The sequence below is a fragment of the Bacillus cereus group sp. BfR-BA-01430 genome (genome assembly GCF_022663115.1).
Lineage (GTDB): Bacteria > Bacillota > Bacilli > Bacillales > Bacillaceae_G > Bacillus_A > Bacillus_A cereus_BD.
The window spans coordinates 115,344-230,686 of sequence record NZ_JAKUEW010000002.1; the positions used below are offsets into that span (position 1 = coordinate 115,344).

Genomic DNA, 115,343 nt, shown 5'->3' on the forward strand with positions numbered 1-115,343 from the left:
AGCCTGAGGATGAATTAGCAGAAACATCAGCTAAATTCCGTACGATGCTTCAAGCTATGGGATTAGATGAGGACTCATTGGAGGGATAAATGATGCTATCAGGATGCTATGAATGGCCAAAAGAATTTGCAAATCGGTACAGAGAAGCTGGTTGTTGGCGCGGAGAAACGTTTGGAGAAATGCTTAGAGAGCGTGCGATCAAGTATGGTGAACGTATTGCATTGACAAGCGGGGAAGATCATATCAGTTATAAAGAGTTTGATAAACGAGTGGATCGTTTAGCCGCGGGTTTTCTATCACTAGGGATTAAAAAAACAGATCGTGTCGTTCTTCAATTACCAAATATTACAGAGTTTTTTGAAGTGTGTTTTGCACTTTTTCGAATTGGGGCTCTTCCTGTGTTCGCTCTGCCAGCACATCGAAGTAGTGAGATTAGTTATTTTTGTGAATTTGCTGAAGCCACTGCTTATATTATTGTAGATAAACAACTTGGATTTGACTATCGAAATCTTGCAAGAGATGTGAAAAGAAAAGTACCGACATTGAATCATATCATTGTTGTTGGTGAGGAAGAAGAGTTTGTGGGCATTCGCGATTTATATAGGGAACCAGTTGACTTACCTGAAGTGAAATCTAGCGATGTAGCTTTCTTACAACTATCAGGGGGGACAACGGGACTACCAAAACTCATTCCAAGAACACATGATGACTACATTTATAGTTTACGAGTAAGTGCTGAGATTTGTCGGTTGAACGAGGATAGTGTATACCTTGCTGTTCTTCCGGTTGCTCATAATTACCCGCTCAGTTCACCAGGAACTCTCGGAACATTTTATGCTGGGGGAAGGGTGGTGCTCGCTTCTGGAGGGAGTCCTGATGAAGCGTTTGCTTTCATTGAGAAGGAACGTGTCACAATTACAGCGCTTGTACCGCCGCTTGCGATGATATGGCTGGATGCAAAAGCATCGCGCCATAATGATTTATCTAGCCTTCAAGTTTTGCAAGTTGGAGGTGCGAAGTTTAGCGCAGAAGCTGCGAAGCGTATACGTCCTACATTTGGCTGTACATTGCAACAAGTATTTGGCATGGCAGAAGGGTTAGTCAATTATACAAGACTTGATGATTGTGAAGAAATGATTATTCATACGCAAGGGCGACCTATGTCAGAGTTTGATGAAGTACGTGTTGTAGATGAAAATGATTGTGACGTAAAGCCGGGTGAAGTGGGAAGGCTATTAACTCGTGGTCCTTACACGATTCGCGGTTATTATAAAGCGGAAGAACATAATGCGAAATCTTTTACCCCTGATGGTTTTTACCGCACAGGAGATCTTGTGAAAATAAACGAGCACGGGTATGTAGTCGTCGAAGGTCGCGATAAAGATCAAATTAATCGTGGCGGGGAAAAAGTAGCAGCAGAAGAGGTAGAAAATCATCTGTTAGCACATCGTTCCGTTCATGATGCTGCAATTGTATCAATGCCTGATGAGTATTTAGGTGAACGTACTTGTGCGTTCGTCATCGCGCGCGGACAACAGCCATCTGTAGGAGAGCTGAAAACATTTTTAAGAGAACGCGGAATTGCGGCGTATAAAATTCCGGACCGAATCGAATTTGTTAAAGCGTTTCCACAAACTGGTGTAGGGAAAGTAAGCAAGAAAGAATTACGAAAAGCAATTGCCGAAAGATTGCAGTCGACCATTCATTCATAATGTTTTAATCATATATTCAATTAAATTGGAAGGAAGTGATTAGATGGCGATTCCTGCTATCTCAATATATAAAATGCCAACTGAATCAGATTTACCGACGAATAAAGTAACGTGGAAACTAGATCCAAAACGTGCAGTACTTCTTATTCACGACATGCAAGAGTATTTTCTTGATGCGTACTGCGATGAAGAATCTCCAAAAGTAGAGCTCATTTCTAATATTCAGCGACTGAGACAAACTTGTAAGGGACTTCATGTACCCGTTATTTATACTGCGCAGCCAGGTGGACAAACATTGGAACAACGAGGGTTATTACAAGATTTTTGGGGTGCTGGTATTCCGAAAGGACCACATAAACAGAAAATTGTTGATGAACTTACACCTGATGAAGAGGATATTTTTCTTACAAAATGGAGATATAGTGCCTTTAAAAAGACGAATTTATTAGACATTTTGCATGAACAAGGTCGTGATCAATTAATCATTTGCGGTGTATATGCACATATCGGTTGTCTTTTAACAGCATGTGAAGCGTTTATGGATGGAATTCAAACTTTCTTTATCGCGGATGCCGTTGCTGATTTTTCATTCGATCATCATAGACAAGCAATGCAATATGCCTCCGATCGATGTGCGGTAACGACAACAACGAATGCAGTATTAACAGATTTCCAATGTGTAAAAGAGGAAAGCGAACCGTCCATTACACTACAAATGATACGTGAACAAGTTGCCCAGCTACTTCGTGAGTCCCCAGCGGATATTGCAAATGACGAACATTTATTCAATCGCGGATTAGACTCTGTTAGATTAATGAGTTTAGTAGAGAAGTGGCGCCAAACTGGTGTAGAAGTTACTTTTGCTGATTTGGCGGAACACCCAACCATTGCAGACTGGTTTCGATTGATATCATCACAAAAAGAAAGAGTACTGTAAATGGCAGATTACAAAATAAAGGGGTAATACAGTATGTCTAATTGTCAAAAGACTCGCTATTCATTATCATCTGCGCAATCCGGAATGTGGTTTGCGCAGCAACTTGATCCAGATAATCCGATTTATAATACAGCTGAATATGTGGAGATACATGGAGTAGTAAATCCAGAAATATTTGAATTAGCAGTTCGCACTGTTGTAATGGAAGCAGAAGCATTACATGTTCATTTTGAAGAAAATGAAGCGGGCCCATGGCAAGTCATTGATAAATCTTCAACTTTGCATATGCATTTCATCGATGTCAGTTCAGAAAATAATCCGAAACGTGCGGCTGAAATGTGGATGAAAGAAGATATAGCTACGCCGATTGATTTAAAAAAAGATAAGTTGTTTACCGAAGCATTATTCCAAGTTGCCTCCGATCACTTTATTTGGTATCAGCGTATTCATCATATTGTAATGGATGGATATGGTTTCTCATTACTTGTTCAAAAAGTAGCAACAGTATATACGAGGTTAATGAATCAGCAATCGTATCATGAGAAGCCATTCGGTTCTTTACAACAAGTTTTAGCGGAAGATGACGTATATCGTAACTCTTCTCAAATTGAGAAAGACCGCAATTTCTGGTTAGAACGATTTCAAGATTTACCAGAAGTGATAAGCTTAGCTGAACATGCATCTAAAGCACCTAAAGAATTTTTACGTCAAACGACTTACTTATCGCATTTGCAAACAAAATCATTACAACAAGTAGCGCTGGCGTGCAATGTAAATTGGCCAGACTTGATTATTGCTGCACTTGCCATTTATATTCATAAATTAACAAGTGCCAAAGATATTGTTTTAGGATTACCGATGATGGGGCGTTTAGGATCGGCATCGATCAATACGCCGAGTATGGTGATGAATGTCGTTCCGCTTAGATTGTCCTTATCTGCTTCGATGAGTTTGGCTGAAATTACCGAGCATGTCGCTCATGAAATAAGCGAAATACGTCTTCATCAAAAATATCGTCATGAAGAACTCCGCCGCGACCTTAAATTATTAGGAGAAAACCAACGATTATTTGGTCCAATCATCAATGTGATGCCATTTGATTATCGTTTGAATTTCGCTGGAAACCTTGGAGTGAAACACAATCTTTCAGCGGGACCTGTAGACGATTTTTCTATACATGTATATAACCATTTTGATAAGAATGAATTCATGTTTCACTTTGATGCTAATCCTGCGATATATAGCGAAGGAGATGTAATGGCTCATAAAGACCGATTTATGCATTTTTTAGAAACTCTAACACATATGGATCCAACTGAATCAATTGGTAAGATGGAAGTAGTACTTCCAAATGAACGCCATCAAGTAATACAAGAGTGGAACGAAACTTCTGTAGAAAAAGAACGTATCAGTCTGCCAAATTTATTTGAGAAACAAGCAAATCAAACACCAAGTGCAACAGCGGTAGTAGGCGGAGAATGGGAACTGACTTATCAAGAATTAAACGAACGAGCAAATAAGCTAGCGCATTTCTTGCTAGAACAAGGAGTGCAGCCGGGACAATTTGTAGCCTTAGCATTTCCAAGGACAGTCGACATGCTGATTGGAATGTTAGCAGTACTAAAGACTGGATCCGCATATATACCAGTAGATCCTGAGTATCCAGCTGATCGAGTGCAGTATATACTCAATGATGCAAATCCTGTTTGCATCATTACAACATCTTCCGTGTTGGGGAATTTACCTGATGAGCGAAATGTGGAGACATTTGTATTAGATAGTGAAGTAATGAAAAGAAAATTGCAACAGTATCCTTGTATAAATCCAGAAACGCGAAATGCTTCTAGTCTTTTAAATCCTGCGTATACAATTTATACGTCTGGGTCAACGGGTAAACCAAAAGGTGTTGTTGTTTCAATGGGAAGTTTAAGCAACTTCTTATTAGCGATGCAAGATATATTTTCAGTGCAGGAAAACGATTGTTTACTAGCCGTTACAACTTTTGCTTTTGATATCTCAGCATTAGAGATGTATGTCCCGCTTATAAGCGGTGCAAGTATTAGAATTGCGCAAAAAGAAGAAATCCAAGATTCAGTTATTTTGGCGGAAGTATTACAAAACGAAGAAATTACGATTATGCAAGCAACACCATCGCTTTGGCAAATGCTTGTGACGGATAATCCGGAAAGTATAAAGGGAGTACGTGTTCTCGTAGGTGGTGAAGCACTTCCAAATGCATTGGCAGCAAAATTAAAAGAATTAAATTGTGATGTTACCAATCTTTACGGACCAACAGAAACAACCATTTGGTCTACAGCAATGCGTCTGAATAGTATGAACACACATATACCTCCCATTGGAAAACCAATTTGGAATACAGAAGTATATGTATTAGATGCTAGCTTACAACCTGTTCCGCCAGGGGTAGTGGGAGAATTATATATCGCTGGAGCAGGGCTTGCCCATGGATATTTAGGAAGGCCAGATTTAACAGCAGAGCGATTTGTGGCCAATCCTTATGGAAAACCAGGAACGCGGATGTACCGTACGGGTGATCTTGTAAAATGGCGCAAAGATGGTTCTCTCGAATATATGAGTCGTGCGGACTATCAAATTAAAATGCGCGGTTTCCGTATAGAGCTAGCTGAAATAGAAACAGTACTCCATCAGCACGCAACTGTTCAACAAGCAGTTGTACTTGTGAGAGAAGATCAACCGGGAGATAAAAGGCTCGTTGCTTATATTGTAGGGGAATCTGTTGATTCTACATATATTCGCTCTTATGTAGCAGAGCACTTACCAGCATATATGGTCCCTTCAGCTATTATCATATTGTCGAAATTACCGTTAACACCAAATGGGAAAATCGATCGAAAAGCACTGCCAGCACCTGATTTCAGTGTAAATACAAGTGAACGAGTACCCCGAAATCCGAAAGAGGAAATCTTATGTAATCTTTTTGCTGAAGTGCTCGGCCTTAAACGAATAGGAATAGATGATCATTTCTTTGAAATGGGCGGTCATTCTCTTTTGGCAGCACGTTTAATGGGGCGCATTCGGGACGTATTAGGTATAGAAATAGGAATTGGTAAATTATTTGAGGCGCCAACTGTTGCTGCATTTGCGAAACAATTAGATGGTGCAAAAAGTGCAAGGCCAGCTTTGAAAAAGATGAAGCGTCCGAAGGAAATTCCTCTTTCCTTTTCCCAGCGCCGTTTATGGTTCTTGAGTTGTTTAGAAGGACCGAGTCCAACGTATAATATACCGTTAGTGATTCGCATGTCTGGTGAAATAAATAAAGAAGCATTACAAGATGCGCTTTACGATATTGTAGAACGTCATGAGATGCTAAGAACGATTTTTCCAGAACAATTTGGAACTCCTTGCCAGAAAATTCTTACAATGGAGGAGGCGAAACCTAAGCTTATTATAACGCATACTACGGAATCGGATTTATCTGATTTGCTCGCTGAATCGGTTCGGTATAGTTTTCATTTAGCTAAAGAGCCTGCAATTCGCGTTGAACTATTGGAAATCAAGAAAAATGAATATGTACTCCTTATTTTATTACATCATATTATAGGGGACGGTTGGTCTTTAAGTACATTAACAAAAGATTTCGCCGCTTCGTATAGAGCTCGTTGTCAAGGTGAAATCGTGCAGTGGGAAACTCTTCCGGTGCAATACGCTGATTACACTCTTTGGCAACAAGAACTGTTAGGAAATGAAGAGATGAAGGACAGTCTGATTTCAAAACAAATTGATTTTTGGAAAGAAGAATTGAACGGATTACCAGATCAATTACAATTGCCTACAGACTGTCAACGTCCTACTGAAATAAGTTATCACGGGGATACGATCGATTTTCATATTCATTCAGGTTTACATAACCGTTTATTAGAACTCGCTCGCATGCATGGTGTGAGTCTATTTATGGTAATGCAAGCAGGCCTTACTGCACTGCTTACAAGATTAGGAGCCGGAACGGATATTCCAATTGGTAGTCCGGTAGCTGGACGCAATGATGATGCTCTTAGTGAGATGATTGGTTTATTTATAAATACATTCGTTTTACGTACAGATACATCGGGAGATCCAACTTTTACAGAACTGTTAAATCGAGTGAAAAAAGGAAATCTTGCTGCTTATGAACATCAAGATGTTCCATTTGAGCGCCTTGTAGAAGTGCTGAACCCTGTACGTTCGAGAAATAGTCATCCGCTCTTTCAAATTATGCTAGCTTTTCAAAATACGCCGCAAGCCCAATTTGATATACCAAATGTAGAAACGACACTTGAGATTCAGAGCGTAGGAGCTGCTAAATTTGATTTGACGATTGAACTAAATGAGCGAAGTACTAAAGAAGGAAGTGCAGATGGAGTACAAGGTTTACTAGAATATCGTACAGATTTATTTCAATATGAGACGGCTCAAAAATTTGTAACACGATTCATTCGATTGTTAGAAGATGCAGTAGAGAATCCAGAGAAACCGATTGGACGTTTAGAAATTTTGGAGGAAGAAGAATATCATACGATTTTAAAAAAATGGAACGGTGGCTTTCAAACTATATCTGAAATGACGTTGCCAGAACGATTTGAACAGCAAGTTCACAAGACTCCGGGTGCAACCGCTATTGTGTTTGAGGGGAAAACATTAAGCTATGAACAGTTAAATCAAAAGGCAAATCAGTTAGCTCGTTTGTTAATTGCAAAAGGGGTAGGGCCAGAGCAAATCGTTGCGTTAGCAATGCCGCGATCACTTGATATGATGATTAGCTTATTAGCCGTTTTAAAGGCAGGAGCGGGATATTTACCGTTAGATCCTCATTATCCAGCAGATCGAATTTCATTTATGTTAAGTGATGCACAGCCGGTTTGTATCATTACGAGTACAGAAGTTGAAATGGATCATCAAGCGCCAAACGTAATTGTTATTGATGATGTGAAAACAAGGAATGTGATCAATCAATATTGTACCGAAGATATTGAGGGGGCAGAACGAATCCAACCTTTATCACCGCTGCACGTCGCTTATGTTATTTATACATCAGGTTCGACAGGCAAACCAAAAGGTGTCATGATTCCACATCAAAATGTTATAAGGTTATTTGGTGCAACGGATCATTGGTTCCAATTTGATGAAACAGATATTTGGACAATGTTTCATTCTTATGCATTTGATTTCTCAGTTTGGGAGATTTGGGGACCGTTGTTATATGGAGGTCGGCTTGTTGTTGTACCGCATACGGTCAGTCGTTCACCGCAGGAGTTTTTACATCTTCTTGTTAAGGAGAGAGTAACTGTTTTAAACCAGACACCGTCCGCATTTTATCAACTTATGCAGGCGGATCGTGAAAACATAGAATTAGGCAAACAGCTTTCTTTACGCTATATCATTTTTGGCGGAGAGGCACTGGAATTAAGCCATCTAGAAGATTGGTACAGTCGTCATAAAGAACAGGCACCAAAGCTCATTAATATGTATGGGATTACGGAAACAACTGTACATGTAAGTTATATAGAACTGGACCAAAATATTGTATCCTTACGAGCAAATAGTTTAATTGGATGTAGTATACCAGATTTGAAAGTATACGTATTAGATCATTATTTACAGCCTGTACCATCGGGAGTTATCGGAGAAATGTATGTGGCTGGAGCAGGACTTGCGCGTGGATATTTAGGGCGCGCTGGATTAACGGCAGAGCGATTTATAGCAAATCCATACGGAGAGCCGGGTACTCGTATATATCGCACTGGTGATTTGGCGCGCTGGAGACAAGATGGAACATTAGATTATATAGGTCGAGCAGATCATCAAATTAAAATGCGCGGTTTCCGCATTGAACTTGGTGAAATTGAAGCTACAATGATGCAGCATCCGCATGTAGAACAAGCAGCTGTTATTGTGAGGGAAGATCAGCCAGGTGATAAACGGTTAGTTGCATACATCGTTTTGTCACCACAAATACAGATAGAAACAGTTAACATGCGTCAATATGTTGGAAAGAGTCTGCCAGATTATATGGTGCCATCCGCTTTTGTTATGATCGATAAGTTACCATTAACTCCAAATGGAAAGTTAGATCGAAAGGCGTTACCAGCTCCACAATTTACAGAATCTACCAGGATTCGAGGACCAAGAACACCAAAAGAGGAACTGTTATGTGACATATTTACAGAAGTTTTACAAGTACCTCGAATTGGAATTGACGATAGTTTCTTTGAACTTGGTGGACATTCGTTGCTTGCTGTAAAGCTAATGAGCCGTATGAGAGAGGCGTTAGGTATAGAAATAAATATTGGACATTTATTTACAGCGCCGACAGTTTCTGCTCTTGCGGAAAGACTTGAAATGGGAACGAATCAAAGCGCATTAGATATTATGTTACCTTTGCGAACAAGCGGTGAAGAATTACCGATATTTTGTGTTCATCCAGCGGGAGGACTGAGCTGGTGTTATGCAGGATTAATGAAATCTTTAGGAAAAGAGTATCCAATCTACGGTGTACAAGCACGCGGTATTTCAAAAAAAGAAAAACTTCCAAAAACATTAGAGGAAATGGCTGCGGATTATCTGATACATGTTCGGGAAGTTCAACCGCATGGACCATATAGATTACTAGGGTGGTCGCTTGGGGGAAATGTTGTTCATGCAATGGCGACGCATTTGCAAAGTGAGGGCGAAGAAGTTGAAATGATTGTGATGCTTGATTCGTATCCAGGTCATTTCTTACCGAATACAGAGGCGCCTACTGAGGAAGAGGCACTCATCGCGTTGTTAGCTTTAGGTGGTTATGATCCAGATCATATGGATGGGAAACCACTTAATATGGAAAGTGCCATTGAAATCCTTCATAAGGATGGAAGTGCATTAGCTAGCCTAGAAAAAACAACTATTTTGAATTTAAAAGAAACATATGTGAATTCTGTTACGCTACTAGGAAAATATGTTCCAAAGAAATTTAAAGGGAATCTTATCTTCTTTAGATCGACAGTCATACCAGAATGGTTTGATCCTATTTCACCAACCACGTGGTCTAGCTATATAGATGGGGAAATAGAACAATATGATATTGACTGCCGGCATAAAGATTTATGTCAGCCTGAACCACTTGCTGAAATTGGAAAAGTGTTAGCAAGTAGATTACAAGAAAAGAAAGGAGTAATCATATATGACGAATCCATTTGAAAATGATAATGATATGTATAAAGTGTTAATAAATGAAGAAGGCCAGCATTCTGTCTGGCCAGCTTTTCTCGACGTACCAGCTGGTTGGAGCGTTGTGCATGACAATGATAGTAGGCAAGCTTGTCTAGCATATATTGAATTACACTGGACGGATATGATGCCAAAGCGTCTTCATCAACTTGAATATGTATCAGTAGGGAAGTAAGAATAAATGTAAAATAGAACGGAAAAATGAGATAAAAACCAGCAAGTGAGTAAAGAGATTGTAGAGAATATAAAAGAGGTGGTGCTAGTGATAGCTTGGAAGGATGAAGATTCCATTCCGAAACTTCATGATCGTAATTGTCAAATATGGTGGGCACAAATATCAGACTTACAACCATGGCATTTTCATTTATTAAATGAAGAGGAACGAAAAAAGGCAAATTCGTTTCACCATTCAGCAGACCGTGCCCGCTTTGTCATTGGCTGTGTAATCAGTCGTCTCGTACTTGGAAATCACCTTGGTGTGTCTCCGCTTCAAGTGCCAATAGATCGGACATGCCCGGTTTGTAAGTTAGCGCATGGAAGGCCACAACTACCAGATGGTATGCCAAAATTATCCGTATCGCATTCTGGAGAGTATGTTGTTGTAGCATTTACAGCATCTGCGCCTGTTGGGATAGATATTGAACAAATAACCCCGAATATTGATGTTAGGAATATGGCGACAGGTGTATTAACAGATACGGAAATGATGCACGTTATGCAAGTGCCAGATGAAAAAAAGATTGCAGGGTTCTTAACATATTGGACGCGGAAGGAAGCCGTACTAAAGGCTACTGGAGAAGGACTGATACTTTCTCCAACTCATCTTATGGTCTCAGCACCAAATGATGCTCCTAAACTACTCGTTTTTAAGGAAAGATCATCACTCTTAGAAAATACAGTTATGACGGATGTACAATTAGGTTTTGGATACATCGCATCATTGGCAGTGTTAAATAAAGAAATAACAGAGTTTCAACAGCGAAATGCTAGATCTCTTCTATATTCTTACGAAAGAGAGTGTGTGACAATATATAAAGGTTCAGAAAAATAAACGAGGTGTTGGTCGTGTTAGTAACCGAAAATAAAAGAAATGAAGCTGCTGATATGACAGCCGCAAAAGCAATGAAAGATGTCGTGTTTTCTTATAATAAATCATCAATGGAAACGTTAGAAAACATCATTCAAGACAGCGTTCAGTTTCATGTGATCGAACAGGAAATGTTAGAGAGAAAATATATTCCAAAAGAAGTGAAAAACTTTTTTGATCATAATGGAACATATCTTTACCGTGTGTCTTCTATTTGTTACAAGGGAAAGGAATTATCTGAAAGACTCGTATTTGCTGATACATCACTTTTGCCGAGTCATGTAAAGAAAGAATTAGAAAATGGATGTACTCCTGTTGAAGAATTAGTGAGAGAGCTAGATATAAGAAAAAATATTCTATATCAAGGTTATCAGCCGTCAGGACATATTCTTGAATTATTTGATGGATGTTCAGTAAAATCACATATATATCCAACTAGAAAATATCAAATTGTAAGTAAATGCAAATGTCTATTTTATATTTGTGAAGTATTTCATGCGAAACATATATATGAAGTTATGGAGTTTGAAGAAAAGGATTCTAAAGAGAGAACATATCCTTCTTAATTCTATACGATTCCCTGCACGATAAGAGAATTTTTGAATGAATTTGTTTCATTGAAAAAAGGGAATTTCAATACGTTATTGACAGGTATATGACAGTTTGTCAATCTCAGTGCGTCAGTTCTTCCGGAAATGCTTCGTGGGCAGTTTTTTACGCTCAAACGTGGTAAAAATGTGAATAGCTCATACTCGTCCCCGTGTAAATGGTTGTGTGGTAACTTCTAATTTACACGAAGCGAGGTGAGCTTTTTTACTTTTTTAGGTGTCGCATTTAATAATACAATTCATCACATATAAAAAATGTAAGAAATATGTTGGTGTTTCAGCCGAAAATTCGCAATCTGGGACTTCTGTACGTTTGACTCAACAAACGTATAGTGGTATTCGAGCACGTCAGGTACTTTATCAGATGTTTATAATGATGTTAGCAAATGGAAAACGAAAACCAACTGTTTTCAAAGCGTATTATGATTGTAAAGTAGAAGAAGGCAATTGGCCATCTTTATGGTGAAATTGCAAATTTTATCTATACAATTAGGAGGGAACGAAATGGGGAAAATTTCATTAATACCTCACCATAAAAGATTTACAAAAGTAATGTCGTCTCTATCTTCAGCATCTCAAATAAAAGATGCATTAGGACTTAATAACGACCAAACTTCACTTGAAGGAACTATAGAATTTATTGAGTTTATTCTTAAGCAAGAAAAATTAGGTAAGCAATATTCTCGAGTTATACTAAATGAAAGTGAAGAGTTAATTGGAGTTATTACGCTAAAAGATATAAACAAAACAAATAAAACTTGTCATATTGGAACGTGGATAGGTCATCAATATTGGGGAAAAGGTTATAATGCGTTAGCAAAATCAGAAATTTTATATACAGCATTTACAGTATTGAATTTAGATTATGTATTTGCCGGGGCAAAATTATCAAATATACGTTCCCAAAAGGCACAGGAAAAGCTACCATATATAAGAATTGATGTACAATCAGAGTTCCCAGATGAATATAAAAAATTAGAGTCTCAAGTAAATACTCCGTGTGTTTTGAATGTAATAGAGAAAGATATGTTTCTAAACTGGCATTCAAATAATAAATAAAATTGTTGTTGAACGAAATAGAGTTGTTCTTATTGCTTTAAAGAGTAGTTGAATTGAACAACAAAAAGAAAAAATCGGTGCAAAAATTAACCTGTATTAAAAAAGTATTGATGTGAACGAGAGAAACAGTTGTTAGAACCTACAACTCGTACAACACTAGCAGAACTAGATACGTTACTTGCGACCGATTTTTTTGAATTTGGAAGTTCGGGTAATAAAAAACTTATATAGTTACTAGTTTTAATGGAATTACGTTTGTTAGGTTGATAACGGAGTACCATCATCATAAGTATACAGATTAAAAAAGACAAAGCATCAAATAATAAAATATGTTGGATTTTAAAATAAGTTAAAGCGAGTATTGCTAACCCAGCGCCAGCTAAAGAGGATGTTTGGCTTTGTATTTCCAAAAGGCTGCTTACCTTTTTATAGTCTTCTGAAGAAGTGATTTCTTGAGCTATTGCTATTACGCATGGAATTTGAAAACTGTGGTAAAAAAAGCCAATGATGTGTAACAATACAAGTTGCCAAAGAGGAATAGAATCATATATCCAAGTATAAGCACAAATTAAAGTGATACATATGAAGCCTACAGTCTCAGTGTATATAATAATTTTTTTCTAGAATACTGGTTCACCAAAACCCAAATATAGGGGGATAGAAAGAAAGCTGTTATAGTTAAAAGCAGGCAAGAGATACCATAGACTTTTTCAGCATCATAAATACTAAGTATTAGCCAAGGGACAGCAATGCCAGTAATACCAACACCAATTGAAGATACAACATTGCCAATGAATAGCAAGTTAAGATTCTTATTCTTCAAAATATTCATTGTAGCACTCCTTTCTAGTAAGTTTTTTGGTTTTATTGTTATTATTATACAAAATTTACAACAAAATGAATTATCCTATAGGATGAATGTTAGGTTACATATAACAAGAAGCATAAGATGGCCGTTTTGGCCAATTTATAGGTAAAGTGACATTACACATCGTTGAAAACGTTTTTGGTATAGAAAGCGTTTTTCATTTTTTTACTGTTTAATTAAAATCTCAGATCAAAATAACTTTTTTCATATTTTATGTTTAACATTTTAAAAATGGGTGTACTACATATAATATAACAAATAATTTATTTTAGAGGAGGAAGTTAAAGATGGAAACGAAATATAGTAAACCTTATGTATATGAATTTATTACAGAGAAAGAGGTCATGAATGCAGCTAATGAATTAGTGACGAGAGGAATAGACGAAAAAGATATTTACGTATTAACGCATGAAGAAGAAAGGACAGATAGAATAGCAGATAATGCAGACGTGAATACAATTGGGATAAAAGAGGAGGGTGTTGGGACAAGCTTTATTAATATTTTTCAAAAAACAGGAGATCAGTTAAGAAATAAGATGCAAGAATTAGGATTTAATGAGGAAGAAGCTAAATTTTATGAAGAAAAGCTGGATGAAGGAAAAATTTTGCTCTTCGTTAAGGATTTAGAAAGAGCAGGGAAATGGTTACAAGAAAAAAGATGTATGTATTCTCTTTAAAGCTTAAAATCTATCAATAAAAGGAGAGTAGAAATATGAGTGAAAAAGGACTACAAGAACAAATTACTGGTAAAGTTGAAAAGAAAAAGGGGCAAGTAAAAGTAGGGGTTGGTGAAGTTACAGGAGATAGGGAGTTAAAAAATGAAGGGAAGTGGGAGAAAACGAAAGGAACTATAAAAGAAAAAGTCGGAAAAGTGAAACAAAAGACGAGTGATAGATTGGATAACGAAGAATAATAAATGATTATCAAGCTTTGGTGTTTGGCCAAAGCTTGATAAATCTAATATAAAAATATATGGGGGTCTAACGATGGGAATTATCGTTACGTGTATTATAGCTGGATTTTTTGGTATGCTAGCAATAAAAGAAGGGTGGACATATGGGTGAGAAAGGACTAAAAGAACAAATTACTGGTAAAGTTAATGATTATCAAGTTTTAGTGTTTAGCCAAAGCTTGATAAATTTATTATAAAAATATATGGGAGGTCTAACGATGGGACTTATCATTACGTGTATTGTAGGTGGACTTATTGGTATGTTAGCTGGAATGATTACAGGAAAAGACTTTCCTTTAGGTATAGTTGGTAATATCATTGCTGGATTGATTGGATCGTGGGTAGGTAGCGCGTTATTTGGTCAATGGGGCCCTGAATGGAGCGGTATTTTTATTCTTCCAGCGTTGTTAGGTGCAATCGTTTTTATTTTAATCGTTACATTCTTTTCTAGAATGCTACGGAAAGCGTAAGTATTATAATTAGTAGTAATTTTAAAGGTTTATTATAAGGGAATCTGAAGTTTATTATATATTGCTATAAAGTTGATAGAATAATAAATATACATAAAAAGCATCCAATTAAAGGTTTGGATGCTTTTTATGTATTCTGCATGAATGCTGCTCACCAGCATCTGTTTCATTCAATGAATAATCAGCGGGGGATGAACAAAATTCCCCGCTGATTAAAGTTTCACTTTATATTTTTGAACGGCTTCTATATATTAGACCATCGTTACTTTTTTGTAATTATTTATCCTTACGAGTTGGCGTGGTTCTACGTGAGGTAAGTTCTCGGTATTGCCTATATCAACTACAATTGTATTAGTTAGTATATGAATGATGGAACCAACTAATTTTGTAGCATGATTGTGTCGATAAGGGAATTGTACAAAGTCTCCCTTTTTTTAATTGTGCTCTTCCATAGACAGATCCCCCTAAAAATATTATTTATACATTATACATACACGAATCTGTAAGAGTTTAAACATTTGTCAAGAATTTTAAGGTTTTCAGTGGAGTAAGGGGTAGAAAATTTGTTTATAATTAAAAGTGATAAAAAATATGTTTAAAACTAATTTTTATGGGTAAATAAATAGTAAAAGTTTGAGTTAAGGGGGCGGAAATGATGAATTTGACAATGAATATTTTGCAAAATGATTTGGGTTATACGGTACAACTTACTGGTGAGATTGATGCGTATACTGCATCAGATTTAAAAAATAAGTTAATGCCTATTGCAAGCGAGAAAGAGGTTTATATTGTAGTAGATTTTAATAAGGTAGATTATATGGATAGTACAGGTTTAGGAGTTTTTATAGCTTTATTAAAAGCGATTAAAAAAAATGATGGAAGACTAGAGTTTATGGGTGTATCTAAAAGACTAAAAAGATTATTTGATATTACAGGGTTAACAGAAATATTAAATTTGAATTCAGATTTTGAAAAAGTAGAAAGAAGGTGACTAGAGATGATGAGAAAATTTGAAACGATAGAAATGAAAATTCCTGCAAAAGCAGAATATGTGGCTATTATTCGCCTAACGATGGCTGGTGTTGCGAATCGAATGGGCTTTGCTTATGACGATATAGAAGATATGAAAATCGCTATTAGTGAAGCATGTACAAACATTGTACAACATGCATATAAAGAAGAAGTTGGGGAAATGACAATTGCCTTTGGTTTATATGAAGATCGATTAGAAATTATGGTTGTGGATAATGGGATTAGCTTTAATTATAGTAGCTTAAAAAGTAAAGTTGGTCCGTATGATATTAGTAAACCAGTAGAATATTTGCCGGAAAATGGGTTAGGTTTATATTTAATAAATACTTTAATGGATGATATACAAATCACTCATGAGGAGGGAATGACAGTTTTAATGACAAAATATATACAAAGAGAGCAGGTGGAGAATGATGGAAATCCAATCTCAACCTACAAATCTTACTAAAGAAGATGTTATTAAATTAATTGCTGAATTCCAACAAAATCAATCAGATGAAGCGCAGGAAAAATTGGTTAATCATTATAAAAATCTTGTAAATTCAATTGCATATCGTTATTCAAAAGGTGGACCTATGCATGAAGATATTATACAAGTAGGAATGATAGGGCTCTTAGGCGCAATAAGAAGGTATGACTATTCGATAGGGAATGCTTTTGAGCCATTTCTAATACCTACTATAGTCGGTGAAATTAAAAAGTATTTGCGTGATAAAACTTGGGGAATTCATGTTCCAAGGCGAATGAAAGATTTAGGTGGGAAAATTAAACATGCAATAGAGGAGTTAACAGATCATTTACAACGTTCACCGAAGATTATAGAAATCGCAAATCATTTAGAGCTATCAGAAGAGGAAGTTCTAGAAATTATGGAGGCTAAAAATAATTATCAAGTATCTTCCTTAGATGATGTAGTTGAAAATTCCTCTGATGGAAGTACTGTGGCAAGAATTGACTCTGTAGGTAAGATAGAACAGGGCTATGAAAAGACAGAGAGACGCCTCATTTTAGATGATATTTTTAACGTATTAACTGATACTGAAAAGCGTGTTATTCATTATATATTTGTAGAAAATTTAAATCAAAAAGATACAGGGGAACGGTTAGCAATTTCTCAAATGCACGTTTCTCGTATTAAAAGAAAAGCAATAAGTAAATTGAAGCGAGCCGCATTTTTAGATACATAAAAAAAATTAAGAAAATAAGTTTAAAATATAAGAAAAGGGGTAGTTATTAAATATAGGAGGAGATATTAGAATGTCACATGATGTTAAAGAATTAATAGAAGGATTGAATGAAGATTTAGCAGGAGAATATTCGGCCATTATAATGTATAACCATAATGCAGCTACAGTTTCTGGAATATATAGACAAGTATTAAAACCTTTTTTTGAATCTGAAATTAGTGATGAACAAGGACATGCCCTATATTTAGCAGAGAAAATTAAGACGCTAGGTGGTACACCTACTACTATCCCTTTACCGGTGAAGCAAGTAGAAGGTGTTAAAGAAATGTTAGAAGAGGCTAGACAATCAGAATATGAAACAATTAAGCGTTATGAAACGAGAAAAGAACAGGCAGCGAAATTAAATATGACAGAGTTAGTTGTAAAGTTAGAAGATATGATTGCAGATGAAACAAATCATATGGAAGAATTAGATCGCCTGTTAAATGACAAAGTAATGGTATCAATATAAATTAAAAGTGAAAATTTATAGAGTGAAAGAACAAATTCTCATTTCTGGGGGGTTTGTTCTTTTGGTGTATAAATATGTTTGAGATTTTGTAACTGAGTATGTAATACTAGAAAAATAAAAAATTATAATAGATTTAAATTTTAAATAAGAAAAGGGGAAATAATTTGTGTCCATTCTAATTGTTGATGATAATCCGGTTAACCTATTTGTAATTGAAAAAATTTTAAAACAAGCCGGGTATCATGATCTTGTATCGCTTAATTGTGCACAAGAGCTCTTCGAATACATACATTTAGGAAAAGATTCTTCGAGGCATAATGAAATTGATTTAATATTGTTAGATATAATGATGCCTGAAATTGATGGACTTGAAGTATGTAGGCGATTACAAAAAGAGGAGAAGTTTAAAGATATTCCTATTATTTTTGTGACAGCTTTAGAGGATGCGAATAAATTAGCAGAAGCTCTTGATATAGGTGCAATGGATTATATTACGAAACCTATAAATAAAGTTGAATTATTAGCACGTATGCGTGTAGCATTACGCTTAAAATCGGAATTAAATTGGCATAAAGCACAAGAAGAAAACCTTCGTAATGAATTAGATTTAGCTACACAAGTACAAAGAAACTTATTAAGTAGCCCATTAAGAGAAGATCATATAAAAATTGAAGCAAGTTACTTACCATCATTCAAACTAGCTGGAGATATGTATTATTGGTATAAAATCGATGAAAGCCGCTACGGTATTGTATTATTAGATGTGATGGGACATGGTATATCTGCTTCATTAGTTTGTATGTTTATTTCTTCTGTATTACGTGAAACGATTAAATATTTAATTGATCCAGAATTGGTCATTAAAGAATTAAATAGATACATGACTCTTTTACATAATGACAATGATAATATTCCATATTATTTTACGGCGATATACTTAGTTGTTAATCCAGAAGATAGAACAATTGAATATGTGAATGCAGGACATCCTTCTGGATATGTTTTAGTTGATGAAATGAATTTACTCGAACTGAATCGCGGGAGTTGTGCGGTAGGATTTTTTGATGAGATAAAGGTTGAAAAGACAGTCATACATTTTGATAAAAACGCTCAAATATTATTGTTTACAGATGGTGTACTTGAAGCAATTGCAAATGATGAATTTGAGTCTGAAGAAAAGTTACGTACTTTTACAGAAAGAAAATGGGGAGATTTAGAAGGGGAGATGGTAGGCTTTTACGAGGAAGAACAAAAAAAAGCACAATCAGATGATATGTGTGTAATCATGATACAAACTACTGCAAAATAAAGTGAAACTTTAATCCGTGGGGGTTTTCTTCATCCCCCACGGATTATGAGCCCTCACCAATCGGGCTGTTACGGGCAGCCCTGCTCCCACCTATCTTCCTTGCTCTTTTCTCTGCATCTTGAGGTTGGAGTCTTACTGCCCTAAAATAGCGGGATAAAAAGCGTATGAAATCCAAACATAGGATTTCATACGCTTTTTAATGTATTTTTTGATAGATTTGTTCGTTAGGATGAAATCGGATATAATGCGGCATTATATCCGAAAAGCGGAGAGTTTCTTTATTACCTAAACATAAAAATCCATTGTGACCTAAACTTTCATAAAATAGTTGCTGCACTTGATTTTGAAGTTTACTTGTAAAGTAAATTAAAACGTTACGGCAAAGTATAATATGGAATTCGTTAAAAGATTGATCGGTTACTAAATTATGCTGTGCAAAAATAATGTTTTGTAAAAGTGATGGATGAAAATAAGCAAAACGATTATCCGTCGAATAATAGTTAGAAAATGATTGTGTACCGCCAGCTTGTAAATAGTTTTTCGTGTAAGTTTGCATTTTATTTAATGGAAGTATGCCTTGTTTTGCTTTTTCTAACACATTTTTATTCATATCTGTTGCGTAAATAACAGACTTTTCACTTAATCCTTCTTCATGAAGTAAGATGGACATTGATAATACTTCTTCACCAGTTGCGCATCCAGCATGCCAAATTCTAATTTCAGGAAACTTTTTCAATTCAGGAATAACATGCTCTCTTATAGACTTAAAAAAAGTAGGGTTACGGAACATTTCAGTTACATTAATTGAGAAATCATTTAATAGCAGTTCTAAAAAGCCATCCTCATGAATTACTTTTTCAATTAATTTTGAAATTGTAGGGATATGAGAGAGCTGCATCCTATTACAAATCCGTCTATAAATAGATTTGCGAACATATTGACGAAAATCGAAGCCCGATAGTGTAAAAACTGCTTCCAATAGTAAGTCAATTTCTAAGTTCGTACGCTTATCCGTATCTACTGATGGGTCAAAATCGTAATACTTATTTTCCACTTTGACTAAACCTCACTTATTTTATTAACCATACACTCATTACCGAATAGAGTTGATGTAAGTTTAATGGTTTACTTATATAATCTGAAGCGCCAGCAGATAAACATTTTGCTTTATCATTTGGCATTGCTTTAGCAGTTAATGCGATAATAGGTATTTCATTTAACCCTAAATTTGTCCGGATACGTTCCATCGTTGCATAACCATCCATATTTGGCATCATAATATCCATTAGGATAAGGTCAATATTTTTATTACTTTTTAGCACTTCTAAACATTCTATACCATTTTGTGCAGTAATAATGTTAGCGTGCTGTTTTTTTAATGCGTTTTGTAATGTAAATATATTTCTATGATCATCATCAACAATTAAAATTGTCTTATCTTGAAAGACATTATTTGTTTCTGGCGTAACTATAGTTTCCTCGCTACTTTTAGTAGGAATAGCATCATCTGTTGTTGCTGCGACTTCTAAATTGGATACTTGTATATCTTTTAATCCATTTGGAAGACTAGGTATATATACTGTGAAAGTACTGCCTTCTCCTAAATTACTATGTAACGTAATCCAACCACCTAATAATTTAGCAAATTCTTTACAAATAGATAGCCCTAATCCTGTACCGCCATATTTACGAATTGTTGCTCCATCTGCCTGTTGAAAGGCTTCGAAAATAAGTTCATGCTGTTCTTCAGCAATACCAATACCAGTATCTTTTACTGAAATTGTAATCCAATCTTTACTTATAGACTGCATTTCATTACTTAAATTAGCTGCTTCTATCGGCTGGAACTGTAAAGAGACGGAGCCTTTTTCTGTGAATTTAAATGCATTGGATAATAAGTTTTTAATAATTTGCTCAATCCGTTTTGCATCTGTATAAAAAAGGTCAGGAATATGATTACTTCCTTCAATATTAAATTCGATATTTTTTTGCGCAGCTATATGTAAAAAGTTTTGCTGCATATTTGTTGCCATATCATTTATGTTCGTTGCTTCAAAAATGACGTCCAATTTTCCAGCTTCTATTTTAGATAAATCTAGTATGTCATTAATTAAAGTAAGTAAATCTTTCCCTGATGAATGAATTACAGTTGCTAATTCAATTTCATCATCGGATAAATGGTTATTAGGATTTTCTTTTAACATTTCAGATAATAGTAAAATACTATTTAATGGTGTGCGTAATTCATGTGACATATTTGCTAGGAATTCTGATTTGTATTTTGAGCTACGTAATAATTCGCTTGCCTTTTCTTCTAATTCTGATTTAGTAATTTGTAAATCAGCTGACTTTTGTTCAGCTTCTTTAGTTCTAAATTCTAATTGTTCATTAGTTGTTTTTAACGCTTCTGCTTGCATTTGTAGTTCTTCAGCTTGAGTTTGCAATTCTTCTGATTGAACTTGTAACTCTTCTGTCATTGCTTGTGATTCATGTAAAAGTGTTTGAATTTGCATACGTCCCATAATACTATGGATTGTTAGGCCTAGGTGATCAACAGTTTGTTGAATTAAATCTTGATGTAAGTCTGAAATCTCAGTTACACTTACTAATTCAATTACTGCTATAACTTCATCCTCGAATAAGATAGGGAGTACTAATAGGTTTTGAGGACGTATGTTTAACAAACCAGTAGTGACATAACGAAATTCGTCAGGTATTTCTCGAAGAATAAAACTTTGTTTTTCTAAAGCAGATTGTCCAATTAAACCTTCACCAATTTTAATTGATTGTTTTCCAATATCAGAATCTTGATCAGCGAATGAAGCCTTCTTCACATAATATACAGTTCCTTCAACTTCTTCGCGTACGTAGAATGCACCGCAAGAGGTTTGTGTTTTTTGTATCATTCCACTCAGTATTTTCTTACCAAACATTTCAATAGAAGATACACCTTGATACATTAAAATTAATTCCGCAAGCTCGGTTTGTAACCACTCTCTTTTTGATAATTCTTCTAATAGGTGGTTAGTTGTATGAGCAAGATCTTTTATTTCATCATTTGTGGTTACATGAATTCTTTCAGTAATTTTTTCTTTAGAAGAAATGGCTGTAATTGCTTGAATTACATTTTTAATCGTTTTTATAATAGAATTAGAAATATAGAGTGAAATTATAATCGAAATACAGGAAATCAAAAACAATAAACTGTATAACAAAAGCTCTAATTTATTATTTTCAGTATCTAATTGCCCAGATCTTTTTTTGGTTAGTTGTTCTTCTGCACTACGGAAATCGGTTAGTTGCGATTGCAATAATTGAATTTGGGTAGTGTCGATATCTTGTATGTTGTTACTATTTTTATTTGTAATGATTGGGTGAATCTCTTTATCAATCCAACTTTTAATGTTTTCATTAATCTGTTTTAATTTTTCTTGTTGAGGTGGGTTATCCTCTAATAAAGAAAAAAGCTCACGGTAATGTTTTTCATAATCCCTTTCGGCAGTGCTAAGGGATTGCAAGTAATTTGCTTTATTAGAAATGATAAATCCTTTCGTTTTACTTTCAATTGTTAGTAATTCTTTCTCTACTTGGTTCGTTAAATTAAGAACTTTAAAATCGTGATCAATAATAAAATTACGAGACTTTTGTAAATTAGAAATCTCAGTATTTAACATAATAACAGAAAGAAGTAAAAACAAAATGATAAGTAAATAACCAGCCATAATTTTGTAACGAATGCTAATTTTTGCTTTCGATTTCATTAAAATACCTACCTTCAAGATTACTATAAGTTTTCTATTCTAAAGAATGAAAAAATGTAATATATATTATAACAGTTTTTATAATATTAAACTAGAAAGCCCCCTATTGTATTAGGGGGCTCATTTTTAATAGAGGAAATCATTTTAAAATATAAAACTATATAAGAAAAGTAGAAAGCATGGGAATAGCAAACTTTTTAAGAAGGAAAGAGTGTCCTTAAAGCTTTTTTTGCATCTATTCCTTCAAAGATAAATAATACAAGCTCTCTCTTTTTTATAGTAAGGAAAAAGGATACTAGTGTGGTTAAATTTTTTATAGGCGTAAGTGCTCCGTGTTTACTTATAAACAAATTAGTTTGAAATGTTGTCATTAAAGCGTAAAAATGATGAATCTGTGTTAATGTAGGTGGTTCATTATATAAAATAGTAGTAGAGTGAATTGCATTCATCGAAATATTCCTTTCTGTATAGTAAGCATAACAATATAAACATACCCGTTTTAGAAAATGTTAAACGTATAAAAAAGAAAAAATATAATTAAAGTTTTTTAGGTTTAGAAAGGATTATGAAGGGTATACATACACTATAAAGAGATTGATTGAAGTTGAATTGTATGATTTCCATTTTTGGTAGATTGGTCTATAAAAATATATTTTTACTTTAAATAAAAGGGGGACTGTTATATATGGATAAAATGATTACAGATATTACATTTGATTTTATTTACTTGTTAAGTAGTTCTCTTGTAATTCTTTTGTTATTAGCGTTTTTTGTAAATGGTTATGTGAATAAAAAAATTAATGTATATAGAAATGAAGAGGAATAAAAATACATTATATAAAACTTTAGGAGGTTAATAGTTATGGATATAAATAGAAAAATAGTAGGCATCTTTCAAACAATTGATGATGCGACATTCGTTATTAATGAATTAAAGGAAAAAGAATATTCAACAAATAAAATTTCAGTTATTGCAAAAGATCAACAGGAAATTGAAGAACTTGAAGAGAAAGCAGGCGAAAAAGTTAATAATGAAACTGCACATAAAGCGGATATCTTTTCAGCAACAGGGTTTGTAGCAGGGGGCCTTGGAGGTTTATTAACAGGCCTTGGTATACTTGCCATTTCTGGAATGGGTCCGATAGTAGCGGCAGGGCCAATCGCATCAGTTATTGGAGGAACCGGTATTGGTGTAGGAGCTGGAAGCTTAATAGGAGCATTTATAGGATTAGGAATTCCTGAAGAGTATGCTAAGAAATATGAAGAATATATTTACGATGGAAGTATATTAATTTTAGTAGATGCAAAATTAGATGATAAGTTAGAAATCTATAAAATATTTGATAAGCATAATGCTTATCACTCTAATTTCTTTAAATAATAGTTACTTCATATATCAATTATGAAAAATGTAGACATAGTGAATATCATTTTTGATCTTACAACTTTGGCGCGGCCGAGGAGCCGTATGAATATAAGAGAGGAAGGGCTTATATAAAAAGATCAAGTTCTACTATGTTTAAAATGATAGGTTATGTTATTCAAAAGGGAAGAGGTGTCTTTTCGTGATTGTAAAAATATTAAAGGATAGTAGTGATAGTTTCCTTTGTACGATTCAAAATAAAAATGGAGATAAGTATGTGAAAAAATGGTTTAGTAAACATGAAAACAATGAAGAATTAGGGCGACCAACTTTTAAAGAAGTAGAAAAGGAGTGGCAAGAAAATAGAGAATCGTTTGTGTATCCTAATATTAAAGCACTTTATTAAACATAATGTGTGTTTCATTCTTACAAAACTGTCACATTCCTGTAAGGTAATTCAATAGATTAGTTACTTTTTCCATGCAATAATAAAGACAGAAAAAAGCTAATGAAAAACTACAATATATTAGGAGAGTGTCAGTCATGATTGTAACAACAACGTCTGGAATTCAAGGTAAAGAGATTATTGAGTATGTTGATATTGTAAATGGTGAAGCTATTATGGGAGCAAACATTGTCCGCGATTTATTCGCTTCCGTTCGTGATATTGTCGGTGGTCGTGCTGGGGCTTATGAAAGTAAGCTAAAAGACGCACGTGATATTGCGATGGATGAAATGAAAGAACTTGCAAGACAAAAAGGCGCGAACGCGATCGTTGGTGTAGACGTAGATTACGAAGTTGTTCGTGATGGAATGTTAATGGTTGCTGTAAGTGGTACAGCTGTACGTATATAATAGAATAACAAAACAGGCTCACCCCTCGAAGGTTATACTTTGGGGGGATTTGTTGTTTCAAGTTGGTTAGAAGTAAAAAATGAGCTTTATCCTTTAGGAAAAAAGCTGGAATACATCCAACAACATTTAACCGCTAATAAAAGGGGATTTTAATACGTTATTAATAGACCGATTAGAAATAAAAAGAAGATGACCATTCCAAATAGATGGTCATCTTCTTTTTATTTCTGTATATAGATAAAAATTCTGTTCTTTTCTTTTTTGGGATGAAATAGATAAAGTTTCTTCTTATTTTACAGCTTCTTTTAATTCTTTTCCTGCTTTGAAGGCAGGAACTTTTCCAGCTGCAATTTGGATTTCTTCACCAGTTTGAGGATTGCGTCCAGTTCGAGCTGCTCTTTCCCGTACTTCAAATGTTCCGAATCCAATCAGTTGTACTTTGTCTCCGTTTTGTAAAGCATTCGTGATTGTGTCAAACACAGATTGAACAGCTACTGAGGCATCCTTTTGGGAGATATCAGCTGATTGTGCCACATTTTTGATTAATTCTGTTTTGTTCATTTTTTCACCTCATAAAAAATTATTTTGCGAGTGATTACTAGTATAATGAATAGTAAGAATAAAAAATGATTCACTTCTAGAATGAAATAGTAGCATCATACCATACTGTTACTTAATTTCGTTGTAAGAGGTGAAATCCCTGCTAAGGACTAAGAATTTATTTTAAACGTGGAAAATATATAAAGTGGAAGGAAGAGGGGGAGTAAATCTATGATTATTCGTAATCAAAAAGAAGAATTTGTACTGATTCGCCAACATGATCATGGTTTTCTAGCAGGAGAATTTGCGAAACATATAAAAAAGAGTTTCTTTGAAGATACCTTATATTTAAAAGAATGTATTGATGCGATTTATGAACATGATAGGGGATGGATCGGATTGGATAAGACGCCAATTTGGAATGATGCTACAAATGCACCATATACTTTTATGGACTGTCCAAGCTCTTTACGATTTGTTTTTTACACGTTAGGACTTAATGAGATTGCAAAAAGTAATACATATGGAGCTGTACTTTGTAGTAAACATTTTATTTCATTTCCTCTAAATCAGGAAGATAAAGAGATGATGAATTTCTATGAAAAAGAATTAGACCGTCAAAAACAACTTTTGAAAACGTTAACAAAAGAGCAATATATGATGTTTGATAAGCATTATAGGTTATTGAAGTTTTGTGATGAATTATCTTTATATGCTTGTATGAATCATCCCGGTGTTTCAAAACAAGAGGAAGTAGCTTTATTTAAAGATGGATTTGAGGGAACTGAAATATTTAATAGAGAAGCAAATAAGCTACTACAAGCAGAATGGATAGATAAAAAAACGATTCGAGTTACGCCATTTCCTTTTGAAAAAGAATTCAACACATATGTAAAATATAAATCTATAAAAAAGAAAACGGTAGAAAAAATTGGAATTGCGAAAGCAGATGAAAAAACAGAATTTCAGAAACAAAAACTATCTGTTATCGGATAAATGTCATATGAACAAATTGAAAATTAAGATTTACATACATATATCCGATCAAGTTCATTTTATGAGGAGGCTGTCCTAAAAGGATAACTTTTGGGACAGCCTTTAGTTTTTTTAATTTAGATTTAAGTGGAACAGAAGAAAGTAACCTTTCAAAGTGGAACAAATTATTTTTTTTTGATTCCTAATATGTCGTTGATCTCACTTAAAGTAGATAATGCCATTACCATATTTTGATCAGCAAGACCTAAAGGATGAAGTGTATTTTGGGAAATTTCATTTAAAGGTGTACCATCACTTAAATGTTCAGAAACTGAAGATGCCGCATTTTTCATATAATTTGAAGCGGCGATAAATGCGATTCGAAAATGATTCATTTTTTTCTTCAAATCTGTATCTTGCAGTTTTTTCTCTGCCTTAAAATTCTCCATTTGACTTGAGAGTTCGCTAAAATCATTGCTAATCTCATTCATTTTTTCTATTAATTCGGCTTTATTTACATTATCTTTGTTCCCATTTATAATGTCCCAAGCAGGGAGCCATTCTTTGGCTACAATTTGATCATATTTTGTATTGAACAAATCAATTTGCGGTTTTAATTCTTTTTGATAAGTAGATTTGTCAGGGTGTTCTTTTGTATCCTGTTGTAGTTTTTTCTCTGAATTGTAGCTGAATGTAATAAAAGATATTGTGCCTGCAATGATGATCGCACTAAAAAACACTATCCACCATTTTCGATAGAATAACTTTTTCATGATGCATATTCCTCCAGTAAGATGAAGCATAAAAATACCCCATCTATCATAACAAGATATACATTTTCTTTTTGTCATATTTTGTCGATGTAGAAAGATTTCGTACTAAGGCAGAAGTCGAATCATCAAGTTCATATTTTTTGTTTTAATCTGAAAATTTTGATTTATAATACATTTATCTTGCTGTAGAACATTTTAATTAACTATAATTATATTATGTAAAATAACTTTAGTTTTACTATTAGATTTGTTAGGAGAGAATGAAATGTTATTAAAAACAATATTTTGTCAAGTAGAAAAAGAGAAAATGAGTTTGTTTTCAAAAGCGCAAGAAAGATGGGGGAATTTGCAAAATGTGAATGGATTTCTTGGTCAATGTGGAGGATGGGATCAAGAAGAAGCTTGTATATTTACTCTTTGGGAGAATACGAGTACATATCAAACATTTATGGATGAAATACACGATTCCATTTTTAACAATAGCAATCAACAGGAAACGTACGTAGCTTGTGATATTGAACTATATGAAACATTATTTCATATAAAGGAGTCATTGCTCACGAATGCAATTGCAAAAAGTACGTTTATTAGAACTTCAATTTGTGATGTGAAAAGTGGGAAGGAAGAACAGTTTTTACATGTACAACGAACTATTTGGAATGAAGGGATGAGAGAAACAGCAGGAATGCTAGGCGGTGTTGTAGGAAAATCATTGAAAAATGCAAATCGCTATATTGTACTTTCTTTTTGGAAAGATGAAAAACCCCATCGATATTATAGGAATGAAATTTTTCCAACGTTATATGAACAAGCAAATGTAGCATCAGACGTAGAGCATGTACAAGGGAAAAAGGTTGAATATATAAAAGAATGGCTTGTTCGTTCGTAATAAAAGTGCAGAGTCGGAAATGAAAATTTTTAATTTTTTTATTTTAAAATGCTTGCAAAAATAATTTGAATAAGATATATTTAATAGCAATTAATGGATATTAATCTAAAAGCAAAGAAAAGGACACGAGTTATTTGAAACGGTTGTACAGAGAGGGAAGAATAGCTGAGAACTTCCTAACGCAGTGAAATAACTTACCACCTTCGAGTTGCACTGGGGAAAAGAAAAGTATCTAGTGCCGTGTCAGCGACGTTACCGCCAAAGAAGCCATTGTATATTTTTATATAATGGGAATCTGGGTGGAACCACGGATATTAAGCATATTCGTCCCTAATTTCAGGGATGAATATGCTTTTTTATTTTTAAAATTTTATATCACGACAAGCAAAGAAAAGGACACGAGTTATTTGAAACGGTTGTACAGAGAGGGAAGAACAGCTGAGAACTTCCTAACGCAGTGAAATAACTTACCACCTTCGAGCTGCACTGGGGAAAAGAAAAGTATCTAGTGCCGTATCAGCGACGTTACCGCCAAAGAAGCCATTGTATTTATATAATGGGAATCTGGGTGGAACCACGGGTAAAAGCACGCTCGTCCCTATATGTATAGGGATGAGTGTGCTTTTTTTATAAAGAAATGGAGCGATGAAAATGAGTGAACAGATGATCAATATTATTTTTCCAGATGGAAGCAAAAAAGAATATAGAAAAGGAAGTACTTTAGAAGAAATAGCGGCATCAATTCGTTCTAGTTTGAAAAAGAAAGCAGTAGCCGGGAAGGTTAATGATCAACTATTTGATTTACGCCGTAAACTTGAAGATGATGCAAAAGTTGAAATTATTTCTATCGATTCAGAGGAAGGGGCAAACATAGCAAGACATACTGCTGCACATATATTAGCACAAGCTGTAAAAAGAATTTATGGCAATGTCAAGCTTGGTGTAGGACCTGTGATTGAAAATGGTTTTTATTATGATATGGATCTTTCAAGTAGTATAACTGTTGAGGATTTTCCGATAATTGAAAAAGAAATGAAGAATATCATACATGAAAATTTCAATATTGAAAGGGTTGAAATAAGTAGAGAAGCGGCAGAGAAGCTTTTTAAAGAAGCAGATGACCATTTAAAGTTAGAACTTTTAGAAGCAATACCTGAAGGAGAAGTTATAACAATGTATAAACAAGGAGAATTTGTAGATTTATGCCGCGGTCCACACTTACCATCTACTGGATATTTAAAAGCATTTCAATTAACTCATGTTTCTGGAGCATATTGGCGCGGAGATAGCAATAATCAAGTATTGCAGCGTGTATACGGCGTTGCGTTTTCCTCTCAAAAAGAATTGAAAAAACATTTGCACTTTGTAGAAGAAGCAGCTAAGAGAAATCATCGTAAACTTGGAAACGAACTAGAATTATTTATGTTCTCTGACGAAGCACCAGGAATGCCATTTTATTTACCGAAAGGACAAATCATTCGAAATGAATTAGAAGGATTTTTAAGAGAAATTCAACAAGCATATGATTATCGAGAAGTGCGTACTCCTCTTATGATGAATCAAGAGCTATGGGAAAAATCAGGACATTGGGATCATTATAAAGATAATATGTATTTTTCAGAGGTAGACCATAAAAGCTTTGCATTAAAACCAATGAATTGTCCAGGACATATGCTTATATTTAAGCATAAACTTCGGTCATACCGTGATTTACCAATTCGAATGTGTGAGTTCGGCCAAGTTCATCGTCATGAGTTTAGTGGTGCATTAAATGGTTTATTAAGAGTACGTACATTTTGTCAGGATGATGCACATATTTATGTGACAGCTGAACAGATAGAGAGTGAAATACAATCAGTATTAAAACAAATCGATTATGTCTATAGAACATTTGGATTTGAATATGAAATTGAGCTATCAACAAGACCTGAAAATTCAATGGGGGATGATGAACTGTGGAATCAAGCAGAAGCTGCTCTTGAAAATGTACTGAAATCTTTACAATATAACTATAGAATTAATGAAGGAGATGGCGCATTTTATGGACCAAAAATTGATTTTCATATTAAGGATGCTTTAAAAAGAAGTCATCAATGTGGAACAGTTCAATTAGATTTTCAAATGCCTGAAAAATTCGATTTACACTATATTGATGAAAAAAATGAAAAGAGACGGCCAGTCGTGATTCACCGTGCTGTATTAGGATCGTTTGATCGCTTCCTAGCAATATTAATTGAACATTTTGGAGGAGCCTTCCCGGCATGGCTAGCTCCCACTCAAGTAAAAGTGATCCCAGTTTCAAATCTAGTCCACGATTCATATACAAAAGAGATTGAAGACAAATTCAAACAAATTGGTATACGAGTAGAACGGGATATTCGTAATGAAAAACTAGGATATAAAATCCGGGAAGCTCAAATACAGAAAATACCATATGTTCTTATCATCGGAGATAAGGAAATGGAGAATGCATCTGTAAATGTACGTAAATATGGTGAAGAAAACTCAGAAGTTGTATCGCTACATGAGTTTATAGAGAACCTACAGATAGAAATTAAAAATAGAAATGAATAAGTAAAAAGATAGATGAAAACATTTTGTTTTTATCTATCTTTTTACTTTTATCCTTGATGAATAAAGGAAATAAGCCTTTTTCGTGATAAATTTGAATCAAGTTTAATTTTGATTTATTTTTGAAAATATTGAAATGTGATCAATGCTTCCTGCAATGAAAAAAGTTACATATAAATCATAATGAAATTAATGATGTCCTGCAAAGAATGTGAAAAATGTGATAAACAAAACGCCGCTGGTAGACCAGAAAAGAAAGGAGATAGGAGAAAGATTTTTTACAGCTTTACCTAGCATTTCGTGTATAGTAACATATCCTAATGAACCAATTGCACTTCCCATAACTAGTCCTTGTAAATGTGTTGCTTTTCCTTCCATTATAATACCGAAAATCGTTCCTGTACCGAGAATAATAGAAAGTAAGAAAATAACAATTAGAAACGAAATATACGTATGTTTTGTAAATAAAAACGGGATAATTAAGGCTAATCCTTCTGGAATATGATGGATTACAACTGCAAGTAAAAAAGGAATAGCAGACTCATTATGATTGATAAAGGCAGCCCCAAGGGCAAATCCGCTCGGTACATTATGAATAAAAATGGCAAAAGATAAAAATAAAAAAGTTTGCCATGCTTGTTGGTTTTTTGTATGTACAATGGAATGGTGATAATGATGATCGAATAGGCTCATAAGTAAAATGCCAATGACAATTCCAAGTATAGGACTCACCGCTTTGTAATTTGAAAAAGTTTCTGGAATAATTTCAATTGATAATAACCCAAGTAAAATGCCGCCACATAGTGCATATAAATGATGCATCTTTTCTTCTATAAACTGACGTGTCACAACACCAACAGCACCACCTAGTAATAAACCACCAAATGAAAAAAATGTTACGATTATTGGAATCCATAATCGTTCCATAGTATCACTCCTCATTTTTTCACTTCATTTTAACTTACGATAATCGAAAAGAGATTAGTCCAACTCATTTTAAAGAGTATAGAGAAATATTTATTTGGTATAATTTGTATATTGTTTTCACTCAAAAAGTGATGAGGGTTGGATTGTGCAAAAGAAAATGAAGTTTATCAGATTTACCATTTTTACTTTCAGGTGCTGAGAGATTAAAAATTCAAAAGGTATGGATATTAGATATTGCATGCGGAACAGGAAGGATATCGGATGATGGAATCGGAAATGAACTAAAATATGATTGTTATTCTATAGTAGTAATTTGTTAGAAGAGGTAATGTGTATAGTAGGAGATATTTATTTTTATAATATAAATGTAAAAGAGTTTCGATTTACCTTCTAATATATTCAAAATTATTATGTAAAAAATATATAATAATTTTGAGTATATTATCATGTTTTATACATCATTAAGTATAATTAATATATCGAAATAATTATGATGTTTTCTGTTCGAATAGTCTGGTGAAGGCTCATAATCAGTGGGGATGAAGAAAACCTCCACTGAATTAAATCAATTCATAGGCAGTGATATGATTTAACAGCATAAAAGGTATTATTGATACATTATAATGATGCTATTCTAATGTATTGATTTCGTGAAGTAAGGTTCATGTTATATAAAAAAGACGGGCTCCACTTGAAAGGAAATGGAGCCTTTACAATTTAGAATGATGGGGAGTAGCCCGTATTATTTCGGGCTACATAGGAATAACATGATAGAAATCTTGAACTACCTAAATAAATTATGCGCGTGTGTAATTATTTTGCGTTAGGTAAATTTTTTTTACCTAATACAAATATACAATTCATTTTATGTAGAGTCAATCTTTTTATGATGTTTTACCTTTCGCTGAAATAAGAGATATTTACTTGTTTTTTCTTACATATGTAAGATTTACAGAAACATGAGGGTTTTACTTATTATGTAAGTAGTCTATACTAAAGTACATAACTTTTAAAATTGGAGCGAGTATTACGATATGGAGCTGAGAAGAATAGAGGAAATGATTGAACTAAAAAAAGAAGAACTCTTCATGCTTGTTGCGAACTATGGTTTTCAACATGAAAAAGTATTAGAAGTGAGTCAAGAAATTGATAAACTCATAAATTGGATTATGTTTTTGAGATAAAGACATGTACGAAGAAGATGAGATAAAAATTATCGAATATTTTTGATACAATTTTATTTAGCAGAATATTTCGTTTATTTTATTTTAAAGGGGGAGGTAGAGATGATATTACATACGAATATTTCAGGGGCTGGTGAACCAATTGTATTTCTACATTCTGGCGGTATGACAGGATTAACAGAGTTTGAAAAACAGACTGAGCTGTTTTGTAAAGAGAGTTATAAAATAATTCGACCGGATTTAAGGGGCCATGGGAAAACAGGCGGCTCTATAAAAAATTACTTTTCTCAATGTCCAGATGATATAAGAGATACTTTAGAATTTTTACAAGTGAACCGTTGTCATATCGCAGGAGTTTCACTTGGTGGGTTAGTTGCACTTTTATTTGCAAAAAAGTATCCGGAGAAAGTAAAGTCATTAACTTTTTCTGGGATTTTTCCTGCGAAAACAGAACATTGGGATGAAGATCAAAAGGAAGAAGCTATTAGACATAAAATGTTATTCGAAAATGAAGAGATTGTGAATTATATGAATCAAATTCATGTAAATAGTGATTGGAAAGCATTAATTGAATCATGGAATGATGCCGATGGGTATCCATTTTCTGAAACGAAAGATGTTTCGAGTCTACAAGTGCCATCGTTATGTATAGTGGGGGGAGAATCAAAAGCTGAAGTTACAGCAGCTATGACATTTAAAGAAATAAATCCCGCAATTCATATTGCGGTTATTCCTTTTGCAACTCATCTCGTTCATCGGGATCAACCTGATATATATTCAAATATATTGTCTAAATTCTTACAGAGTGTGAAAGCTGCTAGTCGAGAGAGCTAACTTTTGGGTATAATAATAAAGGAATTTATTAATTTGTAGTATCGGTTAGGAGCTTAGTTGATATGAAAACAGTTGTTGTTATAGGTGGAGGTATTACAGGACTCTCCACAATGTTTTACTTAGAAAGAATGAAAAAGGATTACAATATAGATTTAAATTTAATCCTAGTGGAAAAAGATAAATATTTAGGTGGGAAAATTCATAGTGTAAAAAAACATGGTTTTATTATGGAGACAGGGGCAGACTCCATGGTTGCACGAAATGAACATGTTATTCCTCTTATAAAAGAATTGAATTTAGAAGATGAGATGGTTTATAACGAAACAGGAATTTCTTATATTTATTCAGATGATATGTTACATCCAATTCCCGCTGATACGGTATTTGGAATCCCAACAAGTGTAGAATCATTATTTCAGAGTACATTAGTTTCTACAAAAGGGAAGATCACTGCACTAAAAGATTTTATTACGAAGAATAAAAGTTTCACAAAAGAGACATCGCTTGCTTTATTTTTGGAAAGGTTTTTAGGAAAAGAGTTAGTGGAAAAGCAAATTGCTCCTGTGCTTTCGGGTGTATATTCTGGCAAATTACATGAACTTACGATGGCATCTACATTGCCATATTTAGTGGACTATAAAAATAAGTACGGCAGCATTATAAAAGGATTTGAAGTAAATAAAAAACAATTTCAGGCGGCTGGAAATAAAAAGTTTGTATCGTTTAAAAACGGACTATCTACAATTATTCATCGTTTAGAAGAGACATTAAGTGATACGGAAATACGAAAAGGAATGGTAACGACAAATATAAGTAAAAACGATGATGGATATGAAGTTTCTTTTGCGAATGGAGAAACAGTAAAAGCAGATTATGTCGTGCTAGCTGTTCCGCATGATGTTGCACAAACAATGTTACATTCTTATGACTTGGACGATGAATTTGATAAATTTAAGAACTCATCGCTTGTAAGTATTTATTTAGGATTTGATATACCTGATCATCAATTACCAGCAGATGGAACTGGGTTTATTGTTTCGGAAAGCGGAAATTTACAATGCGATGCTTGTACTTGGACAAGTAGAAAATGGAAACATACGTCAGAAAAACAAAATTTGCTAGTGAGAATGTTTTATAAAAGTTCAAACGCAAATTACGAAAAAATGAAAAATAGTAGTGAAGAAGAACGTCTTCAAATTGCCTTAACGGACATTGAAAAAAGTCTTGGAATTCAGGGGGAACCGCAAGTAGTTGAAGTTACAAATTGGGATGACTTAATGCCAAATTATCATTTAGAGCATAATCAAGCAGTTCAATCTTTAAATAAAAAATTAGCAAAAATTGTTCCGAATGTTTATGTAGCTGGAGCTTCATATTACGGTGTAGGTATTGGAGCTTGTATAGGAAACGGGAAACAAACAGCAAATCAAATTATAAAAGCAATACATAATCGCTCAAAATAAGTAGAAAGAAACGATTCCTCTTATCACTAGAGGGATCGTTTCTTTCTGCCGCTATTTGACTTTAATTTGTACTTCTGCACATTTTACTCCATTTTCCTTAATGGTTAGCATGATAGTTCCGGATTCGTGAAATGAAATAGGAGACATTCGGTATATTTCTTGTATTTTATATGTTTTATCTATTTTATTTTTGATGAGAGATATATTAGGTTGTAGCGTTTCTTTTTTACCAGAAGGATAGTTGATTATCATTTGTGGTTTTTTTAAGTGGAGAGGTTTCCAAGAAATAAAGTATAGTTCAGTTTCCGTATCTTTTTTTATAAATTTATTAGAGAAATAACCAAATTCTCCAATATTACCAAAAACAGTGTATTGTTTATCATCTACTGTAATATCTAAAAAGGAAGGATGATACGTAGTTGCATGATAAATACCGTAAGAAAGGGAGAAGAGGGAAGCTGTTATAAGCCAAAATATTAGCTTTTTCACACCATTTGTTTTGAAACTAGACATCATTGCTGAATTTGGTGCAAATTTTTGTGCGAATAAAAAGAGAAGTACAATGAATAGAAGAGCACACCCTATAAAAATATACATGTTTACTTCGTTCCTCCTTTCTATAAAAAATGCTTTATGCTATTTTTATTATGAGGATTAGCGAAAAGTAACAATTAAGTTCGGACTAGTTATTATGCCTCACAATTTCCTTAAACAAGCGTTAACGAAAAAAATTAAAAAAGTAATAAAACCGACAGAGAAATTCATTTTCTCCGTCGGTTTTTTAGTTATTTAAAGAAGCTTGTAGGCTATAAAAAGAATGTAAATTATTACTTTACTTTAAATAGAAGATCAATTTGACGAATTTCATCATCTGTTAAATGGACCTCTAATGTTTTTAAATTATCAAGTATTTGATCGACTCTTTTTGCGCCTGGTATTAAAGCGTCAATGGAATCTCTCGTTAAATACCAAGCAAGTACTACATGAGCTATTTCCGTCTGTTTTGCATGAGCAATTTGACGGATTTTCTCTACTTTTTCTAAGTTTTCTTTAAACGCTTCACCTTGGAAATGAGGCATATCGGCACGTAAATCATGAAACTTCATATCTTTATTATATTTACCAGCCAATAAACCGGCAGCTAGAGGGAAGTATGGTATAAATGAAATGTTATTTTCTTTTGCATAGGGTAATAAATCAATCTCTGCATCTCGTTTTAATAAATTATACTCTCCTTGATATACATCAACATAACCATTTTGGTTAGCTTCTTTTAATTGATCAATCGAAAAATTTGATACACCAATTGCTCTTATTTTTCCTTCTTCTTTTAAACGCTGTAAAGCACCGACAGCTTCATCTTTTGGTGTATTGTCATCAGGGAAATGAATATAGTATAAATCGATATAATCTGTTTTCAGGCGTTTTAAACTATCTTCTACAGATTGAGTTAAAAATGCAGGAGAGTTATCAAAGACAATATCATTGCCTACTATTTTATGAGCACCCTTTGTAGCAAGAATAACTTCTGAACGCTTTTTTGTTTCTTGTAGTACTTCACCAATTAACTCCTCAGATCGTTCAGGTCCATATATGTACGCTGTATCCAAAAAGTTAATTCCATTATGTAGTGCAGTTCGAACTAAATCTTTTCCAACTTCTTCATCTAAATTTGGATACAGATTGTGACCTCCAACAGCGTTTGTTCCAAATCCAATAGGATTGACATATAAATCGGTGTTACCGAGTTGGACTTTCTTATTCATTATCATTTCAACTCCTTTTAAGTATCTAATTAAAAGGATACCAGAATAATGATTGAAATGAAAATATTATGATTATTTATAGAAAAATAAAATCCCCTCCTATCATAAGATAAGAGGGGACATGTAAATATTAACCTAATTTAGGTAGTAATCGTTCTCCGCTTTTCATCTTACTTTTACATAAAGGGCATTTTGGCTCTTCTTCAAATGAAAAGTTTTTTCTCATCCATCCTAAACAATCCTCTGATTCACATTCCCAAACAGGGGTTTGTTCTGGTGGTACTTCTGCTACATCGTTCTTGCGATTGCGATACATATGACCACTCCTTTTATGTAAAAATTTGAATTATATATAAAAAGGTTGTTAACCGCGCGTGGTAACAACCTTTTTTTATTGTTTAGATTATAGCTTTACAACGTTTTTTGCTTGAGGTCCGCGATTTCCTTCTTCAACTTCGAAGCTAACTTCTTGACCTTCGTCAAGAGTTTTAAATCCTTCACTAGTAATAGCTGAGAAGTGAACGAATACATCGTTACCGTCTTCAACTTCGATGAAACCAAAACCTTTTTCGCTGTTAAACCATTTTACTTTACCTGTTAATGTCATGGCAAATGCCTCCTGAAAATAAAAAAATTATAATATGATCAGTCTTATTTAGACGAAAATAAACATTCACATATTATCAAAAACCCATGAAGAAGGAAAAGCATTCCTTATGGATGTTTGATAATATGTGAAATTAATGTTGTTCAATTGAATCTTAAATTTTATTTTACAGCATATGGTGAGAAATAGCAAGTGCTGGAATTATTATGAAGAAATATAGGAATCGTAATTTGAAATATATACACAGATTTCATTACTTATATTGCTATCACGGGGGAATGTAAAGTGTATTTGGATCATTCTGCATGAATAAATTGTTAAGATGTAAAGAGTTATGAGAAAAATAAATGAAATGAGAAGAATACAATAGAAATGAAAAAGAATCAGCGTGACTATATTGTAATATAATGGTAAAATGAGTTAGGGGGTTGAAAAAATGAGACATACTGAATACAAAGTTATTGAAGCCGCAAAGGAAGGGAAGAAGAAGATCCATCCAATTTTTGCAGTTATATTATCTATTATATTTATAATACTTGGTGAAGTATTTGTATTGTTTATGTTATTCTTACCAAAAGCAGAAACAACATTTATGAAAGGGATTTACGATAATATACAGATGATTTTAATGTTTGGAGGAGCAATTTTTATTGTATTTTTATGGGTGCGCTTTATAGAGAAAAGACCGTTCTCATCCATTGGATTTTGGAAAAATCAATTTTTAAAAAAATACATAAAAGGAGCGTTTATAGGGTTTCTACTTATTTCTCTCCCTGTTGTTTTCCTAGTTATAACAGGATTTGTAAAGTTGCAAATGCAACATATTACAATCACGGCTATATTAGGAATTTTAAGTTCTTTCGTTGCATTTCTCATACAAGGTGCCACAGAAGAAATAATTATAAGAGGATGGTTGTTCCCGGTTATTTCTGTTAGAAGTCGTATATGGATTGGCGTTGTGGTAACTTCTCTTTTATTCGGGTTTCTACATTTGCTGAATCCCGGTGTTACAATCTTATCCATTACAAATATTATATTAATCGGTATATTTGCTGCTTTATACGTATTAAAAGATAATAGCCTTTCGGGAATTTGCGCTTGGCATTCGATATGGAATTGGGCTCAGTACAATGTATATGGTTTTGCGGTTAGTGGAAAAACTGTATTTTCTACACCATTTTTTCGTTCAACGACAAATGGTCCAGAGGCTTTGCATGGAGGAGCGTTTGGAATTGAAGGGAGTATAATTACAACAATTATGCTTGTTGTGGCTTCCATCATATTATGGAAGCAATTGTATAATAAACAAAGAGTACTAAAATAGAAGGTCACTGAAAAAGTTCACTTCATAATAAAAAGGAGTCTATCACCCACTATATACAGGTGACGGACTCCTTTTTATTCTCAACATTTTAATAAAATACATGTTGTTTCTTCAAAGCAATCACTTTTTCAGTGCCGTCCTAATATAGCTAGCATATTACTTTACAGGACTGTATTGTTTGGATGTTTGCAAAATCGTTTTTAAAATTTGTACGTTTGCCATTTCATTTTTGGTAATCGCTTCTTGATATTTGGGAATAAATATTTGAGGAGGTGAAACAGGCATTTCTCCGCAAATATCAATTCCATATACTTCTTTTTTGTAAATCATGGAACGGATATAGCTTAATAATGTCGATAATTTCATATGACCTTGATCCCAATTTGTAACAGTGTCTTTCGGATCTAAAACATCTTTATCGATACTCATATAAATTGTATCGGTTTTAATATGAGAAAGGATTGTATGTAAAGAGACGGTATGTGAACCTTCTACTGGAAAAATTTCTATTTTTGAATGTTTGGAAGAATGGATTTGAAACGAAGAAGGTCCGACAATGATAACTTTTTGGAGCATATCATTGTTTCGCAGTGCAAATGAAACCCATGATCCGCAAGAAATCATATTCCTTTCTTGAGAAGGAGATAGATTCATATCTGTATGATGATCAAACAGAATGAGGGTGAAAGGTTTTAATACTTCTTGAATAAGTAAATATGATACGTAATGATAGTTACCAGAGCCGATAAAGGTAATGCCTTTTTGTTTTCGATTACATAATTGTGTTTGAATGTGCTGCAATGCACTTTTCTCACAATATAAATTTGAGTGTTCCAAATGACGAAAATCAATATCTTCATGTGAATAAGAATGAAGTTTATTTTGTAATTGATACGTTTCATCAAAATGAAGAAAAGTGACACCATTATTTAATAAACTCATATTTATTCATCTCCTTTCTATAACTCTAGCATAAATTTGAAAGAGTATAAAATGAAATGCTTATTTGTATAGGGAGGTGAGTAGAAATCATAAATAAACAGGATAATCGTATAATTATTATTTAAGGGAAATGATGTGTGTAAAGTGGTAGCAAAAGTAGAACTCAATTTTAATATGTAAATGGATAATTTGTGAAAAAATATATTTTGCGGAATAATATAATATAATGAAGCTTTTTTGTTATATTTTGTGATAATATATTGATTTGAAAGCGGTGTACTCTGCTAATAAAAAATGTAATATAATGAAATTGATGGAATACATGTCATGGAGGGACAATATGGGGAATAGTGCTACTTTTGAAAGTTTTTTTGTAAAAGAACCAAGAAAGGAACAGTTATTTTCATTATTTGAGGAAGCATTTGGTGTTTCTGAGAAAATGTTGCAAGATTTCGATGCGAGAGGATTTTGGGATCATACATATAAACCAGTTTCATTTGTTCATGAAGAAAAAGTAATTGCGAATGTTTCTAGTTTTGCGCTTCCATTACTTGTGAATGGAAATGTTGTGAATGCAGCGGGGATTCAGTCGGTTATGACGCATCCCGAGTACAGGCAGAGAGGTTTGATGAAGCAACTTTTTTCTGAAGTATTAGAACAAATTGATAGCCAGTATGACTGTGCAATCTTATTCACGGAGAATCCGAAATTATATGAGTATTTTGGATTTCAAGTTTTAAAAGAATATCTGATGACATTATCATATGAAAGTAGTGAAAAGATAGATTCATCACTCCGAAAATTGGATTTTTATCATAAAGAAGATATTCAGTTCATAAAAGAAAAGATAGAGGAAAGTCAGACGCTTTCCAATATGTTTTCAACGTTAAACTACAAATCTTCTTTTTATTTCAATATGTATGAGGCTAAATGGAACGACAAGCTCTACTATTCAGAAAAACTAGATGCAATGATCGTGTATGAAGTAGAGAAGAAAACATTAAAACTATTTGGTGTGTTTGCACCGGTTTTCCCGATTTTAGATGAAATATGTAGTGAAATTCCTGAAGGATTTACAGAAATTGAATTTTATTTTCATCCAGATGAACTAGGTGTTGAAGACGTAACGTATCAAGAATTTCACTCCAGTAAATATTTAATGGTTCGAAATAATCATAATATCCAGTTCAATAGATGTAAGTTTCCAATTTTAACTGAGTTTTAATCTATATAAATGAAGGATTTGAAACTGAATTTCTTAAGTTTCCAATTGAATACGAGGAAAACCGCATTCTTGTAAAAGAGTGCGGTTTTCTTATGGGATGAAAAATAAGAATACATTGACGAATAAAAGATTACTATTTTATTATTTAATAATGTTAAATATTAATCTGTAGAATATAATAGTAGTAGAGGGGAAGCCGATATATAAAAGAGTAGAAGGAGGAAATATATCAATTATAAACTACCAATTTAATAGAAAAAGGAGAAAGTGTATGAAATCATTCCGAAAATTATTGCAGTATTTAAAACCATACATGGTCTTTGCGATGATTGGACCGTTATTTATGGTACTTGAAGTAGCGATGGACTTAATTCAACCGACTATTATGCAGCACATTATCGATATTGGTATTGCACAGCAGGATTTTCATTATGTCATGAAGATGGGACTTCTTATGATCGGTGCAGCAGCGATTGGATTAATTGGTGGTTTAGGTTGTATGCTGTATTCTACGAAAGCTGCGGTAAATTTTGCAACAGATATTAGAAAAGATGTTTTCACAAAAATCGAGACATTTTCTAGTAAAAATCGTGATGCATTTGGAACAGGTAAATTGCTTACAATTGTAACAAATGATATTACATCTATTCAAGCAGCAATGACGATGACATTGCGTGTTCTTGTACGTGGGCCTTTATTATTTATAGGAAGTATTATGATTGTTTTCGTTACAGCAAGAGATTTATTTTCTATTTTACTTGTCGTTGTACCAATTTTATTTGTTGCGATTGTTTTTATTGCTGGGCGAGCTAGCGGTTCGTTTAAGCGAGTACAAGAAGCTTTAGATAAAGTGAACACAAAACTGCAAGAAAATTTATCTGGTGTTCGTGTCGTAAAAGCATATGTAAGACAAAAGTATGAAATTTCTCAGTTTAAGAAAGTGAACAAGCATTTAACAGGAGTTAATATATATGCAGTGCAAATGATTTCACTCATGATGCCAATTATTATGCTTGTTATAAATGGAGGCATTGTAGCTACATTGTGGATTGGTGGAGAAAAAGTATTTCATGGCACTCTCCAAGTTGGAACGATATTAGCATTTATTAACTATTTAAATATTATTTTGATGTCGCTTATGTCTATTAGTATGGTATTCATTCAAATTTCACGTGCATTTCCGTCTGCTGATCGTGTACAGCAAGTGCTTGATACGAAAGTGGATATTACGAATGAAGTAGATGTATATGAGCCTAAGAAAATAAATGGGAATATTGAGTTTAAAAATGTAAGTTACAGTTACAGCAAAAACGATGAGTACGTTTTGAAAAATATTTCATTTAAAGTCCAAAAAGGTGAGAAGGTAGGGGTTATCGGATCTACGGGAAGTGGTAAGTCTACTTTAATGAAATTACTTCCGCGTTTGTATGATGTTGACCAAGGTGACATTTCCATTGATGGTGTGAATGTGAAATTATATGATTTACAAACATTGCGTGCTTCTATTGGAGTTGTACCTCAAAAGGCATTGTTATTTTCAGGAACGATTGAGGAGAATTTAAAGTATGGAAAAGAAAATGCAACAGCAGAAGAATTAGAAGTGGCAACGGCAGCAGCTTGTGCGACGGAGTTTATTTATAAGTTAGAAGATGCATATCGCTATCAGTTAACGCAAGGGGCAACAAACTTATCCGGCGGTCAAAAGCAGCGTCTATCTATTGCAAGAGCGCTTGTGCGGCAACCTGCTATACTTGTGCTAGATGATTCTACTTCAGCAGTGGATGCAAAATCAGAAAAAATCATACAAGAAGCATTAAAGGATACATATACAGGAACAACAACATTTTTCATTGCATCAAAAATTTCATCGATTATCGATGCGGATCAAATACTTGTCTTGGATAATGGCAAGTTAGTTGGAAACGGCACACATGAAAATTTAATAAAGTCATGTGGAGTATATCAAGAAATTTATCTTTCCCAAGGTGGTAGTTTATATGAAGAAGGAGGGAAAGAAAATGCGTAATTTCCAAGGGCAGTTTGCAAATAAAAATGGGCGTAACAACGTAAAAGGCGGAAAGCCAAAAAATACAAAAGGTACAATAATGAGAATTTGGAACTATATGGGGTATCAAAAAGCAGCTCTTATTTTCGTTATTATGCTTGTAATTGCGACAACGTTATTAGGTTTACTAGGACCGTATTATATAGGAGTTATTATTGATGAATATATTATACCAAGAGACTTACATGGTACAGTTAAAATGTGTATACTCCTTGCAGTCATTTATGGTGTAACCGTATTTTTAACTTGGTTGCAAACATTTATGATGGTGAATGTTGCATTAAAAACAATCCAAAAAATACGCCAAGATCTTTTTGAAAAGATCCAGACATTGTCTCTTCGATTTTTTGATACGCATTCTCAAGGGGATTTAATGAGTCGTGTAACAAATGATATTGACAATTTAAATCAAGCTTTAACACAGAGTGTCGTCCAAATTATCTCATCTGCTTTAACATTTGTTGGTGTAACGATTGCTATGTTTTCACTAGATTGGATTTTAGCAATTGTAACTCTCATTACGGTTCCGATTATGTTTGTTGTGACAAAAAGATTAGTTGCCTATAGTGGGAAAAATTTTGCGAAGCGTCAACAAGATTTAGGAGAATTGAATGGCTTTATTGAAGAAGCGATTACAGGAGCAGATGTAATCACATTATACGGAAAAGAAAAAGAAACCGTTCATAAATTTAATGCGATTAATGAAAAACTGAGAGTCTCAGCAACAAAGGCAGATACATTTTCGGCGTTCATTTTTCCAAGTATGAACTTTATTAACAATTTAGGAATGGGTCTTGTTATTGGAACAGGATCAATTATGGTTTTAACTGGAATGACAACAGTAGGAATTATTGCTTCATTTATTAACTATTCTCGGCAATTTTCAAGGCCGCTAAGTCAATTTGCTACACTTATGAATATGATTCAAGCAGCAGTTGCTGGAGGAGAGCGTGTGTTTGAAATTATGGATGAAGTGCCAGAAATTCAAAATAAAAAAAATCCAATTGTTGTTCAGAAATTAGAAGGTAATGTGACATTTGACCATGTTTCATTTGGATATGAGAAAGAAAAAGAGATTTTAAAAGATGTGAGCTTGCAAGCAAGCCCAGGTGAAACGATTGCACTTGTAGGGCCGACTGGATCTGGAAAAACAACAATTATTAATTTGTTAACACGGTTTTATGATATTCATAAAGGGCAAATTAAAATTGATGGAACGAATATAAAAGAGTATGATATTTCTTCATTGCGAAGCAAAATCGGTGTAGTTTTACAAGATACGTATTTATTTGCTGGAACAATTATGGATAATATTCGCTATGGACGATTGGATGCAAGTGATGAAGAAGTCATTGCTGCAGCTAAAGCTGCTTCGGCGCATTCTTTTATTAAGCATTTACCAAATCAATATGAAACAAAAATAGCATCAGAAGGAGCTAACTTAAGTCAAGGGCAAAAACAATTACTTGCAATTGCGAGAGCGATTTTGGCTGATGCAGATATTTTAATTTTAGATGAAGCGACATCAAATATTGATACAAGAACGGAATTGCAAATTCAAGCTGGATTAAATCGTTTAATGAAGGGGAAAACAAGCTTTGTCATTGCTCATCGCTTAAAGACAATTGAAGAAGCTGATAAAATTCTTGTTATTCAAGATGGAAAAATTATTGAAAGAGGTGACCATACATTACTAATGGAAAAAGAAGGGTTTTATTATGGTATGTACACAAGTCAATTTCTCATTTAAATCAAAATGTTGATAAAAAACGATTTCTCTTCAAATGAGAAATCGTTTTTTTATTGACAAGTGAAAGGTAAGGAAGGATTTCATCACGATCAAAAGGAGCAATCTTTAAGAAAGCTCCTTTTGGTACACGAGTTGTTTAGCTATTTTTTATTGCAATTACAGCCTTTTTTCTTTTTATATCCTTGCTGTTGTAATTTCCTTTTCCGTTCAGAAGAATTGGAAGGTTGAGAGGATGAAGGATGATTCGTTTTATTGTTAGAGGAACTTTTACGATAGTTCATGATTTCATCACCTCCAATTTAATATATAAATATTATATGTTTGAAGTCTATTAAAAGTGACATAAGAAAGAGAGAGCAATATATAGAAAGATGTGTGAAAATAAAAATCCAATGTTCTTCTTTTTGAAGAGTCATTGGATTTTTGTTGTTATAATCGTTTGTTTTGAAGGAACAATTGTGCTTTCGCTGTATGAGCATAATTGAGCCCGTGTACTGAAGCATTTTTTGTAGATGTAAAGTGAAGTTCAATGATATCTAAATGAGAAATCGTTTTTGTAAACGGTACTTTTATACCATTTTGCTGCGCTTCATCCATATAATACGCTAGTTCAGGAAAGGCGTTACATGCGAAATCAATAATTGTAGCTCCTTCCGGTAAGTAAACAGGGGGTAGACTTGTTGTATAGGCAGTTATCGTATTTTCAAATAACTCATATGAAACAAAGCTTTGAAAGGTAAGGGGGTCTTCCGTTAATCTATCATTATTCATAATTATATCATGCATAATGGTATAAGAAAGCTTTTGAATATTTTCGTGATAGCTCTGTAATAAAGAGAAGATACCATGATTTCTCTTTATTTGTGCATTTTTTGTCTGTATGTAAATGATTTGTTGGTTATCATTTAGTTCCACTGTTGTTTTTATTAATAAGAATAAAAATAAGAACTCCTCACCTCAGAATCACATAGAGGGGGAGTTCTATTAGATATTTGATTTATTTTTCCAAAAGCTCAAGAGGAACGTCTTTTTCGCCTAATACTTCGAATTTAATCTCTCCGTCCTCTTCATAAATTCGTTTAATAATCGGTATGGTTATCATTTGCTTTTTATGTTGCTTTCGTTTTCTAGCCACATCTAAATTGATCACGTTCATATTTAAAGCATCCTTTCTTATTATGAATTGTTACTAGAAGAAAATGCGTCCAAAACGGCGCTTTTTACACTTGAAATACCGATTAAAGTGGATTGGATTTTAAATGGAAAATATTATGAATGGTATAAATGCACGTAGAAATTAACTGTATCAAAAAATGAAACAATTTGCCACAAAAAAATTCATTTTTTTGTCTTATAACAGGAAAAAGGAAAGCATTTCGCATATAATGAAAGATAGACAAACAGAATCAACTTTCTCATCAATTTTTTATTATTAAATTTGTTGGAAAGGCGATGAATAATGTGGGCTCTTTAGAATCGTTATTGTTTGAACTTGAGCGATATGGAGAAGAACATGACAGTAAAAAAGATAAGCGGGAGGAAAAATTAAGAAATATTTCTCGTGAAATGGGACAATTTTTATCACTTTTTATCAAAGGATGTCAAGCAAAAAAAGTTTTAGAAATTGGTACTTCAAATGGATATTCAACATTATGGTTAGCAAGTGCATGTGAAGAAACAGACGGAAAAGTTACGACAGTTGAACTTTCTTCAGAACGGGTTGCGGAGGCGCTTGTAAACTTTGAAAAGGCCATTCTCATGCATCGAATCGATATTCATAATCAAGAGGCAGGAGCATTTTTAGATGCGCAAGTTGACGATTCATTTGATTTTATATTTCTAGATTCAGAGCGTACTCAATATATGTGGTGGTGGGAACATATAAAGCGCATATTACAGCCAAAAGGGTTTCTCATTATTGATAATGCCACTTCACATGAAAATGAACTAACTACATTTATGCACATGATAGAAGAGGATGATGCATTTGAAACGGCGTTGCTAGCTTTTCAAAAAGGAGCGTTTGTGGCAAGAAAAAAAGGAAGGTATAGCATTGAATAAGAAGAGTTAGAAACTAAAAATTCGAATGATTCTCAATTGGATTATGGCATGAAAAAAGCTTCTGTGTCAAATGATTCAGTGTGATATGAGACCATGTTTCGTTAAAGATATAAAGTGATTCAATTACGGGATATTGAAAAGGAATAGCGTCAAAGATGGATATATATAGATGCTGAGTTATTTCAGTTACCGAAAGCACAAATACAGTGAAACTTTCATCCGTGGAGGATTCTTCATCTTCCGCTGATTATGAACTCCGCCAATCGGGCTACCTTAAAATAGCGGGATAAAATAAAGACGATGAGCAGTGAAACATAAAGAAGAATACGCCTTTAGCACGTAGCTTTCTAGGTCTTAAGTCTGAGGAAAATAAAGTAGAAAAAAGGTATACTTACAGTAAGAAATAGAAATGACTGCATAAGCAGGAGCTTGTAAAAATAAACGGGAAATTATTGTTATATATGAAATATAGTGCAAATCATTTTGCATATATAAATAAAAGGAGCGATTTTGTTGACAGAATTAGAGAAAAAAGAACCTGTATCGATAGAAAAAAATCATGTGGAAGTTGTGGATACAGTTATTAAAGAAGAAGAACTTGTTGAACTGAATAAAGAAGCTGATCTTTATGTACAGAAATTAAATAGTGAACAAAATACGGATCTTTCAAAAGTTTTATCGCAACTTGGAGATCTAGGTGATAAAGAACAGCAAGCAGCAGGACAAACATTATCCGCGTTAAAACGCCCTGTAACTGCGATGATGAATGGAAAAAACGAGGAAATTCCAAACACACTTTTAGAATTACGTAAAGTAGTTTCAGAACTTGATCCGAATTCATTAAAAGCATCGGGCATGAAGAAATTGATGTTTAAAGTATTTAAGAAAAATCCGCTTGAAACATACGTTCATAAATATCAATCCATAGATAAGCAAATTGAGGAAATTATTCGGTCATTATTAATTGGCCGAGATAATCTACAAGAAGATACAGTTGGCTTAGAAATGTTAAAAGAGCAGTCTTATAATAAGATTCATGCGCTTGATAAACAAGTGTATTTAGGAAAAAAATTGGCGAGCATGCTGGAAGCGGAAAAACAAAATCCAGAGCGTCAAAAAGATATTCCATTAATCAATGATGCATTAGAGAAAATTCTTGTACGCACAAGAAATATGCAGCAAGCGAAAAGCGTGTTGTTACAATCGATTGCCTCTGTAGATATCATTAAGAAAAATAATGAAAAATTAACAGAAGCAATTCGGAACGCCATTACAATGACGCAAAACGTAGTAACGGTTTCAGCAGCGATTCAACTCGCTTTAACAAATCAGCGTAAGACGATTGATGCAGTGAACGCGACAAATGAAGCGATAGAATCGATGGTATTAAGTAACTCACAAGCTTTAAAACAAAATACAGAAGAAACGACGCAGTTGCTTGAAAATCCAGCAATCAGCATGGAGAAACTGCGCGAATCATTCCAAAATGTATTTGCGGCAATTGAAGCATCTGAGAAATCTTCAGAGCGCATTATTGAATCAAGCAAAAAATTTGTGATAGAGCTGGATACATTTAATGAGGAAATGAAACAGAAGCTCATGCAGCGTCCTAAAAAATAAAGATGTATTAGAGGAGGTGAAAAGATGGGTTTCATAAAAATGGTTTTACTATTCATTGGAACGTTACTACTCATTGGATTTACAATCGTTGTTCTTTTTGTGTATTTTGGACGGAAACTATATTTATCATGGGCAAAGCCGTATAAGCGAGCGCATGAATCTATTGAGAAGCTTTCAAATAAATCGACACCATTTTTGCAAGAATTTACGCAGCATCCACTCTTTTATCGCTGGATTCGTACGGAAGGGAAAAAAGAACAGAAAGCTTTTAATACTCTTTTCTGTGTAGCAAATCAACGTACAAAAGAACAAGTTTTCTCGATGTTACCAAAAGATAGACAGAAAAAAGTGCATAGTATGGCAAAAACAACGAAAAAGATTACGAACGAGGACATGGATGTAGCTGTAATGAAGGTAAAAGAGTTTCTAAGACAAGAAGCGCAGCAATCCATGAAACCAACAGATTTGTCGTTTTATCAATTGTATTTTTATGATCGTTATCCAGATGCGCTAAAGACAATTCAATCCTATAAACGATCTATTAACCCTTCATTACAAAGAACGGTTGATGAAATAACAATTTCAGTTTTACAGGCACTTCCTTACTATCAAGAGCAACGCATGTTTGAGCAACAACATAAACTGGAAACTTTCTTAATGAAAGACTTAATTGATATGCTGTCGCTAGTGGCACAACTGCCACCATCACAACGTCCAGAAAAAGAAGAAGAGCTGAAAATGTATTTGCAAAACTTCCAAAAAGAAATGGAAGCAGTAGAGCGTGATATTCGCGATTCCATCGACTATGATTTAAATGTGAAGATGAGAGCGGCGACGGAGAAATTTAAAAATAAGTAAAAGAAAAGGTGCAAAATAAAATCCCCCGCAACTGGAGCGGGGGATTTTATTTTGATTATTTCGCTTTCACAGTCGTTTTACTAGAAGGAACACTTTCATTGTGCAAGCGATCTAATGCAGTCACAGCATACGTATATGTTTCTCCTTGTATAGCTGTTTTATCAACATAAATTTCTCCAAGCTTTGTTTTTCGTATAGTTGTAATTAAGTTTTTCGGGTTTTGAATATCAACGTCATCTTTCCCGTTTACGCGGTAAATCGCATAGTAGGCAGAGTCATTGTTTCTGTCATCAATAATTCCTAAAGCAATTCCTTCATCTCTAGCGATTGCTCCTTTTAAAGTAGGTTGTTTTGGTGGATCATTATCAAGCCAAGGCATAGGTGGAATTAATGCTGGATGTTTATATATATCATGTTGTAATCGATCTTTAATCCCTAATGGATTGTTATTAATATCCTTTAAACTGAAGTGCATACTGCCTTTTATGTCTGCATATTGACGGTTTAGTGCAATTTGTTTTGGATATTCTTCTGGGTCAGACCAAGCTGGAACGGAATTATTATTTATTTTATAGGCAGCTTGTCCAATATATAAGTGAATCGGTTTATTTTTAATTTCTTTTACCCACCAATCAAGAAGTATGTCATAAGCAGCAGGAGCAAAACCGATATTCCAATAAATTTGCGGCGTAATATAATCAATATATCCTTTTTGAATCCATTCTCTTGTATCCGCGTATAAATCATCATAGTTTCTTTGACCAGCAGTTGTATGAGAACCTGTTGGATCATCAGCAATATTTCTCCATACACCAAATGGACTAATTCCGAATTTGACATATGCTTTTTCAGATTTAATCGCCATATTTAAACTTTTAACAAGTTCATTTACATTATGGCGGCGCCAGTCTTCAATATTCGAAAATTTTCCGTTATTATAAGTTTCATATGTGTTTTGATCAGGAAATTCCTCACCAGCTACTTTGTACGGATAAAAATAATCATCCATATGGAGGCTATCAATATCGTAATTTTGAACAATTTCTAACGCGCCTTCTGTAATAAAGTTTTGTACGTCAGGAATACCAGGATTATAGTATAGTTTGCCGCCATAAGATACAACCCAATCAGGATGTTGTCTTGCAGGGTGATTTTCCGCTAAGCGATTTAAGTCCGTATGATTCATTGTTATGCGATAAGGATTAATCCAAGCGTGAAATTCAAGGTTACGTTTGTGGGATTCTTCAATCATAAATGCAAGTGGGTCATAGCCAGGGTCTTTCCCTTGTGTCCCAGTAAGATATTCAGACCAAGGTCCATATTTTGAAGGATAAAAAGCGTCTGCGGTTGGTTTGATTTGCACAACAACTGCATTCATTCCGGCACTTTTCACATCATCTAGTAGTTTCATAAACTCTTGTTTTTGTTTTTCAATAGACAAGCCAGTTTGAGAGGGCCAATCAATGTTAAGTACAGATGCGATCCATGCAGCGCGTAATTCATGTTTTGGAGAGTGGGTGGATGCTTCAATGAGTGTGGTATGGAAGAATAGGAAAGGAATCAATAAAAAAGCGCTACAACAACTTAGGAATCTTTTTTTAGAAATCATTGTATGCCTCCTTATATATTCTATTATTGAAACTACTATATCATGTGAATGTAAGATTCACAATTAAGAAAACAGAATATTGAATCTTTTTTGCGTAAAAAATATTTTTGCTGAAACTTCATTTCATAAGCACTAATTTGTCTTTATACTTCATATGATTTGTAATAACGTAAAACTTCTTTTCGTTAGTGGTTTTACAGTGCTTATAAAAGGATAAAGATTACTTAAAGTGTATAGGAGGATTATGAAATGAAAGTTCTATTTGTATGTTCCGGAGGGATGTCTAGCTCTATTGTTGTAAACGCTTTAAAAGAAGAAGCTGAGAAAAAGGGAAGCAGTATGGAGGTACACGCAATTGGTACGAGTGAAGTAGAAGAAGAAGTAAAGAATGGCTGGGATGTTGTTATGGTTGCTCCGCAAGTAAGGCATCGATATGATTCGATTAAAAAAGCGGCACATGCAGCATCTATTCCGTGCGGCATTATTCCGCCGCAAGCTTATACACCACTTGGTGGACCGGCGTTATTAAAGGCTGTAAATGAATTGATTGGTTAGGGGGAGTATGATGAATAAGTTCATCTCATTTCTTGAGAATAACTTGTCAAGTCCGATGGCCAGGCTTTCTGAGCAAAGGCATTTACAAGCCATTCGGGATGGCGTCATTTCAGCATTACCATTTATCATTGTAGGAAGTTTTTTTCTCATCGTGGCATTTCCGCCGCTTCCAAAGGATAGTTTTATTTCGATATGGGCAGCTAAACATCAGACGAGTATTTTAATACCGTATCGCTTAACGATGTTTATTATGTCGCTTTATATTGCTTTTGGTATTGGCTATAATTTAGCGAAAAGTTATAAGTTAGATTCTTTATCCGGAGCGCAGCTTGCAGTTTGTTCATTACTTCTAACTTTAACACCAGAGTTAATCGATAAGAAAGGTTTTATGCTCCCAATGACAAACCTTGGAGGGCATGGATTATTTGTAACAATGATTGTTTCTATTTTATCAGTTGAGATTTTAAGGTTTTGTAAGTCGAAAAATGTAATGATTAAGATGCCAGAGCAAGTCCCACCATCTGTCTCTCGTTCGTTTGAAGCTCTTATACCTGCTGCTTTTGTCATTATTATTATGAGTATTATTACTGTTGTTTTTCGTATCGATTTACACCATGTAGTGGACCAGCTAGCTGCGCCACTCGTAAAAGCTGGTGATAGTTATTTCGGTGTTATTTTACCTGTATTTTTAATTACATTTTTCTGGTCGTTTGGTATACATGGGGTGTCTGTTGTCGGAACAGTGGCTCGTCCTTTATGGGAAGTATATCTCGGGAAAAACTCGGCAGCAGTTGCTGATGGTGCAAGCAGCATACCTTTTATCGCACCAGAGCCGTTATATCAATGGTTTATTTGGATTGGTGGTTCGGGAGCGACTCTCGGGCTTGTATTAGCAATGATTATATTTGGTAAATCAAAATATTCTAAAGCATTATCAAGATCTTGTATTGTACCAGGTATTTTTAATATTAATGAACCAGTTATATTTGGACTTCCAATTGTATTAAACCCCGTGTTAATTATTCCTTTTATTATTACGCCATTCGTAACAGCGACCGTTGCTTATACTGCAACTGCAATAGGACTTGTTACACCAACTTATATTATGCCTCCATGGACATTGCCAGCTCCAATTGGTGCCTATTTAGCAACAGGTGGAGATTGGAGAGCGATCGTGCTCGTCTTTATTAATATTGCAATTTCGTTTTTTATTTATCTACCATTCTTTAAAATGTATGATAAAAATATGCTTGAAGTAGAAAATAGTGATAATGAAAATACGGTAAAAGTGTAATGAAGAAGTGGGGTCATTTCGGTGATCTCACTTTTTTGAGTATAAACAAAGGAGATGGTGAAACTGATGAATGTAAAATTTAGCTATAAGGGTGTCGTTTTATTTCTATCTGTTGTCGTTTGTTCAAATCTATTGTTTACACCTTTGTTAAAAATGCTACATGTATCACAAATGTATAGCTTGTGGATTGTGACAAGTATGTCAGCAAGTATTATGCTGACAGTTGTTGTTTCTTTTGTAGATGGGACATATTCATCAAATTGGCAACTATTGCAAAGATTTACTCTGTTTTTGATAGGTTGTACGTTGCTTACGTATATCACAATTTTTAATAAAGTATAGAGGGGGCGTTATGTATATTGTTGACTGTATGCAAAGTACATCTTTAAATGGGATAGATGTTGTTTTATCTCATATGAAAGGATCGGTGAGAATGTGAAATATATAATTGGTGTAGACGGTGGTGGAACGAAGACAGAAGCAATAGCATTTAATAAAAATGGGAAAGAAATTGCCAGAGGAATGAGTCGTTTTGGCAATGTTTTATTGGATTATGAGCGAGCTATATCGCATATTTTTGAAGCAATCGATCAATGTTTTCAAAGTTTATGTAAAACAGAATGTATTTGTATAGGGATAGGATTGGCAGGTGCAAACAGTGTCGATATTCATGTATTAAAGAAACGTTTTATGACAAAATATCAAACGAAAATCGAAATCTATGATGATGCAATCATTGCGCATGCTGCTTTATTAGAAGGAAACGATGGTATTTTAACGATAGCGGGTACAGGTGCTGTTTGTTTAGGAAAAAAAGGGGAAAGATATGAGTATAGCGGCGGATGGGGACATATTTTAGGAGATGAAGGAAGCGGGTATTGGATTGCTTTACAAGCTTTAAAAAGAATGACACGTGCATATGATAAAGGAGTTTCCTTTTGTAAACTTGGTAAAGTGATTCAAGAAAAATGTCATATTGTTACACCAAAAGATATAAAACAACTTATATATTCAAAACCGAAAGATCACGTAGCTTCTATTGCCCCAATTGTGGTAGATGCAGCTAAGCAAGGAAATACGGATGCGTTTCAAATTATAATAAGAGCAGGCGAAGAATTGGCCAACATTACGACTTGTATGTATAAGAGAATGCGGTTTGAAGAGCCAATTTCTATTGCAGTCAAAGGTGGAATTTTAAATTCTGTACAGGAAATATATGCTCAGTTTAAAACAAATTGTGAAAAGAACATAAAAAAGAAAATAAAGTTTATTCAAAATGATATTTCCTCTGCAAAAGGAGTGTATATGTTAATGGCCGAAAAAGGAGATATATGATAGGGAAGACGGTTATGATAACCGCCTTATGAATGTGCGTGTCTAAAAAAAGATTCCATTTGCAATTTTCCTTTTTTCCGAATTTCTGCATCTGTATGAACCATAATATATTTGTGTGCTAAAGCAATTGCGATTGCATCATCTAAAAGACCGATGCCGATAATAGCGGCTAAGTCAGGAATGAAATCGATTGACCATACGTAATAGGATAATGCTATCAATATAACCATTTTTGCCTTGAGCGGCAGATTTTGTTTCTTTAAAGTGTAATATAAAATAATACTCTCATACACACCAGATTTCCCTAACTTCATAGCACCTGTTTTTAACTTTCTCCATAGTTTTTGTTTCTCCATACAAACACTCCTCATATATGTATATGAAAATATGGCTTTTTAAAAGGGTGGCCAAACAATGAGGAAAATAACCATTATGATTGTTTTTTCTCATTTCGATTTCATAAAGGTGAAGCAGAAACAAGAAAAAGTTCGTTCCATTGATACATAGTGAATAAAAAAGAAGATAAAGTTTTTTTCATATTTAGAGAAACAAATGGTACAATGGAAACTTAATGTGAAAAATAAGGAAAAGAAGTGATCGATTTGAAAAATTTTTTAGAACTTGGAATTAGTGAAACATTTCAACATACATTACGAGAAAATGGAATTGCTGAAGCGACACCCATTCAAGAAAAAGCAATTCCTGTTATTATGGATGGGAAAGATGTAATTGGACAAGCAAAAACAGGGACAGGAAAAACGCTTGCATTCGTATTACCGATTTTAGAGAAGATTGATCCAAACTCAAATGATATACAAGCTTTAATCGTAGCGCCAACGAGAGAACTGGCACTACAAATTACAACTGAAATAAAAAAAATGCTGATCCATAAACAGGATATTCATGTTTTAGCGATATATGGTGGACAAGATGTTGAACAGCAAATGAAAAAATTAAAAGGCAACACACATATTGTTGTAGCAACACCAGGGCGTTTGTTAGATCATTTACGCCGCGAGACCATTGTGTTATCAAACGTTTCTATGGTTGTATTAGATGAAGCGGATCAAATGTTGCATTTTGGTTTCTTATATGATATTGAACACATTTTAGAAGAAACACCTGAAAATAAACAAACGATGTTATTCTCAGCAACGATGCCAAAAGATATTAAAAAACTTGCGAAGCGATATATGAAAGAGCCACAAGTGATTCAAATTCAAAGTGCAGAAGTTACTGTAGAAAATATAAAGCAGCGTGTAATTGAAACGACAGATCGCGCAAAGCAAGACGCACTTCGTTATGTCATGGAGCGTGATCAGCCATTTTTAGCTGTTATTTTTTGCCGGACAAAGCGCCGCGTAACGAAATTATTTACTGCTTTAAAAGGGTACGGTTACAATTGTGATGAATTGCATGGAGATTTGTCGCAGGCGAAACGTGAAAGAGTAATGAAAAACTTCCGTGAAGCAAAAATTCAATATTTAATTGCAACAGATGTTGCGGCTCGTGGATTAGATGTAGAAGGCGTAACGCACGTATTTAACTATGATATTCCAGAAGATGTAGAGAGCTATATACACCGAATTGGCCGAACAGGTCGTGCTGGAGGAACCGGTCTTGCAATTACATTTGTTGCTCCGAAAGATAAGATGTATTTAAAAGAAATCGAAAAGTATATCGGTAGTACTTTACAAAGACAAGAAATTGAACAACCTGCTAAGCAAACAAATGATACAAATGACAAAAAGAAACAGATCAAAAAGCCGCAGAAAGCAGGACAATATCGTTCAAAAGATAGACGAGACGGGACGAAAAAAGCAAATCAAAGTTCTTCTTATAAAGCAAACCAAAAGAAGAGAGGAACAAAGCAAGGACAAAAAAGACGCAGTCGTTAAATACGGAATAGATGTGAAAGTAAGTAAAAAGCTAATTTTCTGTTGTATATGGAAATTAGCTTTTTATTTTTGGGAATGAAAAGGATATGAAAAAGAATTGTTGTACATATGGAGATACATATGAAAATAGAGCTTTCAAAAGGTTTAGAAGCGTATATCAGTTATTTAGGAACTTTTTTATGTTAAGAATAGCACTCTTTTAAGCATGAGGCATATTGCTTTTTTAATTATACCGATGGCCGCTTCTGTTATGCCCCCTCTGCTTAAATTTGAAAACCATACATCCTATGTTCTTTTTATTTTATGTGCAGTTCTTATCGCAATGATTATGACAATGATTGCGATCTTTGTTATTACAGCAGTGCAAAAGCGCACACCTAATGAAAATTTAGGGAAAGTAATGGCAATTATTACAGCTGTTGCACAATGCATGGCGGATTATATATGGATTGATGTTTGAAACGTTTCGTATGGAAGTGTACGTACCTATATTATGCATTAGCTTCATTATGATCATCATAGCAATCATTGCAAAAAGAATATTGAAAAATGAAGAGGAGAACAGTGTGATATGATTAATATAAGTTTTATCCCGCTATTTTAGGGTAACTAGATTGGTAAGGGCTTATAATTAGTAGGGATGAAGCCCCTCACTGATGAAAGTTTCACTCCATTTCTTCATGTATCGTCATAAGATGTGGATGTTAGGTCGAAAAGGTTGATTCAGCTATGAAAAAGAAAATTGTGGTATAATTTACATGTAGGGGGAAATTAGATGACAGACCATAAAGAAGAACTGATGAATCAGGCACTGGCAATGTTTTATTTTGCATATAAAACATTTACTGAAAAACCAGATGAAATTATAAAAGAATATGGCATTCAGCGTGTACATCATCGAATTTTATTTTTTATTGCTCGTTTTCCTGGGCTTAGTATAAATGAATTGTTGTCTTTGCTTGAAATTAGTAAACAAGCTCTTCATGGACCGCTTCGTCAACTTCTTGAAAAGGGATTGATTGAAAGCAATGAAGCAGAACATGATCGCCGCGTAAAACAACTTGTTCTAACACAAGTAGGAGCAGAGTTAGAGAAAAAACTAAGCGATGTGCAAAGAGAACAAATGGGACGTATTTTCACAACATTTGGTGAGAAATGTGAAGAAAATTGGCACCAAGTTATGAATGAACTAGCAAATAGTCGCCTTGGTTTTCATACATGGTCATCCAAACGTAAAGAGCCGGTAAACGAAAAATAAATGGAATCATTTATCCCGCTATTTGAGGACAGTAAAATTCCCACCTTAAGATTCAGAGAGAAGCAAGAAAGATAGGTGGGAGATTAACTGCCCGATTGGTGAGGGCAGTTAATCAGTGGGGATGAAGAAAACCCTCACTGATGAAAGTCTCACTTTATCCGTGTATTTTGGCAACTATGTGTGAATCATAGAGTACATGGATAAAAATAAACATTACCAAATACTTTAGACGTGTACGTATTACAAAATTTAAATCGCAAATTCCGAAAGGGGAATGAATATGATAAAACTTGTACTTATTCGACACGGACAAAGTTTATGGAATTTAGAAAATCGGTTTACAGGATGGACAGATGTGGATTTATCCGAAAATGGATTAAATGAAGCGCGAGCAGCTGGTGCGATATTAAAAAAGAATGGTTATACGTTTGATGTTGCATACACATCGGTATTAAAAAGGGCCATTCGGACATTATGGATTATTCTTCATGAGATGGATCTTGCTTGGGTTCCGGTACACAAATCATGGAAATTAAATGAAAGACATTACGGAGCATTACAAGGGTTAAATAAGGATGAAACAGCTAAAAAATATGGAGATGAGCAGGTTCATATTTGGAGAAGAAGTACAAATGTAAGACCGCCAGCTCTTGCTGAAGATGACCCAAGGTATGAAGTAACTGATCCAAGATATAAGCGATTAAAAAAAGGTGAGTTTCCACTGACAGAGTGCTTAGAAGATACGGAAAAAAGGGTACTAGAATTTTGGCATAAAGAAATTGCACCTATGCTACTATCAAATCAAAAAGTCATTATATCATCGCACGGTAATACGATCCGCTCTCTCGTGAAGTATTTAGATCATCTTTCCAATGATGGAGTGGTTTCATTAAATATTCCTACTGGTATTCCGCTTGTTTATGAATTAGATGAGCATTTACATCCAATTCGTCACTACTATTTAAATATGGATGGTGAAGTACAAGAAGGTGTGATTCCAAAACACATTTCTTTATAAAAAATATTTTGAAAAAGTTGAAATACAGGCTTGTCTACATATAAAATGTAGATTCATTCTATAAAAAGACGTGGCTTCCTTCTTAGTATATGCGCGAGCAATTGTTTTAGAAGGTTGTCCATGTCTTTTGTCATAATAAAGGAAAAAGAAGCATGTAATGATATCGTGTGAAGTTTTTGAATGGAGGGGGATGTGATTGACTGTCTCTAGCATTCGAATTGGCTTATTTTTTCTTGTAATCTTTTTTTTATTTCTTATTTTCTTTTATTGGAGAAATGAAGAATTATACGAGGAAAGAAAACAACTTATTCGAAAGACGTGGTATGGTTTATTTATTACATCAGTCACAATATATTTCATGATGAAAGGAATTGATTTAACCCTCTGGAAACATATTTTAATGGTTGTTGCGATGGTTGTATTTGTTGATATTGCATTTATTTTAACACCAAATATTTCGGAAATCTGGGGCGCAAAGTTTAGCGATATTGGTAAAACAGTTCAATCGATTAAACGATCGCTTATTGCTTCAAAAGCAAGAGGAGAAATATATACAACACTTATTCAAAATGTAAATCCAGCTGCATTTGGTACGATGGAATGGGAAACAGCAGCTGAGTATGCATGCAGTTTAAATGCTTTTCTTGATACGTATGCTGAAAAAATAGGTGCGAAAATTGTAGTGTTTGTAACAGAAGAGGAATTCAATACAAATTTCCGAGGCGTTCGATCTCAATTTAGTATTACGGTATCACTTGAATCTATTGAACAACTGAATGAACAAAAAGCAGTTCAAATTGAAAATGTTGGAATTATACCAGCGAAAATAATAAAAGACGTTTATATTATAATAGATGGACAAAAAAATAATTTGCAAGATCGTGACTTTGAAAATGTCTATAATTTAACAATACATCATAGTTATTTTTGTAAGTAAGGGCAGAGATTATTTTCTGTCCTTTTCTCCTATACATATTTTTAACGAACATTCGATAAAATTGGACAAACATTGAATAAAATGAACGAAACATTCCTACACTATCACGTAGAGGTGATGGTAGTGTTAAAAGAATATAGCAATGATTTCTTTAAAGACGAAGCTGAGGATACAACAGATTTTTCTTTAATAAAAGGAGATACAATGCAGCAAGTGGAAGAGTTAGAAGAAGAATTGAAAAGAAGAGGATAACGGTGCATTCCGATTCTATTTAAGATATAATAAAGGTAGATAGAGATGATGTCTTTTTATTAAAGGGGGCAGGAGAGATGAAAGAAACAAAACAAAACAATCTTTCATTTTTTAAGGAACAGAAAGAAGCACCAAACATTGATTTCTCTCTTGTGAAAGGTGCATTAACAGAAAATATCAATCGGTTAGAAAAACTGATGGATCGTGAACCATCAAAATATATCCATGGGAAAAAACTGAAAGAAAATGTATAAGAATCATTTCTTTCAGTTTTTTATTTTAATACGCTCATTTAGAAAAAGTTACTTGAAAATAAAAAATTTATCCATTCCATCTTCCCATCGTAACAGTATGATAAAACTGACCGTCAGAAAGGAGTTTGTCATTTCGAAGAATTCCCTCTGTTTGAAAGCCGAATGTTTTATAAAGATGGATTGCTTTTTTATTCGTTTCAAGAACAGTTAATATGATCTTTTTGATGTTATTTGCATCCGCCCAATCGATGGATTCTTTTAATAAGTTTTTTCCAATACTATAGCCCCAATAGTCTTTTAAAATACAGACGCCAAATTCGACTTTATGAGAAAGTCGTTTTAAGTTACTTCCTTCGCACCTTGAAAATCCCACAATTTTATTTTGAACGATAGCAACTAAAAATAGATTTTTGGAACTTTCTGTATCTGCTTTAATTAACTTTTCAAATCCTTGTGTATCTATAAATGCTTCCCCTTGTTCTCTGTCAAGATTTTCTGTTTCACCGTCAATTTGTAATCTTACTTTAGATAATTCTTCAGCATCTGTATGTATAGCAGAGCGAATCATATATGTCTGTCCTTTTACGTGAAATTCGCGTACATTGATTTTCATTTTGTTCTCCTTATCATGTGGTATGGTAGTGAAAATAGATTTAAAAGATTGTGTTGGCATGAGAAGATAAATTTCGTACTTGTTGCAAGTATTTACTCATATTTTGATCCTCACAAGTAGGATATGTAAAGGATAGAACATCTGCAACATCGGTTGCTAATGTTCTAAATAATTCGCAAGCAACAAAGATGGAATGCCAAAAGTTTTCATAACGATGATTTGAATATGTTTCCTCATACATTTTCCAATAAGACTTTGGAAGATATTCTTTAAAGTATTTCCCCATTTTCCCTGTAGAAATTTGAAAATCATATTTCATACCAATCCACCATGAAACCATTTCGTCTAGTCTAGCTCTTATAAGATATTCGAACATTTGCTTTTCACTTCTCATTACACTCCACCTCATTTTTACTGTTCTAAAAGAAAGTCTTTCTATTTTAAATTATATAGCAATATTTCCCGAAAGTGTCGTAATATTGTAAAATTTTGGCGTTCAAATGGTGTCAAAAAGAATGAAAAAGGAAGCGGAAGGGGAGGAACGTGATATAATAGTAAGGAAAATACTTCTATTTATAGATTTAGGAGAGGAGTTTATATATGCATTCTACTTTAGAACAATTAACGAAGCATCCTGTATTTTATCATTTTACAGAAATTTCAAAGATTCCAAGAGGGTCTGGAAATGAAAAAGAAATTAGTGATTACTTAGTAAAATTTGCACAAGATCGCAATTTAGAGGTTGTGCAAGATGAAGCGTTAAATGTCATTATAAAAAAACCAGCAACTCCTGGATATGAAAATGTTCCGACTATTATTGTACAAGGACATATGGACATGGTATGTGAAAAGAATGAAGCAACTGTTCATGATTTTGAAAAAGATCCGATTGAGCTCAGAATTGTTGGCGATATGCTATATGCAAAGGAAACGACTTTAGGTGCAGATAATGGTATTGCCGTTGCATATGCATTAGCATTATTAGATTCAACAAATATTGCTCATCCTGCTCTTGAAGTTGTTATTACAACAGAAGAAGAAACAACAATGGGCGGCGCTTTTGCTGTTGATCCAAGACATTTCGATGGAAAAATATTTATTAATATTGATTCTGAAGAGGATCACAAACTATTAGTAAGCAGTGCTGGCGGAGCAAAAGCAGTTGAAACAATCTCTATTATTTGGGATGAAGCACCGGCAGAATTAGAGACATATCGTCTATACGTAGGAGGGCTAAAAGGTGGCCATTCTGGTATGGAAATTGATAAGCAACGTGGGAATGCGAATAAAGTATTAGGACGAGTTCTTTATGATTTATCGAATGAAGTGTCATTTTATATAAGTGATATTCGCGGTGGGTTAAAAACAAATGCAATTCCGCGTGAAAGTGTGGCAACAATTCTATTCGCTAAAAGCGATGTAGAAACAGTAGAAGGAAAAGTAGAAGAGTGGACGCGTATTCTACAAGAAGAGCTACGCGCTGTAGACCCAGATGTACATGTTTCTCTAACAAAAGTAGAAGAAAAAGCAGATCGAGTATTTGCAAAGGAAACGAAAAAACAACTCATTTCTTCCTTATTCTTAATCCCAAATGGTATTCAAAGCATGAGTATGGATATTAAAGGACTTGTTGAAAGCTCGACAAACCTAGGAGTGATTGAAACATTACATAATGAAATTAAATTAAAAAATGAAGTGAGAAGTTCTGTAGGGACTTTAAAGCAGCATATTGTAAATGAAATTAAGCACATTGCGGAGTTAGTTGGCGCACAATTTAAGAAAGAATCTGAATATCCAGAATGGCCATACAATCCAAACTCTCCAATTCGTAATTTGTTTGAAAAAGTGCATCAAGAAAAATATAACGAAGATGTTGAAATTTATGCAGTGCATGCTGGTATTGAGTGCAGTGTATTTGTACAAAAAATGCCGGAACTAGATGCGATTTCATTTGGACCTGATATTTTTAATGTTCATACACCAGACGAACATATTAGCATTTCATCCGTTATAAATAACTGGGATTACTTTATTGACGTGATGAGAGAAACAAAAGAGCTAGTGAAATAAAGTGAAATTTTCATCAGTGGGGCTTCATCCCTTACTAATTATAAGACCCTACCAAGCGGGCTACCGCTAAAATAGCGGGAACAAAAATGAAGCGATTATAAGATGGTTCCGGTATTGTACCGGAACCGCTTTTTGAATGTTCGAAATTTGAAATGCGTTTGTTATTTAGTAATGAAATTACGTTATGATGAACATTTTCATTCATGGAGGGGGAAAAATGACTATATTATGCAAACAATTAATGAATGTGATTGATGATAAAAGGTACATTCAAGATATTATATGCCTTTGGAACGACAATTGTTTAGAAACAGCAGAGTGCGAATTGGAACAAAGTGAAAGGTTAAATGTACAAAAGCTAGTAGAACAATATATTCAATCGGAATTTGGGACGGTTTTTGTTGTAGTGGATAAGAATCATGATACTATCGGTTTCGGAACTGTTTCTATGAAACAAGACTTAGTGACAAATACTAAATATGGGCAAATAGATGAATTATATGTAGCACCAAAATATAGAAAACAAAAGATAGGTAAAGAAATTGTAGAGAATATAATGGAATGGTTTGCAGTGAATCATATTTCTGATATGTATGTTCATGTTGATTTAGATAATCACATAGCACAATCTTTTTGGGAACATGTAGGGTTAGAAAAAGAATTCTTTGTCTTATCCAGTAATTGAGTACAATCGTATAGACTATGTAATCTAGTTATGCATAAGGGCCTTTTTCGGGCTTTTTTTTGCTAAGAAACTTACAAATTTAATTCATTAATAATAATTTCACATACTGTATTTAAATCCAAAAACTCATACAACATACATTTTAAAATATGTTGTATGAGCGGGAAGTGTAAAAAATATACAAGATTAAACTTAATATAATTATATTGCAATCCGGAAATTTTGATGCAAATCTGTACGCTTTTGTAGTACAAGTATCCATTACAATTTTGTTAAATTTGTGATACGCTACATAAACTAACAAATTTTGAGACTTTTCTTTGGTATAGTATAAATAGTTTAAATAATCAGTTTTATTTAAGGGGATATGGATTATTTTATATTAAAAATGGTTTAGAGGAGTGTACTTATGCATAAAGAATTTGAAATTGAAGAATATACAGAGATTGAAGAGCAAATTCATTATTATTGTCAATGTTTGTTGGTAAATCATCCTGAACAAATTATAAGATATTTAGAAAAAAGGCTTGAAAAATATACCGAAACATTAAAACATGCACACTTATATCCTGAAAAAATCATTTTATCCATTCAATATTTAGTAATTGAGTATTCCTGTGATCTTGCTAGAATTAGAAAGTATTTAAATTTAGAAACGTAGTTTATAAATTGCGAATGAATATGAAATAGTATGATTTGAATATTGTTAGGTGCTCACAATTCAAAATGATTTGTTCAACCATCTACAAATGTACTGAAATATTCATGTTCCGAGCTACAGAATTAGAGATGTACACCATTATATAGAATAAAAGGACAGGGCTAACTTGTTTAATAAGGTTGTACGAAAAATTTTTTCGCATATTGCAACCGAGGCCGGAGATTGATTGTCGAATTTTATTACACTTGATATAGAAAGCTTTAAGAAAGAAGTAAATTGAAAGATTGCATTCCATTTTAGTCAAATTATAGTATAGATCATTATTTATGTTAGATAATCAACAAAAATAGAAAGAACGGAAACAGATTATGATTGCTCAGAAGACAGGGGAATGAAACATTATTTTTTTACCTATTCGTATCACGCGCTATACTTTGAACACAAACGCATAGGAGTGTATTTTTGGTACTTTAAAATATAAGGGAAAGAAAAAATAAGATTGTTGCACGAATATATATAGAATGAAATTTCACTCGGGCAACTTGCGATGACTTTAACATCATGGACAATCTAACTTTGACGAGGATAATATATGATGGGAAACTTTCATTTGAAGTATGGGCAGAAGGACTATGAGAAGAAGAGTATGAAAACCGCATAATTCGACATGTAAATTCCTATGTTGTTGTAGAACAATGTAGGAATTTTTTTGTGCATAAGTACAGATTCTGTTTTAAAATTAAATTATGACAGAATTATAACAATTATCTAACTACTATTTCATATCTTTTGAAAAGCAATGGTTGTAGTACGAACTCGCACGCTGTCGAAACTCAATATTCGATAAGGGGTGTGTAGCGGAATGGAATTTACTCTAACTCGCGAAAAACAAATGATTAAAGAAATGGTACGTGATTTTGCTGAAAAGGAAATCGCTCCGAAGGCTGTTTACTATGATAAGACAGCAGAATTTCCATATGAAACATTTCAAAAAATGGGCGAACTAGGTTTGCTAGGCATCCCATTCCCAGAGGAGTATGGCGGTTCTGGTGGCGATACATTATCGTACGTATTAGCCGTTGAAGAAATTGGACGAGCTTGCGGTGGCACAGGCTTAAGTTATGCTGCAACAATTTCATTAGGTGCTTCGCCGATTTATTACTTCGGTACGGAAGAACAAAAGCAAAAATATTTAGTTCCTATGGCATCAGGGAAAACATTGGGTGCTTTTGGATTAACGGAACCGAATGCGGGATCAGATGCAGGTGGTACACAAACAAAAGCGATTTTAGATGGCGATGAATATGTGATTAACGGTGAGAAATGTTGGATTACAAACGCGGAATACGCAAATACAATCATTGTAACCGCTGTCAACGGTGTTGATGAGAACGGTAGAAAACGTATTTCTGCATTCATTGTTCCAACGATTAGTGAAGGACTCACCATTTCAAGCCCTTACGATAAGATGGGTGTTCGCGCATCTAACACTTGTGAAATTGTATTAGAGGACGTACGTGTACCGAGAGAAAATATACTCGGTGATGTGAGTAAAGGCTTTAAACAATTCTTATATACACTTGATGGAGGACGTATCTCGATTGCAGCGTTAGCTGTAGGGATTGCACAGTCTGCATTTGAACGTGCACTTCAATATGCAAAAGAACGTAAGCAATTCGGAAAAACGATTTCAAATTTCCAAGCGATTCAATTTAAGCTAGCTGATATGGCGACTGAAATAGAGTTGGCGCGAAATTTAGTACATAAAGCAGCTTGGTTAAAAGATCATGATAAACCTTTCGGCAAAGAAGCGGCTATGGCAAAATTGTTTGCATCTGAAGCGGCAAGTCGTATTTCAAATCAAGCAGTACAAATTCATGGTGGATATGGATATATGCGTGAATATGAGGTAGAACGACATATACGTGATGCAAAGCTATTAGAAATTGGTGAAGGAACTTCTGAAGTTCAACGTCTTGTAATTGCTAGACATTTAGGATGCAGATAAAAGGAGGACTCACTATGTTTCAAAAGATATTAATTGCAAATCGTGGAGAAATTGCAGTCCGTATTATAAAAACATGTCAAAAACTTGGTATTCAAACCGTTGCGATTTATTCAGAAGCAGATGAAAATGCACTTCATGTCAAATTAGCAGATGAAGCGTACTTAGTAGGTGGACCTCGTGTGCAGGAAAGCTACTTAAACTTAGAAAAGATTATAGAGATTGCCAAGAAAACAAATGCTGAAGCAATTCATCCAGGGTATGGATTATTATCAGAAAACCCATCCTTAGCTATACGGTGTGATGAAGAAGGAATTGTATTTATCGGACCTTCTGAAGAAATCATTGCTAAGATGGGAAGTAAAATTGAATCTCGTTTGGCAATGCAAGAAGCAAATGTTCCAGTTGTACCTGGGATTACAACAAATATCGAAACAGCTGAAGAAGCAATTGAAATTGCAAAGCAAATTGGTTATCCGTTAATGCTTAAGGCGTCCGCTGGAGGCGGAGGCATTGGAATGCAATTGATGGAAACTGAGCAAACGCTCACCAAGGCGTTTGAAAGTAATAAAACAAGAGCTCAAAATTTCTTTGGAAACGGAGAAATGTATTTAGAACGCTACATTGCGGATGCGCATCATATTGAGATTCAAATTCTTGCCGATACACATGGTAATACAGTGTATTTGTGGGAGCGTGAATGTTCTGTCCAGCGCCGAAATCAAAAAGTAATAGAAGAGGCACCTTCTCCGTTTTTAGATGAAAAAACACGCAAAGAAATGGGAGAAGTTGCTGTACAAGCAGCGAAAGCTCTCGGTTATACAAATGCTGGTACAGTTGAATTTCTTGTCGATGATCAAAAGAACTTTTATTTCTTGGAAATGAATACGAGATTGCAAGTAGAACACCCCGTAACGGAAGAGATTACAGGATTGGATCTCGTTGAAGAACAGATTCGCATTGCCTATGGTGAGAAATTACCCTTTACGCAGGAAGAAATAAACCGCAATGGCCATGCTATTGAAGCGCGTATTTATGCAGAAGATCCAAAAACGTTCTTCCCATCACCAGGAACAATTACGAATGTAACGTTACCAACTCATGTGCGTATCGATCACTTTTTAGAAAATAACGTAACCATTACACCTTTTTATGACCCAATGATTGCGAAAGTCATTGCGCATGGTGAGACTCGTGATGAAGCAATTGTAAAATTACAAAATGCGCTGCGAGAATTGAAAGTAGAAGGGATTAAAACGAATACACCGATGTTACTCCAAGTGTTAGAAGATGAAGTATTTCAAGGTGGCGTATATACAACCGGATTTGTAGCAAAACAACTTGTGAAAAAATAAGATGTATCACTATTAAAGGGGGAAAAAATGATGACAAAAGTATATGCATCGATGGCAGGTAATGTTTGGAAGATTGTAGTGGGAGTAGGAGATACGGTAGAGGAAGAACAGGATGTCGTCATTTTAGAATCTATGAAAATGGAAATTCCAATTGTTTCAGAAGAAGCTGGAACGGTTATGAAAATACATGTTCAAGAAGGCGATTTTGTTAATGAAGGAGATGTATTGGTAGAAATTGAATAGTGAAAATGAGGGGTGAAATGGATTGAAATTACCTAATTTTGCTGTCATTAAGGAAGTTGGGCCAAGAGATGGCTTACAAAATGAAAAAAAAATCATTGGCACAAAAGATAAAGTAACGTGGATTCAATTACTGACAGAAGCAGGATTATCATACATTGAAGTTTCCTCTTTTGTTCACCCAAAATGGGTTCCTGCTTTAGCGGATGCAAGTGATGTATTTACAGAGCTAAAGAGGGAAACAAATGTGACATATGCTGCGCTTGTTCCAAATCAAAATGGTTTGGAACGAGCTCTTTTGCAAGATGTTGACGAGGTGAATGTCTTTTTATCAGCGAGTGAATCTCATAATAAAAGTAATATTAATAAATCTATTAAAGAAGCAGTAGCAGTCATAAAAGATATTACGAAAAAAGCTGAGTTTGCTGGTAAAAAAGTGAGAGGTTATGTGTCTACTGTATTTGGTTGCCCTTATGAAGGGAATGTAAGCATAGAAGCAATAGATGAATTATGTAATGAACTCTTTTCATATGGTATTTACGAAATCTCGCTAGGAGATACAATCGGTGTAGCGAATCCGCTTCAAGTAGAACAAGTATTAGAGCACTTATTAAAAAAGTATGATGCTTCTCAGTTTGCTATGCATTTTCATAATACGTATGGAATGGCACTTGCAAATGTCGTGAAATCTTTAGAATACGGAATTACAACCTTTGATAGTTCGTGTGGTGGTTTAGGTGGTTGTCCTTATGCGCCAGGAGCTTCAGGAAATGTTGCAACAGATGACCTCGTGCATATGCTTCATAAGTTAGGTGTACAAACAAATATAAATGAAGAAAAGTTGTGGAAAGCTAGTCAATTCATTCAAAATAAACTAAATATTCAATTGCCTAGTCATGTGTATAAAGCGCTTCAACATAAAACGATAAGTAGGTGAGAACATGCTACAATTACAAAACATTTCTGTTGATTATGTAACCCCACACATCGTAAAACTGACATTAAATCGTGAAAGACAAGCAAATTCTCTATCTTTAGCGTTATTAGAAGAATTACAGTCGATATTCACTCATATTCATGAAGAAGCAAATGTTCGCGTTGTTATTATAACAGGTGCTGGAGAAAAAGCATTTTGCGCTGGTGCAGATTTAAAAGAGCGTGCCAATATGAATGAAGAACAAGTACGCCATGCTGTTGGAATGATTCGCTCGACAATGAATATGATTGAGCAGTTAACGCAACCTGTAATTGCTGCCATAAATGGCATAGCACTTGGTGGCGGAACGGAATTAAGTTTAGCATGTGATTTCAGAATTGCAGCGGATTCAGCAAGTCTTGGTCTTACGGAAACATCCCTTGCAATTATTCCAGGAGCCGGTGGGACGCAGCGTTTACCAAGATTAATTGGAATCGGTAGAGCGAAAGAATTAATTTATACCGGAAGACGTATTTCAGCTCAGGAAGCGGAGGAATATGGTTTAGTAGAATTTGTTGTACCAAAACATTCACTTGAAGAGAAAGCGATTGAAATGGCTGAGCGAATTGCTAGCAACGGCCCGATTGCGGTCCGATTAGCGAAACAAGCAATTTCAAATGGGATTCAAGTAGATTTACATACCGGACTGCAAATGGAAAAGCAAGCATATGAAGGCGTTATTCAAACAAAAGATAGATTAGAAGGGTTACAAGCATTTAAGGAAAAACGTAAACCAATCTATAAGGGGGAATAAATGTGCTAGATCAAAAACAACAGTTACATTCATTAGAAGACCGTATTGAAACAATTAAACAAGGTGGCGCACCAAAATATCACGAACAAAATAAAGCGAAAGGAAAACTTTTTGTCAGGGAGCGCCTAGCACAATTATTTGATAATGGAGAATATGTAGAAGATGCTTTATTTGCTAATTGTGAAGGAAACGACTTACCAGCAGATGGTGTTGTAACTGCAACAGGAAAAATACATGGTCGCACGGTATGCGTAATGGCAAATGATTCAACAGTAAAGGCTGGATCTTGGGGATCTCGTACAGTCGAAAAGATTTTACGTATTCAAGAAACAGCTGAAAAATTACGAGTTCCTTTATTTTATCTCGTTGACTCTGCTGGTGCGCGCATTACTGATCAAGTTGAGATGTTCCCAGGGCGCCGCGGAGCAGGAAGAATTTTTTATAATCAAGTAAAGTTGTCAGGTAAAGTTCCGCAAATTTGCTTACTATTTGGACCATCAGCAGCTGGTGGTGCGTATATTCCAGCATTTTGTGATATTGTGATGATGGTGGAAGGAAATGCATCCATGTACTTAGGATCTCCGCGCATGGCCGAAATGGTAATTGGTGAAAAAGTAACATTAGAAGAAATGGGCGGAGCTCGTATGCATTGCTCTGTATCAGGATGTGGCGATGTTTTATGCAAAACAGAAGAAGCTGCTATTTCTCAAGCAAGACAATATATTTCATACTTCCCAAATAACTACTTAGAAAAAACTCCTATGACAACACCTCAAGAGCCAAAAAAATTCGAAAAAACGTTAGCACAAATCATTCCAGAAAATCAAAATACCCCATTTAATATGAAAGACTTGATTAATCGAATCATTGATGAAGGTTCCTTCTTTGAAGTGAAAAAACTTTTTGCACAAGAATTAATTACAGGTTTAGCACGTATTGATGGAAAGCCTGTAGGTATTATCGCAAATCAGCCGCGCATGAAAGGTGGCGTATTATTCCATGATTCTGCCGATAAAGCGGCGAAATTTATTAATTTATGTGATGCCTACCATATTCCATTATTATTCCTCGCTGATGTGCCTGGATTTATGATTGGTACGAAAGTAGAGAGAGCCGGTATTATTCGCCATGGTGCAAAAATGATTTCTGCCATGAGCGAAGCCACAGTACCAAAAATTTCAATTGTTGTGAGAAAAGCATACGGTGCTGGGCTATATGCGATGGCGGGTCCTGCATTTGAACCGGATTGTTGCTTAGCATTACCAACTGCTTCTATTGCGGTAATGGGACCAGAAGCAGCTGTGAATGCAGTTTATGCCAAGAAAATTGCAGCGTTACCAGAAGAGGAACGTGCAGCATTTATAGCAGAAAAGCGTGAAGAGTATAAACAAGATATTGACATTTATCGATTGGCATCGGAAATGGTAATCGATGGAATCGTGCATCCAAATGATTTGCGTGAAGAACTGAAGAAACGTTTTGATATGTACATGAGTAAATATCAAATATTTACTGATCGTAAACATCCAGTTTATCCAGTATAGAAAGCCCTATTTAGGGCTTTCTTGTTCGAAAACATAAGGAGGGGAACGCATTGAAACAAGCTGTTTGGTTTCCAACAGAAGAATATAAAGAAAAAACACGTTTATATGGATGGATGAAAGAACTTGGTTATAAAGATTATGATATGTTTTATAAAAAATCAATCGAAGAAACAGCATGGTTTTGGGGTGAAGCAGAAAGAGCAGTTGGTTATCAATGGATGAAGCCTTATATGGAAGTGCTAGATTTAGAAAACGGCACACCATTTGCACATTGGTACACAGAGGGGACCTGCAATGTTGTAGAATCCGCTTTATCCCGTTGGCTAGCGGAAGAAGAAACAAGAATGCAGCCTGCGCTGATGTATGAAGGAGAGAGTGGCACGTCAAAGTCATTTACATATGAAGAACTTGATCGTTGGGTAAGTAAAGTAGCAAATGGATTGAAACATTCAGGAATTGAGAAAGGTGACCGTGTAACAATTTATATGCCAATGATTCCTGAAACAGTAGTTGCGATGCTAGCTGTTATGAAAATTGGGGCTATTATTTCTCCTATTTTTTCAGGTTTTGCAGCGGATGCAGTGATGACACGCGTACAAGCAGCTGGATCCAAAATGATTATTACAGCTGATGGTTTCTCGCGTCGTGGTAAAATCGTTTCTTTAAAAGATGAAGTAGATAAAGCGTGTGAACAATGCCCAACTGTTGAAAAGGTTGTTATCGTTCGTCATGCTGGAAATGATTTTACACCTCATAACTATGACCTTTCTTGGAGCATCCTTGAAAAGGAAAAGCCATTTACGCATGCAGAAGAAATGAAGAGTGATGATCCACTCATGCTTATTTATACGTCTGGTACAACAGGGAAACCAAAAGGGACGGTTCATACTCATGCTGGATTTCCTTTAAAGGCAGCATTTGATGCCGGATTTGGGATGGATATTAAGCAAGGAGATCGTGTTCTATGGGTAACTGATATGGGATGGATGATGGGACCGTTTTTATTATTCGGTTCTCTTATGAATGGCGCTACAATGGTCATGTATGAAGGAGTTCCTGATTATCCAAAAGCAGATCGATTATGGGAAACAGTAGATCAATATCAAATTACACATCTCGGTATTTCGCCAACTTTAATTCGAGCATTGATGGCGAAAGGTGATGAATATGTAAAACAACACTCACTAGAAAGTTTAAAAGTTTTTGCATCTACAGGAGAACCATGGAACCCAGACCCGTGGATGTGGCTCTTTGAAACAGTTGGGAAAGGAAAAGTTCCAATTTGTAACTATTCAGGTGGAACAGAAATTTCTGGTGGGATTTTTGGCAATGTTCTTGTAAAGCCTATTGCTCCGGTTAGTTTTAATGCTGCGTTACCAGGAATGGCAGCTGTTGTATTAGATGAACAAGGAAATCCAATTCAGGATGAAGTAGGAGAACTATGCTTAGAAAAACCTTGGGTAGGAATGACGAAGAGTTTTTGGGAAGATGATGAACGGTATGTGAATACATACTGGTCACGCTTTAAAAATAGATGGGTACATGGCGATTGGGTCATTTATGACGGAGAGCAATATATAATTACAGGGCGTTCTGACGATACATTAAATATTGCAGGGAAACGAATTGGACCGGCGGAATATGAGTCAATTCTTATGAAGCATAATCATATTGTAGAAGCGGCAGCAATTGGTGTGCCAGATGATGTAAAAGGCGAGGTTTGTCATTGTTTTGTTGTTTTACAAGAAGGAATCTCTTTTACTGATCAACTAAAGAAAGAACTAATGGATTTAGTGAATTCTCATATTGGAAAAGCACTATGTCCTAAAGATATTCATATGGTAGAAGATTTACCAAAAACGCGTAACTCTAAAGTCATGCGACGAGTTATTAAAGCAGCATACTTAGGGAAAGAACTAGGAGATTTATCTTCACTTGTCAATCCGGAAGTGGTTCCTTACATTCAAGGGTTGCAATCGAGTCGAATATAAACAAAAAATGGGCTTCTTTCATAAGAGGCTCATTTTTTGTTTCTATAATAGAGTATAGGACAAGTGTTGGTTTTCTTCATCCCTATGTCTTTGTCTCTATCATCTCTATTCTTGTTGGCATATTTTATAGTAAAAGAATAAAGGGGTGAAATTATGGGTTACCGAGATGATTATTGGTATGAAAAGAAAAGATCTAAGTGTTCAGGCCGAAACGGTGGTTATTATGGACATGATTGTGATGATTGTTGGAAAAAATTCGAAGAGTGTAAAAAAGAAAGCAATCAAAAATGTGATTGTTGCTGCACAACTGGAATTGTTCGTAAATTAAGAGCGTTAAGAGGTACGGCTGTAACTGTAGCAATTACTACTAGCAGTGGTCAAGTCATTGAAGGAACTGTTGAATCGGTTGATTGTCATACTGCTGATATTACGGCAGCAGGAGAAAGAGTAACAGTTTCTGTCTGTGAAATTGAGTCATTTTCACGTGTTGTTTAACAGTTAGCTCGTTTAAAAGCTGTTCTCAATAGAACAGCTTTTTTAATTTGTATGAATATTTCTATACAAAGCTTAAATCTACATGAAAAGAAAGCCTTGCTGTTACGAAGGCACTGAAAAAGGGATTGCTTTCAAAAATAATACACATTTAATACACATTTTTATCGAAATGTTGAGAATAGAAAGGAGTCAGCCATTTCTATACAAGTTAGGTGCTAGACTTCTTTTTCTTATGAAGTGGACTTTTTCAGTGGCCACGCTGCTATGGCTTTCTTTTTGATAATATATTTCGGTTGCATAATAGCAATTTTTAAAACAATCCACGTTCGCCTTTTTGCTGAATTAAATAAGAAATACCTTCTATATGATCACCGACAATTCTTGTCGTTGAAGGAGCTAAACCGCCAGTTTTAGAGAAATGCTTATCAGGGCGAATGCGATTCATTTTATCAACTTCAACACGATGAACGTTTTTTACTTGTAATCCGCTTAATATCGCTTTTACTTGTCCGTATACTGGCGAAGTAAGAGCGTCAAATCCGATCGTTTCAATACATTTTTTACTAAAGGCATGCGGTACAGCGACAATAGAACCAACTCCTAAATCTTTACGGTCACAAGCTAAATTAACAGCATATTTACATGCTGTTACAATATAGAATGGGAAACGATAAGAAAGATAGTGATCTAAATCATTCAGTGCTAAATCAACACCATTTTCAATCGCGTGTACAAATGGCAATAAATCATTTGAAGGGATTACAAAATCTCCATCGATAAATAATAGTATATCGCCCCGTGCAAAATACGCACCAACTGCTCTGCCAGTATCATTTCCTAATTCTTCTTCATACATAACAACCGTTGCTCCGTGCTTTTTCGCAATTTCTGCTGTTTTGTCAGTCGTACCATTAACGACAACTATAATTTCCAAAGGATTCAATTTCCTAGATTCCTGGATAATCGCTTGTATCATTCTCTCTTCATTTTGAACAGGAATAATAATAGATAATTGCTTCCCACCATAGTTTGATGTGCTTACGCCCCAGCCAGTATCATGAACTTTAGGAAAAGACTTACTTTGTTTTAGCTTCAATCCTTCTATAATATCTCGCCTTCTTCCACCATCAGAATAATGCGCACGGGGATTTTTTAACTCATCAATCCACTCTGCCATAGCAGCGATATGATTTCCGATAATCCGCTTTTCAGAAGTGGAAAGTTCATTATGCTTTGCAAAATGTTGCTGAGGATTTACGCGATTGATTGAAATGACATCAATTTGTTTATGGCGAGAAATGCGGAAGTTATGTTGGAGTATTTTGAGATGAGCGAGTGTTGGATTTCCTAAAGATTCTGCTCCAATGGTATGAACGACTTCTTTTGTCATCGCGTGCGGAACAGAAATAGGGGAATCGATTTTTAAATCTGGACGGTGAAAAAATTGATTTGTAACTTGTCTCCAAATCGTTGTGGAATGGGGACGCTGTTTTTTATAAAAAATATAGTCTAAATTATTTAATACAACGTCAGCTGTATGATTCATTAATGGTTGAAGAAATTCACGTAATATATTGCTATCAAGCGGAAAATCAGCATCCATAAATAATAAAATATCTCCTTTTGCTTGCTGTGCGCCAATAGCCCGTCCAATATTATGTCCAAGGGCTGCTTCAAAATTTAACACATGGCATTTATATTTGTGAGCAATTTCTACAGAGCGATCGGTACAACCATTCGCAACTACGATAATTTCTAAAGGATGGATTTGCAGAGCCGCTTGCAACACACGATCTAAAGTTTTTTCTTCATTAAAAACAGGAAGTATAATTGAAATAGATTTTTTCTGCATGAAAATTCTCCTTTTATATGAATAAATTAAACTCATATAAATAATGTATGTACATTTGGAAAAGGTGGTTAATCTTTTGTCGTAATTCTTTCAATATATACATTAAAAAACATAAACAATGACCATTACATTTCTAGAGAAAAGATTTCAAATATTTTTTGCTTCCCTAGTGATGTAATGTAAACAGCTCGTGATCCATCTTTTCTAGTAATCCAATTTTGTTCTAGCATTCGTTCTAAAATAGCATTGCCGAGGGCTCCAGCAATATGATATTGTCTTTCGGTCCAGTCTAAGCAACATTTTGAAAATACACGTCTTTTGTTACGTAATATTTCTAAATCTATACCGAAATCTGTAAAAAAATGTGCACCAATTTCAGTGACCTCAAATTCTGATCCATTCTTTTGTAATACTTGTTTATATAGTAGAGAATTAGCAAGATTGACACCCAATTTTCCAGCTAGATGATCATAGCACGTTCTGGCATATTGAATTTCTTCATGTTTTTTTAGTTCTTTAAAGGACTGAATAGGTTTAAATGGAACGATGTAGAGTAGTTTTTCTAATATTTCTGCCATTTCTTGATTTACTAATTTGTAATAGCGATATCTACCATGCTTTTCAACTTCAAGAATTTGCATGTCATATAGTTTATGAAGATGAAAACTTGCTGTTTGTGGTTTGATTTTTGCGACCCGTGCTAATTCAGTGGCTGGATGAGGGCAACCATCCATAAGATGTGTTAAGATAGCCGCTCGTGATGGATCACTAATAAGAGAGGCGACTTTTGCGATATTTTCATTCACACTTACTCACTCCTTTTTTACATTCATATTTCGATGATAATAGAAATTTTTATGTTTTACAATAAGGAAAGAATGAATGTAAGGAGTGATAATATGAACTTGGAAGTAGGTAAAAATGTATGCAAAGAGATATACCCGAAAATCTTATACTATGGAATGCCAGTGTATTTGTTATCAACGCTGAACGAAGATGGTACAACAAATATAAGTCCGATGTCTTCCTCTTGGGCTCTAGGAAAGTATATTGTTTTAGGAATTGGACTTGGAGGGAAAGCGATTCAAAATATAAAAGTGAATAGAGAATGTGTTATAAATTTACCTTCCTCTTCTCAATGGGAACATGTAGAAAAAATAGCTCCCTATACAGGAACTGACAACATTCCGAAATTTAAATGCGACATGGGGTACACATATATAAAAGATAAATTAGCATTAGCGAATTTAACTCCAATTTCTTCGAAAACAGTAAAACCACAACGTATAGAACAATGTCCATTGCAAATAGAAGCAAGAGTAAGAGACATTCGTATTCCAGATTATGATCCATTTTTTGCAATTGTGGAAACAGAAGTTATCCATGTACATGCCCATACAAATATTATAAAAGGTGAAAATCATATTGATCCACAAAAATGGAATCCTTTATTTTATAATTTTAGATATTATTTCTCAATTGGAGAAGAGATTGGTAGGAACTATCGAACTTGAAAGCGAACATTCTCCTTATTTTGAAAGAAATGATTTTAAATAGCTTATAAATTGAATCAGAAAAGGGGAAGAGTCAGCATTCATGTATCCGCTGAATGAAGAACAATTATAAAGGTATGTAAAGAATACAAATCATAGAAAAGCGGATACTTTTATTTATAAGGTAATAGAAGAAAAAGGGAAAGTAATGGGTATATTTTCTTTGGCAGAGTAAACCGAATAGAAAGAACAGCCCGGATAGGTAAGGCTTTAGTCAGAGATAAATAAATAAAAAGGGAAATCCGTTGGTGACAAGGTGATAAAGAGGGTACTGCATATCGCATTTGAAAAAGAAAAACTAATAAAAGATGCCCATAAATAGGGGGAATCTTAGAATCTATGAGAGATGAAGATTTCAAAAGAAAGATTGCTTACATCTAGATTCATGTAGAAAATGATTTCTTTGAAAAACCGACTTACAGAAAAGGTATAAGTCGGTTTTGTATTTACAAATCCTCTGAATCTTGTTTTCGCATATGAATAATCATTGAAATAATGATGATAAACAAAACGGTTGCACTTTGTATGAAAAAATTCTTGAATGTTAGTGATGATAGCCATAATGAGATATAATCTTTAAGAGAATGAAAAGATGGGAAATAAGTAGGATGGAAACCATAGCTAAATAATTTTTTTGATTCGATAAAGGAGCTATTTTCTCCCTTTGCACCTAATACAACTGAAATCAGTCTTCTATCTTTTTCTTTTGCCGTTCCAACAAAGCTGTAGCCGGTAGTAGGTGAAAAACTTGTTTGTAAACCATCAACGCTTTTCAGTTTCACATTTTTATCAAGCGAATAGAGCATTTTATTTGTATTAAATACATGGATATCTTTGAAGGTGAATTGATAAGAGGTCACACTGCTACTTTTTAATATCATTGGGTAATCATGAAGTAACTGACGAGCTAATTTAGAGGCATCTAAAGCGGTGATTTTAGAGAATTGCTCTTGTTTATTTGAAACCCCTGTTACATTTATAAAGTATGTATCTTTGGATAATCCTAGCTGTCTTGCTTTTTCATTCATTAGTTTTATGAAATTTTCTTCATTTGTTGATATGTGCTCTGCTAAAGCTAGTGCTGCATGATTATTCCCCGTTAACGCAACTGCATGGAATAAATCGCGAATTGTGATATCGCCTTTAGCTGTAGTACCAATATAATTCGCTCCTATGTGAAAAGTATCATCCTTTATGTTTACTTTATCTTCCCATTTTAGGGCACCGTTATGTATTCGTTCTAAAAGAATATATTCTATCATGAGTTTAGATAAATCACCTGAGGGAAGAGGAGAATTTTCGTTCTTTTTATACACAATTTCACCAGAATAAGCATCTATTAAAATCGCTGACTGCGATTGAATAGCGGGGCCATTTACATAAATATAAAAATATAAAACGATAGCTATTGTAATGAGTAAAGATAGAAATATAAGCATTGCTTTTTTTAAGAATTGCATAAGTATTCCCCCTCGAAATCCTTCCGTATTTCCTATTGTAAAAATGAATACTTAATTAGGGGGTAAGAAAAGGTAAAGAATTTCTAAAGAATTTTTAAGAATTATTAAAGTGTGAGTAAAAATAGGATAGATTCGATTTCTTAATCGTTAAGAAATCGAATCTTGAAGATAAATAAATTTCATATTTATCCCGCTATTTCAGGGCAGTAACAGCCCGATTAGTGAGGGCTAATCATCAGTGGGGGATGAAGAAAACCCACGCTAATTAAAGTTTCACTTTATTTATATCGAAGTAGTTTTACAGTAAAAGTTGTTTTTTCTTCATCACTATATACTTCAATTGTTCCGTTGTGAAGTTCTACAATACTTTTGGCGATTGCTAATCCAAGCCCGGAGCCTCCTGTATATGCTGACCGAGATTTCTCAACGCGATAGAAACGTTCAAATATATGGGGTAAGTCAGTACTTGGGATTGGTTGTCCATAATTTGTAACGTCAATTGCGACGAGATCCTCTTCTTCATAAGCTGTAATATCAATATATTTACCATCACCTCCATACGTAATAGCGTTGATAATTAAATTTTCAAATACACGTACAAGTTTATCACCATCAGCTAATACCATTAGTTTTTGGGATAAAAATGAAGGCCTACATTTAATATTTGCTTCTTGAAGTTGAATACGAAACTGGACAGTTAATTGTCCTAGTAGTTCAATCATATCAATAGGTACAGAGCGTAAACTCAATTCTTTATTTTGTACGCGTGTATATTCAAATAAGTCATTCATCAATGTATTTAAGCGGTGGACTTTATCATAAATGACTTGTATGTAATGGCGTAGTTCTACTTCATCTCGATAGTTATCATGATGAATCAAATTTACATATCCAACTATAGATGTGAGAGGGGTTCGTAAATCATGTGATACATTCGTAATAAGTTCACTTTTCGCTTGTTCTGTTTGTCGTTCTTCTTCAATCGATACTTTGAGTTGTTCAACAATTTGGTTGACACCAATCGCTAATTCTTCTAAATAATCATGTTGCACAATGGAAACTTTATGATTAAAATTCCCGTTCGCAATATAGCGAATTTCTTCAATCATTCTCTTTATGCAAACTCTGTAATATAATTTTTTTTCGTGGCGATAAAACATATAAATATAGAATGAAAAGATCGAAAACCAATATAGATAGGATAGCATCATAACCCAAATGGATTCTTTCAATCCTCTATACTTTTCATAACCAACAATTCTAACAGTCTCTTTTCCTAATTCTGTTAGCGTGAGGGAACTATCAATTACACTTGTCACGAGACGATATATAATAATTTCAGTAATGGGTGTCAGTATAATGGCTAATAAAAGCCAAAGAATGATTTTCCATTTCGGAATGACTCTTAAAATGTCGAAGGTTTCATTTTTCAATTTTATAACCTACTCCCCAAACAGTATGAATAATTTTCTCGGTATTTATCCCTGTTTCCAATTTGTCCCGCAAGTTACTAATATGGACCATTACCGTTTTGTTAGAACCATACCCATCTTCATTCCAAACACGCTCGAATATTTCTTCTGAACTAAATACCCTTCCTGTATTACTAGCGAGTAAATAAAGAATATCAAACTCGATGGAAGTGAGTTTAATATTTTCTCCGTTTACTTTCACGGTGTGATTATGTTTATGTATTTCAATAGAACGAATACGAATAATGCCGTCTTCATTTACTTGAGAAACCGTTTGTTGAAAGGACGATCTCCGTAGTAAGGCTTTGACTCTAGCCATTAATTCTAATGGGTTAAATGGTTTAATCATGTAATCATCTGCACCTGTCATGAGTCCCAATATTTTATCCATATCTTCTGCCTTGGCACTAAGCATAAGAATCGGAACTGTGTTGTTATGCTCTCTAACTTGTTGGCAAACTTCTAATCCATTGCGTTTTGGCATCATAATATCTAAAATCATAAGATCAATTTCATACATGGATAGCATTTGTAAAGCTTCATCACCATCATAAGCTTTATAAATATCATAGCCGTCATTACGTAAATAAACCGCAAGTAATTCTACAATTTCTTTATCATCATCAATAATTAATATATTTTTATTCATTATATATGTAATTCCTTTCTTTACAATGATTCAACATTACTATAATAGCAAACATTTAGATGTTTTGTCGTAACGTTTCCTCATAAAATTTCATGTAACGTATTAAAAGGATTTAAAACATACATAACGAATACAATAATAAATGAGAGTGTTTACATTTTCATTGTAGGAAAAGATAATAATGAGGTGGAATTTTTTATGCAGTATAATGATATCTACACATTTCAACCAGCGGGAAACATAGAAGAGGATATGAAACGTTTTTTATTAAAATATGAAAAAGAGTTTACATATAAGCATTCTATGCGTGTTGCAAATGAAGCGCGTAAATTGGCAAGAAAGTTTCATGTGAATGAAGAAGAGGCAGCTATTGCAGGGTATTTACATGATATTAGTGCCATCTTTCCGAATGAACAACGTATCGCGGCTGCTGAAGCATTTGGAATAGACATACTGCAAGAAGAGCGAGAGTTTCCAATGATCATTCATCAAAAGTTATCAAAAGGAATCGCAAAAGAAATATTCAAAGTGACAAATGAACAAATATTAGATGCAATTGGTTGCCATACGACTTTGCGAAAACATGCGACGACGATGGATCTTGTCTTATTTGTAGCGGATAAAATAGAATGGGATCAAAAGGGAGTCCCTCCATATATAGAACGCGTGAAAAATGGTTTAGAAACCTCATTGGAGCAAGCTGCTTTTGCATATATCTCCTATTTATGGGAAAGAAAAGAGACGCTTAAAGTATTACATCCTTGGCTGGAAGAAGCGTATTGGGATTTAACTGAGGGATTGAATGAGAAAGGACATAGATATGGATATAAAAGAATATATGAATGATACCTTTCCAGGCGTCATTTTAAAACCGAGCATTTACTTTCAATGGGAGAACCACTTTCATTTTGACTTTGGAAAAGGTATTTTTCTATGTGAGTGTGGTACTGATGCAGGCAACAACAAGTATTTTTCTCAAATATATAAATATAATACATTATTATTCCAAGATATATTTTCTGCAAAGGATATGATATTTTTAGTAACAAATGTTTATCGCTTTAAAAAGGATAGATTAAGAAAACAGAAGAAATTAAGACTATATAGCCGATTTCTGAAAAAGAAAGAGTTAAAATTTCGACTGCGGCAAGAAACGTTTCCTTATTTCTTTGATAATGAGGACGCAGAGTTATATTGTACATATCAATTTTCATTACAGTGTTTGGCAGAAGAGATTAAGTATATACCACTTATGAAAGCTATGAATCATGAAGACTTTCCTAATCTCTATCCGCGTTTAGGTGGAAGAGCGGATATTTCGTATCCTGACGTTTTTCTTATCAATGCAACGAAAGACATTATCATGTTTATTTATGATGATAGAGGATGTGAAGTGATTGCGAAGAATAAAGAAAGTATAAGACATTTATATAACAAATATGAAAAGTGGATACCAGATTATGAGCGCGATCATATAGCAACATTGTTTAAATGAAAATAGGAGGAAGTGAAGCATGTAATGAAACGTATTGCCATTGTATCTGCATGGGAATCAGAACTTACATATTTGCATCAATATTATCCAAGTGAACATGTTGTAAGACGAGCAGCTTGGGAATTTCATTTTCATTCTATTCATGAATTAGAGATTATATCAGTTGTTACTGGTATTGGAAAGGTTAGTTGTGCAAGCTGTGTACAACTATTAATTAGTGAATTCCAGCCTGAAGAGCTTTTTATGACGGGAATTTGTGGTAGTTTATCGAACAAAGTGAAGAATGGTCATATCGTTGTAGCTCTTCATACTTTACAGCATGATGTACCAGCTGCTGGAACGGGAGAAGATCAGTTTGATTTATATACTGGGAGAACAGCGCCGATTGAAATACCGAAAGCGCTTGTCAGACAAATAAAGAAAATGCGTTCTCATGAGCCAGTTCATTTTGGAACAATTTTATCCGGCGACCAGCGTATTCGCAGTTCAGAAATGCGCTATTTGTTACATACTGTATATGGGGCATTAGCAGTTGATCAAGAAATAGCTGCTTTTGCTTATGTATGCCATGCAAATAAAAAGCCATTCTTATGTTTAAAAGCGGCTTCCGATCAAGCAAATGATAAAACAGAGGAAGAACAAAAAATCTTTAAACAATTAGCGTGCGAGAAATCTTGTGAATACTTACTTTCTTTTTTGCAAATGCATGGGAGAACTGTTACACATAAATAAGATATAAAGGAGCCTCATACGGGATATGGGAACAAAGGATAAAATAGCGATTATTGGTGCAAATGGAAAAGCTGGAAAATTTCTTGTACACCAAGCGTTACAGGAAGGATATCAAGTACGAATTTTAACGCGGAATCCAGAAAAATTCACAATATATAATCGAGATGTGGAAATTATACAGGGAGATGCGCGTGATTTCTATGCCATACAAGAACTGCTTCAAGATTGTCAAGCTGTTATTAATGCTGTAGGTCAGCCTAAAAAAGAGTCTTACATATTCAGTACCGTGACAAGTCATATTTTAAAAGTAATGAATGAATATAAAATAAAACGGTATATTTTAATTTCTGGAGGATCATTGGATATAAAAGGAGACCAAAAAAGTCTCCTAAACAAAATAGGAGCCGTATTCTTTCGGTTGTTTTTTCCAAAGATGATGAGTGATAAATATAAAGAATTACACCTTATACAACATAGTGATATAGATTGGACAGTTGTTAGATTACCTTTTGTTATAGAAGGAACAGGTATTGGAACGATCAAAAAGAATGTAGTAGATGTACCAGGAATTAAAATTCAAAACGGAGATATCGCACCCTTTGTTATCAAGCAAATTAAAGATAGTATATATGTACAAAAGTGTCCGTGCATTTCAAATTAAGAAAAATATGAGATATATGTTTTATTATAAAAGCATAAAGGTATAATCCTTTGTGTTTTTTATTTGTTAATGATGAAATTTGAGAATCAAGTTGCATTACTCATAATTTAGAGAGTATAAAATATAGTACATAACTCTATATACAAACAGTTTAATAACCGAAAATAAATTATTTATTATATAATTATTATCATATAAAAGTTGATTTTAAACAAAATAAAAGGGGGATTTTTATATCTTTTATTGACTCTCACATTATGTCATTGTTTAAGCTAGAGTTGAGCTTCGAAATAAATAAAAATTACAGGAGGAACAAATGTTTAAAATAGGGGATTTTTCAAAACTTTCTTCAATTAGCATTCGAATGTTGAGACATTACGATAATATGGAGTTATTGCAGCCTGAAAAAATAGATGTGCAAACTGGTTATCGTTATTATTCAGCAGCACAATTACAGAAAGTAAATCAAATTCAAAATTTGAAGGAGATGGGATTTCGTCTCACTACTATTAAAGAAATATTAGAAAATAATAATATAGAAATTATGACAGAACACTTTGTTCATCGTACGTCTCAAATAAGAGAAGAAATGAAAGTCCTTCAAAAACAATTGCGACTTCTCGAAGACTCAATGAAAATAATGAGAGAGGATGTTATTGAAATGAACTATCATGTTTCTTTGAAAGAGATACCTGGAAGGAAAGTAGCAAGTGTTCGAAAAGTGATTCCATCTTATCATTGTGAAGGAGAGTTATGGAATATACTGATGCAAGAAATAAAACGACAAAATATAAATATAGCGAATCCAAGACATAGCTTAGCTATATTTCAAGATAATGAATATAAAGAAAAAGATGTAGATGTAGAAATACAGATAAATGTGACAGGGGAATATGAAAATACGAAAGAAGTCATATTTAAAAAAGTCGATTCATCTTTTGTTGCCTCTATTACAGTGAACGGAAGTTATGAACAAATGACAGCAGTTAACGAAGCAGCGGCAAAATGGATTGAATCTGAAAAATATAAAATTACAGGACCGATGTTTAATATATACCACGTGAGTCCAGCAATGGAATCTGATCCTACGAAGTGGGTTACAGAAATTTGTTATCCAGTAAAAAAATGAATCATCGTTACAATTGTTTCATTATTTATTGGTTTGTGGCTTCTTTAACTTAACATAACAATATTATGTTAAGTTAAAGAAAGAAGAAGTACATCATAATTGGTATTAACATTTAACCAAGAACGCCTCGAATAGAAATTTTAACTTATATAGAGGGAATAAATAATCATCAATAATGACAGTTTTTTTAGAAAAAGGGGAAAGTGCACTTTAAAAAGACACTTTTCCCTTTTTTTATTTAAGGTTGTTGTAAGGTTTTCTTTAGACTAAGGAAAGGTGTATTCATTACAGTGAAAAGAGAAGGGGAATATTGATAAAAATAGAATGGAGTTGTCTTTTCATATGAGTACTTCAGTTATTATTCAAACACATAACCTATCAAAAATATACGGAACGATACATTGTGTGAATCAGGTGAATCTTCATATTGAAGAAGGAGAAATTTATGGTTTTTTAGGCCCAAATGGAGCTGGAAAAACAACTACGTTAAAAATGTTACTTGGGCTTATTAAACCTTCTGAAGGAGACATTAAAGTGTTCGGAGACAGTTTGAACAAATGTCGTTCGTCTATTTTAGAGCGGACGGGATCCCTTATTGAATCTCCCTCGTATTATGGACATTTAACAGGACTTGAAAATCTCCAAGTGATGCAACGCCTTCGAAATGCACCAAATAAAAACGTACATGAGGTGCTAAAAATTGTACGTTTAGAAAAGCAAATAAATAAAAAAGTAGATCAATACTCATTGGGAATGAAACAACGGTTAGGGATTGCTATGGCTCTTCTTACTTTTCCTAAGCTGTTAATTCTTGATGAACCAACAAATGGTCTTGACCCAGCAGGCATCGGTGAAATTAGAGAATTGATTAAGTCATTACCAAAGCGCTATGGAATCACGGTAGTACTCTCTAGCCATCTTCTTTCAGAGATTGAACAAATTGCTACTTCAGTCGGCATTATTAGTGAAGGAAAACTGTTGTTTCAGGGGAGTATGGATCGCCTACAGAAAAGAAATAGAAATGCTATTTTTATTAAAACGGAAGATAACGCGAAAGCAGGTCAGCTACTTACTACTCAAGGCTACAATTTTGTCCAAAGTGGTAATCGGTTGAAATTTGCTCATCTTGAGGATGCGAAAGTGGCGGAAGTAAATCGGATGCTTGTTAAAAATGAAATTTCTGTAACCCGAATTGAGAAACAGAAGAAAAGCTTAGAGAACATTTTCCTGGAGTTAACAGGAAAGGAGAGAAGTTTGTGATGAAAATGTTAGGATTAGAATACTTTAAAATTCGTCGCAAAAAAATATGGGTTATGATTCTATTATTTCTTAGCGCAGAGATGCTATGGGCATTTATGGCTCTTAGTCGATCAATGGCTACTAACTCTAGTTTTGCCTCTTGGGAAGCAATTGTTTTTAGTATTTCCTCTATGAATGGCCTTTTTATGCCTATTATTTCAGCGATTGTTGTATCACGTATTTGTGATATGGAACATAAGGGAGAAACGTTAAAAATGCTTGTTGCTACGAATGTAAAACGCAGACATCTTTACGCAGCGAAGTATATATGTGTGAATAGTTTACTTCTGTTAAGTATTTTTGCACAGGTTGCACTTATGATTATATTTGGATTCGTACACAAACTTTCTAGTAACTTTTCTTCTGCATTGTTTATTCAATTTGTTTTCGGAACTTTTTTAACGACTCTTGCGGTTACAGCGCTTCAGCAGTGGCTTTCTTTTACTATTAAGAATCAAGTTTTCGCGTTATGTTTAGGCATGCTCGGTGGATTTATTGGAATGACTGCCGGGTTGTTTCCAGCTGCGATTAGACGTATGTTTATTTGGGCTTATTACTTGGAACTTAGCCCGGTTACTCATTTATACAAGAATTCCTTAAGTGCTTACATAGTCCAATCGATAAACCTTTGGAATGTCATTGTCACAATAGCTTTAGCTATCTTATTCTATATTGTCGGAAGCGTTCGGATAAGCCGACAAGAAATGTAAGGAGGGAATAAAATGAAACGAAGTATTTTGGCGGAATGTCTTAAATTACGCCATTCTCGAATCCTACTTGTACTCGCGACACTTCCTATTATAAGTTTGCTAATTGGATGCGCGAATTATTATTATAATCAAGAAGTGCTGAAAAATGGTTGGTATAGTTTATGGACGCAAGTTAGTTTGTTTTACAGTGAGTTTTTCTTACCTATTTTAATTGCAATTTGCTGCTCATATATTTGTCGACTTGAGCATTTGAACCGAAATTGGAATATGACTATGACATCTCCTGTATCAGTTGCAAGTATATTTCTTGCTAAATTAGTTATTGTTAGTCTTTTAATCGGATTTGCACAAGCGTTATTTATAGGACTCTACTGGCTTATAGGGAACTTTTTCTTCTTACCTAAAACATTTCCGCTAGAGACAATCGGTTGGGCGATGCGCGGATGGTATGCATCTCTTGCTATTATCGCTCTGCAATTAAGCTTATCGCTAAGAATCCGAAGTTTTGCTATGCCGATCGGTATGAGTTTATGTGCAGTCTTCATCGGACTTGGTATGTATATTGCTAAGTTAGGAATGTTTTTTCCTTTCTCACTGCTCACCGTTGGTATGAGTGTACTGAATCAAGAAAAGTTAAGCGAGGGACAGAATTTCTTATTTTTGATGATGAGTACAGTTTTCATTATTATGTTTTCGATGATTTCCATTCAGCGATTAAAGAAAAAAGATATAATCTCATGAGGAAGGTTTTATGAAAAAAATAATAATATTAGGGTTTATTATTATGATAAGCATCGGTTTTTGGATGGGTCTATTTAGTAGAGAGAGGCTTATTCCTGACAGCCCTTCAGGAAAAGTGATGTATTACACCAAAATAAAGAGTCCTGGCATACAGAATGAGACGAGACGTTATAACTATGAGTTGTTTGCTTACAATCAACAAGGAAAGAAAAAGAAACTTGTTTTTTCTGCTCGAAAGCAATTGAGGAAAGAGTCGTATATTCGGCTATATCATACATTATTTCGTGGTGTTACGTACTGGGAAGAAGTTCAACTTGAAGAGTTGCCAAAAGTAGTGAAACAACGGTATAAAAAATAAGAAAAGATAACTTTATAGATTTTCCTATTTTTTACACCATATTGTATTTTATGTATAATAAAATCAGGTGATGCAAGATGGAAAATTTAAAAGATAAAAAAATCTTAATTGTAGATGATGAACCAGAAATGAGAATCATGATTGAAAGATTCTTAAGAAAAGAGGGATTTTTCCGGATTTTTAGTGCTGCTGATTGTACGTCAGCTCTATCGCTTTGCCGTGTAGATCGGCCAGATATCGTTATTCTTGATGTTATGCTACCTGATGGTGACGGCTTTTCACTTTTATCTTCGATTAGACAGTTCTCAAATATGCCGGTTCTTTTTCTATCTGCACGAGGAGAAGATGAGGACCGGTTACTTGGATTAGGGTTAGGTGCAGATGATTATATTGTGAAGCCGTTCTTACCACGTGAACTCGTATTACGTCTTATCGCTGTTTTAAAACGAGTCTATTCTTCTCCTGTAGTAGAGCGTCTATCCATCTTCCAATTAGGAGAACTAACTGTAGACTTAGAAAGCGCTGTTGTGTATAGAGACGAAAAAGAACTGCCATTAACAGCAAAAGAACATGCTATTCTTGTAAAGTTATATGAGAATCGAGGTCGAATTGTGACAAGCGACGCTATATGTCAAGCAGTTTGGGGAGATGATAGCTACGGTTACGAAAATACATTAATGGTCCATATGAGGCGCGTACGTGAAAAAATTGAGCCGGATCCCTCCAAACCGACTTATCTTCTTACGGTGAGAGGACTAGGGTATAAATTGCTATTGAAGGAGACGCATTAATTGAGAGGGATTATTCGTATATTACATAGATTCGCAATGACAACGATATGTATTTCTATATTTTTACTGATTTTTAATTTTGTTTTATTAGGTATAATGATGTTTAAAGAAATGAATCTAGATTCATCCCCAAAAGATATGCTAAAGCAAGTAAATGAAGGATTAAACAAGCAGGATGAAAATTATCAACTTGATGAACAAGCTGTAAAGAGTCTACAAAATAATCGCGCTTGGGCGATGTTAATTGGTGAAAATGGGCAAGTACAATGGAAGTATCAATTGCCTAAAGATGTACCTAGCTCTTACAAAATAGCGGATATTGCTAAGTTTTCGCGTTATTATCTTTCAGAATATCCTGTCTATACGTGGGAACATCAAGATGGGCTACTAGTAGTAGGATATCCAAAGAAGAGTCATTGGAAATATCAACTTCATTTCCTTTCTGATTCGGTTCAGTCAATGCCGCTGAGACTTCTCCTGCTGTTACTCTTTAATATAGGAATAACTGTATTCATCTCTATGTTGATTGGTACGCGTCTTATAAGAAAAATCCGCCCTCTTGTGTCAGGGATTCACAAACTGGCCAAAGAAGAAGTCGTTCAGCTAGATTCCAAAGGTCTATTCGGTGATTTAGCTCAAAGCATCAATTCAGCTGCGACTAAGCTTCAAAATAAGACAGCTGCGTTGAAAGCGCGAGATGAGGCACGTTCCAACTGGATTGCGGGAATTTCTCATGATATTCGAACGCCGCTTTCTATTATTCTTGGTTATGCAAGTGAAATGGAGGATGATTCAGACTTGGCGGAGGAGCAGAGAGAACGAGCAGGTATTATGCGGCATCAAGGAGAGAAATTACGATCGCTTGTGAGCGATTTAAATCTTGTTTCTATGCTTGAATATGAAATGCAACCTTTACATTTAAAAACTATTCGTCTATCCGTTTTAGCAAGACAGGTTGCAACTGATTTTTTAAATAATGGATTAGATGATAAATATCAGATTGAATTAAAATTAAAGGATGACGGGGCTCAAATTAGAGGAGACGAAAAATTATTGATTCGAGCAATTAGTAATGTAGTTCAAAATAGTATCCGGCATAATCCGCGTGGATGTAAAATTATAATTGAAACCGCTTTATCAAAAAATCGCTCTACATATCATTTTATTGTACAAGATAATGGACAAGGAATTCCAAATGAAAAAATAGCTGGAATTACCGAATTACCTTATTCTTCAAAAAGAAAACAAACGATTCAAGAAGGGCACGGTCTAGGCATTCCGATGGTAGCAAGAATTATGCAAGCTCATCAAGGACAGCTTATTTTAACAAACAACGAAAATCAAAAAGGTTTAAAAGTCGTTATGGAATTTCCTTTACACTCACAAAATGAAAAAATATATGAATAAGAAAGGGGATTTAATATATATACAATTGAACAAGTCGCTAAATTTCCGGGTATATTTAGGGATACTTTAAAATTTCACAAAGAAAAGAAACTAGTCAAACCTGAATAAATTATCTGTCGAATTATTTAAATCAGCTACTAATAATTACTTGCATAGGATTTTCTTTTTTGAAGAAAAGATAGATAAATATATAAATACTTTTAAGGAGCGAATACATGGAGGGAAAACATATTACAAGTTATGCTGAAATAGAATTAGTGTATGAATATAAATTCATTACTATAGATTTAGATAACAAACTTTTTAAAGTGCATGTTGTTAATGTTAAAACTAAAGCGATATTATTAGAAATATCAATAGATTTAATTAATGATGAGGTGATGATAGAAGGAAATATCCATCAATATCCTTATGATATCGATGATGTTGTAGATACTTTAAAAATTACAGCTAATTTATGTATAGAAAATAAGCTTACAAGTCAATTTGCAATAGACTCATATATTGAAGAATAAAACCGGTTTCAACAATTGATCAATTTTAAATTGGAATTCAATTAAACCACTTTTATTAAGAACTTTAGACATCTTGGATGAGGTGATGGAAAAAGATGGATTAGGAACTGGAGGAAATATTCTTGGATGCTCAATTCAATTTAATAATATCTCGTTTAGTTTTGATGACAAAAAAATGATAGAAAACTTAAGTTTGAACATTAAAAATAATGAAAGTATTGCTATTGTAGGAGAAAGTGGTAGCGGTAAATCCACTTTGGCTAACTTATTATTAAAAATGCATACTCCCGATAAGGGTAAAATATTTATAGATGATAGAGATTTTAAAAATAGAATATCCAATATATCAAAAATTTAATGGAGACTTAATTTTATTCGGGGATGAGAAAGAGAGGAACAAAATGAAACTGGCAATTCAAACTAAAAATTTAACAAAGTCTTTTGCAAATCAATCCATTGTAAGGGATTTAAACTTATCTGTTCCTGAAGGAAGTTTATATGCTTTTATTGGACCAAATGGTGCAGGAAAAACAACAACAATGCGAATGTTATTAGGATTAATTCCATTAGATAAAGGAACGATATTATTTAATAACAAAGATATCAAAGAATGGAAAGAAGAATTATTTGAAAATGTGGGTTGTTTTATTGATTCGCCTACTTATTACCCTAATTTAACAGCATATGAAAATTTAGCCTATGTACAGAAAATGATTAATAAACCTTTAGATGAAATAGATAGAGTATTAAAAACTACAGGAATATATAAAGCAAAAGATAAAAAAGTTAAAGATTTTTCTTTAGGAATGAAACAAAGGCTAGGCATTTCCTTTGCTATTCTTAATAATCCTAAAATACTAATTCTTGACGAGCCGACAAATGGATTAGATCCAGAGGGAGTACATGAGATAAGGCGTTTATTACTTCATTTAGTAAAAAATGAGGGGAAGACTATATTTATTTCTAGTCATAATTTAGCTGAAATTGAAATGATAGCAGATCACATAGCATTACTACATAAGGGTAGCTTACTCTATGAAGGGAAGTTAAACAGTATTATTACTTCTGAAGAATATATTGTTCATGTTAATGATACTGCTGCCACAGAAAGGATTTTAAATACAGAGGGTATACCTTATAGCATAGAGAAAGAAGGAGTATTCAAACTAATAATAAATCAAGATCGCGTTCCTAATTTAACTAGAATATTAATTAAAAATGATATAGACATTTTTGAAGTTAGCCCTAAAAAGCCAACATTAGAGGAAGTATTTTTATCTCTAACTAATCAAAAGGAGTTACTACAATAATGCAATTTATCTTTAAAAGTGTAAATAGTGAGATGAGGAAAATTAATGGGAGGAAATTATTGTTATTTTCTTTGTTTTTTTCATTATTATCAAGCTTTTTGTGTATAAGTTATTTTATTTTTAACAAGAATAATCCCGACATGTTTCAACCTACTAATCTTATAGCAATTACAGTAAACTTTAATACACTAACGTTAAGCATTTTTTCTGCGTGTATGTGGTATTTTATCATTTCTTCTGAAAATAAATATGGTACTTGGGCTATTATTTATACAAAACCTATTTCAAAATTTAAGTTATTAGTAGCTAAAAATATATTGTTTATATTGTTCTATTTGATCTTTAATATTTTAAATTTTTCGGTTATGGGTATCTATACTTTTATAAATGGTTATGAAATATCCATACTTTATTTTTTTAAAATGTTGATACTTTGTACCATTTTATCTTTAGCAATACCATATTCTCAATTGCTTTTTCATTTAATTATAAAAAAGGGAATTCTAGCGGCATCCTTGTCAGTTATTTGGATTTTTTTCATCGTAACATATGGATTATTCCCTTTAATATTTACAAAGACATTTCCAATATTTTATGCATTGAATATAGTAAGTGACGTAATGATTAAAGAAATAACTATTTTATTATATCTTGTAAGTTCTTCAATATATATTTTAGTAATTATGTTATTGTCTGTGAGTTTTAAATATTATACATATGAATAATAAAGGGTGAAACAATTGGGCATTTTAGGTGAATATAAAAAAAGTCTTCATAATGGATTGTATATCCTGTTACTAGTATTTTTGTTGATACCAATTAGTTTTCAAGTTTTTCTAACTGTATTGTCTCAATTAAAAGATGGCGTTGCTATGCATACAGCGATTCTAAGCCTTTTTTGTAGGTTATTTTTACCTATTGCGATAGGTCTATTAGTGTCATTTTCTTTTGTAAACGAATTCAGAAGGAAAGGGTATATGTCGGCTATTTATCATGGAATCACTTTAAAAACTATATTAAGTAATAAGTTTTTGTTTTGCTTAATAATTACTTTTTGTTACTTAATATGTGCTTTAGTCATATCTAGCATACCTATAGTATTAACGGTTGATAATCTCGGGACTGTTTATCAAAGTTTAAGTTTATCTATACTTTTTATGGTGATTAGCTCTTTAATTATTGTGAATCTACATTTTTTAATAAATATAATATTTTATAAAATCCCGTTACTTTCATTATTAGTAGGGGTTATAGGCGGACTTGGTAGCTTTTTTATCTCTCATACAAACTATTGGATACTATTCCCTTGGTCATATCCAATTATGAGTCTTTATTTTGATAGCATTGAACCAAAACAATTGTATATTATTCTCTTTGTATTTCTATTATCATTACTGTCTTGTATATGTATTAATAAAAAATCAATGAGATGGAATTAAAGTTACAATGAGGAGAGTAACATCATTTATAATAAAAGGAGAGCGTAGCCTTTGTTGCTAATAGGAAAACGAAAAGATACTAGAAAAATAGTAAAGAAGTAATGACGAATGAAATGAAAGGAAACATTATTTAAAATATGGAGAGAAACATTACAACAGGAATTATTAACATATCCAGAGAAAACTATTCATGAAGATGGTTCAGTAGTAATACAACAAATTCAAGATCCGTATTTCTTGATTAATGATATGTGGGATGTTGAACGTGTTTGTGAAATAAAACAATTTACTGATTCATTACATAGGTATATGAGTTTAAAGAGTAAGTTTAAAAATATCTCCTTTTCATTTAAAAGTCCTTCAATCAATCTCGAAGTAAAATATATATTTTATCAACATATTTTCAGGGGTGAATGGAACGTATATACCGCATTTAAAGGAGTCGGGCAGTATTTAAAACTATTAATAACATTCATCAATCTTTGGCTCAATGAAAGAGGGAGAAGTACGACTTGTAAAACAAAAAGATACGGCAAGAATCTACATGGATAGATATTAAAAAATTAAAGCGCAAACACATAGAAGGATACATCCAATGGTTACGGAAATGTTGTAAAAAAACTTAAAAAATAAGAATGCACATCCTGAGCACTATATGTATAAGTCCCTAACCATAACTTCTAAATTCTTGAATGATATATAACTATACAAATACGACATCGCCCCTCAAACTGATGTACGTATGTTAATCTTCAGAGAAGATTTCCCGAAACTTCAGAAAAAATCCATTGATCAAATTGATTACATCCCAGACTTTGTATTAGAACAATTATTTACTAACATTAACAGCTTAAATGAAGAGATCATTCCGGTTATTTGGATTATATTGGATTTTACATCTAAATAAGTTGTTAGTGTGTATAAAACACTATCTATCTTTATTATAAAACGATTCTTTACAAGCATGCACCTTTTTACACTCACGAAGATTTATAACATGACGAGTATCTTCATCCATGAATGTTATTCTGTATTTACTGAGGTTAATTTTTTATTTAGGCTAACTAACATATTGTATGCCTCAGTATCTATTTTATAAAAAAGAAAATATATGTAACAGTCCCCCTTTTTATATGAAAAAATCATATAAAAATATAGCGCTCTTAAAGAGTTTTGTTACAAATTTATTATGCTTGATTTAAAAAAAGGAAAGTAATATTTATTTGTAGAAAATTTTTAAGGATAAAAATAGGATGAATATCCATGGTAAGAAAAGGGGGCACTTATATGCTAACAAATGATTTAGATTTCCGATTAGAACCACGTTTAAAAGAACTGTATGAACAACATAAAATAAGAGCGAAGAAGATAGACTGGGGTTATCATGAGTTTTTACCATGGGATAAGGGAATAGACTTTAAAAGAGTTCCTTGGGATGAAAGTCAAGTTACTCTTCCTTCTGGTGTAATTACGGCCATTGAGACAGCTTTATTAACAGAAGTGAATTTACCATGGTTTACAACGTATTTATCTGCAACTTTTAAAGGATCTCTTTCTGTTATTACAGACTTTATTCATACTTGGACCTCAGAAGAGGATCAACATTCGAATTTATTGGAGACATATTTACTACTCACTCGAAGTGTGAACCCTAAACGAATACATGAATTAAGAAAGTCAGTCGTTGAGGGTGGATTTGAGCCTGATTTTCATACACCAATCGAAGCAATGACGTATACGACGCTACAAGAACTTGCAACGATGGTGTTTTACAATAACGTCGCTAAGGTTGCAAGTAAGCATGATCCAGATCTTGCTACATTATTACGCCGTCTTGCAAAAGATGAGACTCTTCATTATGCGTTTTATCGAGATGTCATTCGAACACATTTGGAATTGGAACCTAATTATTGCTATCATATTGCCAATGTGATTAAGAATTTTAAAATGCCAGGTGCCGTCATGCCTGATTTTGAAAATAGAATGGCTGTGATTGCAAAAGAAGCGAATTATGGACCACTACAATATTTTGATCAAGTACTGGATGTAGTGGTTGATTATTGGGGGTTAAAAGACTTACGACCAATTGCGCCTTTAGCTGAAAAAGCAAGAATTGAGATTTTGGAATACCACACAAGATTGAAAAAAATACGGGATCGATTTGGTCGTTTTCAAGGGGAAACCGATCTACGTTAATGAGTATAGATTTTAGAATATAAGCGGGGAAATTCCCCTTCCCTTTATGGGAAATCTGACACACTCCCTATTGTTTTGGGGGTGTTTTTTACTTAATTTCATTTTTGTTAAAAAAGTGGTTGACGACAAAAATAATTTTATGATATTATAAAATATTTGATAAAAAATCACATATATGTTAAGGTTAAGAAGGTTAGCATATATGGAGGTGGATTATATGTTTCAAATTGGCGATAACATTGTTTATCCAATGCACGGAGCAGGTATAATTGAAGCCATAGAAGAAAAGGAATTCTCAGGAAAAAAACAACAGTATTATGTTATAAAAATGTCAATCAGTAATATGCAAGTCATGATTCCTATGGGTAAAATACTAAGTTCGAGTATACGCCCAGTTACTGATATACTTGCATTAAAACACATTATACACATTTTTCAGCATGGAGAATCAGATAAATTATTGCCATGGAAACAAAGGTATAAAGTGAACATGGACAAAATAAAAACGGGTGAAATACAAGAAGGGGCTGAAGTTGTACGTGATTTAATGCGTATGAAGAAAGAAAAGGCACTGAATACAAGCGAAAAAAAAATGTTGGATAACGCACATGAATTTTTGATTAGTGAACTAAGATTAATTAAAGGGATCACTGAAAATCAAATAAAAAGTTTCTGTTAAGATTCATTATAGATAATGTATTAACCCCCCCCGAAAATATCTTGAATTTTTCGGGAATATAATGATTATTAGAATTAAATCATTTCAAAGACATTCAACTTCTTCAACTCACTTTTAGAGTAGGTACCTCTTTTGTTATTACTTCAATCTAATCCATTTTTATTTTTAAATTTCTTTTACGAACGTTCGAAGTTTCATCAAATAACTCGATTAAATAGTCACTTGATTTTTGCAATCCTGATTCACACTGGCACGGACAAGGAGCCGTAAGGATGAAAGAGAGGCAGGGCTTTCATTGTTTTAGGTAATATACTATCTAAGTCATTATTTCTAGAAGAAAAAACAATCAATCTCACCGCTACCTTTAAGAATTTCTTACATCTACTGAGAGAGTGAGTAGTAATCGTCTATCTTCTTTACGTAAAATTGATAAACGAACTGGTAACACCATATGCTCAACTACAAAGTGGTTTCCAAACTAGGAAACCACTTTAAATTTCATTTACATAACAATAGTAAATTAAGCAGTAAGAAGGAGTACACACATGAAAAAAATGTTAACAAAAGAATTAAGTAATGAATTAAAGAAGCGGGAAGGCATTATTTCCATTACTGTTGAGCCTTACGAAAAAATCGAAGTTGGTGGAATTCGTGTAGATGGACCAGCTGTTATTCTAATTAATCAAGAATAGGTAAAAATAGTTGCATACAAGGAGAAAAGGATCGGCCTTTAAGAGAAGGGGGATCCTTTTTGTTTGCTGCAGCTAATATGGGATATACATAACTTTTATCTGATGTGTTGGGATTAAAAGTAAGGAGTGGGTTGGGATTATCATGATGGAAAGTTTAATATTAGTAGTTGATTTATATGCACAGGCTAAGCAGCGGGGAAAACGGCAATGGGATCAGATGGAAATTGTGCTGAGTGACCCTTTTCGCCTCATTGCGTTACACCTTACATACAAACATGAACAGGCTCCTATATTTCATGTTTATCCGAGAATTGCAAAGGTTAATATTCCTGAGACAAAGCGATGGCAACAAGGGTACCGCGCAGCAACCATTTCTCCTCTATACAACGAAACAAAAATTATAGGGGTAAAACCATACGAAGGAGAAGCATTTCGGGCTATTCACTGGGGAGCAACTGCAAGGACAGGAACATTAAGTGCCAAAAAATATGAACCTTCACAAGGTGATAGATACGCTGTTTATCTCAATCTAGTAGGTAGGAACCCTTATACATGGCGTTCAGATACAGAATGGTTAATTGAAGTAATAATCGGGGGTATGCAAGCAGTTTTCTACAGGATTGTTCTTTTGAGCTATGGGTAAATTGCGTTCATAATAATAGTATTCTACAAATCGGCTCACAGTTGTATAAGGCACTACAATTATTGTCTGTAATTACGGAAAATGACCTACCTGTATCTTCAGAGGTATTTTTTAAATCTGGTTTCCGAAAACAAGAACCAGATGCTATTCCTCTTATAATTGGATACCCACCACAACAGCAAACAAACTGGTTACAGGTTGTAAAATAGAAAGGAGATAGTATGAATAAGTGGATGGTTACCAGATTTCGCTTAATTTTACTTTTCAGTACTATAACTGTTGCTTTTTTATTGACACAAGGAGCCCTATATTCACGCGAAATATTTCAGGAATGGATGATTAATAACAAAAAAATTTATATTATAGATGGTATATCAGAAGCGGTGAGCGGTGGAAAGGGTAGATATAAAACTTTTTCAAATGATGCATTAGCTGATACTAACGAAGAGTCCGGTAAATTGTGGATTAAGGAACCTACAAACAAGGGGGCTAAAGGTAAAAAAGAGCCAATATTAATTTCACGTATTATAAAACTTATGAATTTTTTATGTATCATTTTTAGAAATTGTTAGAAATGAATTTTTTCCATCATGTTAAAATCTCTCATCATTTATTCTTAACTATAAGTATAAATGATTTTAAATTGAGGAGATTTGCTATTTAAGAGGGTAGAAATATGGTAAAATAGAGGTATAACTGTATATCGTGCGAAGGTGGGCTTGTTATTATCCCTTCTTTCCATTCGGAAGGAAAGGGGGTGATATAACATGGAATTTTTGTTTGAACTTTTAAAAGAGATTGCCAGAGCAGTTGTTCGTGAAACTTCAGCATACTTCTTGAAAAAACAACTGCAAAAAAAGGACAACAAAAAACCCACACTTCGCCGTCGCAAGCCTAAGCGTGGGTTTAGAAGAAACTAACTAATAATAACAACCACCTTAGCAGTAGCAGTTATTAAGACGGGATGTTGGTCGCATCCTGTCTTTTTAGTTTATACAATTGAATTAAGTGCTATACTATATATAGTATAATGTAAACATACCACATTTTTATTTTTTGGTCAATGCTTAGCAAAATCAGCGATTGAGCAATACTACTAGCAAAAACATATTTCACTAAATGGTAATTAATATTAGTTGATCTTCTTCATTTAAACTACTCCTATAGTTTAACATGTTTATTTTTGTAGTTATTTTTTTACTATAAACCTACTTGTACCACATGCCATCGGACTTCACTTAGGATTTTTCCCTATTTTTAAAGGACAAGTATAAAATTTCTTTAATAATCTGCACAAGAATTAAATCTTATACGTATATTTAAATTAGAACGACTGTACTAATGATACGGAGGAGGATTTATTTGAATAAAAGGCGTTATGATAGCGAAGTTACAAAAAAGGAAATTATGGAACATGCGTCTCTTTTATTTTCACAAAAAGGATATAATCAAACATCAGTTGGAGATATTTCAAAAGCCTCTGGTTACAGTAAAGGACATATATATTATCATTTTAAAAACAAAGAACAATTATTTGTTCTCTTAGCACAAGAAACTATGCAAAATTGGTATGAAAAATGGGCAGCAAAAGAGTCTACTTACTCCACAGCAACTGAAAAACTATACGGTATGGCAACTCATGTCCTTTATAATTACCAAACGCCTTTATTAAAATCAGGCCAAGAGCTTGCTTCAAACCCAAAATCTAGTTCTGAATCGGTCAAGAAATTATTCGATTTAGCAATTGTACCAATGAGTACTTATCGAGCAATTTTACAAGAGGGAATCGAAAAAAATGAGTTTGAAGATGGAAATCTAGATGAATGGACTATATTACTAGGAACATGGCTTGGAGGTTTATGCCAGCTTACAAATACAGAAGAATTGAAAATGCTAGAACCTCTGTTTAGCCAAGCGATTACAATCTTTTTAAAATCCATAAAAAAAGGTGGGAATGAAAATGAAGATTGGGTTAATCGGTGACAGTTTAACTGAAGGTCGTCCAGGGGTGTCTTTTGTTAATATATTAAAGCGGAAATATCCGAATATCACATTTTTAAACTTTGGTAAACCAGGGGAAACGGTTAAAAGTTTGCATACACGATTATCGAAGAAAAAATTGGAATCAAATTTTGATTTAATTTTCCTTTGGATTGGTACTAATGATGTTTATTCAAAATTGTTGAAGGTGCAAGCCAAACCAATTGTAGAAAATCACCGAGAATTTAATGATTATTTCAGCAAATTGCTAAATATGGTCATTCCTTTTTCAAAATACGTTGTTGTGGTCTCACCGGCAATAATCGGAGAAAATTTAAACAATCAATCAAATTGTGAGTTAAGGGATTTGTCTTCTATGATTGAAAATATCTCGAAACAATATTTAAATGTTAGTTTTCTGGATATACAGTCAGTATTTAAGGAACGATTGGCTAACGTGCACAGTTCAGACTACATCAGTACAAGTGTTATGACAGTGATGAAGGATGTCCTTTTTTATAAGAATCCAGTACGAATCGATCGATTATCCAGTAAACGAGGGCTTCATTTGACTTTAGATGGTATTCATTTAAATAGTGATGGTGCTTTGTGTGTGGCAGAGGAATATGCATGTATGATAGATCAACTTTTATTCGATAAAAGTAGTACCATTCAATGACAAAAATAAATGAATTTATGGGGGAATTGAAATGGAAGAAAATAAAAAGGTTGCCATTGTAACAGGTGGCGCATCAGGAATTGGCAGAGCCATTTGTAATGAATTATCCTCTCAAAATGTATTTGTAGTTATCGCTGATATTAATAAGAGGGAAGGAAAAGCGTTTGAAGAAAAGCTTAACCAAGAGGTTTTAACTTCTAGATTTATGTATTTAGATGTTACTGATTACAATTGTGTGGAACGTGTAATGAAAGAAATATACGGAGAATTTGGCAGGTTAGACTATCTATTTAATAATGCTGGAATCTCTATGTACGGTGAATTGTATGATATGTCGATAGAAAACTGGAAAGAAATCATTGATATTAATTTATGGGGAGTTATTTATGGTACTCAAATAGGATATAAGATCATGAAGGAGCAAGGATTTGGACATATAGTTAACACCGCATCTGCCGCAGGACTTGGTCCATCTCCTATAGCTTCAGCTTACTCTACAACTAAACATGCTATTGTAGGTTTAACAACCTCCCTTCATTATGAAGCGGAAGAGTTTGGTATTAAAGTAAGCGCACTTTGCCCGTCCTTCGTTGAAACTCCGATATTTGATGCAGCAAAAGCAATTCATATTGATAAGTCTGCTATAACACAAAAAATGAAAAAACATAAAATGATGTCTCCCCAAAAACTTGCAAAAATCGCCATCAATGGAGTCCATAAAAATAAGCTTATAATCTGCCCCATGCCACTACGTAAAACAATGGATGTCATATTTACAATCTTTCCTTCCATGCATAATGCATTAGGGAGGTTTATTTGCAAAACGGTTAGAGAAACGAAAGAATCATCAGGCTAATATTTATAAGTACTTCCCAAATTAAAGTATATCCTTTAATCTTCTATGCTTCGATTATTGGAACGCTCCTAAGTCACTAACAATCGTATGTTGGGACTATGAAGAAGAGGATATAGAGAAGCAGTATATCCAATTTGTTCAACATTTCAACAATTGCTTGATAGTTTACGTGCTTGCTATTTCTATGAAAAAATGCATTTCAATAAAAAATATTACAATCATAAAAATAGTGTTACATTTTTAAATGAAAAGGTGTAATTAATAATATTAAAAGACAAAATGTTGAAAGTTTAATTAAAAATCGCTTTGAGATGATTACCAAATATTATAATGATAGGGAAAAAGAACTAATTCATAGTTTACAATTTGAAAAACTGTGAATTAGTTTAGATTAATTTATTAGGAGGAAGGTATGTATGAAATCAACTGGAATTATCCGAAAAGTGGATGAACTTGGAAGAATTGTTATCCCGAAAGAATTAAGGGATATGCTAGGAATTGGCATTAAATCACCATTGGAGATCTTCGTAGAAAATGAAAGAATCGTTTTAAAGAAATATGTACCTTACAACACTTGTCAAATAACAGGGGAAGTATCGAATGAGAATATTTCACTTGCAAATGGTAAAATTACTTTAAGTCCTGAAGGGGCAAAATATTTAATTAAAGAGTTAGAGAACTATTTAGTAAAATAATGCTTTGATTTCCATTGATTCATAGATAAATATTGTATTTTTAGAAATAAAGTGAGATTATTTTATTATCTCTACATAATAATTAGTATGAAGCGTATCAAAAGTATAGATAGATTTCATGATTATCATTTTACATTTTGGTATGCTGTAACTAAATTAGGTTACTATTTTATACGCTAATAAAACATGGTTTCACTATTTTTAGGAGGTTTTTTTCGAATGAAGTTACGTAAGGTGCAAAGTCTGCTACCCATATCTGCAGCAATGATTACATTAATCTCAAATCCAGTAGAAGCAGATGCTTCAACTTATACTGTCAAAAAAAATGATACTCTAAGTGATATAAGTATGCAGTATGGAGTATCCGTTCAATCTCTGAAACAAGCTAACAATAAAACAACGTCCCAAATTCATATTGGGGAACGTTTAACGATTCCAGATGTATCGAATCCAAATCAACGTACACCACAATATCATGCAGCTGAGTCTCATTCAACATACCAAGCGATTTATCAAGTAAAAAGAGGCGATACATTGGCATCTATCGCGAAACAATACAATGTTTCCATCCAATTTCTTAAACAAAATAATCACATAAACGGTGATAAAATTTATATAGGTCAGCACTTAAAAATTGATACAGGTCTTTCACTACAAGAAGTAGATTTAATGGCCCGCTTAGTAAATGCTGAAGCTGGGGGAGAACCGCATAAAGGGAAAGTTGCGGTAGCCAAGGTCGTTTTAAATCGTGTTCATGCAAAGGATTTCCCAAACACAATTACAGATGTCATTTATCAACCTATTAAAAATGGTTATGCTTTTACACCAGTTACGGACGGAAGAATTAACCAACCTGCTACACATGAAGCAAAAATGGCAGTGGAAGAAGCGCTCACTTCAAAAGGTGAAAATGCTGATTGGCTATATTTTTATAATCCACAAACAGCGACTGATAAATGGATAACAACACGTCAAATCGTTGCGCAAATTGGAAATCATGTGTTTGCTAAGTAAATGATTTTACCTATATCATACACGATATAAAAGTAATGATACATAACAAAACGCCTACGAATGATTCATTTCAATCGTAGGCGTTTTGTATGCCTAGTTATATAAAGGGGGATTTTGTAAGCGGGATTCACTTTTTATGTTACAATATAGATAATCGAATAATTCAGAAAAAAATTGAGGAGGGCTATTTATGGCTGATATTCAAAACACAGGAAATAAAAGGCTTTATAAAAAGCGTTTTTATAATGTGTTAACCTCTATACCTCTTGTAATGATTGCTCTAATAACAATATATTCATTAAATTTTGGATTTACTCACTTTCTATTATTAACAGGCATTACAACTATTATTTTAATAATTCAATGTATTTACTATTATTTAGCATGGAAAAAATTATACAAGTGATTTTTAAATATAAAATAGATCTGCCTCTATTAATTTTTTTCAAAAGACACTTAAAGGGAAGGGATATTGTAGCACTACAGATGGATAAGTAATGGTAATAGCCGTAAATATATGAAAAAAGTAAAGGTTATAGATTTTACTTTTTTACACCTTCCAACAATTCAAGTTCTTTTTCTACAAATAACATCAAATTTTTTATTGTGTCCTCAGAAAAATCAAAGCGGATTCCAGCTGCTTCATACACTTCTTTTAAAGACTTTGAACTACCTAAAGATAAAGCTTTTTTATAGTTTTGTAGTGCTTGTTTTGGATTTTCTTTATATTGTTTATACATGTTTAGTGCACCAAGTTGTGCAATCGCATATTCGATATAATAGAATGGCGATTCAAAAATATGTAGTATAGGCAGCCATCCAGTTGAAATCCAATATTCATAGCCATTTATATTTACTACACTTGACTGATAAGTTTTATATAATTTCAAATACTTGTCATTTCTCTCTTGAATAGTGTGGTTGGGATTTTCATACATCCAGTGTTGAAATTGATCAACGATAACCATTGCTGGTAAATACTTAATAATACTTTCAAAGAAATCTATTTTTGCTTGCTTTAAATCATCTTCATTTGTATAAAGTATATCCCAATAGTTCAATGAAAATAATTCCATTGTCATACTAGCTAATTCAGCAGCTTCCATTGGGATCGTTTGATATTGATTTAACTCTAAATGTTTCATGCATTCATTATGAATACTATGGCCCATTTCATGCAGAAAAGTAAGTGCATCATATTGCGTGTAATTCAAATTCATAAAAATAAAAGATAATTGAGAAACGGGTAAATACTCGCAAAAGCCACCAGCTGCTTTTCCTTTTCGGCTTTCTAAATCTAATAAATTATTTTTATGCATATGCTTTAACAAATTCGAAAATGCAGGGTCTAAATCATGCAAAATAGAAGAACCTTTTTCAATTAATTGCTCTTTATTTTTAATAGGTTTTAAAGACTTTTTATTTGGTGCTACCGCTGCTATATCCCATGGACGAAGGGGATTTACTTCAAGGGCCGCTTTTTGTTTATGAAGTATTTTATCTAGAAGCGGTACAGCATATTTACGGATAGATTCTGCAAGTTTATAACAATCCTCAGGTGTATAATCAAAGCGTTCATATTTTTTAAACATATAATCACGATAGTTATCTAATTGAATGTTTTTTGCTTTTTGATGCCGGATTGCAATTAATCCATTTAAAATATTTTGTAATTCCTTTTCGACAGATAAAAACTTTTCTGAAATGAGGGTTTTTGCTCTTTTACGTACAGTTCGATTTGGGTCTTGTAAATAAGACTGTAATTCCGTAATTGTTTTTTCTTTCCCGTTCCATATCTCAGTTAGGCTTCCTGTAATTTCATAGTATTGCGTTACTAATTTATCTTCCTTTACTTCTAGCTCAATGTTTTTTTCGCTAAATAAGGATTGTGCATTTTGAATCTTTTTATCTAGTAGTTCATAAGTATCGGGATTAAGTTGCATCCGAAAAGGTGATGCTAAATATTTCTGATCAAACAAGCTTTGATAACGTTTTAAAAGAGGGCGTACATGTTGCTGGTCATGTTTAAATACATTTTTAATTTCATGATTGTCGGTATTGCACTGAAAGTCGATATAATGAACTCTTAATTGCTCTTCAATTTTCCATATTAATTTCGACTGCTCTTTTAACCAACTCTTAAGATCTTTCTCTGAAGAAATGGGAGTATCTAATAAAGTAGACAGCTCCTGTTCTAATTTTTTGATATTACTTATGTCCATCGTATGAGAATGTGGCATTTATATCCCTCACTTTTAGTTATTCATAGAGATATTCTTCTTTTTTATTTCAATTCCTTTTTTATCCAAACTTTTTGTACGAAATGCACCGAGAATGATTCTAATTATGATAGTATGGTAGAAAGAAAATTCCTACGACATAACTGTTAGAAACACTTATTTTCGCTGCTTTGTAACAAGTATAGGTTAGGGAAACTCTCGATGTAACATTTGAAAAAGGACAAGCATATACTATTGACACCCATTAACTTTAGTAACCTTATCTTTCGTTAATAGGGCATCTCACAATCCCTTAAAAAGAGCACTTACGGAAATAAGTGCTCTTTTCTAAATTTCATGAAAAAATGAGGCAGTCAACATATCCTTTTTGTTTAACATCGAATAACTAATTCGTAAATAATTATATTTTGAATCATAATGTAACAGACAAGCTATACCTGATAAAAAGAAGCATCTAATTCGTTTGTTTTTTAATATTACATATGAAACTGTTAAAAGAAGGAATAGGACAAATGGTTTATGTTATATAGAGGTTGAAGATCGATGCAGGATATTAATATTCGATAATAAAACGGAAATCTTTTACAATATAGGAGGGGTAGAAAATTTTTATTATATGATTATACATAGTGATGGGAGTGTAATTAGTTGCGAACAGGGAAAGTTTATCTTTATGTATTTAATACAATGTCAGACTGGGAATATGGATATTTAATTGCTGAGCTAAACTCAGGAAGGTATTTTAAAAAAGATTTAGCACCTTTAAAAGTAATCACAGTAGGAGCTAATCAAGAAATGATTACTACAATGGGAGGATTGAGCATAAAACCAAATATTCCTCTTGATGAATGTACTCTTGAGAGTAAAGACCTTTTAATTTTACCTGGGGGGAATACTTGGAGAGAAGAAATTCATCAACCTATCTTAAAAAAAGTTGGCGAAGCTTTAAAGCTTGGTACTATCGTTGCTGCAATTTGTGGTGCGACTGAGGCCCTTGCGAATATGGGATATTTAGATTTTAGAAAGCACACAAGTAATGACCTAGAGTATCTTAAAATAGTCTGCCCTAATTATAAAGGAGAAGCATTTTATGAGAAGCGACCTGCGGTATCTGGGGAGAATTTGATTACTGCATCAGGAGTAGCACCTCTGGAATTTACGATCGAAGTACTAAAAAAATTAGATGTATTTGCACCCGATACGCTACATGCATGGTATAACTTAAATAAGACTCATAACCTTGAATACTTTTTCCAATTAATGAATTCAATAAATAAATAAGTTAAAAAACAGCTAGATAGATATTTTGTAGTGATTTTTGAAACTTTGTTTACATACTGTTACTTATTTTGAGATTCAAAGTTATTGTGAGAATACATAGGAATAAAAAATATACTTCGACAAATTGTCAATCATATGCTGTAGTCGCAAATAAATCTATTTATAGCACAAAAAGGATAGATCATACAGAACGATTCTCTGTGATCTATCCTTTTCTTTATATAATAAAAGAATTTTAATTCACTTTTTTATGAATCCTCTATAATGACGCTTTACAAGCTGGCTCTCTAATGTTTTCATTGTTTCTAATGCGACACCTACGATAATGAGCAAGCTTGTCCCACCGATTTGTGCAGAAGGTGGTAATGTCGCAATTTTTGAGAAAATGACTGGTAGAATCGAGATAGCACCTAAAAAGATTGCGCCAATGAAAGTTAAGCGGTATAAAATGTTTGTGACATATTGCTCGGTTGCCTTACCAGGACGAATGCCGGGAACATATCCATTTTGTTTTTTTAAGTTCTCTGCCATTTGCTCAGGATTGACTTGAACGAATGCATAGAAATATGTAAATGCAATAATGAGCCCTATGTAAAGAGACATCCCAATTGGATGGGCAGAGTTTAAATTTTCACCTAGCCATTTTGAAACACTTAAATTTGGAAACAACTGCGCGATTGTTTGGGGCATCATTAAAAAGGCAGAAGCAAAGATGACTGGGATGACGCCAGCACTATTTACTTTAAGCGGTAAATGCGTGTTTTTTGCTCCTTGATATTGATTATTGTTTGAAACTGCTTTTGCATATTGAATAGGTATTTTTCGAATTGCTTGCTGGATGTAAATAACGCCGACAACGATTACTAATACAACGAAAGCAATTAATGCTATTTTGACAATATGCATAAAGAGTTGATCGCCAGCATTTTGAAATTGTTGTAAATAAATTTGATTTACAACGTTTGGAATTGCCGCAACAAGCCCTGCAAAAATCAGTATCGAAATCCCATTTCCAATGCCTTTTGCAGTAATTTGTTCCCCTAACCAAAGTAAAAAGGCGGTACCAGCAGTTAGCACGATTGCGATAAATAGATAAGTCGTCCAACTCGTATTTGTAATTAATTGTCCGCCTGCTATATTGTTAAAGCCAATTGACATGATAATGGCTTGAATAAAGGCGAGAATGATTGTAAAGTATCGAGTGAATTGAGCTAGTTTTTTACGGCCCATTTCTCCTTGTTTTGCCCATTCTGTAAATTTAGGTATAATGTCCATCTGCAATAATTGAATGATGATGGAAGCTGTAATATACGGTGTAATACCAACAGCAAAGATTGAAAAATGCTGCAAAGCTCCTCCGCCAAATACGTTCAGCATACCTAAAACATTGGCTTGATCTTGTATTTTTAAAACTTCTGCGTTTGTATGAGGAACTGGAATAAACGTGCCAATCCGAAAAACAATTAGCATCGCAAGTGTAAAAAAGATTTTTCGTCTTATCTCAGCTACTCTCATGAAATTTGAAATTGTACGAAACATTATGTCGCCTCCTGTATTGTTATCAGCTTTATCGAACTGATTATGATATCCCGGTAAATAAAACCACAAACCTCCTTCCGTTTAATATTCAATTGACAAATTTTGTAGTTTTCCTGGATATAAAAATACAAGGTTTTATACGCGAAACATTTTATTTCGTAGCCATTCAATATTCATAATATACCTAATAAATAAAAAAATGTACATATATTTACAGTGAAAGAATGAAATTTTACGTATTTTTAACTTCTCATGTTGAGAATGCGTCGAAAAAATAGAATCATTCCATACGATAAGGTTTCTTTTTTATGTTAATATAAGCATGATAAATATCATTGCGAATAAAAAAGGAGTTTCCTATGTCAATTATCGATAAATTAAAGCTGAATACATACAATAATATGGCAGTTAAGAACCAACCGACTGATTATGATATTTTTCCCAATCAATCGACTACTTTAAATAAAGCGCATGATGCAATCTTTATTTTCGTAGAAACACTTGATGAAATGGTGGAACAGACCCAATTTATTATCCATAATGAAGACCTTTTACTTGAGAAGGGATATTTATTTTTTGCCTATCCGAAAAAAGGGAATTCTCGTTATCCAACATTCATTCACCGTGATGACATGTTTCCAGCTTTAAAAGTTGGAGAAGATGGATATGTCGATAATAGTGATATAAAATTTTCACGTATGGTAAGCATGGATGATGTTTTTACAGTGGTCGGTTTAAAACGTGAAAAGAGAAAGGAAAAGAAAGCAACTGCTTCTAGTCAATGTGTAGATGATTATGTAACTCATATAAAGGATGTTGAAGCATTATTAGCTGCGTATCCAGAGGAACTTCAGTTTTATCAAAGCTTAACACCTGGCTACCAAAAAGATTGGGCGCGTTACATCTTTTCTGCTAAGCAGCAAAAAACACGTGATAAACGTCAACAACAGATGATAGAAGTTCTTTCACAAGGGTATAAAACAATGGATTTATATCGTAGAAAGAAAAAATAAGCTGCTTGTATATAAGAATCACCTCCCTTTAAATCCTCTGTATAATTAGGTTTTAAAGGGAATTTTCATTTCTAGCATATAAGGTTTTGTTAACACTTCAACTCTTTCCTACGAACAAGTTGTTTAGCTTGTACATATTATGAAGTAATTGTATTTAGGAAGGAGATGAAAAGTATGAGTTGGGATAGCTGTAGAGATCTTTGTAAAGAATTTGGACGGATTTTAGACGGAAATACCACGTTTCAAAATGGTGTTTGCGTAGTTCAAAAACAAAGGCAGCTCAGTTTCGAAATCTTAGGACGTGAAACGTTTTCGCCTTTAGTGACTCCACAATTTTTTTCTTTTGAAAATATTGATTCAAAAGGAAATACATTAAATTTAGGTGAAACGGTTGTTTTAGAAAGAGAAATTAATCCCTTATTAACTGAGCTCCGCAGAAGAGACATTATTGTTACAGCGATTCATAACCACTGGTTGTTTGACGAACCACGTGCAATGTATATGCATTTTGAGTCTATCGAACCACCGTTAGACTTCGCTAGAAAAGTAAGAGATGCGTTTAGAGTATTAAGAGATGAATGTTAATCTGTTATGATCTTTAAATAGTATCTTTCATTACCAGAAAGGCAACCGATACAAAATCAGTTGCCTTTTTCTATTTTTATAGTGTAAAGCCGATGCTTTCATCATTTTTGTCTGAATCATTTACATTTGTTACGTTAACACCATTAAAGATTGTGCATGTATTTCCTACGCTTGAGGAACCGGAACCATGATAACCTTTATCCATTGCTATCGGTTGTATATTGTACTTATCACCTAAATTAAATGTTCCGTTACAATTTTCAATAATGACGCCATCAATTACGGAAGGCATATGATTCACTCCTTTGTATCTTGATGTATAAACCACTTTCACGAAACAAATCAAAAGAGTTTTAGTGTATTAGTATGCAAGTAATGTTCATAAATTGCATGATTTTTTTTATTAGATTCCCTATAAGGTAAAGTACATTTCAGTATGTTTTTTTTGCGAAATGATGAACGAGACGCAAATAATGAATACCATTCAAGAATTATCAATAGTATACTAAATACAGTTCTAAAAAACACAGAAATATATTTAGAACTTTTGTATAAACAATAGAACAGAAAAGGTGTTTGCAATGAAATCGTATATTGTAGTTGGAGCAGGGATTCTAGGATCATCTACAGCTTATCATCTTGCTAAGGCAGGAGCCCGTGTTACGTTAATTGATCGTCAAGATCTAGGACGAGCTACGGATGCGGGAGCAGGGATTGTATGTCCATGGCTTTCACAGCGCCGCAATAAGGCTTGGTATAAAATTGCTAAAGGCGGGGCAAAATACTACGCTTCTTTAATTCAGCAATTAGAAGAGGACGGCGAAACAGATACCGGCTATAACCGAGTAGGAGCAATTAGTCTTCATACAGATGATAAAAAGTTAGATCAAATGGAAGAACGAGCATATAAGCGTCGTGAAGATGCGCCTGAAATTGGAGAAATTACTCGTTTATCGAAAGAAGAAACAAAACAATTATTCCCACCATTATCAGAAGAATATAGTGCTGTACATATAAGCGGGGCTGCAAGAGTGAACGGAAGAGCATTGCGACAGGCCCTTATAAACGCTGGAAAGAAACATGGTGTCACTTTTATACAAGGAGATGCCACGTTAATTCATGAAGATAATAAAATAAAAGGTGTTACAGTAAATGGCGAGACAATGCTAGCAGATCAAGTCATTATCACTGCAGGTGCATGGGCAAATGAGATTTTAAAACCGTTAGGCGTGAATTTCTTAGTGACATTCCAAAAAGGGCAAATTGTTCATTTACATATGCCGAATACAGATACTGAGAATTGGCCTGTTGTTATGCCGCCAAATGATCAATATATCTTAACGTTTGAGGATGGCCGTATTGTTATCGGTGCAACACATGAAAACGATACAGGGTTTGACTGCAGAGTAACTGCAGGTGGTTTACACGAAGTATTTGATAAAGCTTTATCCATTGCTCCGGGGTTAGGAAATAGTACAATGATTGAAACGCGCGTTGGATTTAGACCGTTTACACCAGGTTTCTTACCTGTTATTGGACCATTACCTAATTTTAAAGGAATTCTTGTTGCAAATGGTTTAGGTGCCTCAGGATTAACCGCTGGACCATATCTCGGTTCCGAACTGGCAAAACTCGCTTTAGGGAAAGAAATAGAATTAGATTTAAGTGATTACGATGTAGCGGGAGCGATTGAATCATTATAAAGTAAAACAAAATAGCTTTTCTTATATATTTATGCTATTATTTACCTTTATCATAAAAGAGGACGTGAACCAATTTGATTAAAATTGATATACCTGCAGTTGATGTTTCTATTACAGAAAGAAAACAGATTATAAAAGGCGATGAACCAAGAATTACTCCAATTCACGGATTTATTGATTTTCATCTATTCCCAAGGGATAAAGGTGGCATTTTTATGTTTTATAACATTAATGATGAACTGTTGTTTGTTGGGAAAGCACGAAAAATTAGACAACGTATTAAAAAACATTTTGAAGACAACGTTTCTCCAATGAAAGCACATCGTGATGAAGTATACCGCATTGATGTATGTCTTGTTGAAGATCCAATGGAAAGAGAGATTTACGAAACGTATATCATTAACACACTTCAAGCGAAATATAATGTTGATAAAGTATTTTATAAATAAAATAGCAAACCAAACCATGACCTTGCTAGTGCTAGGTCATGGTTTTTTATGTCGAAATGATTAATAACAAGTAAATCTGAGCATATACTGGTACAAGCAAACGAGAAAGGAGACAATCATGAACTGGTTAGAAGCTTTTATATTAGGAATTATTCAATGACTAATGGAATTTTTACCTATTAGCAGGAATCCATTATTAAAAAAAGAATTTATTATATTTGAGTATTTTTGTACATATTCCAGTCGAGAAATATATTTAACACGATAAAGGGGAAATACATAGTGAAGGATTTACGTTATCCAATTGGAGAATTTCATTACGAAGAAACGATTACTAAGGAACAAGTGAAACAATGGATTCAAGAAATGGAACATTTACCTGTACAGTTAGAAAAAGAAGTTAACGGTTTACATGCAGATCAGCTAGATACACCATATCGTACAGGAGGATGGACAGTACGACAAGTTGTTCATCATGTTGCTGATAGTCATATGAATGGCTATATGCGATTTAAATTAGCGCTAACTGAACAGAATCCATCAATTAAAACGTATAAAGAAGAGAAATGGGCAGAACTCTCAGATTCAACATTGCCGGTTGAGGTTTCTCTCACATTATTAAAGGTATTGCATCAAAGGTGGGTACATGTATTATATTCGTTACAAACTTCTGATTTAGAAAAAACTTTCCATCATCCGGAGTCTGGAGAGATAAAGCTTGCCGTTGCAATAGGATTATATGCTTGGCATGGCCAACATCATACTGCACATATTACTTCGTTAAGAAATCGATTAGAGTGGTAAGGAAATGATAGAAGTTGAAGTTGTTATATCACTTATTTCATACAAAAAGGAGAGTTAAAAGTAAGTTCTAACCACCCTTTTTGTATTTTTATAATATTTTAATGTATTTTGTTCCAAAAAATACGGGGTTATACTTTTTGTTTTGTATAAACATGCAATTTAGCGTGTTGTATATTCTGCTAAGGCCTTTTGAATCCTTAAAACATTATCGTCATCTTTAAATTCTTTTGTAATAGGTGCTTCCATGCTAGATACCCAAATTTTTAGTTCAGCATCTAAATCAAAATGGCCGGAAGTTTCAACGCTGAATTGTGTAATGCTTTTATACAGGATAGAATGATATGCTGTTTTTTTACCCGTTATACCTTGTTTATCAATTAAAATCATTCGTCGATTTGTAAAGACGATTAAATCACGAATTAATTTATAAGCGTGTTCAACGTGCTCATCATGTAGCATAATATTTTGTAAATCACGCTCTACGTTTTCTATATTTGTATCAGATGCATTTCCTAAAATACCGCTAAATAAACCCATGTAGGATTCCTCCTTTATAATCTATATGTATATTGTACCATGTTATAGATTAGGAGAAACTTACAAAGAAGAACGAGGTTCGAAACAAGTTTGCAAAGAAAGGTTAACACTTCATACATTAAAATAAAGGCAAAGAACGGAAATAGAGGTAGGGAAAATGAAAAATATTGGTTTAGTATTAGAAGGCGGAGGAATGAAAGGTTTATATACTGCAGGTGTACTTGAATATTTTATGGAGAATGCTTTATTTTTTCCCTATGTAGTAGGAGTTTCGGCAGGAGCGTGCATGGGGGCAACATATTTATCAAGGCAAAAAGGGAGAAATAAAAAAGTAAATACAGAATTAGTATGCGACCATCGTTATATATCATATCGAAATTTTATTAAAAAGCGGGAGTTATTTGGTATGGATTTTCTTTTTGATGAAGTACCAAATAAACTTGTACCATTTGATTTTCAAACCTTTATGAATGCAAATGAGCAGTTTGTAATTGGAACGACAGACTGTGAATCCGGACACGCACTGTATTACAATAAACATGAACATGGGAATGATATATTAAAAATCATTCGCGCTTCAAGTTCTGTGCCATTTATTGCACCTGCTGTAGATTATGACGGAAAAAAATTGTTAGATGGGGGAATGATCGATCCTATTCCTGTTCGCAAAGCGCAGGAGGATGGATTTCGAAAAAATGTTGTCATCATGACAAAACCAGCAGAATATCGAAAACATCCAAATCTGTTTTCGAAAATGGCGAAATTTTTATATAGAAGCTATCCAAAAGTCGCAAATCTTCTAGCAGAACATTATCAATTATATAATGATACAATTTCTTATATGAATTCTCCTCAACAGAACGATAACTTTTTTATCATTCAACCAAGCCTCCATCTTCCTGTGAGCGGAATTGAAAGAAATAAAGAAAAGCTAATTCATTTATATAATCTTGGATATGATGACGCAAAGAGTCATTATAAGCAGTTATTAAACTGGATAGAGAAATGATGATAGAATTGCTACGTATCGATTATTTGATAACAACTACATATTATGAAAGATGAGTAAATTATTATTCTATTTTACTAAGTAAAACAAAAGCCACACAGACAACTCGTTTGCGTGGCTTTTGTTCATAAAATATACAATATTATTAACTTGTTTATATAGGAATTTGTCTATAAATACAAGAAATACATAGTTAACATTAGAAAAAGGAGGCTACGTTCAATCATTATATGGTAGCCTATTTGGGAATAAATCGTTTTTAAAGGCCGTTAGGAGTTTATTTAAGACGTGTAAAGATAAAAGGGGACCCAAAACGTTATGATGCACGGGATTTGCTTGCAATTTGAAGGAGAAACCTAAAACGGATTGGGAATATGATTAAAAAGAAGGGAAGAGGGTAACGATGAGTCAAAAAGACATAGAAAAGGAGTTAAGAAAACAAGAAATTTTGGCAAAGGACGAAAAAGTTTCAGCTTTTATTTATGAAGATCATATTAGTTCAATTGTGAAACGGGCGGAAAAGTCAGGAGTTTTTGATGATTTACCTGGAAAAGGAAAGCCGCTTCAAATCGATAAAAGTCTTTCGTATAATCCTGAAAAGCAGCTTTATAAAACATTAAAAGACAATCATGTTTTACCTAGATGGATTGAACTTTCAAAGGAAATAGATCATTTAAAAGAAAAGCTAGAAACAATTGTGGATTCCAAAGAAGCAGGTAAACTCGTCCGAAAGATTAATAAGAAAATTTTAGAGTATAATTTAATTTGTCCGCCATCAGCTCAAAAAATGAGAGTGAAATTAGATTTCTAGTTATAACCATATCAATACGATCTGTCATTCATTATTCGTTTTAAAAGAATTACTTTTAAAAAAAATATGAATTCAATGAAAGAAAATGTATTTTAAGGGAAAATAATTCGTTACAAATGGATTTAAAACAGAGGAGGAGTGTATAATAAATTTATAGATAGAAAGAAAGGAAGTGAGAATTATGAATTTACAGTACGTTATCCAAAATATGAATCAGTATATCGAAAGTGAAGGATTAAAAAGAAAACGTTTGGCCAAGCGTTTAGGGATGTCTGAATCAAATTTTTCAGATTATCTAAACGGAAAAAGAATGAATGGAATTTATGATTTTGCTGCACACTTGGCTGAAGCATTAGGACATGAACATACATTTTTTATGGAAGAGGATTTTCATTATGTTGCTGAAGAGCAAGAAGAACATGCCTTTTTATTTTCAGCAGGCGAAATGCTATCAGAAAGCGGGGAAGAGGGGCTACATCAATTAACAAAGCTTTGTGATCTTATTGAAATTTACAGCAGAGGTGAATCACATGCCTGAGCTTCATTTCACAGATCTCCCTAAAATTATTGAAGAAAATAACATCATTAAATCCGAAGTAGAAAACTTACTAAGAAAGTATTTGCAACATTACCATCCAAAAGGCTGGACAATAATTGAAGGTGCGAAAAAATATATTGCTATGCAGCATTTCTTGATTGAGGCACCGATTCAAGACCAGTCTTTAGGTGGTTTTATTCGCTCTACAGATACAGAAAAATATATTTGCTATGTGAATACATATCAACCTAGAATTTATCAAAATTTTAGTTTACTTCATGAATTATATCATTTAATTTCACTTCAAGAATTAGAAAAGAAAATCCATATTGTTCATGCAGGGCTAGATACAAATCATACTGAAAGAAAAGCTGATTATTTCGCTTCGTTACTATTAATGGATGAACATGAATTAATAAATTTCTATAATAGCTTTGAGAAAAACGAAGAAACAACATTGCAAAAAATTTTTCTATGTATGAGCCGTTTTAAGGCGCCATTTAAGGCGATATTGATTCGCTTATATGAGTTACAGTTAATCGATTATGCCACAATCAAGGAATATTTTGATCAGAAATTTGATTATCATAAAGAATTTGAAGCGCTTGGGATTGATTCATATATGATTGAACGAAGTAATGTGATTCATTTCGGGAAAATCGAAAAGATGATGCAAAAGTATGCATTACCAGAAGCAGCACAACAGGCAAATAAACAAG

At 33.7% G+C, this 115,343-nt stretch carries 120 protein-coding genes, 7 pseudogenes and 2 other annotated features (2 of these 129 cut by a window edge); of the genes and pseudogenes, 98 read left to right on the plus strand and 29 right to left on the minus strand.

All coding sequences use genetic code 11. From position 1 onward, the window contains the following. The 9 genes and pseudogenes from dhbC to MR058_RS04995 form a co-directional block, all read left to right on the plus strand. Positions 1–89 carry the final stretch of an isochorismate synthase DhbC gene (gene dhbC / locus MR058_RS04955; RefSeq protein ID WP_242142924.1) on the plus strand. 1,123 nt of this gene lie to the left of the window's left edge, so only the last 89 of its 1,212 coding nucleotides appear in the window; the start codon falls outside the window, past its left edge; it ends in the stop codon at positions 87–89. Between the two features lie 3 nt (positions 90–92). Further along, complete coding sequence (locus MR058_RS04960) at positions 93–1,712, plus strand: (2,3-dihydroxybenzoyl)adenylate synthase (RefSeq protein ID WP_242142925.1); 1,620 nt, start codon at positions 93–95, stop codon at positions 1,710–1,712. A 43-nt stretch (positions 1,713–1,755) separates the two neighbouring features. Further along, positions 1,756–2,649, plus strand: coding sequence for an isochorismatase family protein (locus MR058_RS04965; protein ID WP_242142926.1), 894 nt, complete (start codon positions 1,756–1,758; stop codon positions 2,647–2,649). A gap of 33 nt (positions 2,650–2,682) precedes the next feature. Beyond that, positions 2,683–9,843: an amino acid adenylation domain-containing protein gene (locus tag MR058_RS04970; RefSeq protein ID WP_242142927.1), complete on the plus strand. Its 7,161-nt coding sequence runs from the start codon at positions 2,683–2,685 to the stop codon at positions 9,841–9,843. Beyond that, positions 9,827–10,048: an MbtH family protein gene (locus tag MR058_RS04975; RefSeq protein WP_242142928.1), complete on the plus strand. Its 222-nt coding sequence runs from the start codon at positions 9,827–9,829 to the stop codon at positions 10,046–10,048. The genes MR058_RS04970 and MR058_RS04975 overlap by 17 nt, the downstream gene beginning before the upstream one ends. 87 nt (positions 10,049–10,135) lie before the next feature. Continuing rightward, positions 10,136–10,924, plus strand: a complete 789-nt coding sequence (locus tag MR058_RS04980; protein ID WP_242142929.1) for a 4'-phosphopantetheinyl transferase family protein — start codon at positions 10,136–10,138, stop codon at positions 10,922–10,924. 14 nt (positions 10,925–10,938) lie between these two features. Beyond that, the gene (locus MR058_RS04985; protein WP_242142930.1) at positions 10,939–11,526 is read left to right on the plus strand and encodes a cold-shock protein; all 588 of its coding nucleotides are present in this window, start codon (positions 10,939–10,941) and stop codon (positions 11,524–11,526) included. 271 nt (positions 11,527–11,797) lie between these two features. Continuing rightward, positions 11,798–12,059, plus strand: a pseudogene (locus tag MR058_RS04990) (transposase); the annotation flags it as partial. A gap of 13 nt (positions 12,060–12,072) precedes the next feature. Continuing rightward, positions 12,073–12,627, plus strand: coding sequence for a GNAT family N-acetyltransferase (locus MR058_RS04995; RefSeq protein WP_242142932.1), 555 nt, complete (start codon positions 12,073–12,075; stop codon positions 12,625–12,627). Between the two features lie 86 nt (positions 12,628–12,713). Here the strand turns inward: MR058_RS04995 and MR058_RS05000 are convergent, their stop codons facing one another. Next, the gene (locus MR058_RS05000) at positions 12,714–13,241 is read right to left on the minus strand and encodes an MFS transporter (RefSeq protein WP_313949165.1); all 528 of its coding nucleotides are present in this window, start codon (positions 13,239–13,241) and stop codon (positions 12,714–12,716) included. Continuing rightward, positions 13,217–13,459 carry a hypothetical protein gene (locus MR058_RS05005; protein WP_242142933.1) on the minus strand — a complete coding sequence of 81 codons (243 nt, stop codon included), beginning with the start codon at positions 13,457–13,459 and terminating at the stop codon, positions 13,217–13,219. The genes MR058_RS05000 and MR058_RS05005 overlap by 25 nt, the downstream gene beginning before the upstream one ends. 323 nt (positions 13,460–13,782) lie before the next feature. On the opposite strand from MR058_RS05005, the gene MR058_RS05010 reads away from it, so the two are divergent. The 3 genes from MR058_RS05010 (at position 13,783) to MR058_RS05020 (ending at position 14,917) form a co-directional block, all read left to right on the plus strand. Next, the gene (locus tag MR058_RS05010) at positions 13,783–14,172 is read left to right on the plus strand and encodes a YflT domain-containing protein (protein WP_242142934.1); all 390 of its coding nucleotides are present in this window, start codon (positions 13,783–13,785) and stop codon (positions 14,170–14,172) included. Positions 14,173–14,207: 35 nt separating this feature from the next. Continuing rightward, a complete protein-coding gene (locus MR058_RS05015; protein ID WP_242142935.1) occupies positions 14,208–14,408 on the plus strand; it encodes a CsbD family protein in 201 nt (66 codons plus the stop codon). Between the two features lie 257 nt (positions 14,409–14,665). Continuing rightward, positions 14,666–14,917 carry a GlsB/YeaQ/YmgE family stress response membrane protein gene (locus tag MR058_RS05020; protein WP_242142936.1) on the plus strand — a complete coding sequence of 84 codons (252 nt, stop codon included), beginning with the start codon at positions 14,666–14,668 and terminating at the stop codon, positions 14,915–14,917. A 251-nt stretch (positions 14,918–15,168) separates the two neighbouring features. Here the strand turns inward: MR058_RS05020 and MR058_RS05025 are convergent. Continuing rightward, a pseudogene (locus MR058_RS05025) lies at positions 15,169–15,369 on the minus strand (methyltransferase). A 200-nt stretch (positions 15,370–15,569) separates the two neighbouring features. Between MR058_RS05025 and MR058_RS05030 the strand changes: the two are divergent. The 5 genes from MR058_RS05030 (at position 15,570) to MR058_RS05050 (ending at position 18,956) form a co-directional block, all read left to right on the plus strand. Then, entirely contained in the window at positions 15,570–15,908 is a 339-nt protein-coding gene (locus MR058_RS05030; RefSeq protein ID WP_242142937.1) for an STAS domain-containing protein, read from the plus strand. Positions 15,909–15,914: 6 nt separating this feature from the next. Then, complete coding sequence (gene rsbW, locus MR058_RS05035; protein ID WP_242142938.1) at positions 15,915–16,397, plus strand: anti-sigma B factor RsbW; 483 nt, start codon at positions 15,915–15,917, stop codon at positions 16,395–16,397. Continuing rightward, complete coding sequence (gene sigB, locus MR058_RS05040) at positions 16,360–17,136, plus strand: RNA polymerase sigma factor SigB (protein ID WP_242142939.1); 777 nt, start codon at positions 16,360–16,362, stop codon at positions 17,134–17,136. The genes rsbW and sigB overlap by 38 nt, the downstream gene beginning before the upstream one ends. 70 nt (positions 17,137–17,206) lie before the next feature. Continuing rightward, positions 17,207–17,647, plus strand: a complete 441-nt coding sequence (locus MR058_RS05045; protein ID WP_242142940.1) for a ferritin-like domain-containing protein — start codon at positions 17,207–17,209, stop codon at positions 17,645–17,647. A gap of 166 nt (positions 17,648–17,813) precedes the next feature. Then, positions 17,814–18,956 (plus strand): fused response regulator/phosphatase, encoded by a 1,143-nt coding sequence (locus MR058_RS05050; protein ID WP_242142941.1) that lies wholly within the window; start codon positions 17,814–17,816, stop codon positions 18,954–18,956. A 196-nt stretch (positions 18,957–19,152) separates the two neighbouring features. Here the strand turns inward: MR058_RS05050 and MR058_RS05055 are convergent, their stop codons facing one another. The 3 genes from MR058_RS05055 to MR058_RS05065 all read right to left on the minus strand — a co-directional run bounded on the left by MR058_RS05055 (position 19,153) and on the right by MR058_RS05065 (position 23,166). Next, complete coding sequence (locus MR058_RS05055; RefSeq protein WP_242142942.1) at positions 19,153–20,010, minus strand: CheR family methyltransferase; 858 nt, start codon at positions 20,008–20,010, stop codon at positions 19,153–19,155. A 16-nt stretch (positions 20,011–20,026) separates the two neighbouring features. Continuing rightward, positions 20,027–22,717, minus strand: coding sequence for an ATP-binding protein (locus tag MR058_RS05060; protein WP_242142943.1), 2,691 nt, complete (start codon positions 22,715–22,717; stop codon positions 20,027–20,029). 197 nt (positions 22,718–22,914) lie between these two features. Then, a complete protein-coding gene (locus MR058_RS05065; protein WP_242142944.1) occupies positions 22,915–23,166 on the minus strand; it encodes a hypothetical protein in 252 nt (83 codons plus the stop codon). A 236-nt stretch (positions 23,167–23,402) separates the two neighbouring features. Here MR058_RS05065 and MR058_RS05070 point away from each other — a divergent pair, with 236 nt between their 5' ends. The 4 genes from MR058_RS05070 (at position 23,403) to MR058_RS05085 (ending at position 24,935) form a co-directional block, all read left to right on the plus strand. Then, the gene (locus MR058_RS05070) at positions 23,403–23,543 is read left to right on the plus strand and encodes a hypothetical protein (RefSeq protein ID WP_242142945.1); all 141 of its coding nucleotides are present in this window, start codon (positions 23,403–23,405) and stop codon (positions 23,541–23,543) included. A gap of 36 nt (positions 23,544–23,579) precedes the next feature. After that, complete coding sequence (locus MR058_RS05075; protein WP_242142946.1) at positions 23,580–24,098, plus strand: general stress protein; 519 nt, start codon at positions 23,580–23,582, stop codon at positions 24,096–24,098. Positions 24,099–24,282: 184 nt separating this feature from the next. Further along, a complete protein-coding gene (locus tag MR058_RS05080) occupies positions 24,283–24,486 on the plus strand; it encodes a DUF4028 family protein (protein ID WP_242142947.1) in 204 nt (67 codons plus the stop codon). Between the two features lie 137 nt (positions 24,487–24,623). Then, positions 24,624–24,935 carry a heavy metal-binding domain-containing protein gene (locus MR058_RS05085; protein ID WP_242142948.1) on the plus strand — a complete coding sequence of 104 codons (312 nt, stop codon included), beginning with the start codon at positions 24,624–24,626 and terminating at the stop codon, positions 24,933–24,935. Positions 24,936–25,223: 288 nt separating this feature from the next. On the opposite strand, the gene MR058_RS05090 is transcribed toward MR058_RS05085, so the two are convergent. Further along, positions 25,224–25,496 (minus strand): HU family DNA-binding protein, encoded by a 273-nt coding sequence (locus MR058_RS05090; protein WP_012094252.1) that lies wholly within the window; start codon positions 25,494–25,496, stop codon positions 25,224–25,226. Between the two features lie 210 nt (positions 25,497–25,706). On the opposite strand from MR058_RS05090, the gene MR058_RS05095 reads away from it, so the two are divergent. Further along, positions 25,707–26,471: a DUF3891 family protein gene (locus MR058_RS05095; protein ID WP_242142949.1), complete on the plus strand. Its 765-nt coding sequence runs from the start codon at positions 25,707–25,709 to the stop codon at positions 26,469–26,471. A 164-nt stretch (positions 26,472–26,635) separates the two neighbouring features. On the opposite strand, the gene MR058_RS05100 is transcribed toward MR058_RS05095, so the two are convergent. Further along, a complete protein-coding gene (locus tag MR058_RS05100; protein WP_242142950.1) occupies positions 26,636–27,223 on the minus strand; it encodes a hypothetical protein in 588 nt (195 codons plus the stop codon). 265 nt (positions 27,224–27,488) lie between these two features. Between MR058_RS05100 and MR058_RS05105 the strand changes: the two genes are divergently transcribed. Both MR058_RS05105 and thrS read left to right on the plus strand, forming a co-directional pair. Continuing rightward, the gene (locus MR058_RS05105; RefSeq protein WP_242142951.1) at positions 27,489–28,112 is read left to right on the plus strand and encodes a DUF4937 domain-containing protein; all 624 of its coding nucleotides are present in this window, start codon (positions 27,489–27,491) and stop codon (positions 28,110–28,112) included. 105 nt (positions 28,113–28,217) lie between these two features. Beyond that, positions 28,218–28,447: a binding site (T-box leader), on the plus strand. A gap of 43 nt (positions 28,448–28,490) precedes the next feature. Then, positions 28,491–28,715 (plus strand) — a binding site (T-box leader). A 48-nt stretch (positions 28,716–28,763) separates the two neighbouring features. Next, positions 28,764–30,686: a threonine--tRNA ligase gene (gene thrS / locus MR058_RS05110; protein WP_242142952.1), complete on the plus strand. Its 1,923-nt coding sequence runs from the start codon at positions 28,764–28,766 to the stop codon at positions 30,684–30,686. Between the two features lie 186 nt (positions 30,687–30,872). Here thrS and MR058_RS05115 read toward each other — a convergent pair whose 3' ends face one another. Beyond that, positions 30,873–31,610, minus strand: a complete 738-nt coding sequence (locus tag MR058_RS05115; protein WP_242142953.1) for a ZIP family metal transporter — start codon at positions 31,608–31,610, stop codon at positions 30,873–30,875. A gap of 161 nt (positions 31,611–31,771) precedes the next feature. Here MR058_RS05115 and MR058_RS05120 point away from each other — a divergent pair. From MR058_RS05120 to MR058_RS05135, 4 genes and pseudogenes are all read left to right on the plus strand, one after another. Beyond that, positions 31,772–31,888, plus strand: a pseudogene (locus tag MR058_RS05120) (SAM-dependent methyltransferase); the annotation flags it as partial. A 756-nt stretch (positions 31,889–32,644) separates the two neighbouring features. Further along, positions 32,645–32,794 (plus strand): aspartyl-phosphate phosphatase Spo0E family protein, encoded by a 150-nt coding sequence (locus MR058_RS05125; protein ID WP_242142954.1) that lies wholly within the window; start codon positions 32,645–32,647, stop codon positions 32,792–32,794. Positions 32,795–32,896: 102 nt separating this feature from the next. After that, complete coding sequence (locus MR058_RS05130; RefSeq protein ID WP_242142955.1) at positions 32,897–33,628, plus strand: alpha/beta fold hydrolase; 732 nt, start codon at positions 32,897–32,899, stop codon at positions 33,626–33,628. A gap of 62 nt (positions 33,629–33,690) precedes the next feature. Beyond that, the gene (locus MR058_RS05135) at positions 33,691–35,091 is read left to right on the plus strand and encodes a protoporphyrinogen oxidase (protein WP_242142956.1); all 1,401 of its coding nucleotides are present in this window, start codon (positions 33,691–33,693) and stop codon (positions 35,089–35,091) included. A 51-nt stretch (positions 35,092–35,142) separates the two neighbouring features. On the opposite strand, the gene MR058_RS05140 is transcribed toward MR058_RS05135, so the two are convergent. From MR058_RS05140 to MR058_RS05155, 4 genes are all read right to left on the minus strand, one after another. Beyond that, complete coding sequence (locus MR058_RS05140; RefSeq protein ID WP_242142957.1) at positions 35,143–35,688, minus strand: hypothetical protein; 546 nt, start codon at positions 35,686–35,688, stop codon at positions 35,143–35,145. Between the two features lie 230 nt (positions 35,689–35,918). Further along, on the minus strand, positions 35,919–36,857 hold the full coding sequence (locus MR058_RS05145; protein WP_242142958.1) for an aldo/keto reductase: 939 nt from the start codon (positions 36,855–36,857) through the stop codon (positions 35,919–35,921). Positions 36,858–36,987: 130 nt separating this feature from the next. Continuing rightward, positions 36,988–37,173: a cold-shock protein gene (locus MR058_RS05150; RefSeq protein WP_242142959.1), complete on the minus strand. Its 186-nt coding sequence runs from the start codon at positions 37,171–37,173 to the stop codon at positions 36,988–36,990. Positions 37,174–37,260: 87 nt separating this feature from the next. Continuing rightward, the gene (locus MR058_RS05155; protein WP_242142960.1) at positions 37,261–37,464 is read right to left on the minus strand and encodes a cold-shock protein; all 204 of its coding nucleotides are present in this window, start codon (positions 37,462–37,464) and stop codon (positions 37,261–37,263) included. 436 nt (positions 37,465–37,900) lie between these two features. Between MR058_RS05155 and MR058_RS05160 the strand changes: the two genes are divergently transcribed. Then, a complete protein-coding gene (locus MR058_RS05160) occupies positions 37,901–38,788 on the plus strand; it encodes a CPBP family intramembrane glutamic endopeptidase (RefSeq protein ID WP_242142961.1) in 888 nt (295 codons plus the stop codon). A 156-nt stretch (positions 38,789–38,944) separates the two neighbouring features. Here the strand turns inward: MR058_RS05160 and MR058_RS05165 are convergent, their stop codons facing one another. Continuing rightward, positions 38,945–39,730 (minus strand): arginase family protein, encoded by a 786-nt coding sequence (locus MR058_RS05165; RefSeq protein WP_242142962.1) that lies wholly within the window; start codon positions 39,728–39,730, stop codon positions 38,945–38,947. A 340-nt stretch (positions 39,731–40,070) separates the two neighbouring features. Between MR058_RS05165 and MR058_RS05170 the strand changes: the two genes are divergently transcribed. From MR058_RS05170 to MR058_RS05180, 3 genes are all read left to right on the plus strand, one after another. Continuing rightward, positions 40,071–40,955, plus strand: coding sequence for a GNAT family N-acetyltransferase (locus MR058_RS05170; protein WP_242142963.1), 885 nt, complete (start codon positions 40,071–40,073; stop codon positions 40,953–40,955). Between the two features lie 271 nt (positions 40,956–41,226). Further along, positions 41,227–42,981, plus strand: a complete 1,755-nt coding sequence (locus MR058_RS05175) for an ABC transporter ATP-binding protein (RefSeq protein ID WP_242142964.1) — start codon at positions 41,227–41,229, stop codon at positions 42,979–42,981. Next, positions 42,974–44,770: an ABC transporter ATP-binding protein gene (locus tag MR058_RS05180; protein WP_242142965.1), complete on the plus strand. Its 1,797-nt coding sequence runs from the start codon at positions 42,974–42,976 to the stop codon at positions 44,768–44,770. The genes MR058_RS05175 and MR058_RS05180 overlap by 8 nt, the downstream gene beginning before the upstream one ends. A gap of 429 nt (positions 44,771–45,199) precedes the next feature. On the opposite strand, the gene MR058_RS05185 is transcribed toward MR058_RS05180, so the two are convergent. Together MR058_RS05185 and MR058_RS05190 are read right to left on the minus strand one after the other, a co-directional pair. Then, positions 45,200–45,685: a GTP pyrophosphokinase gene (locus tag MR058_RS05185; RefSeq protein ID WP_242142966.1), complete on the minus strand. Its 486-nt coding sequence runs from the start codon at positions 45,683–45,685 to the stop codon at positions 45,200–45,202. An 82-nt stretch (positions 45,686–45,767) separates the two neighbouring features. Then, on the minus strand, positions 45,768–45,926 hold the full coding sequence (locus tag MR058_RS05190; RefSeq protein WP_242142967.1) for a hypothetical protein: 159 nt from the start codon (positions 45,924–45,926) through the stop codon (positions 45,768–45,770). 296 nt (positions 45,927–46,222) lie between these two features. Between MR058_RS05190 and MR058_RS05195 the strand changes: the two genes are divergently transcribed. From MR058_RS05195 to MR058_RS05205, 3 genes are all read left to right on the plus strand, one after another. After that, positions 46,223–46,831, plus strand: coding sequence for an O-methyltransferase (locus MR058_RS05195; RefSeq protein WP_242142968.1), 609 nt, complete (start codon positions 46,223–46,225; stop codon positions 46,829–46,831). Between the two features lie 513 nt (positions 46,832–47,344). Next, on the plus strand, positions 47,345–48,451 hold the full coding sequence (locus MR058_RS05200; RefSeq protein WP_242142969.1) for a toxic anion resistance protein: 1,107 nt from the start codon (positions 47,345–47,347) through the stop codon (positions 48,449–48,451). 24 nt (positions 48,452–48,475) lie between these two features. Further along, complete coding sequence (locus MR058_RS05205; RefSeq protein ID WP_242142970.1) at positions 48,476–49,309, plus strand: DUF3974 domain-containing protein; 834 nt, start codon at positions 48,476–48,478, stop codon at positions 49,307–49,309. Positions 49,310–49,364: 55 nt separating this feature from the next. Here the strand turns inward: MR058_RS05205 and MR058_RS05210 are convergent, their stop codons facing one another. Further along, positions 49,365–50,918, minus strand: coding sequence for a glycoside hydrolase family 10-like protein (locus MR058_RS05210; RefSeq protein ID WP_242142971.1), 1,554 nt, complete (start codon positions 50,916–50,918; stop codon positions 49,365–49,367). 249 nt (positions 50,919–51,167) lie between these two features. On the opposite strand from MR058_RS05210, the gene MR058_RS05215 reads away from it, so the two are divergent. The 4 genes from MR058_RS05215 to MR058_RS05230 all read left to right on the plus strand — a co-directional run bounded on the left by MR058_RS05215 (position 51,168) and on the right by MR058_RS05230 (position 54,102). Then, complete coding sequence (locus tag MR058_RS05215) at positions 51,168–51,473, plus strand: PTS sugar transporter subunit IIB (RefSeq protein ID WP_242142972.1); 306 nt, start codon at positions 51,168–51,170, stop codon at positions 51,471–51,473. 10 nt (positions 51,474–51,483) lie between these two features. Then, complete coding sequence (locus MR058_RS05220) at positions 51,484–52,767, plus strand: PTS sugar transporter subunit IIC (protein WP_242142973.1); 1,284 nt, start codon at positions 51,484–51,486, stop codon at positions 52,765–52,767. Between the two features lie 66 nt (positions 52,768–52,833). Further along, positions 52,834–53,109, plus strand: coding sequence for a hypothetical protein (locus MR058_RS05225; RefSeq protein ID WP_242142974.1), 276 nt, complete (start codon positions 52,834–52,836; stop codon positions 53,107–53,109). Positions 53,110–53,202: 93 nt separating this feature from the next. Continuing rightward, positions 53,203–54,102, plus strand: coding sequence for a BadF/BadG/BcrA/BcrD ATPase family protein (locus MR058_RS05230; RefSeq protein WP_242142975.1), 900 nt, complete (start codon positions 53,203–53,205; stop codon positions 54,100–54,102). Positions 54,103–54,128: 26 nt separating this feature from the next. Here the strand turns inward: MR058_RS05230 and MR058_RS05235 are convergent, their stop codons facing one another. Next, positions 54,129–54,458, minus strand: a complete 330-nt coding sequence (locus tag MR058_RS05235) for a YkvA family protein (protein WP_242142976.1) — start codon at positions 54,456–54,458, stop codon at positions 54,129–54,131. 237 nt (positions 54,459–54,695) lie between these two features. Here MR058_RS05235 and MR058_RS05240 point away from each other — a divergent pair, with 237 nt between their 5' ends. The 7 genes and pseudogenes from MR058_RS05240 (at position 54,696) to spoIISB (ending at position 59,719) form a co-directional block, all read left to right on the plus strand. Beyond that, positions 54,696–56,000: a DEAD/DEAH box helicase gene (locus MR058_RS05240; protein WP_242142977.1), complete on the plus strand. Its 1,305-nt coding sequence runs from the start codon at positions 54,696–54,698 to the stop codon at positions 55,998–56,000. Positions 56,001–56,214: 214 nt separating this feature from the next. Further along, a pseudogene (locus MR058_RS05245) lies at positions 56,215–56,575 on the plus strand (MFS transporter); the annotation flags it as partial. 200 nt (positions 56,576–56,775) lie between these two features. Beyond that, on the plus strand, positions 56,776–57,258 hold the full coding sequence (locus MR058_RS05250) for a MarR family winged helix-turn-helix transcriptional regulator (RefSeq protein ID WP_242142978.1): 483 nt from the start codon (positions 56,776–56,778) through the stop codon (positions 57,256–57,258). A 280-nt stretch (positions 57,259–57,538) separates the two neighbouring features. Further along, positions 57,539–58,276 carry a 2,3-diphosphoglycerate-dependent phosphoglycerate mutase gene (gpmA, locus tag MR058_RS05255; protein ID WP_242142979.1) on the plus strand — a complete coding sequence of 246 codons (738 nt, stop codon included), beginning with the start codon at positions 57,539–57,541 and terminating at the stop codon, positions 58,274–58,276. Positions 58,277–58,472: 196 nt separating this feature from the next. Further along, positions 58,473–59,213 (plus strand): type II toxin-antitoxin system SpoIISA family toxin, encoded by a 741-nt coding sequence (locus MR058_RS05260; protein ID WP_242142980.1) that lies wholly within the window; start codon positions 58,473–58,475, stop codon positions 59,211–59,213. Positions 59,214–59,336: 123 nt separating this feature from the next. Then, on the plus strand, positions 59,337–59,465 hold the full coding sequence (locus MR058_RS05265) for a hypothetical protein (protein WP_012094285.1): 129 nt from the start codon (positions 59,337–59,339) through the stop codon (positions 59,463–59,465). Positions 59,466–59,542: 77 nt separating this feature from the next. Then, positions 59,543–59,719 (plus strand): stage II sporulation protein SB, encoded by a 177-nt coding sequence (spoIISB, locus tag MR058_RS05270; RefSeq protein ID WP_242142981.1) that lies wholly within the window; start codon positions 59,543–59,545, stop codon positions 59,717–59,719. 67 nt (positions 59,720–59,786) lie between these two features. Here the strand turns inward: spoIISB and MR058_RS05275 are convergent, their stop codons facing one another. After that, positions 59,787–60,332, minus strand: coding sequence for a GNAT family N-acetyltransferase (locus tag MR058_RS05275; protein WP_242142982.1), 546 nt, complete (start codon positions 60,330–60,332; stop codon positions 59,787–59,789). 40 nt (positions 60,333–60,372) lie between these two features. Then, entirely contained in the window at positions 60,373–60,726 is a 354-nt protein-coding gene (locus MR058_RS05280; protein WP_313949161.1) for an aminoglycoside 6-adenylyltransferase, read from the minus strand. Between the two features lie 206 nt (positions 60,727–60,932). Here MR058_RS05280 and MR058_RS05285 point away from each other — a divergent pair, with 206 nt between their 5' ends. The 11 genes from MR058_RS05285 (at position 60,933) to MR058_RS05335 (ending at position 73,108) form a co-directional block, all read left to right on the plus strand. Further along, positions 60,933–62,402: an aminoacyl-histidine dipeptidase gene (locus MR058_RS05285; RefSeq protein WP_242142983.1), complete on the plus strand. Its 1,470-nt coding sequence runs from the start codon at positions 60,933–60,935 to the stop codon at positions 62,400–62,402. A gap of 217 nt (positions 62,403–62,619) precedes the next feature. Continuing rightward, on the plus strand, positions 62,620–63,087 hold the full coding sequence (locus MR058_RS05290) for a GNAT family N-acetyltransferase (RefSeq protein ID WP_242142984.1): 468 nt from the start codon (positions 62,620–62,622) through the stop codon (positions 63,085–63,087). A 409-nt stretch (positions 63,088–63,496) separates the two neighbouring features. Further along, positions 63,497–63,748 carry a hypothetical protein gene (locus MR058_RS05295; protein WP_242142985.1) on the plus strand — a complete coding sequence of 84 codons (252 nt, stop codon included), beginning with the start codon at positions 63,497–63,499 and terminating at the stop codon, positions 63,746–63,748. An 862-nt stretch (positions 63,749–64,610) separates the two neighbouring features. Next, the gene (locus tag MR058_RS05300) at positions 64,611–65,756 is read left to right on the plus strand and encodes an acyl-CoA dehydrogenase (RefSeq protein ID WP_242142986.1); all 1,146 of its coding nucleotides are present in this window, start codon (positions 64,611–64,613) and stop codon (positions 65,754–65,756) included. Positions 65,757–65,770: 14 nt separating this feature from the next. Continuing rightward, a complete protein-coding gene (locus MR058_RS05305; protein WP_242142987.1) occupies positions 65,771–67,108 on the plus strand; it encodes an acetyl-CoA carboxylase biotin carboxylase subunit in 1,338 nt (445 codons plus the stop codon). A 27-nt stretch (positions 67,109–67,135) separates the two neighbouring features. Then, positions 67,136–67,351, plus strand: a complete 216-nt coding sequence (locus MR058_RS05310) for an acetyl-CoA carboxylase biotin carboxyl carrier protein subunit (protein ID WP_242142988.1) — start codon at positions 67,136–67,138, stop codon at positions 67,349–67,351. 22 nt (positions 67,352–67,373) lie between these two features. After that, complete coding sequence (locus tag MR058_RS05315; protein ID WP_242142989.1) at positions 67,374–68,285, plus strand: hydroxymethylglutaryl-CoA lyase; 912 nt, start codon at positions 67,374–67,376, stop codon at positions 68,283–68,285. Positions 68,286–68,289: 4 nt separating this feature from the next. Continuing rightward, positions 68,290–69,078 carry an enoyl-CoA hydratase gene (locus MR058_RS05320; RefSeq protein WP_242142990.1) on the plus strand — a complete coding sequence of 263 codons (789 nt, stop codon included), beginning with the start codon at positions 68,290–68,292 and terminating at the stop codon, positions 69,076–69,078. A gap of 2 nt (positions 69,079–69,080) precedes the next feature. Beyond that, positions 69,081–70,622, plus strand: a complete 1,542-nt coding sequence (locus MR058_RS05325; protein ID WP_242142991.1) for an acyl-CoA carboxylase subunit beta — start codon at positions 69,081–69,083, stop codon at positions 70,620–70,622. Between the two features lie 50 nt (positions 70,623–70,672). Further along, positions 70,673–72,613 (plus strand): AMP-binding protein, encoded by a 1,941-nt coding sequence (locus tag MR058_RS05330; RefSeq protein WP_242142992.1) that lies wholly within the window; start codon positions 70,673–70,675, stop codon positions 72,611–72,613. Between the two features lie 153 nt (positions 72,614–72,766). Continuing rightward, on the plus strand, positions 72,767–73,108 hold the full coding sequence (locus MR058_RS05335; protein ID WP_242142993.1) for a hypothetical protein: 342 nt from the start codon (positions 72,767–72,769) through the stop codon (positions 73,106–73,108). A gap of 310 nt (positions 73,109–73,418) precedes the next feature. Here the strand turns inward: MR058_RS05335 and MR058_RS05340 are convergent, their stop codons facing one another. Both MR058_RS05340 and MR058_RS05345 read right to left on the minus strand, forming a co-directional pair. After that, positions 73,419–74,960, minus strand: a complete 1,542-nt coding sequence (locus MR058_RS05340) for a glycosyltransferase family 2 protein (RefSeq protein WP_242142994.1) — start codon at positions 74,958–74,960, stop codon at positions 73,419–73,421. A 125-nt stretch (positions 74,961–75,085) separates the two neighbouring features. Further along, positions 75,086–75,766, minus strand: coding sequence for an ArsR/SmtB family transcription factor (locus MR058_RS05345; RefSeq protein WP_242142995.1), 681 nt, complete (start codon positions 75,764–75,766; stop codon positions 75,086–75,088). Positions 75,767–75,859: 93 nt separating this feature from the next. Here MR058_RS05345 and MR058_RS05350 point away from each other — a divergent pair, with 93 nt between their 5' ends. Beyond that, on the plus strand, positions 75,860–76,474 hold the full coding sequence (locus MR058_RS05350; RefSeq protein WP_242142996.1) for a flavin reductase family protein: 615 nt from the start codon (positions 75,860–75,862) through the stop codon (positions 76,472–76,474). Positions 76,475–76,959: 485 nt separating this feature from the next. Here the strand turns inward: MR058_RS05350 and MR058_RS05355 are convergent, their stop codons facing one another. From MR058_RS05355 to MR058_RS05365, 3 genes are all read right to left on the minus strand, one after another. After that, positions 76,960–77,973: a D-alanyl-D-alanine carboxypeptidase family protein gene (locus MR058_RS05355; protein ID WP_242142997.1), complete on the minus strand. Its 1,014-nt coding sequence runs from the start codon at positions 77,971–77,973 to the stop codon at positions 76,960–76,962. Positions 77,974–78,251: 278 nt separating this feature from the next. Continuing rightward, entirely contained in the window at positions 78,252–79,406 is a 1,155-nt protein-coding gene (locus tag MR058_RS05360) for a sensor histidine kinase (protein WP_242142998.1), read from the minus strand. After that, entirely contained in the window at positions 79,396–80,094 is a 699-nt protein-coding gene (locus tag MR058_RS05365; RefSeq protein WP_242142999.1) for a response regulator transcription factor, read from the minus strand. The genes MR058_RS05360 and MR058_RS05365 overlap by 11 nt, the downstream gene beginning before the upstream one ends. Positions 80,095–80,292: 198 nt before the next feature. On the opposite strand from MR058_RS05365, the gene yqeK reads away from it, so the two are divergent. From yqeK to MR058_RS05525, 30 genes and pseudogenes are all read left to right on the plus strand, one after another. After that, on the plus strand, positions 80,293–80,940 hold the full coding sequence (gene yqeK / locus MR058_RS05370; RefSeq protein WP_242143000.1) for a bis(5'-nucleosyl)-tetraphosphatase (symmetrical) YqeK: 648 nt from the start codon (positions 80,293–80,295) through the stop codon (positions 80,938–80,940). Further along, the gene (locus tag MR058_RS05375) at positions 80,915–81,589 is read left to right on the plus strand and encodes a DUF3885 domain-containing protein (protein WP_242143498.1); all 675 of its coding nucleotides are present in this window, start codon (positions 80,915–80,917) and stop codon (positions 81,587–81,589) included. Before yqeK ends, MR058_RS05375 begins: the two co-directional genes overlap by 26 nt. A 24-nt stretch (positions 81,590–81,613) precedes the next feature. Then, positions 81,614–82,321 carry a 5'-methylthioadenosine/S-adenosylhomocysteine nucleosidase gene (mtnN, locus tag MR058_RS05380; protein ID WP_242143499.1) on the plus strand — a complete coding sequence of 236 codons (708 nt, stop codon included), beginning with the start codon at positions 81,614–81,616 and terminating at the stop codon, positions 82,319–82,321. A gap of 25 nt (positions 82,322–82,346) precedes the next feature. Then, the gene (locus MR058_RS05385; protein ID WP_242143001.1) at positions 82,347–82,982 is read left to right on the plus strand and encodes an SDR family oxidoreductase; all 636 of its coding nucleotides are present in this window, start codon (positions 82,347–82,349) and stop codon (positions 82,980–82,982) included. 316 nt (positions 82,983–83,298) lie between these two features. After that, positions 83,299–84,111, plus strand: coding sequence for a MerR family transcriptional regulator (locus MR058_RS05390; RefSeq protein WP_242143002.1), 813 nt, complete (start codon positions 83,299–83,301; stop codon positions 84,109–84,111). Positions 84,112–84,453: 342 nt separating this feature from the next. Beyond that, complete coding sequence (locus MR058_RS05395) at positions 84,454–85,371, plus strand: ABC transporter ATP-binding protein (protein ID WP_242143003.1); 918 nt, start codon at positions 84,454–84,456, stop codon at positions 85,369–85,371. Beyond that, positions 85,368–86,120, plus strand: a complete 753-nt coding sequence (locus MR058_RS05400; protein WP_242143004.1) for an ABC transporter permease — start codon at positions 85,368–85,370, stop codon at positions 86,118–86,120. Before MR058_RS05395 ends, MR058_RS05400 begins: the two co-directional genes overlap by 4 nt. Before the next feature lie 12 nt (positions 86,121–86,132). Beyond that, on the plus strand, positions 86,133–86,861 hold the full coding sequence (locus tag MR058_RS05405; RefSeq protein WP_242143005.1) for an ABC transporter permease: 729 nt from the start codon (positions 86,133–86,135) through the stop codon (positions 86,859–86,861). Between the two features lie 10 nt (positions 86,862–86,871). Then, positions 86,872–87,219 carry a YxeA family protein gene (locus MR058_RS05410; protein WP_242143006.1) on the plus strand — a complete coding sequence of 116 codons (348 nt, stop codon included), beginning with the start codon at positions 86,872–86,874 and terminating at the stop codon, positions 87,217–87,219. Positions 87,220–87,296: 77 nt separating this feature from the next. Then, entirely contained in the window at positions 87,297–88,010 is a 714-nt protein-coding gene (locus MR058_RS05415; RefSeq protein ID WP_242143007.1) for a response regulator transcription factor, read from the plus strand. After that, positions 88,011–89,417, plus strand: a complete 1,407-nt coding sequence (locus MR058_RS05420; protein WP_242143008.1) for a sensor histidine kinase — start codon at positions 88,011–88,013, stop codon at positions 89,415–89,417. A gap of 215 nt (positions 89,418–89,632) precedes the next feature. Beyond that, positions 89,633–89,932: a protein Dhp61 gene (dhp61, locus tag MR058_RS05430; protein WP_242143009.1), complete on the plus strand. Its 300-nt coding sequence runs from the start codon at positions 89,633–89,635 to the stop codon at positions 89,930–89,932. A 19-nt stretch (positions 89,933–89,951) separates the two neighbouring features. Then, a pseudogene (locus MR058_RS05435) lies at positions 89,952–90,263 on the plus strand (ATP-binding cassette domain-containing protein); the annotation flags it as partial. Positions 90,264–90,333: 70 nt separating this feature from the next. Next, complete coding sequence (locus tag MR058_RS05440; RefSeq protein ID WP_242143010.1) at positions 90,334–91,242, plus strand: ABC transporter ATP-binding protein; 909 nt, start codon at positions 90,334–90,336, stop codon at positions 91,240–91,242. Then, positions 91,242–91,967 carry an ABC transporter permease gene (locus MR058_RS05445; RefSeq protein ID WP_242143011.1) on the plus strand — a complete coding sequence of 242 codons (726 nt, stop codon included), beginning with the start codon at positions 91,242–91,244 and terminating at the stop codon, positions 91,965–91,967. The genes MR058_RS05440 and MR058_RS05445 overlap by 1 nt, the downstream gene beginning before the upstream one ends. A 15-nt stretch (positions 91,968–91,982) precedes the next feature. Continuing rightward, positions 91,983–92,681 (plus strand): ABC-2 family transporter permease, encoded by a 699-nt coding sequence (locus MR058_RS05450; RefSeq protein WP_242143012.1) that lies wholly within the window; start codon positions 91,983–91,985, stop codon positions 92,679–92,681. Positions 92,682–93,423: 742 nt separating this feature from the next. Next, positions 93,424–93,588: a hypothetical protein gene (locus MR058_RS05455; protein ID WP_242143013.1), complete on the plus strand. Its 165-nt coding sequence runs from the start codon at positions 93,424–93,426 to the stop codon at positions 93,586–93,588. A 380-nt stretch (positions 93,589–93,968) separates the two neighbouring features. Next, positions 93,969–94,877 (plus strand): acyl-ACP desaturase, encoded by a 909-nt coding sequence (locus tag MR058_RS05460; RefSeq protein WP_242143014.1) that lies wholly within the window; start codon positions 93,969–93,971, stop codon positions 94,875–94,877. Between the two features lie 217 nt (positions 94,878–95,094). Further along, complete coding sequence (locus tag MR058_RS05465) at positions 95,095–95,556, plus strand: CarD family transcriptional regulator (RefSeq protein ID WP_242143015.1); 462 nt, start codon at positions 95,095–95,097, stop codon at positions 95,554–95,556. A gap of 545 nt (positions 95,557–96,101) precedes the next feature. Next, a complete protein-coding gene (locus MR058_RS05470; protein ID WP_000738547.1) occupies positions 96,102–96,248 on the plus strand; it encodes a BC1881 family protein in 147 nt (48 codons plus the stop codon). A 160-nt stretch (positions 96,249–96,408) separates the two neighbouring features. Then, a pseudogene (locus MR058_RS05475) lies at positions 96,409–97,100 on the plus strand (DUF58 domain-containing protein); the annotation flags it as partial. 12 nt (positions 97,101–97,112) lie between these two features. After that, positions 97,113–97,463 (plus strand): hypothetical protein, encoded by a 351-nt coding sequence (locus MR058_RS05485; protein ID WP_242143018.1) that lies wholly within the window; start codon positions 97,113–97,115, stop codon positions 97,461–97,463. 195 nt (positions 97,464–97,658) lie between these two features. Further along, positions 97,659–97,811 (plus strand): hypothetical protein, encoded by a 153-nt coding sequence (locus MR058_RS05490; RefSeq protein ID WP_242143019.1) that lies wholly within the window; start codon positions 97,659–97,661, stop codon positions 97,809–97,811. A 442-nt stretch (positions 97,812–98,253) separates the two neighbouring features. Then, entirely contained in the window at positions 98,254–98,874 is a 621-nt protein-coding gene (locus MR058_RS05495; RefSeq protein ID WP_242143020.1) for a TetR/AcrR family transcriptional regulator, read from the plus strand. Further along, entirely contained in the window at positions 98,852–99,550 is a 699-nt protein-coding gene (locus tag MR058_RS05500) for an SGNH/GDSL hydrolase family protein (protein WP_242143021.1), read from the plus strand. Before MR058_RS05495 ends, MR058_RS05500 begins: the two co-directional genes overlap by 23 nt. Positions 99,551–99,581: 31 nt before the next feature. Next, entirely contained in the window at positions 99,582–100,406 is an 825-nt protein-coding gene (locus MR058_RS05505) for an SDR family NAD(P)-dependent oxidoreductase (RefSeq protein WP_242143022.1), read from the plus strand. Between the two features lie 37 nt (positions 100,407–100,443). Next, a pseudogene (locus MR058_RS05510) lies at positions 100,444–100,577 on the plus strand (SMI1/KNR4 family protein); the annotation flags it as partial. A 245-nt stretch (positions 100,578–100,822) separates the two neighbouring features. Further along, positions 100,823–101,101 (plus strand): AbrB/MazE/SpoVT family DNA-binding domain-containing protein, encoded by a 279-nt coding sequence (locus MR058_RS05515; protein WP_242143023.1) that lies wholly within the window; start codon positions 100,823–100,825, stop codon positions 101,099–101,101. Positions 101,102–101,320: 219 nt separating this feature from the next. Beyond that, a complete protein-coding gene (locus MR058_RS05520) occupies positions 101,321–102,115 on the plus strand; it encodes a LysM peptidoglycan-binding domain-containing protein (RefSeq protein ID WP_242143024.1) in 795 nt (264 codons plus the stop codon). A gap of 190 nt (positions 102,116–102,305) precedes the next feature. Next, entirely contained in the window at positions 102,306–102,521 is a 216-nt protein-coding gene (locus tag MR058_RS05525; protein WP_242143025.1) for a hypothetical protein, read from the plus strand. A gap of 136 nt (positions 102,522–102,657) precedes the next feature. On the opposite strand, the gene MR058_RS05530 is transcribed toward MR058_RS05525, so the two are convergent. Continuing rightward, complete coding sequence (locus MR058_RS05530) at positions 102,658–104,355, minus strand: M3 family oligoendopeptidase (protein ID WP_242143026.1); 1,698 nt, start codon at positions 104,353–104,355, stop codon at positions 102,658–102,660. Positions 104,356–105,003: 648 nt separating this feature from the next. Here MR058_RS05530 and MR058_RS05535 point away from each other — a divergent pair. Then, entirely contained in the window at positions 105,004–105,636 is a 633-nt protein-coding gene (locus MR058_RS05535; RefSeq protein ID WP_242143027.1) for a type 1 glutamine amidotransferase family protein, read from the plus strand. 240 nt (positions 105,637–105,876) lie between these two features. Here MR058_RS05535 and secY read toward each other — a convergent pair whose 3' ends face one another. Then, on the minus strand, positions 105,877–107,175 hold the full coding sequence (gene secY / locus MR058_RS05540; protein WP_242143028.1) for a preprotein translocase subunit SecY: 1,299 nt from the start codon (positions 107,173–107,175) through the stop codon (positions 105,877–105,879). Between the two features lie 359 nt (positions 107,176–107,534). Between secY and MR058_RS05545 the strand changes: the two genes are divergently transcribed. Further along, positions 107,535–108,188, plus strand: coding sequence for a YdeI/OmpD-associated family protein (locus MR058_RS05545; RefSeq protein WP_242143029.1), 654 nt, complete (start codon positions 107,535–107,537; stop codon positions 108,186–108,188). A 174-nt stretch (positions 108,189–108,362) separates the two neighbouring features. After that, positions 108,363–108,773, plus strand: a complete 411-nt coding sequence (locus MR058_RS05550) for a DUF1259 domain-containing protein (RefSeq protein WP_242143030.1) — start codon at positions 108,363–108,365, stop codon at positions 108,771–108,773. Between the two features lie 76 nt (positions 108,774–108,849). On the opposite strand, the gene MR058_RS05555 is transcribed toward MR058_RS05550, so the two are convergent. Next, entirely contained in the window at positions 108,850–109,065 is a 216-nt protein-coding gene (locus tag MR058_RS05555) for a spore germination protein (protein ID WP_242143031.1), read from the minus strand. A gap of 289 nt (positions 109,066–109,354) precedes the next feature. Between MR058_RS05555 and MR058_RS05560 the strand changes: the two genes are divergently transcribed. The 3 genes from MR058_RS05560 to MR058_RS05570 all read left to right on the plus strand — a co-directional run bounded on the left by MR058_RS05560 (position 109,355) and on the right by MR058_RS05570 (position 111,729). Continuing rightward, the gene (locus MR058_RS05560; RefSeq protein WP_242143032.1) at positions 109,355–110,476 is read left to right on the plus strand and encodes an NAD(P)/FAD-dependent oxidoreductase; all 1,122 of its coding nucleotides are present in this window, start codon (positions 109,355–109,357) and stop codon (positions 110,474–110,476) included. A gap of 74 nt (positions 110,477–110,550) precedes the next feature. Continuing rightward, on the plus strand, positions 110,551–110,925 hold the full coding sequence (locus MR058_RS05565) for a nucleotide excision repair endonuclease (protein ID WP_242143033.1): 375 nt from the start codon (positions 110,551–110,553) through the stop codon (positions 110,923–110,925). Between the two features lie 282 nt (positions 110,926–111,207). Next, positions 111,208–111,729: a YfiT family bacillithiol transferase gene (locus MR058_RS05570; RefSeq protein ID WP_242143034.1), complete on the plus strand. Its 522-nt coding sequence runs from the start codon at positions 111,208–111,210 to the stop codon at positions 111,727–111,729. Between the two features lie 159 nt (positions 111,730–111,888). Here MR058_RS05570 and MR058_RS05575 read toward each other — a convergent pair whose 3' ends face one another. Then, entirely contained in the window at positions 111,889–112,266 is a 378-nt protein-coding gene (locus MR058_RS05575) for a PH domain-containing protein (protein ID WP_242143035.1), read from the minus strand. 157 nt (positions 112,267–112,423) lie between these two features. Between MR058_RS05575 and MR058_RS05580 the strand changes: the two genes are divergently transcribed. The 4 genes from MR058_RS05580 to MR058_RS05595 form a co-directional block, all read left to right on the plus strand. Then, entirely contained in the window at positions 112,424–113,275 is an 852-nt protein-coding gene (locus tag MR058_RS05580; RefSeq protein WP_242143036.1) for a patatin-like phospholipase family protein, read from the plus strand. A 403-nt stretch (positions 113,276–113,678) separates the two neighbouring features. Continuing rightward, entirely contained in the window at positions 113,679–114,086 is a 408-nt protein-coding gene (locus MR058_RS05585; protein WP_242143037.1) for a DnaJ family domain-containing protein, read from the plus strand. 181 nt (positions 114,087–114,267) lie between these two features. After that, on the plus strand, positions 114,268–114,624 hold the full coding sequence (locus tag MR058_RS05590; protein ID WP_242143038.1) for a transcriptional regulator: 357 nt from the start codon (positions 114,268–114,270) through the stop codon (positions 114,622–114,624). Then, positions 114,617–115,343, plus strand: partial view of an ImmA/IrrE family metallo-endopeptidase gene (locus MR058_RS05595; RefSeq protein ID WP_242143039.1) — the 5' portion only. 56 nt of this gene lie beyond the right edge of the window; the window shows 727 of its 783 coding nt (coding positions 1–727); the start codon lies at positions 114,617–114,619; the stop codon falls past the right edge of the window. Before MR058_RS05590 ends, MR058_RS05595 begins: the two co-directional genes overlap by 8 nt.

What these genes read in the sequence shown, in the direction of transcription:
- MR058_RS05575 (WP_242143035.1), bottom strand. Translation starts at nt 112,266, where the DNA reads ATGGGTTTATTTAGCGGTATTTTAGGAAATGCATCTGATACAAATATA.
- MR058_RS05590 (WP_242143038.1), top strand. Translation starts at nt 114,268, where the DNA reads ATGAATTTACAGTACGTTATCCAAAATATGAATCAGTATATCGAAAGT.
- MR058_RS05395 (WP_242143003.1), top strand. Translation starts at nt 84,454, where the DNA reads ATGAGTACTTCAGTTATTATTCAAACACATAACCTATCAAAAATATAC.
- dhp61 (WP_242143009.1), top strand. Translation starts at nt 89,633, where the DNA reads ATGGAGGGAAAACATATTACAAGTTATGCTGAAATAGAATTAGTGTAT.
- MR058_RS05310 (WP_242142988.1), top strand. Translation starts at nt 67,136, where the DNA reads ATGATGACAAAAGTATATGCATCGATGGCAGGTAATGTTTGGAAGATT.
- MR058_RS05290 (WP_242142984.1), top strand. Translation starts at nt 62,620, where the DNA reads ATGACTATATTATGCAAACAATTAATGAATGTGATTGATGATAAAAGG.
- MR058_RS05405 (WP_242143005.1), top strand. Translation starts at nt 86,133, where the DNA reads ATGAAACGAAGTATTTTGGCGGAATGTCTTAAATTACGCCATTCTCGA.
- MR058_RS05195 (WP_242142968.1), top strand. Translation starts at nt 46,223, where the DNA reads ATGAATAATGTGGGCTCTTTAGAATCGTTATTGTTTGAACTTGAGCGA.
- MR058_RS05005 (WP_242142933.1), bottom strand. Translation starts at nt 13,459, where the DNA reads ATGAATATTTTGAAGAATAAGAATCTTAACTTGCTATTCATTGGCAAT.
- MR058_RS05515 (WP_242143023.1), top strand. Translation starts at nt 100,823, where the DNA reads ATGAAATCAACTGGAATTATCCGAAAAGTGGATGAACTTGGAAGAATT.
- MR058_RS05030 (WP_242142937.1), top strand. Translation starts at nt 15,570, where the DNA reads ATGATGAATTTGACAATGAATATTTTGCAAAATGATTTGGGTTATACG.
- MR058_RS05160 (WP_242142961.1), top strand. Translation starts at nt 37,901, where the DNA reads ATGAGACATACTGAATACAAAGTTATTGAAGCCGCAAAGGAAGGGAAG.
- MR058_RS05440 (WP_242143010.1), top strand. Translation starts at nt 90,334, where the DNA reads ATGAAACTGGCAATTCAAACTAAAAATTTAACAAAGTCTTTTGCAAAT.
- MR058_RS05410 (WP_242143006.1), top strand. Translation starts at nt 86,872, where the DNA reads ATGAAAAAAATAATAATATTAGGGTTTATTATTATGATAAGCATCGGT.
- yqeK (WP_242143000.1), top strand. Translation starts at nt 80,293, where the DNA reads ATGCAGTATAATGATATCTACACATTTCAACCAGCGGGAAACATAGAA.
- MR058_RS05355 (WP_242142997.1), bottom strand. Translation starts at nt 77,973, where the DNA reads ATGCAATTCTTAAAAAAAGCAATGCTTATATTTCTATCTTTACTCATT.
- MR058_RS05555 (WP_242143031.1), bottom strand. Translation starts at nt 109,065, where the DNA reads ATGCCTTCCGTAATTGATGGCGTCATTATTGAAAATTGTAACGGAACA.
- MR058_RS05530 (WP_242143026.1), bottom strand. Translation starts at nt 104,355, where the DNA reads ATGCCACATTCTCATACGATGGACATAAGTAATATCAAAAAATTAGAA.
- MR058_RS05010 (WP_242142934.1), top strand. Translation starts at nt 13,783, where the DNA reads ATGGAAACGAAATATAGTAAACCTTATGTATATGAATTTATTACAGAG.
- MR058_RS04965 (WP_242142926.1), top strand. Translation starts at nt 1,756, where the DNA reads ATGGCGATTCCTGCTATCTCAATATATAAAATGCCAACTGAATCAGAT.
- MR058_RS05070 (WP_242142945.1), top strand. Translation starts at nt 23,403, where the DNA reads ATGGATAAAATGATTACAGATATTACATTTGATTTTATTTACTTGTTA.
- MR058_RS05015 (WP_242142935.1), top strand. Translation starts at nt 14,208, where the DNA reads ATGAGTGAAAAAGGACTACAAGAACAAATTACTGGTAAAGTTGAAAAG.
- MR058_RS05335 (WP_242142993.1), top strand. Translation starts at nt 72,767, where the DNA reads ATGGGTTACCGAGATGATTATTGGTATGAAAAGAAAAGATCTAAGTGT.
- MR058_RS05300 (WP_242142986.1), top strand. Translation starts at nt 64,611, where the DNA reads ATGGAATTTACTCTAACTCGCGAAAAACAAATGATTAAAGAAATGGTA.
- MR058_RS05585 (WP_242143037.1), top strand. Translation starts at nt 113,679, where the DNA reads ATGAGTCAAAAAGACATAGAAAAGGAGTTAAGAAAACAAGAAATTTTG.
- MR058_RS05415 (WP_242143007.1), top strand. Translation starts at nt 87,297, where the DNA reads ATGGAAAATTTAAAAGATAAAAAAATCTTAATTGTAGATGATGAACCA.
- MR058_RS05165 (WP_242142962.1), bottom strand. Translation starts at nt 39,730, where the DNA reads ATGAGTTTATTAAATAATGGTGTCACTTTTCTTCATTTTGATGAAACG.
- MR058_RS05465 (WP_242143015.1), top strand. Translation starts at nt 95,095, where the DNA reads ATGTTTCAAATTGGCGATAACATTGTTTATCCAATGCACGGAGCAGGT.
- MR058_RS04960 (WP_242142925.1), top strand. Translation starts at nt 93, where the DNA reads ATGCTATCAGGATGCTATGAATGGCCAAAAGAATTTGCAAATCGGTAC.
- MR058_RS05155 (WP_242142960.1), bottom strand. Translation starts at nt 37,464, where the DNA reads ATGACATTAACAGGTAAAGTAAAATGGTTTAACAGCGAAAAAGGTTTT.
- MR058_RS05545 (WP_242143029.1), top strand. Translation starts at nt 107,535, where the DNA reads ATGTCAATTATCGATAAATTAAAGCTGAATACATACAATAATATGGCA.
- MR058_RS05135 (WP_242142956.1), top strand. Translation starts at nt 33,691, where the DNA reads ATGAAAACAGTTGTTGTTATAGGTGGAGGTATTACAGGACTCTCCACA.
- MR058_RS05340 (WP_242142994.1), bottom strand. Translation starts at nt 74,960, where the DNA reads ATGCAGAAAAAATCTATTTCAATTATACTTCCTGTTTTTAATGAAGAA.
- MR058_RS05060 (WP_242142943.1), bottom strand. Translation starts at nt 22,717, where the DNA reads ATGAAATCGAAAGCAAAAATTAGCATTCGTTACAAAATTATGGCTGGT.
- MR058_RS05220 (WP_242142973.1), top strand. Translation starts at nt 51,484, where the DNA reads ATGAATAAGTTCATCTCATTTCTTGAGAATAACTTGTCAAGTCCGATG.
- MR058_RS05275 (WP_242142982.1), bottom strand. Translation starts at nt 60,332, where the DNA reads ATGAAAATCAATGTACGCGAATTTCACGTAAAAGGACAGACATATATG.
- MR058_RS05140 (WP_242142957.1), bottom strand. Translation starts at nt 35,688, where the DNA reads ATGTATATTTTTATAGGGTGTGCTCTTCTATTCATTGTACTTCTCTTT.
- MR058_RS04995 (WP_242142932.1), top strand. Translation starts at nt 12,073, where the DNA reads ATGGGGAAAATTTCATTAATACCTCACCATAAAAGATTTACAAAAGTA.
- MR058_RS05470 (WP_000738547.1), top strand. Translation starts at nt 96,102, where the DNA reads ATGAAAAAAATGTTAACAAAAGAATTAAGTAATGAATTAAAGAAGCGG.
- MR058_RS05105 (WP_242142951.1), top strand. Translation starts at nt 27,489, where the DNA reads ATGTTATTAAAAACAATATTTTGTCAAGTAGAAAAAGAGAAAATGAGT.
- MR058_RS05045 (WP_242142940.1), top strand. Translation starts at nt 17,207, where the DNA reads ATGTCACATGATGTTAAAGAATTAATAGAAGGATTGAATGAAGATTTA.
- MR058_RS05490 (WP_242143019.1), top strand. Translation starts at nt 97,659, where the DNA reads ATGGAATTTTTGTTTGAACTTTTAAAAGAGATTGCCAGAGCAGTTGTT.
- MR058_RS05085 (WP_242142948.1), top strand. Translation starts at nt 24,624, where the DNA reads ATGATTGTAACAACAACGTCTGGAATTCAAGGTAAAGAGATTATTGAG.
- MR058_RS05375 (WP_242143498.1), top strand. Translation starts at nt 80,915, where the DNA reads ATGGATATAAAAGAATATATGAATGATACCTTTCCAGGCGTCATTTTA.
- MR058_RS05320 (WP_242142990.1), top strand. Translation starts at nt 68,290, where the DNA reads ATGCTACAATTACAAAACATTTCTGTTGATTATGTAACCCCACACATC.
- MR058_RS05175 (WP_242142964.1), top strand. Translation starts at nt 41,227, where the DNA reads ATGAAATCATTCCGAAAATTATTGCAGTATTTAAAACCATACATGGTC.
- MR058_RS05455 (WP_242143013.1), top strand. Translation starts at nt 93,424, where the DNA reads ATGTTAATCTTCAGAGAAGATTTCCCGAAACTTCAGAAAAAATCCATT.
- MR058_RS05115 (WP_242142953.1), bottom strand. Translation starts at nt 31,610, where the DNA reads ATGGAACGATTATGGATTCCAATAATCGTAACATTTTTTTCATTTGGT.
- MR058_RS05460 (WP_242143014.1), top strand. Translation starts at nt 93,969, where the DNA reads ATGCTAACAAATGATTTAGATTTCCGATTAGAACCACGTTTAAAAGAA.
- MR058_RS05295 (WP_242142985.1), top strand. Translation starts at nt 63,497, where the DNA reads ATGCATAAAGAATTTGAAATTGAAGAATATACAGAGATTGAAGAGCAA.
- spoIISB (WP_242142981.1), top strand. Translation starts at nt 59,543, where the DNA reads ATGAAAGAAACAAAACAAAACAATCTTTCATTTTTTAAGGAACAGAAA.
- MR058_RS05280 (WP_313949161.1), bottom strand. Translation starts at nt 60,726, where the DNA reads ATGAGAAGTGAAAAGCAAATGTTCGAATATCTTATAAGAGCTAGACTA.
- MR058_RS05225 (WP_242142974.1), top strand. Translation starts at nt 52,834, where the DNA reads ATGAATGTAAAATTTAGCTATAAGGGTGTCGTTTTATTTCTATCTGTT.
- MR058_RS05090 (WP_012094252.1), bottom strand. Translation starts at nt 25,496, where the DNA reads ATGAACAAAACAGAATTAATCAAAAATGTGGCACAATCAGCTGATATC.
- MR058_RS05385 (WP_242143001.1), top strand. Translation starts at nt 82,347, where the DNA reads ATGGGAACAAAGGATAAAATAGCGATTATTGGTGCAAATGGAAAAGCT.
- MR058_RS05125 (WP_242142954.1), top strand. Translation starts at nt 32,645, where the DNA reads ATGGAGCTGAGAAGAATAGAGGAAATGATTGAACTAAAAAAAGAAGAA.
- MR058_RS05100 (WP_242142950.1), bottom strand. Translation starts at nt 27,223, where the DNA reads ATGAAAAAGTTATTCTATCGAAAATGGTGGATAGTGTTTTTTAGTGCG.
- MR058_RS05285 (WP_242142983.1), top strand. Translation starts at nt 60,933, where the DNA reads ATGCATTCTACTTTAGAACAATTAACGAAGCATCCTGTATTTTATCAT.
- MR058_RS05150 (WP_242142959.1), bottom strand. Translation starts at nt 37,173, where the DNA reads ATGTATCGCAATCGCAAGAACGATGTAGCAGAAGTACCACCAGAACAA.
- MR058_RS04970 (WP_242142927.1), top strand. Translation starts at nt 2,683, where the DNA reads ATGTCTAATTGTCAAAAGACTCGCTATTCATTATCATCTGCGCAATCC.
- MR058_RS05215 (WP_242142972.1), top strand. Translation starts at nt 51,168, where the DNA reads ATGAAAGTTCTATTTGTATGTTCCGGAGGGATGTCTAGCTCTATTGTT.
- MR058_RS05020 (WP_242142936.1), top strand. Translation starts at nt 14,666, where the DNA reads ATGGGACTTATCATTACGTGTATTGTAGGTGGACTTATTGGTATGTTA.
- MR058_RS05210 (WP_242142971.1), bottom strand. Translation starts at nt 50,918, where the DNA reads ATGATTTCTAAAAAAAGATTCCTAAGTTGTTGTAGCGCTTTTTTATTG.
- MR058_RS05095 (WP_242142949.1), top strand. Translation starts at nt 25,707, where the DNA reads ATGATTATTCGTAATCAAAAAGAAGAATTTGTACTGATTCGCCAACAT.
- MR058_RS05350 (WP_242142996.1), top strand. Translation starts at nt 75,860, where the DNA reads ATGAACTTGGAAGTAGGTAAAAATGTATGCAAAGAGATATACCCGAAA.
- MR058_RS05390 (WP_242143002.1), top strand. Translation starts at nt 83,299, where the DNA reads ATGTTTAAAATAGGGGATTTTTCAAAACTTTCTTCAATTAGCATTCGA.
- MR058_RS05075 (WP_242142946.1), top strand. Translation starts at nt 23,580, where the DNA reads ATGGATATAAATAGAAAAATAGTAGGCATCTTTCAAACAATTGATGAT.
- MR058_RS05065 (WP_242142944.1), bottom strand. Translation starts at nt 23,166, where the DNA reads ATGAATGCAATTCACTCTACTACTATTTTATATAATGAACCACCTACA.
- mtnN (WP_242143499.1), top strand. Translation starts at nt 81,614, where the DNA reads ATGAAACGTATTGCCATTGTATCTGCATGGGAATCAGAACTTACATAT.
- MR058_RS05190 (WP_242142967.1), bottom strand. Translation starts at nt 45,926, where the DNA reads ATGAACGTGATCAATTTAGATGTGGCTAGAAAACGAAAGCAACATAAA.
- MR058_RS05235 (WP_242142976.1), bottom strand. Translation starts at nt 54,458, where the DNA reads ATGGAGAAACAAAAACTATGGAGAAAGTTAAAAACAGGTGCTATGAAG.
- MR058_RS05525 (WP_242143025.1), top strand. Translation starts at nt 102,306, where the DNA reads ATGGCTGATATTCAAAACACAGGAAATAAAAGGCTTTATAAAAAGCGT.
- gpmA (WP_242142979.1), top strand. Translation starts at nt 57,539, where the DNA reads ATGATAAAACTTGTACTTATTCGACACGGACAAAGTTTATGGAATTTA.
- MR058_RS05130 (WP_242142955.1), top strand. Translation starts at nt 32,897, where the DNA reads ATGATATTACATACGAATATTTCAGGGGCTGGTGAACCAATTGTATTT.
- MR058_RS05550 (WP_242143030.1), top strand. Translation starts at nt 108,363, where the DNA reads ATGAGTTGGGATAGCTGTAGAGATCTTTGTAAAGAATTTGGACGGATT.
- MR058_RS05500 (WP_242143021.1), top strand. Translation starts at nt 98,852, where the DNA reads ATGAAGATTGGGTTAATCGGTGACAGTTTAACTGAAGGTCGTCCAGGG.
- MR058_RS05445 (WP_242143011.1), top strand. Translation starts at nt 91,242, where the DNA reads ATGCAATTTATCTTTAAAAGTGTAAATAGTGAGATGAGGAAAATTAAT.
- MR058_RS05305 (WP_242142987.1), top strand. Translation starts at nt 65,771, where the DNA reads ATGTTTCAAAAGATATTAATTGCAAATCGTGGAGAAATTGCAGTCCGT.
- MR058_RS05365 (WP_242142999.1), bottom strand. Translation starts at nt 80,094, where the DNA reads ATGAATAAAAATATATTAATTATTGATGATGATAAAGAAATTGTAGAA.
- MR058_RS04975 (WP_242142928.1), top strand. Translation starts at nt 9,827, where the DNA reads ATGACGAATCCATTTGAAAATGATAATGATATGTATAAAGTGTTAATA.
- secY (WP_242143028.1), bottom strand. Translation starts at nt 107,175, where the DNA reads ATGTTTCGTACAATTTCAAATTTCATGAGAGTAGCTGAGATAAGACGA.
- MR058_RS05180 (WP_242142965.1), top strand. Translation starts at nt 42,974, where the DNA reads ATGCGTAATTTCCAAGGGCAGTTTGCAAATAAAAATGGGCGTAACAAC.
- MR058_RS05250 (WP_242142978.1), top strand. Translation starts at nt 56,776, where the DNA reads ATGACAGACCATAAAGAAGAACTGATGAATCAGGCACTGGCAATGTTT.
- thrS (WP_242142952.1), top strand. Translation starts at nt 28,764, where the DNA reads ATGAGTGAACAGATGATCAATATTATTTTTCCAGATGGAAGCAAAAAA.
- MR058_RS05145 (WP_242142958.1), bottom strand. Translation starts at nt 36,857, where the DNA reads ATGAATAAGAAAGTCCAACTCGGTAACACCGATTTATATGTCAATCCT.
- MR058_RS05505 (WP_242143022.1), top strand. Translation starts at nt 99,582, where the DNA reads ATGGAAGAAAATAAAAAGGTTGCCATTGTAACAGGTGGCGCATCAGGA.
- MR058_RS05580 (WP_242143036.1), top strand. Translation starts at nt 112,424, where the DNA reads ATGAAAAATATTGGTTTAGTATTAGAAGGCGGAGGAATGAAAGGTTTA.
- MR058_RS05205 (WP_242142970.1), top strand. Translation starts at nt 48,476, where the DNA reads ATGGGTTTCATAAAAATGGTTTTACTATTCATTGGAACGTTACTACTC.
- MR058_RS05485 (WP_242143018.1), top strand. Translation starts at nt 97,113, where the DNA reads ATGAATAAGTGGATGGTTACCAGATTTCGCTTAATTTTACTTTTCAGT.
- MR058_RS05560 (WP_242143032.1), top strand. Translation starts at nt 109,355, where the DNA reads ATGAAATCGTATATTGTAGTTGGAGCAGGGATTCTAGGATCATCTACA.
- MR058_RS05520 (WP_242143024.1), top strand. Translation starts at nt 101,321, where the DNA reads ATGAAGTTACGTAAGGTGCAAAGTCTGCTACCCATATCTGCAGCAATG.
- sigB (WP_242142939.1), top strand. Translation starts at nt 16,360, where the DNA reads ATGATGGAAATCCAATCTCAACCTACAAATCTTACTAAAGAAGATGTT.
- MR058_RS05170 (WP_242142963.1), top strand. Translation starts at nt 40,071, where the DNA reads ATGGGGAATAGTGCTACTTTTGAAAGTTTTTTTGTAAAAGAACCAAGA.
- rsbW (WP_242142938.1), top strand. Translation starts at nt 15,915, where the DNA reads ATGATGAGAAAATTTGAAACGATAGAAATGAAAATTCCTGCAAAAGCA.